This is a genomic window from Pseudomonas sp. QD4, assembly GCF_049199125.1.
Lineage (GTDB): Bacteria > Pseudomonadota > Gammaproteobacteria > Pseudomonadales > Pseudomonadaceae > Aquipseudomonas.
Genome location: NZ_JBLZOM010000002.1, coordinates 1 through 115343 on the forward strand (window position 1 = coordinate 1; position 115343 = coordinate 115343).

At 62.5% G+C, this 115343-nt stretch carries 97 protein-coding genes, 2 tRNA genes and 2 pseudogenes (1 of these 101 running past the window's edge); 46 read left to right on the top strand and 55 right to left on the bottom strand.

The features are described from left to right. Window positions 1–46: 46 nt before the first annotated feature. The 11 genes and pseudogenes from ACOZJV_RS10755 to hutC all read right to left on the bottom strand — a co-directional run. Window positions 47–233: pseudogene (locus ACOZJV_RS10755) on the bottom strand (imidazolonepropionase); the annotation flags it as partial. A gap of 12 nt (window positions 234–245) precedes the next feature. Next, window positions 246–1655 (bottom strand): amino acid permease, encoded by a 1410-nt coding sequence (locus tag ACOZJV_RS10760; protein WP_078469421.1) that lies wholly within the window; start codon window positions 1653–1655, stop codon window positions 246–248. A 224-nt stretch (window positions 1656–1879) separates the two neighbouring features. After that, window positions 1880–3418 (bottom strand): histidine ammonia-lyase, encoded by a 1539-nt coding sequence (gene hutH / locus ACOZJV_RS10765; RefSeq protein ID WP_102047881.1) that lies wholly within the window; start codon window positions 3416–3418, stop codon window positions 1880–1882. Window positions 3419–3529: 111 nt separating this feature from the next. Further along, window positions 3530–5053 (bottom strand): histidine ammonia-lyase, encoded by a 1524-nt coding sequence (gene hutH / locus ACOZJV_RS10770; protein WP_421547610.1) that lies wholly within the window; start codon window positions 5051–5053, stop codon window positions 3530–3532. A 48-nt stretch (window positions 5054–5101) separates the two neighbouring features. Beyond that, window positions 5102–5932, bottom strand: coding sequence for a quaternary amine ABC transporter ATP-binding protein (locus ACOZJV_RS10775; RefSeq protein WP_020299502.1), 831 nt, complete (start codon window positions 5930–5932; stop codon window positions 5102–5104). Continuing rightward, a complete protein-coding gene (locus ACOZJV_RS10780; RefSeq protein ID WP_078469419.1) occupies window positions 5929–6780 on the bottom strand; it encodes an ABC transporter permease in 852 nt (283 codons plus the stop codon). Before ACOZJV_RS10780 ends, ACOZJV_RS10775 begins: the two co-directional genes overlap by 4 nt. A gap of 72 nt (window positions 6781–6852) precedes the next feature. Then, window positions 6853–7821: an ABC transporter substrate-binding protein gene (locus ACOZJV_RS10785; RefSeq protein WP_421547611.1), complete on the bottom strand. Its 969-nt coding sequence runs from the start codon at window positions 7819–7821 to the stop codon at window positions 6853–6855. Between the two features lie 74 nt (window positions 7822–7895). Beyond that, complete coding sequence (locus tag ACOZJV_RS10790; RefSeq protein WP_078469417.1) at window positions 7896–9365, bottom strand: purine-cytosine permease family protein; 1470 nt, start codon at window positions 9363–9365, stop codon at window positions 7896–7898. Window positions 9366–9464: 99 nt separating this feature from the next. Continuing rightward, window positions 9465–11147 (bottom strand): urocanate hydratase, encoded by a 1683-nt coding sequence (gene hutU / locus ACOZJV_RS10795; protein ID WP_078469416.1) that lies wholly within the window; start codon window positions 11145–11147, stop codon window positions 9465–9467. Between the two features lie 388 nt (window positions 11148–11535). Beyond that, entirely contained in the window at window positions 11536–12108 is a 573-nt protein-coding gene (locus ACOZJV_RS10800; RefSeq protein ID WP_201129095.1) for a HutD family protein, read from the bottom strand. Then, the gene (gene hutC, locus ACOZJV_RS10805; protein ID WP_238596131.1) at window positions 12105–12773 is read right to left on the bottom strand and encodes a histidine utilization repressor; all 669 of its coding nucleotides are present in this window, start codon (window positions 12771–12773) and stop codon (window positions 12105–12107) included. Before hutC ends, ACOZJV_RS10800 begins: the two co-directional genes overlap by 4 nt. A gap of 187 nt (window positions 12774–12960) precedes the next feature. Between hutC and ACOZJV_RS10810 the strand changes: the two genes are divergently transcribed. Next, window positions 12961–14325 carry a formimidoylglutamate deiminase gene (locus ACOZJV_RS10810; RefSeq protein WP_421547612.1) on the top strand — a complete coding sequence of 455 codons (1365 nt, stop codon included), beginning with the start codon at window positions 12961–12963 and terminating at the stop codon, window positions 14323–14325. 132 nt (window positions 14326–14457) lie between these two features. Here ACOZJV_RS10810 and ACOZJV_RS10815 read toward each other — a convergent pair whose 3' ends face one another. After that, on the bottom strand, window positions 14458–15027 hold the full coding sequence (locus ACOZJV_RS10815) for a lipocalin family protein (RefSeq protein WP_078469413.1): 570 nt from the start codon (window positions 15025–15027) through the stop codon (window positions 14458–14460). Window positions 15028–15058: 31 nt separating this feature from the next. Continuing rightward, entirely contained in the window at window positions 15059–15313 is a 255-nt protein-coding gene (locus ACOZJV_RS10820) for a lipoprotein (protein WP_020299511.1), read from the bottom strand. A gap of 29 nt (window positions 15314–15342) precedes the next feature. Here ACOZJV_RS10820 and ACOZJV_RS10825 point away from each other — a divergent pair, with 29 nt between their 5' ends. The 3 genes and pseudogenes from ACOZJV_RS10825 to ACOZJV_RS10835 all read left to right on the top strand — a co-directional run bounded on the left by ACOZJV_RS10825 (window position 15343) and on the right by ACOZJV_RS10835 (window position 17488). Beyond that, on the top strand, window positions 15343–15570 hold the full coding sequence (locus ACOZJV_RS10825) for a hypothetical protein (protein WP_153050192.1): 228 nt from the start codon (window positions 15343–15345) through the stop codon (window positions 15568–15570). Window positions 15571–15607: 37 nt separating this feature from the next. After that, window positions 15608–16630, top strand: a pseudogene (locus ACOZJV_RS10830) (HAMP domain-containing protein); the annotation flags it as partial. A 93-nt stretch (window positions 16631–16723) separates the two neighbouring features. After that, window positions 16724–17488 carry a methyl-accepting chemotaxis protein gene (locus tag ACOZJV_RS10835; protein ID WP_421548313.1) on the top strand — a complete coding sequence of 255 codons (765 nt, stop codon included), beginning with the start codon at window positions 16724–16726 and terminating at the stop codon, window positions 17486–17488. Between the two features lie 158 nt (window positions 17489–17646). Here the strand turns inward: ACOZJV_RS10835 and ACOZJV_RS10840 are convergent, their stop codons facing one another. The 5 genes from ACOZJV_RS10840 to ACOZJV_RS10860 form a co-directional block, all read right to left on the bottom strand. Continuing rightward, on the bottom strand, window positions 17647–18249 hold the full coding sequence (locus tag ACOZJV_RS10840; RefSeq protein ID WP_201129090.1) for a DUF924 family protein: 603 nt from the start codon (window positions 18247–18249) through the stop codon (window positions 17647–17649). Window positions 18250–18253: 4 nt separating this feature from the next. Then, window positions 18254–19264 carry a class 1 fructose-bisphosphatase gene (locus ACOZJV_RS10845; RefSeq protein ID WP_020299514.1) on the bottom strand — a complete coding sequence of 337 codons (1011 nt, stop codon included), beginning with the start codon at window positions 19262–19264 and terminating at the stop codon, window positions 18254–18256. 218 nt (window positions 19265–19482) lie between these two features. Beyond that, the gene (locus ACOZJV_RS10850) at window positions 19483–20862 is read right to left on the bottom strand and encodes a DUF3999 domain-containing protein (protein WP_421547613.1); all 1380 of its coding nucleotides are present in this window, start codon (window positions 20860–20862) and stop codon (window positions 19483–19485) included. After that, window positions 20859–24503 carry a DUF2339 domain-containing protein gene (locus tag ACOZJV_RS10855; RefSeq protein WP_421547614.1) on the bottom strand — a complete coding sequence of 1215 codons (3645 nt, stop codon included), beginning with the start codon at window positions 24501–24503 and terminating at the stop codon, window positions 20859–20861. The genes ACOZJV_RS10850 and ACOZJV_RS10855 overlap by 4 nt, the downstream gene beginning before the upstream one ends. 129 nt (window positions 24504–24632) lie before the next feature. After that, a complete protein-coding gene (locus ACOZJV_RS10860) occupies window positions 24633–27083 on the bottom strand; it encodes a glycogen/starch/alpha-glucan phosphorylase (protein ID WP_078469408.1) in 2451 nt (816 codons plus the stop codon). Window positions 27084–27320: 237 nt separating this feature from the next. Here ACOZJV_RS10860 and ACOZJV_RS10865 point away from each other — a divergent pair, with 237 nt between their 5' ends. After that, on the top strand, window positions 27321–27755 hold the full coding sequence (locus tag ACOZJV_RS10865) for a YkgJ family cysteine cluster protein (protein ID WP_020299518.1): 435 nt from the start codon (window positions 27321–27323) through the stop codon (window positions 27753–27755). A gap of 230 nt (window positions 27756–27985) precedes the next feature. On the opposite strand, the gene typA is transcribed toward ACOZJV_RS10865, so the two are convergent. Next, on the bottom strand, window positions 27986–29806 hold the full coding sequence (gene typA / locus ACOZJV_RS10870) for a translational GTPase TypA (RefSeq protein ID WP_020299519.1): 1821 nt from the start codon (window positions 29804–29806) through the stop codon (window positions 27986–27988). 137 nt (window positions 29807–29943) lie between these two features. Then, on the bottom strand, window positions 29944–31398 hold the full coding sequence (thiI, locus tag ACOZJV_RS10875) for a tRNA uracil 4-sulfurtransferase ThiI (RefSeq protein WP_078469407.1): 1455 nt from the start codon (window positions 31396–31398) through the stop codon (window positions 29944–29946). Window positions 31399–31729: 331 nt separating this feature from the next. Between thiI and glnA the strand changes: the two genes are divergently transcribed. The 4 genes from glnA to ACOZJV_RS10895 all read left to right on the top strand — a co-directional run bounded on the left by glnA (window position 31730) and on the right by ACOZJV_RS10895 (window position 36609). Then, on the top strand, window positions 31730–33136 hold the full coding sequence (glnA, locus tag ACOZJV_RS10880; RefSeq protein ID WP_020299521.1) for a glutamate--ammonia ligase: 1407 nt from the start codon (window positions 31730–31732) through the stop codon (window positions 33134–33136). Between the two features lie 158 nt (window positions 33137–33294). Further along, window positions 33295–35337 (top strand): hypothetical protein, encoded by a 2043-nt coding sequence (locus tag ACOZJV_RS10885; protein ID WP_421547615.1) that lies wholly within the window; start codon window positions 33295–33297, stop codon window positions 35335–35337. A 128-nt stretch (window positions 35338–35465) separates the two neighbouring features. Then, complete coding sequence (locus ACOZJV_RS10890; protein WP_421547616.1) at window positions 35466–36020, top strand: chorismate mutase; 555 nt, start codon at window positions 35466–35468, stop codon at window positions 36018–36020. A 70-nt stretch (window positions 36021–36090) separates the two neighbouring features. Next, window positions 36091–36609, top strand: coding sequence for a DUF4124 domain-containing protein (locus tag ACOZJV_RS10895; protein WP_421547617.1), 519 nt, complete (start codon window positions 36091–36093; stop codon window positions 36607–36609). Between the two features lie 16 nt (window positions 36610–36625). Here the strand turns inward: ACOZJV_RS10895 and ACOZJV_RS10900 are convergent, their stop codons facing one another. From ACOZJV_RS10900 to ACOZJV_RS10915, 4 genes are read right to left on the bottom strand one after another with little or no spacing between them, the layout of a single operon-like run. Further along, complete coding sequence (locus ACOZJV_RS10900; RefSeq protein ID WP_078469402.1) at window positions 36626–37828, bottom strand: 3-oxoadipyl-CoA thiolase; 1203 nt, start codon at window positions 37826–37828, stop codon at window positions 36626–36628. Window positions 37829–37861: 33 nt separating this feature from the next. Then, window positions 37862–39409, bottom strand: a complete 1548-nt coding sequence (locus ACOZJV_RS10905; protein WP_421547618.1) for a 3-hydroxyacyl-CoA dehydrogenase — start codon at window positions 39407–39409, stop codon at window positions 37862–37864. Window positions 39410–39445: 36 nt separating this feature from the next. Then, window positions 39446–40633: a CaiB/BaiF CoA transferase family protein gene (locus ACOZJV_RS10910; protein ID WP_201129080.1), complete on the bottom strand. Its 1188-nt coding sequence runs from the start codon at window positions 40631–40633 to the stop codon at window positions 39446–39448. Window positions 40634–40665: 32 nt separating this feature from the next. Further along, the gene (locus ACOZJV_RS10915) at window positions 40666–42387 is read right to left on the bottom strand and encodes an acyl-CoA dehydrogenase family protein (RefSeq protein ID WP_421547619.1); all 1722 of its coding nucleotides are present in this window, start codon (window positions 42385–42387) and stop codon (window positions 40666–40668) included. A 111-nt stretch (window positions 42388–42498) separates the two neighbouring features. Here ACOZJV_RS10915 and ACOZJV_RS10920 point away from each other — a divergent pair, with 111 nt between their 5' ends. The 4 genes from ACOZJV_RS10920 to ntrC all read left to right on the top strand — a co-directional run bounded on the left by ACOZJV_RS10920 (window position 42499) and on the right by ntrC (window position 47954). After that, window positions 42499–43398: a LysR substrate-binding domain-containing protein gene (locus ACOZJV_RS10920; protein WP_421547620.1), complete on the top strand. Its 900-nt coding sequence runs from the start codon at window positions 42499–42501 to the stop codon at window positions 43396–43398. A gap of 198 nt (window positions 43399–43596) precedes the next feature. Further along, window positions 43597–45015: an MFS transporter gene (locus ACOZJV_RS10925; protein WP_421547621.1), complete on the top strand. Its 1419-nt coding sequence runs from the start codon at window positions 43597–43599 to the stop codon at window positions 45013–45015. A gap of 420 nt (window positions 45016–45435) precedes the next feature. Next, window positions 45436–46521 carry a nitrogen regulation protein NR(II) gene (gene glnL, locus ACOZJV_RS10930; protein ID WP_020299531.1) on the top strand — a complete coding sequence of 362 codons (1086 nt, stop codon included), beginning with the start codon at window positions 45436–45438 and terminating at the stop codon, window positions 46519–46521. Beyond that, a complete protein-coding gene (gene ntrC, locus ACOZJV_RS10935; protein WP_020299532.1) occupies window positions 46518–47954 on the top strand; it encodes a nitrogen regulation protein NR(I) in 1437 nt (478 codons plus the stop codon). The genes glnL and ntrC overlap by 4 nt, the downstream gene beginning before the upstream one ends. A 758-nt stretch (window positions 47955–48712) precedes the next feature. Here ntrC and ACOZJV_RS10940 read toward each other — a convergent pair. Next, window positions 48713–49153, bottom strand: a complete 441-nt coding sequence (locus tag ACOZJV_RS10940) for a hypothetical protein (protein ID WP_421547622.1) — start codon at window positions 49151–49153, stop codon at window positions 48713–48715. Here ACOZJV_RS10940 and ACOZJV_RS10945 point away from each other — a divergent pair. Next, on the top strand, window positions 49152–49607 hold the full coding sequence (locus ACOZJV_RS10945) for a tRNA (cytidine(34)-2'-O)-methyltransferase (RefSeq protein WP_078469395.1): 456 nt from the start codon (window positions 49152–49154) through the stop codon (window positions 49605–49607). The genes ACOZJV_RS10940 and ACOZJV_RS10945 overlap by 2 nt on opposite strands. Before the next feature lie 179 nt (window positions 49608–49786). Here the strand turns inward: ACOZJV_RS10945 and secB are convergent, their stop codons facing one another. From secB to ACOZJV_RS10960, 3 genes are read right to left on the bottom strand one after another with little or no spacing between them, the layout of a single operon-like run. Further along, window positions 49787–50269 carry a protein-export chaperone SecB gene (gene secB, locus ACOZJV_RS10950; protein ID WP_020299535.1) on the bottom strand — a complete coding sequence of 161 codons (483 nt, stop codon included), beginning with the start codon at window positions 50267–50269 and terminating at the stop codon, window positions 49787–49789. A 58-nt stretch (window positions 50270–50327) separates the two neighbouring features. Continuing rightward, complete coding sequence (grxC, locus tag ACOZJV_RS10955) at window positions 50328–50582, bottom strand: glutaredoxin 3 (RefSeq protein ID WP_020299536.1); 255 nt, start codon at window positions 50580–50582, stop codon at window positions 50328–50330. A gap of 1 nt (window position 50583) precedes the next feature. Then, window positions 50584–50997, bottom strand: a complete 414-nt coding sequence (locus tag ACOZJV_RS10960) for a rhodanese-like domain-containing protein (protein WP_078469394.1) — start codon at window positions 50995–50997, stop codon at window positions 50584–50586. Window positions 50998–51148: 151 nt separating this feature from the next. Here ACOZJV_RS10960 and gpmI point away from each other — a divergent pair, with 151 nt between their 5' ends. The 4 genes from gpmI to ACOZJV_RS10980 all read left to right on the top strand — a co-directional run bounded on the left by gpmI (window position 51149) and on the right by ACOZJV_RS10980 (window position 56381). After that, a complete protein-coding gene (gene gpmI, locus ACOZJV_RS10965; protein ID WP_078469393.1) occupies window positions 51149–52678 on the top strand; it encodes a 2,3-bisphosphoglycerate-independent phosphoglycerate mutase in 1530 nt (509 codons plus the stop codon). A 134-nt stretch (window positions 52679–52812) separates the two neighbouring features. Next, a complete protein-coding gene (locus ACOZJV_RS10970) occupies window positions 52813–54099 on the top strand; it encodes a murein hydrolase activator EnvC family protein (protein WP_020299539.1) in 1287 nt (428 codons plus the stop codon). A 32-nt stretch (window positions 54100–54131) separates the two neighbouring features. Further along, window positions 54132–55442: a S41 family peptidase gene (locus ACOZJV_RS10975; protein WP_020299540.1), complete on the top strand. Its 1311-nt coding sequence runs from the start codon at window positions 54132–54134 to the stop codon at window positions 55440–55442. 114 nt (window positions 55443–55556) lie between these two features. Beyond that, on the top strand, window positions 55557–56381 hold the full coding sequence (locus ACOZJV_RS10980) for a divergent polysaccharide deacetylase family protein (protein WP_421547623.1): 825 nt from the start codon (window positions 55557–55559) through the stop codon (window positions 56379–56381). Between the two features lie 10 nt (window positions 56382–56391). Here ACOZJV_RS10980 and ACOZJV_RS10985 read toward each other — a convergent pair whose 3' ends face one another. The 7 genes from ACOZJV_RS10985 to ACOZJV_RS11015 all read right to left on the bottom strand — a co-directional run bounded on the left by ACOZJV_RS10985 (window position 56392) and on the right by ACOZJV_RS11015 (window position 62199). Further along, window positions 56392–57147 (bottom strand): substrate-binding periplasmic protein, encoded by a 756-nt coding sequence (locus ACOZJV_RS10985; RefSeq protein WP_078469391.1) that lies wholly within the window; start codon window positions 57145–57147, stop codon window positions 56392–56394. 63 nt (window positions 57148–57210) lie between these two features. Further along, window positions 57211–57981, bottom strand: a complete 771-nt coding sequence (hisF, locus tag ACOZJV_RS10990) for an imidazole glycerol phosphate synthase subunit HisF (RefSeq protein ID WP_007921812.1) — start codon at window positions 57979–57981, stop codon at window positions 57211–57213. 9 nt (window positions 57982–57990) lie between these two features. Continuing rightward, entirely contained in the window at window positions 57991–58728 is a 738-nt protein-coding gene (gene hisA / locus ACOZJV_RS10995; protein WP_003187784.1) for a 1-(5-phosphoribosyl)-5-[(5-phosphoribosylamino)methylideneamino]imidazole-4-carboxamide isomerase, read from the bottom strand. 100 nt (window positions 58729–58828) lie between these two features. Next, a complete protein-coding gene (locus ACOZJV_RS11000; RefSeq protein ID WP_078469390.1) occupies window positions 58829–59086 on the bottom strand; it encodes a DUF2164 domain-containing protein in 258 nt (85 codons plus the stop codon). Then, the gene (gene hisH / locus ACOZJV_RS11005; RefSeq protein ID WP_020299546.1) at window positions 59086–59724 is read right to left on the bottom strand and encodes an imidazole glycerol phosphate synthase subunit HisH; all 639 of its coding nucleotides are present in this window, start codon (window positions 59722–59724) and stop codon (window positions 59086–59088) included. The genes ACOZJV_RS11000 and hisH overlap by 1 nt, the downstream gene beginning before the upstream one ends. Beyond that, window positions 59724–60317: an imidazoleglycerol-phosphate dehydratase HisB gene (gene hisB / locus ACOZJV_RS11010; protein WP_017849940.1), complete on the bottom strand. Its 594-nt coding sequence runs from the start codon at window positions 60315–60317 to the stop codon at window positions 59724–59726. The genes hisH and hisB overlap by 1 nt, the downstream gene beginning before the upstream one ends. Before the next feature lie 220 nt (window positions 60318–60537). Beyond that, window positions 60538–62199 carry an OFA family MFS transporter gene (locus tag ACOZJV_RS11015; protein WP_201129072.1) on the bottom strand — a complete coding sequence of 554 codons (1662 nt, stop codon included), beginning with the start codon at window positions 62197–62199 and terminating at the stop codon, window positions 60538–60540. 309 nt (window positions 62200–62508) lie between these two features. Here ACOZJV_RS11015 and ACOZJV_RS11020 point away from each other — a divergent pair, with 309 nt between their 5' ends. The 5 genes from ACOZJV_RS11020 (at window position 62509) to ACOZJV_RS11040 (ending at window position 66730) form a co-directional block, all read left to right on the top strand. After that, a complete protein-coding gene (locus ACOZJV_RS11020; RefSeq protein ID WP_421547624.1) occupies window positions 62509–62907 on the top strand; it encodes an acetyl-CoA sensor PanZ family protein in 399 nt (132 codons plus the stop codon). An 81-nt stretch (window positions 62908–62988) separates the two neighbouring features. Continuing rightward, window positions 62989–65217, top strand: a complete 2229-nt coding sequence (locus ACOZJV_RS11025) for an AsmA family protein (RefSeq protein ID WP_421547625.1) — start codon at window positions 62989–62991, stop codon at window positions 65215–65217. Then, a complete protein-coding gene (gene mutY, locus ACOZJV_RS11030; RefSeq protein ID WP_078469386.1) occupies window positions 65214–66281 on the top strand; it encodes an A/G-specific adenine glycosylase in 1068 nt (355 codons plus the stop codon). Before ACOZJV_RS11025 ends, mutY begins: the two co-directional genes overlap by 4 nt. Continuing rightward, the gene (locus ACOZJV_RS11035) at window positions 66278–66550 is read left to right on the top strand and encodes an oxidative damage protection protein (protein WP_078469385.1); all 273 of its coding nucleotides are present in this window, start codon (window positions 66278–66280) and stop codon (window positions 66548–66550) included. The genes mutY and ACOZJV_RS11035 overlap by 4 nt, the downstream gene beginning before the upstream one ends. 104 nt (window positions 66551–66654) lie before the next feature. After that, window positions 66655–66730, top strand: a tRNA-Phe gene (locus ACOZJV_RS11040). A gap of 81 nt (window positions 66731–66811) precedes the next feature. Here ACOZJV_RS11040 and ACOZJV_RS11045 read toward each other — a convergent pair. The 3 genes from ACOZJV_RS11045 to ACOZJV_RS11055 form a co-directional block, all read right to left on the bottom strand. Continuing rightward, window positions 66812–67024 carry a DNA-binding protein gene (locus tag ACOZJV_RS11045; protein ID WP_178102913.1) on the bottom strand — a complete coding sequence of 71 codons (213 nt, stop codon included), beginning with the start codon at window positions 67022–67024 and terminating at the stop codon, window positions 66812–66814. Window positions 67025–67031: 7 nt separating this feature from the next. Beyond that, window positions 67032–67607: a hypothetical protein gene (locus ACOZJV_RS11050; protein WP_078469384.1), complete on the bottom strand. Its 576-nt coding sequence runs from the start codon at window positions 67605–67607 to the stop codon at window positions 67032–67034. 108 nt (window positions 67608–67715) lie between these two features. Further along, a complete protein-coding gene (locus ACOZJV_RS11055; RefSeq protein ID WP_078469383.1) occupies window positions 67716–67994 on the bottom strand; it encodes a hypothetical protein in 279 nt (92 codons plus the stop codon). Window positions 67995–68460: 466 nt separating this feature from the next. On the opposite strand from ACOZJV_RS11055, the gene ACOZJV_RS11060 reads away from it, so the two are divergent. Continuing rightward, window positions 68461–69615 (top strand): Fic family protein, encoded by a 1155-nt coding sequence (locus tag ACOZJV_RS11060; RefSeq protein WP_421547626.1) that lies wholly within the window; start codon window positions 68461–68463, stop codon window positions 69613–69615. An 18-nt stretch (window positions 69616–69633) separates the two neighbouring features. Here ACOZJV_RS11060 and ACOZJV_RS11065 read toward each other — a convergent pair whose 3' ends face one another. Beyond that, window positions 69634–70623: a DMT family transporter gene (locus ACOZJV_RS11065; protein ID WP_421547627.1), complete on the bottom strand. Its 990-nt coding sequence runs from the start codon at window positions 70621–70623 to the stop codon at window positions 69634–69636. A gap of 92 nt (window positions 70624–70715) precedes the next feature. Between ACOZJV_RS11065 and ACOZJV_RS11070 the strand changes: the two genes are divergently transcribed. The 3 genes from ACOZJV_RS11070 to ACOZJV_RS11080 all read left to right on the top strand — a co-directional run bounded on the left by ACOZJV_RS11070 (window position 70716) and on the right by ACOZJV_RS11080 (window position 75668). Then, on the top strand, window positions 70716–71678 hold the full coding sequence (locus ACOZJV_RS11070) for a LysR substrate-binding domain-containing protein (protein ID WP_421547628.1): 963 nt from the start codon (window positions 70716–70718) through the stop codon (window positions 71676–71678). Window positions 71679–71820: 142 nt separating this feature from the next. Further along, complete coding sequence (locus ACOZJV_RS11075) at window positions 71821–73821, top strand: DUF4034 domain-containing protein (protein ID WP_201129056.1); 2001 nt, start codon at window positions 71821–71823, stop codon at window positions 73819–73821. 5 nt (window positions 73822–73826) lie between these two features. Further along, entirely contained in the window at window positions 73827–75668 is a 1842-nt protein-coding gene (locus tag ACOZJV_RS11080) for a M48 family metalloprotease (protein ID WP_421547629.1), read from the top strand. Window positions 75669–75686: 18 nt separating this feature from the next. On the opposite strand, the gene ACOZJV_RS11085 is transcribed toward ACOZJV_RS11080, so the two are convergent. Further along, entirely contained in the window at window positions 75687–76286 is a 600-nt protein-coding gene (locus ACOZJV_RS11085) for a hypothetical protein (protein ID WP_421547630.1), read from the bottom strand. Window positions 76287–76375: 89 nt separating this feature from the next. Between ACOZJV_RS11085 and ACOZJV_RS11090 the strand changes: the two genes are divergently transcribed. The 3 genes from ACOZJV_RS11090 (at window position 76376) to ACOZJV_RS11100 (ending at window position 77885) form a co-directional block, all read left to right on the top strand. Continuing rightward, on the top strand, window positions 76376–76930 hold the full coding sequence (locus ACOZJV_RS11090) for a hypothetical protein (RefSeq protein ID WP_421547631.1): 555 nt from the start codon (window positions 76376–76378) through the stop codon (window positions 76928–76930). Window positions 76931–77013: 83 nt separating this feature from the next. Beyond that, window positions 77014–77577 (top strand): DUF4272 domain-containing protein, encoded by a 564-nt coding sequence (locus ACOZJV_RS11095; protein WP_078469375.1) that lies wholly within the window; start codon window positions 77014–77016, stop codon window positions 77575–77577. 65 nt (window positions 77578–77642) lie between these two features. Next, window positions 77643–77885 carry a hypothetical protein gene (locus ACOZJV_RS11100; protein ID WP_421547632.1) on the top strand — a complete coding sequence of 81 codons (243 nt, stop codon included), beginning with the start codon at window positions 77643–77645 and terminating at the stop codon, window positions 77883–77885. Window positions 77886–78253: 368 nt separating this feature from the next. Here the strand turns inward: ACOZJV_RS11100 and ACOZJV_RS11105 are convergent, their stop codons facing one another. The 9 genes from ACOZJV_RS11105 to ACOZJV_RS11145 form a co-directional block, all read right to left on the bottom strand. Further along, window positions 78254–78571: a hypothetical protein gene (locus ACOZJV_RS11105; protein ID WP_421547633.1), complete on the bottom strand. Its 318-nt coding sequence runs from the start codon at window positions 78569–78571 to the stop codon at window positions 78254–78256. A gap of 375 nt (window positions 78572–78946) precedes the next feature. Continuing rightward, a complete protein-coding gene (locus ACOZJV_RS11110) occupies window positions 78947–79165 on the bottom strand; it encodes a hypothetical protein (protein WP_421547634.1) in 219 nt (72 codons plus the stop codon). 173 nt (window positions 79166–79338) lie between these two features. Further along, window positions 79339–79662: a hypothetical protein gene (locus tag ACOZJV_RS11115; protein WP_421547635.1), complete on the bottom strand. Its 324-nt coding sequence runs from the start codon at window positions 79660–79662 to the stop codon at window positions 79339–79341. 309 nt (window positions 79663–79971) lie between these two features. Beyond that, a complete protein-coding gene (locus tag ACOZJV_RS11120; protein WP_421547636.1) occupies window positions 79972–80337 on the bottom strand; it encodes a hypothetical protein in 366 nt (121 codons plus the stop codon). A gap of 355 nt (window positions 80338–80692) precedes the next feature. Continuing rightward, window positions 80693–81196, bottom strand: coding sequence for a pentapeptide repeat-containing protein (locus ACOZJV_RS11125; RefSeq protein ID WP_421547637.1), 504 nt, complete (start codon window positions 81194–81196; stop codon window positions 80693–80695). Then, the gene (locus ACOZJV_RS11130) at window positions 81193–88194 is read right to left on the bottom strand and encodes a DUF637 domain-containing protein (RefSeq protein WP_421547638.1); all 7002 of its coding nucleotides are present in this window, start codon (window positions 88192–88194) and stop codon (window positions 81193–81195) included. The genes ACOZJV_RS11125 and ACOZJV_RS11130 overlap by 4 nt, the downstream gene beginning before the upstream one ends. A gap of 24 nt (window positions 88195–88218) precedes the next feature. Further along, window positions 88219–89937, bottom strand: coding sequence for a ShlB/FhaC/HecB family hemolysin secretion/activation protein (locus ACOZJV_RS11135; RefSeq protein ID WP_421547639.1), 1719 nt, complete (start codon window positions 89935–89937; stop codon window positions 88219–88221). Between the two features lie 335 nt (window positions 89938–90272). Then, on the bottom strand, window positions 90273–90593 hold the full coding sequence (locus ACOZJV_RS11140) for an isochorismate lyase (protein WP_078469364.1): 321 nt from the start codon (window positions 90591–90593) through the stop codon (window positions 90273–90275). Between the two features lie 23 nt (window positions 90594–90616). After that, complete coding sequence (locus tag ACOZJV_RS11145) at window positions 90617–92641, bottom strand: DKNYY domain-containing protein (RefSeq protein ID WP_421547640.1); 2025 nt, start codon at window positions 92639–92641, stop codon at window positions 90617–90619. A gap of 174 nt (window positions 92642–92815) precedes the next feature. On the opposite strand from ACOZJV_RS11145, the gene ACOZJV_RS11150 reads away from it, so the two are divergent. Together ACOZJV_RS11150 and ACOZJV_RS11155 are read left to right on the top strand one after the other, a co-directional pair. Then, entirely contained in the window at window positions 92816–93772 is a 957-nt protein-coding gene (locus ACOZJV_RS11150) for an alpha/beta fold hydrolase (protein WP_421547641.1), read from the top strand. A 109-nt stretch (window positions 93773–93881) separates the two neighbouring features. After that, window positions 93882–94292, top strand: a complete 411-nt coding sequence (locus tag ACOZJV_RS11155) for a hypothetical protein (protein WP_078469361.1) — start codon at window positions 93882–93884, stop codon at window positions 94290–94292. Between the two features lie 79 nt (window positions 94293–94371). Here the strand turns inward: ACOZJV_RS11155 and ACOZJV_RS11160 are convergent, their stop codons facing one another. The 3 genes from ACOZJV_RS11160 to gabP form a co-directional block, all read right to left on the bottom strand. Next, window positions 94372–94692: a hypothetical protein gene (locus tag ACOZJV_RS11160; protein WP_020299573.1), complete on the bottom strand. Its 321-nt coding sequence runs from the start codon at window positions 94690–94692 to the stop codon at window positions 94372–94374. A gap of 368 nt (window positions 94693–95060) precedes the next feature. Beyond that, window positions 95061–97082, bottom strand: a complete 2022-nt coding sequence (locus ACOZJV_RS11165; protein WP_421547642.1) for a DKNYY domain-containing protein — start codon at window positions 97080–97082, stop codon at window positions 95061–95063. A gap of 168 nt (window positions 97083–97250) precedes the next feature. Next, window positions 97251–98642: a GABA permease gene (gene gabP, locus ACOZJV_RS11170; RefSeq protein ID WP_201129038.1), complete on the bottom strand. Its 1392-nt coding sequence runs from the start codon at window positions 98640–98642 to the stop codon at window positions 97251–97253. Window positions 98643–99197: 555 nt separating this feature from the next. Here gabP and ACOZJV_RS11175 point away from each other — a divergent pair. The 13 genes from ACOZJV_RS11175 (at window position 99198) to ACOZJV_RS11235 (ending at window position 113575) form a co-directional block, all read left to right on the top strand. Then, entirely contained in the window at window positions 99198–99971 is a 774-nt protein-coding gene (locus ACOZJV_RS11175) for an ABC transporter ATP-binding protein (protein WP_020299575.1), read from the top strand. Window positions 99972–99984: 13 nt separating this feature from the next. Next, window positions 99985–100737, top strand: a complete 753-nt coding sequence (locus ACOZJV_RS11180) for an ABC transporter substrate-binding protein (RefSeq protein ID WP_020299576.1) — start codon at window positions 99985–99987, stop codon at window positions 100735–100737. 65 nt (window positions 100738–100802) lie between these two features. Further along, window positions 100803–101495, top strand: coding sequence for an ABC transporter permease (locus ACOZJV_RS11185; protein WP_078469358.1), 693 nt, complete (start codon window positions 100803–100805; stop codon window positions 101493–101495). Continuing rightward, window positions 101495–102184 (top strand): ABC transporter permease, encoded by a 690-nt coding sequence (locus ACOZJV_RS11190; protein WP_421547643.1) that lies wholly within the window; start codon window positions 101495–101497, stop codon window positions 102182–102184. Before ACOZJV_RS11185 ends, ACOZJV_RS11190 begins: the two co-directional genes overlap by 1 nt. A 71-nt stretch (window positions 102185–102255) precedes the next feature. Beyond that, on the top strand, window positions 102256–103467 hold the full coding sequence (locus tag ACOZJV_RS11195; RefSeq protein WP_421547644.1) for a methyltransferase: 1212 nt from the start codon (window positions 102256–102258) through the stop codon (window positions 103465–103467). A 471-nt stretch (window positions 103468–103938) separates the two neighbouring features. Next, on the top strand, window positions 103939–105030 hold the full coding sequence (locus ACOZJV_RS11200) for an ABC transporter ATP-binding protein (RefSeq protein WP_421547645.1): 1092 nt from the start codon (window positions 103939–103941) through the stop codon (window positions 105028–105030). Between the two features lie 101 nt (window positions 105031–105131). Then, window positions 105132–106244, top strand: coding sequence for an ABC transporter substrate-binding protein (locus ACOZJV_RS11205; RefSeq protein ID WP_421547646.1), 1113 nt, complete (start codon window positions 105132–105134; stop codon window positions 106242–106244). 10 nt (window positions 106245–106254) lie between these two features. Then, complete coding sequence (locus ACOZJV_RS11210; protein WP_078469353.1) at window positions 106255–107091, top strand: ABC transporter permease; 837 nt, start codon at window positions 106255–106257, stop codon at window positions 107089–107091. Between the two features lie 7 nt (window positions 107092–107098). Continuing rightward, on the top strand, window positions 107099–107914 hold the full coding sequence (locus tag ACOZJV_RS11215) for an ABC transporter permease (protein WP_078469352.1): 816 nt from the start codon (window positions 107099–107101) through the stop codon (window positions 107912–107914). Between the two features lie 522 nt (window positions 107915–108436). Beyond that, on the top strand, window positions 108437–108916 hold the full coding sequence (locus ACOZJV_RS11220) for a formate dehydrogenase subunit gamma (RefSeq protein ID WP_421547647.1): 480 nt from the start codon (window positions 108437–108439) through the stop codon (window positions 108914–108916). Further along, a complete protein-coding gene (locus ACOZJV_RS11225) occupies window positions 108913–110472 on the top strand; it encodes a formate dehydrogenase beta subunit (RefSeq protein ID WP_421547648.1) in 1560 nt (519 codons plus the stop codon). The genes ACOZJV_RS11220 and ACOZJV_RS11225 overlap by 4 nt, the downstream gene beginning before the upstream one ends. Next, a complete protein-coding gene (gene fdhF, locus ACOZJV_RS11230; RefSeq protein WP_421547649.1) occupies window positions 110469–113357 on the top strand; it encodes a formate dehydrogenase subunit alpha in 2889 nt (962 codons plus the stop codon). Before ACOZJV_RS11225 ends, fdhF begins: the two co-directional genes overlap by 4 nt. Then, window positions 113354–113575, top strand: a complete 222-nt coding sequence (locus ACOZJV_RS11235) for a formate dehydrogenase subunit delta (RefSeq protein WP_421547650.1) — start codon at window positions 113354–113356, stop codon at window positions 113573–113575. Before fdhF ends, ACOZJV_RS11235 begins: the two co-directional genes overlap by 4 nt. Window positions 113576–113678: 103 nt before the next feature. Here the strand turns inward: ACOZJV_RS11235 and ACOZJV_RS11240 are convergent, their stop codons facing one another. Next, entirely contained in the window at window positions 113679–114266 is a 588-nt protein-coding gene (locus ACOZJV_RS11240) for an amidase (protein ID WP_238596126.1), read from the bottom strand. Between the two features lie 255 nt (window positions 114267–114521). On the opposite strand from ACOZJV_RS11240, the gene ACOZJV_RS11245 reads away from it, so the two are divergent. Continuing rightward, window positions 114522–114597, top strand: a tRNA-Thr gene (locus ACOZJV_RS11245). A gap of 107 nt (window positions 114598–114704) precedes the next feature. On the opposite strand, the gene ACOZJV_RS11250 is transcribed toward ACOZJV_RS11245, so the two are convergent. Both ACOZJV_RS11250 and ACOZJV_RS11255 read right to left on the bottom strand, forming a co-directional pair. Further along, complete coding sequence (locus ACOZJV_RS11250; RefSeq protein ID WP_421547651.1) at window positions 114705–115286, bottom strand: hypothetical protein; 582 nt, start codon at window positions 115284–115286, stop codon at window positions 114705–114707. Continuing rightward, a protein-coding gene (locus tag ACOZJV_RS11255) for a phage integrase (RefSeq protein ID WP_421547652.1) crosses the window boundary here: on the bottom strand, window positions 115280–115343 show its 3' portion. The gene runs 992 nt beyond the window's last position; only the last 64 of its 1056 coding nucleotides appear in the window; the start codon falls outside the window, past its right edge — the gene reads right to left on this strand; its stop codon occupies window positions 115280–115282. The genes ACOZJV_RS11250 and ACOZJV_RS11255 overlap by 7 nt, the downstream gene beginning before the upstream one ends.

Sequence of the window (115343 nt, forward strand, 5' to 3'; positions counted from 1 at the left end):
CCCCGCCGGGGTTGCCCCCTAAACCCTTTTGGGTTTGCCAATTCTAAACCCCCGGGGTTTCCCCTGCCCCCCGCCTGTCCTTTTCCTGGGGGTTTGCCGCGGCCGGGCCCCCCCGCGCCCCGGCCGATCCACTCGATGTGCGCCCCTGACGTCACCATGGCCGCGTCCTCGATGATCGAGTAAGTGCCCGAGGCCATGCTGGCGACGTTGCAGTGTTGCCAAAGAGTTTTCATCCAGGGTCTCCGTTAATGGTCAGTCGGTGAAAAAGTGCGATCAACCTCCAGCGCCTGAGCCGCCGCTGGCTTGACCCACAACATATAGGCAATCACCAGCAGCACGATCCACACCGCGCCCACCATCAGCGCCGCCTGAGTCTGCGGGAAATAGCCCAGCACGCCAAAGATGAACAGCATGAAGACGATGGCCGCCGCCGGTGCCCAAGGCCAGAACGGCACCTTGAACTGCAACTGGGCAACCTGCTCGGCGTTCATGGAGCGACGCATTGCCACCTGGGTCACGAGGATCATCAGCCAGACCCAGACCGTGGCGAAGGTCGCGATGGACGCGATCAGCAGGAACACGTTTTCCGGGATCAGGTAGTTCAGCAGCACGCCGCCCAACAGGGCCGCCGCCATCACCACCACGGTCATCCATGGCACGCCCTGCTTCGACAGTTGGGCAAAGCCCTTGGGCGCCTGACCTTGCTGGGCCAGGCCATACATCATGCGCCCGGCGCCGAAGATGTCGCTGTTGATCGCCGACACCGCCGCCGAGATCACCACGATGTTGAGGATGGTCGCCGCCGAGGCGATGCCCAGGTTATCGAAGATCTGCACGAACGGGCTGCCCTGGGTACCGATCTGCTGCCATGGGTAGATGGCCATCAGCACAAACAGGGTCAGCACGTAGAACAGCAGAATCCGCAGCGGTACGGCGTTGATCGCCTTGGGAATAACCCGACGCGGGTCCTTGGCTTCACCGGCGGTGATGCCGATGATTTCAATCCCGCCAAAGGCAAACATCACCACCGCGAACGAGGCGATCAGGCCACCGATGCCGTTAGGCATGAAACCGCCATGGGCCCACAGGTTGGAGACCCCCACTGCCTGATCGCTGCCGGCCGAACCGATGCCGAACAGCATGATGCCGAAGCCGCCGAGAATCATCGCGACAATGGCCCCGACCTTGAGCAGCGACAGCCAGAACTCCATCTCGCCGAAGACCTTGACGTTGCACAGGTTCAGGCCGCCGATCAGCAGCACAATGCCCAGCACCCAGATCCAGCGGGCCACCTCCGGGAACCAGAAGCCCATGTAGATACCGAACGCAGTGACGTCCGCGAGGCAGACGATGATCATTTCAAAGGCGTAGGTCCAGCCCAGGATGAAGCCCGACAACGGCCCCAGGTACTGGCTTGCGTAGTGCCCGAACGAACCGGACACCGGGTTATGCACGGCCATCTCGCCGAGGGCGCGCATCACCATGAAAACGGCTGCGCCACCAATCAGGTAGGCGAGCAAAACTGCAGGGCCGGCCATTTGAATGGCCGAGGCAGAACCGTAAAAAAGCCCGGTGCCGATGGCAGACCCCAAGGCCATGAACCGAATGTGGCGAGCCGATAGGCCGCGCTTCAATCCAGCTGTTTTCTGTTCCATTTCTTCGTCCCCTATTTATTCTTATCAGACGACCATTTCTTCCCGGGCACATGCCCGGGAAGAATCATCAACAGACGCTCCGCGTCCATTTTGTGACGCCAGGCGTCACAGGCCGCACTTCCATGCCAGGCATGGAGACAATCAGCAGCCTCCCCTACTCGAGGCTCGGCAGCAGCCTGCACAAGCCCGGCGTGAAGGCCGGGCCGCGCAAGGCTTTTTGGTGATTACAGGCTTGGCAGCAACTTGGCCGGCACCAGCTCGTTCAGGCAGCGCGAGGCCAGCAGTTCGCTTGCGGCATTGATGTCCGGCGCGAAGAAGCGGTCCTTCTCGTAGAACGGCACCTTGGCGCGCAGGGCGCTGCGGGCTTTTTCCAGCTTGACCGAGGTCTTCAGGCCATCGCGCAGGTCCAGGCCCTGGCAGGCCGCCAGCCATTCCACGGCGAGCACGCCACGGGTGTTTTCAGCCATTTCCCACAGGCGCTTGCCGGCGGCCGGAGCCATCGACACGTGGTCTTCCTGGTTGGCGGAGGTCGGGATGCTGTCCACCGAATGCGGGTGAGCCAGGGCCTTGTTTTCGCTGGCCAGGGCCGCCGCGGTGACCTGGGCGATCATGAAGCCGGAGTTGACGCCGCCATTGGCCACCAGGAACGGCGGCAGTTGCGACATGTGCTTGTCCATCATCAGCGAAATGCGACGCTCGCTCAGGGAGCCGATTTCGGCAATGGCCAGGGCCATGTTGTCGGCGGCCATGGCCACCGGCTCGGCGTGGAAGTTGCCACCGGAAATCACGTCGCCTTCGGCGGCGAATACCAGCGGGTTGTCGGAAACGGCGTTGGCTTCGACCACCAGCACTTCGGCCGCCTGGCGCAACTGAGTCAGGCAGGCGCCCATGACTTGCGGCTGGCAGCGCAGGGAGTACGGATCCTGGACCTTGTCGCAGTTCTCGTGGGAGGCCGACACTTCACTGCCCTCGCCCAGCAGGTCGCGGTAGGCCGCGGCGGCATCGATCTGGCCACGCTGGCCACGGGCCGCGTGAATCCGCGCGTCGAACGGCGAGCGCGAACCCAGTACTGCCTCGACCGTCAGGCCGCCACAGGCCAGGGCGCCGGCGAACAGGTCTTCACCTTCAAACAGGCCGCGCAAGGCATAGGCAGTGGACACCTGGGTGCCATTGAGCAGGGCCAGCCCTTCCTTGGCGGCCAGGGTCAGGGGCTTGAGACCGGCAACTTTCAAGGCTGCGGTCGCTTCCAGCCATTCACCCTTGTAGCGCGCCTTGCCCTCGCCCAGCAGCACCAGCGACATATGGGCCAACGGTGCCAGGTCGCCGGAGGCGCCTACCGAACCCTTGAGCGGGATGTGGGGATAAACCTCGGCGTTGATCAGCGCGATCAGGCCATCGATCACCTGGCGACGGATACCCGAGAAACCACGGCTCAGGCTGTTGACCTTGAGCACCATGATCAGGCGCACCAGGTCATCGCTGATCGGCTCGCCGACACCGGCGGCGTGGGACAGCACCAGCGAGCGCTGGAGGTTTTCCAGGTCGGCGCTGGCAATGCGGGTCGAGGCCAGCAGGCCGAAACCGGTGTTGATGCCATAGGCGGTGCGGTTTTCCGCGAGGATCTGCTCGACGCAGGCAACGCTGGCGTCGATCTGGGCCGAGGCACTGTCATCCAGGCTCAGGGTCACCGGTTGCTGATAGATGGCACGCAGTTGAGCCAGGCTCAGTTGGCCGGGGATAAGGTTAAGCGCAGTCACATTCATTCTCCTTTTGAGAGTTTTATTAACTTGCCAGTCGCTCCGGATAATTCCGTTGTCCGTCGCCACCCGCTGGTTGAGCGGAGTGGCGCCTTGGCACGCTGGCTTGTGTAGAAATCAGTACAGTTTCGGTAAAACGTCTTCGAGCAGTGTCGGGTCTTGCAAAATCGAGGCGGCGCTGGCGATGTCCGGCGCCAGCCAGCGGTCCTGGTCATAGGCCGGGACCCGTTGGCGCAGCAGCTTCCAGGCGCGGCCGGTGCCCTGGCCAAAGCCCTGGGGCTTGAGAAATTCGAAGGCCTGGGCCGCCAGCAGGTACTCGATGGCGAGGATCTGACGGCAGTTCTCCAGGGCCCGGTGCAGCTTCAGCGCGGCGTTGGTGCCCAGGCTCAGGTGATCCTCCTGCAGGCCCGAGGTCACGTAGTTGTCGAGCACCGCGGGTTGCGCCAATTGGCGGTTTTCCGCGCACAGCGACGCGGCCACGTATTGCACGATCATCATTCCGGAATTGACCCCCGGGTTGCTCACCAGGAAGGCCGGCAGGCCGCTGACATGAGGGTTGATCAGGCGGTCCAGGCGACGCTCGGCGATCGAGCCGATTTCCGCCATGGCGATCGCCAGCAGGTCCGCGGCCAGGGCCACCGATTGGCCGTGGGGATTGGCCTGGGACACCACCCGGTAGTTATCCGGCGTGCCCAGCAGCAGCGGGTTGTCGGTGGCGGCGTTGAGTTCGGTTTCGATCTGGCGCGTGGCGTGGGCCAACTGGTCGCGGGCGGCGCCGTGCACCTGGGGAATCGAACGAATGCTCAAGGCGTCCTGGGTGCGGACACCCAGGCTGTTGGCGATCACTTCGCTGCCTTCGAGCAGGCCCCGCAGGTTAGTGGCGACCTGTTGCATGCCCGGGTGCGGCTTGAGGGCGATGATCTCGGCGTCGAACGCAGCAATCTGTCCGCGCAAGGCTTCAAAACTCATGGCGCCGATCACATCGGCCCATTGCAGCAGGCGTGTGGCATCGGCCAATGCCAGGCAACTGAGGCCGGTCATGCACGGCGTGCCGTTGACCAGGCACAGGCCGTCCTTGGCCCCCAGTTGCACCGGCTGCAAACCTTCGGCTGCCAGGGCTTGCGCGGCCGCGACCACCTGGCCGCGATAACTGACCTGGCCCACCCCGAGCAGGGCGATGCTGATATGCGCCATGTGGGTCAGGTAACCCACCGAACCCTGGGACGGCACCTGCGGCGTAATCCCGCGATTGAGCACGTTCAGCAGTGCCTCGACCACCGGCCGCTGCACCCCGGATTTGCCCTGGCTGAAGTTGATGATGGCGGCGCAGAGAATGGCCCGGGTCTGCTCGTCACTCAGCACCGGACCGACGCCGCAGGCGTGGCTGAGCAAGGTATTGCGCGACAACTGGCTGAGTTGCTCGCCCTCGAGCGAAACGTTGCACAGCGCCCCCAGGCCGGTGCTGACGCCGTAGGCGCGCTCGCCGCTGGCGACGATGCGCTGGACGATGGCCTGGGCATTCTCGACCCGCGCCCAGGCCTGCTCCGACAGCACCAGTTGCGCGCCCTGGCGGGCGACGGCGACGACATCCTGCCAACGCAGCGGGGCGTCGGCGATAACGATTGTTTCAGCCTGGGACATGTCCGGCCTCATACCGAGTGAATGACGGTGCAGCAGCCACGGTGCTCATCAGACCACCGCCGCGCGGCGCTGGACGAAACGGTCGACGTACTCGTCGGCCGGCGAATGCAGGATCTCTTTCGGCGTGCCGACCTGGATCAGGCGGCCGTCCTTGAGGATCGCGATGCGATTGCCGATGCGTACCGCCTCATCCAGATCGTGAGTGATAAAAACGATGGTCTTGTGCAGGGTCTTCTGCAGCTCGAGCAACTGGTCCTGCATTTCGGCGCGGATCAGTGGGTCGAGGGCGCTGAAGGCTTCGTCCATCAGGATAATGTCGGTGTCCGCTGCCAACGCCCGGGCCAGGCCGACCCGTTGGCGCATGCCGCCGGAGAGCTGGTGCGGGTATTTGTTTTCATAGCCCTTGAGGCCCACGGTATTGATCCAGTGCAGCGCACGTTCGGCGCAGACCTGCTTGCTCTCGCCGCGCACTTTCAGGCCATAGGCGACGTTGTCCAGCACGCTCTTGTGGGGCAACAGGCCGAAGCTCTGGAACACCATGCTGATCTTGTGCCGGCGAAACTGGCGCAGGGCGTCCATGTCGTATTGCAGGATGTCCTCGCCGTCCACCAGGATCGCGCCGCTGGTGGGGTCGATCAGGCGATTGAAGTGGCGCACCAGGGTCGACTTGCCGGAGCCGGAGAGGCCCATGATCACGAAGATTTCGCCGGTGCCGATGCTCAGCGACAGGTCGTTGACCCCGACCACGCAACCGGTCTCGGCCAGCACCTGGTCCTTGCTCTTGTTCTGGCGAATCATGTTCAAGGCATCGGCGGAACGATTGCCGAAGATCTTGAACACGTTCTTGACTTCGATTTTGCTGATGGCTGTGTTGCTCATGGGTTCACCTCATGGCGTGGACGACCATAGGCCTGGGTAATCCGATCGATCACCACCGCCAGAATCACGATGGCCAGCCCCGCTTCCAGGCCGCGCCCGACGTTGAGGGTCTGGATGCCCACCAGCACGTCTTCGCCCAGGCCACGGGCACCGATCATCGAGGCGATCACCACCATCGACAGGGCCATCATGGTGGTCTGGTTGATCCCGGCCATGATGCTCGGCAGCGCCAGCGGCAATTGCACGCCGAACAGCTGCTGCCAGCGATTGGCACCAAAGGCGTTGATCGCTTCCATGACCTCGCGGTCGACCTGGCGAATACCCAGGTCGGTGAGGCGGATCAGCGGCGGCGCGGCGTAGATGACGGTGGCGAAGATCGCCGGCACCTTGCCCAGGCCGAACAGCATCAGCACCGGGATCAGGTACACGAAGCTGGGCATGGTCTGCATGATGTCGAGCAGCGGCATCAGCACCGAACGCAGGCGATTGCTGCGCGCCGAAAGGATGCCCAGGGGAATGCCGATCAGCACCGAAATCACGGTCGCCACCAGCATCAGTGCCAGGGTCTGCATCAGCTTGTCCCACAGCCCGACGGCGCCCACCAGAAACAGCAGGCCGACAATCACCGCAGTGGTCACCACCTTGCGTGTCGCATGCCAGGCAATGCCGCCGACAATGGCCAGCATCAGCCACCAGGGCGCCATGCGCAGCAGGCCTTCGAGGTTGACGATGGCCCACAGCAGGGTGTCGGAGATGTGGCGGAAGACATCGCCGTAATTGGTCACCAACGAGTCAACCCAACCGTTGACCCAGTCGGCGATAGAAAATGTGAAACGCTCAGGAAACATAAGCAACTCTCGATCAAGGGGGGATGTGGCGTCGCTTGCGGCAGCCAGTGCTGACGGCCGCAAAGGCTCTACCTACAAGGCCGCGTCGATTTTCCTGGCCGCATCGTCGCTTACCCATGCATGCCAGACTTCAGGATGTTCCTTGAGAAAAATTTTCGCCAGTTTCGGCGATTCGATGCGTTCCTTGGTCATCCGCGCCAGGTTCTGGTTCAGCAGATCGATCGGCAGGTTGACCTTCTCCAGCACCGCGACCAGCTCCGGCGCCTGCTCGTGGAACACCTTGGACAGGCCGACCTTGATGGTCACGCTTTTATCCACGCCGGGTTTCTCCTCGAGCTTCACCAGGTCGACCTGGCCCATCAGCGGCGTCGGCGACCAGTAGTAAAACAGGATCGGCTCGCCACGCTTGTAGCTCGACAGCACAGCGGCATCCAGGGCCGGGCCGGTGCCCGGGCGGAAGTTGGTGTAGCTGTTTTCCAGGCCGTAGCTCTTGAGCATTTCGCTGTTGTCCAGCTCACAGGTCCAGCCGGCCGGGCAGTTGTAGAAACGGCCTTTGGCAGGCTCTTCCTGGTCCTTGAACACTGCTGAATACTTGGCCAGGTCGGCGATGTTCTTCAGGTCCGGCGCCTTGGCTTCCAGCTTGCGCTTGGCATCGCCCTCGATCACGTAGCGCGGCACGTACCAGCCTTCGACGGCACCCACCACCGGGGCGCCGACACCCACCACCTTGCCGGCCTTCTCGGCCTTGTTCCAGACTTCGCTGCGGCCTACCCACTCCTCGGCGAACACTTGAATGTCGTTGCTGCCCAGGGCGTTCTCCATGGTGATGGAGTTGCCGGGCAAGGTATCGGTCTTGCAGTCGTAGCCTTTTTCCAGCACCAGTTGCAGCACGTCGGTCAGCAACATGCCGCTTTCCCAGTTCAGCCCGGCGAACTTCACCGGTTTGCCGGATTCGCACCAGCCGGCGGCCTGGGCAGCACCGGCACTGGCCAGCAGGCCCATGGAAAGCAGAGTGGTCAGCAGGGTCTTATTGACGCTCATTGTGTGACGCTCCTAATCATGAATTGGCATACGGCAGTCAAGAGGCATCCAGCCCTATCCACGTCCAATCAGGCTCACACCGCGCTTGCGCGGGCCGCCCCACTCAGCTTTTGTTCGGTGACCGCGTCCTGCTCTACCGGCAGGATCAGACGATCGGGTACCGCGCCATGCCATTTCCTGGCGGCGAAGTAATACAGCGCTGCCGGCACCACCAGGCCGATGATCCAGGAGATATCGGTGTCCCCCAGGCTCGCCACCAGCGGACCGGTGTAGAAATGGGTGGAGATGAACGGCATTTGAATCAACACACCAAACACGTAAATGCTGATGCCCATGAGGTTCCAGCGCCCGTACCGGGCATTGGGGTCCGAGAGCGCGGGAATGTCATAGCGCTCTTTGGTGATGCAGTAGAAGTCCACCAGGTTGATCGCGCTCCAGGGCGTGAAGAACGCCAGCAGGAACAGGATGAACGCGGAGAAATCCTTGAGGAACGAGTCCTTGCCCAGCAGTGCCAGGGACGCCGCGATCGAGACCATGATGAAGATGTACAGCAGGCGCACGCCGCTGCCGATGTGCCGGCTGCCGCGAAAGCCGCTGATGATGGTGGCGATCGACATGAAGCTGCCGTAGGCGTTGAGGGTGGTCACTGTCACCTTGCCGAAGGCCACGGCGAAATACAGCAGGCCGGCAACGATCCCGGTGCCACCCAGGCCGACGATAAACGACACCTCGTGGTGGGCGAACTGCGAACCGGCCAGGGCCGCCGCGAACACCCCGAACACCATCGCCGCCTGCGCGCCGATCACCGAACCCAGGCCCACGGCCCAGAAGGTCTTGACCGCCGAAGTGCTGCGCGGCAGATAACGCGAGTAGTCGGCCACATAAGGGCCAAACGCGATCTGCCAGGATGCCGACAACGACACCGCCAACAGAAAGCTCGAAAGAGAAAAATGCTTGTTCCCCAGCAACGCGCCAATGTCGTTGCCGGACAGCAGTTTGTAGAACAGGTAGATGAAGGCCACGACCCCCAGCACGCTGGCGACCCGGCCAATGCCGTGAATCACCCGGTAGCCGAAGATGGTGAAGACCATGATCGAGCCGGCAAACAGCACGATGCCGACCCAGTCCTGGACCTGCAGCAGTTGCGCCACCGCCTGCCCCGCCAGCAACGAACCGCTGGCCGAGAAACCGATGTACATCAGGCACACCAGCACCAGGGGAATCACCGCACCGTAGACACCGAACTGCACACGGCTGGAGATCATCTGCGGCAGGCCCAGTTGCGGCCCTTGCGCCGCGTGCAGCGCCATAACCCCGCCGCCGATCAATTGCCCAAGCAACAGGCCGATCAGCGACCAGAACACATCACCGCCCAGCACCACGGCCAGGGCCCCGGTGACAATTGCAGTGATTTGCAGGTTGGCACCCAGCCATAGGGTGAACTGACTCAATAGACGACCGTGTCTTTCCGCTTCCGGGATGTAGTCGATCGAACGCCTTTCGATCAACGGTTTACTGCTTGCACGATCATTCGATAAAGCCATTTACGTCGAACCTCTATGGGCACTGCAGACGATTTGCTGCTCCGACAAGAGCGTTTTTTGTAGCGGCGGGAGCCGGTGGGCCGGCCCCCGCGATACGGCTTACTGGCCGGTGATCATCGGCAGATTCAGGCCTTGCTCCTTGGCGCAGTCGATGGCGATCTGATAGCCGGCGTCGGCGTGACGCATGACACCGGTGGCTGGGTCGTTGTGCAGCACGCGTGCGATACGCTCGGCAGCTTCATCGGTACCGTCGCAGACGATGACCATCCCCGAGTGCTGGGAGAAGCCCATGCCGACGCCGCCACCGTGGTGCAGCGAGACCCAGGTCGCGCCACTGGCGGTGTTGAGCAGGGCGTTGAGCAGTGGCCAGTCGGACACGGCGTCGGAACCATCCTGCATCGACTCGGTTTCGCGGTTCGGGCTGGCGACCGAACCGGAGTCCAGGTGGTCGCGACCGATCACGATCGGCGCCGACAGCTCACCGCGGCGCACCATTTCGTTGAATGCCAGGCCGAGCTTGGCGCGCTGGCCCAGGCCAACCCAGCAGATACGCGCCGGCAGGCCCTGGAAGCTGATGCGCTCGCGGGCCATGTCCAGCCAGTTGTGCAGGTGGGCGTCGTCGGGGATCAGTTCCTTGACCTTGGCGTCGGTCTTGTAGATGTCCTGCGGGTCGCCGGACAGCGCGGCCCAACGGAACGGACCGATGCCACGGCAGAACAGCGGACGGATATAGGCCGGTACGAAACCCGGGAAGTCGAAGGCGTTTTCCACGCCCTCTTCCTGAGCCATCTGCCGGATGTTGTTGCCGTAGTCGAAGGTCGGAATGCCCTGCTTCTGGAAGTCGAGCATGGCCTTGACGTGCACCGCCATGGATTGCTTGGCAGCCTTGACCACGGCGGCCGGCTCGGTCTTGGCGCGAGCACGGTACTCGTCCCAGGTCCAGCCGGCTGGCAGGTAACCGTTGAGCGGATCGTGAGCGCTGGTCTGGTCGGTGACCATGTCCGGGCGCACACCACGCTTGACCAGTTCCGGGAGGATTTCCGCGGCGTTACCCAGCAGGGCAATGGAGATGGCCTTGCCTTCCTTGGTGTATTTCTCGATGCGGGCCAGGGCGTCGTCGAGGTCGCGGGCTTGTTCATCGACGTAGCGGCTGTTGAGGCGGAAATCGATGCTGACCTGCTGGCATTCGATGTTCAGCGAGCAGGCACCGGCCAGGGTCGCGGCCAGCGGCTGGGCGCCACCCATGCCGCCGAGGCCGGCGGTGAGGACCCAGCGGCCTTTCAGATTGCTGTTGTAGTGCTGGCGACCGGCTTCGACGAAGGTTTCGTAGGTGCCCTGGACGATGCCCTGGCTGCCGATGTAGATCCAGCTGCCGGCGGTCATCTGGCCGTACATGGCCAGGCCCTTGGCATCCAGTTCGTTGAAATGTTCCCAACTGGCCCAGTGCGGCACCAGGTTGGAGTTGGCGATCAGTACGCGCGGTGCGTTGCTGTGGGTCTTGAACACGCCGACCGGCTTGCCCGATTGCACCAGCAGGGTTTCATCGTCATTGAGGTTGGTCAGGCTCTCGACGATCTTGTCGTAGCACTCCCAGTTGCGCGCGGCGCGACCAATGCCGCCGTAGACCACCAGCTCTTTAGGGTTCTCGGCGACTTCCGGATCGAGGTTGTTCATCAGCATCCGCAGCGGCGCTTCCGTCAGCCAGCTCTTGGCGGTCAGCTTGTTGCCGCGGGCAGCGCGAATTTCGACGTTCCGGTATTTCGTAGGTTTGTTGTCAGTCACGGAAAAAATCCTCAGCAATCAATCCAAACCAACCCAGGCAGTGGGCCAGCGAGCCTGCGCGCAGGGGTTGCGCTACAAGCGAATCAGCAATGGCGCGAAGAGGAAATCACCTCACTCTTACGCACACATCTTTACTTGTACATACAAGCATATGCAATCAAGCGGCCAACTCGGGAAACGACTACCGAAGAAAATTCGATGCAGGCGTGCACGCCTTGAAAATAAAGGCTTTGCGCAGAGGTGATTTTTTTCGCGGGATTTTTCGAGGGTGGTAACGGCTGTTACCAAAGCGTGGTTTTGCGCCACGCTGGGGCGTTCGGTAACAAACTGGTGCGCGATTGGGAAACGCCAACCCCACAAAATCTGTAGCGCTGCAGGGCTACGGTTTTTAGAGGTGGGTGAGTTCGATTACGCAGCAGCGGCCGCCGATGGCGACCTCCAGCAATGAGGCATTGCCGTCCAGTTGCAGGCAATCGTGGCAACCCAGCTCCTGCAACGCGCCGTCATTGATCGTGACCTGCAACTGCTCAGCCACGCTGAACACCAGCAGGGTGCTGGCCTGGCTGAAGAAACGCTGCTCGCCTTCGAGCCATTGCAGGCGCGCTTTATAGCGGTCGGCGGCGTAGATCAGGTTGAAGTCGCGGATCGGACCGTCCAGCAGGTTGCAGGTCACCTGGCTCGCGCCACTGAAAGCGAAGGGGTCGAGGGGCAGCAGCGGACGCGTCTCGTGGCCATCCACCGTCAGCGCCATGCCGCTGCCTTGCAGCACGGTGATGATCCGCTGGTAGCCGGCAAAGCTGGAAAAACCACCGGACTCACCGATATCGGCAATCGACAGGCGCCAGCCAAACCCTTCCAGGCCAACGCCGGCATCACGGGTGATTTCTTCGGTGCTGCCACCGCCGTTCTTCCACGGCATGCGCGGGTAGTCGGTCGCGCGCAAAAGTTTCAACTGGGTCATTTATGAAAGCGTCCTTCCAGACGATGACGGGAACCGGGGTGGATCAACCGCGCCGCGGTCACTGGCTGGCGACCGGACCAGGTGCGGCGCCGGATCAGCAGGCACGGCTCGCCGCGCTCGATCTGCAACAGCCTGCACTCCTCGGCCTCGGCCAGAATCGCCTCGACCACATGCTCGCCCTCGGTCAGCGGGGCCACCTGGTTCAGGTAGGCGTAGGGGGTTTGCAGGGTGAAGTCTTGCTTGAGGTACTCCGGCGCCACCAGGGCGTTGACGAAGCGGTCTTCGATTTGTACCGGAATATCGTTTTCGAAATGCACGATCAGCGAGTGGAACACCTTCTGCCCTTCGCGCATGTCCAGGGCCACGGCGCGTTCGGAGCCGGCGGCCTCTTCACCCAAGGTGATGACCTTGCACGTGTGGCGATGGCCACGGGAGGCAATCTCGTCGGCAATGTTATGCACTTCGAACAGCGCCGACTGGCTCTTGGGTTCAGCGACGAAGGTGCCGACGCCCTGCATCCGCACCAGCATGCCCTCGGCAGTCATTTCGCGCAGGGCACGGTTGATGGTCATGCGGCTGAAACCCAGCTGATTGACCAGTTCACTTTCCGACGGAACGCGGTAGTGCGGCGGCCAGTTTCCGCTCTCGATCTGCTGGGTGATCATCTGTTTGACGCGGGCGTACAAGGGCGCCGGACTATCGCCCAAGTGGGCGGCCAGCGGGGAGTTGGCAGTCGGAATCGGCACAGGGAATCCTTGTTCGTGAATAAAGGGGGCTAGCTTGCCGGAGTTTACCGAGCAGGCAAACGTCTGTATATGTATATACAAATAACACACGATGGGGTGCTGAACCATGTCCGCCTTCTTTGCCGAACGCGCGCTGCTGCCTAATGGATGGGCCAACAATGTACGTCTTGAGGTCAGCGCCGACGGCCTGCTGACCCACATCCAGGCCAACGCCGATGCGCAAGGAGCTGAACGGGTCCAGGGCCCGCTGCTGCCAGGCATGCCCAACCTGCACTCCCACGCCTTCCAGCGGGCGATGGCCGGCCTGGCGGAAGTCGCCGGCAACCCCAATGACAGCTTCTGGACCTGGCGCGACCTGATGTATCGCCTGGTCGGCAAGATCAGCCCCGAGCAACTGCACGTCATCGCGCGCCAGCTGTACATCGAAATGCTCAAGGCCGGCTACACCTCGGTCGCCGAATTCCATTACGTGCACCACGACACCACCGGCCAGCCCTATGCAGACCCGGCCGAACTGGCGCTGCGTATCAGCCAGGCGGCCAGCTCTGCCGGCATCGGCCTGACTCTGCTACCCGTGCTGTACAGCCACTCGGGCTTCGGCGGCCAGGCACCCAATGAAGGCCAGCGACGCTTTATCAACAGCACCGAGAACTACCTCAAACTGCAATCGCGTCTGCAACCGCTGCTGGCCGCACAGCCGGCGCAACGACTGGGATTGTGCTTTCACTCATTGCGCGCGGTCACGCCGCAGCAGATCAGCGAGGTCCTGGCTGCCAGCGACCGACAGTGCCCGGTGCATATCCACATCGCCGAACAGCAGAAGGAAGTCGACGACTGCCTGGCCTGGAGCGGGCGCCGGCCGTTGCAATGGCTGTATGAAAACACCGAGGTCGATCAGCGCTGGTGCCTGGTCCACGCCACCCATGCCAACCCGGAAGAAGTCACGCTGATGGCCAGGAGCCGGGCAATTGCCGGGCTGTGCCTGACCACCGAAGCCAACCTCGGGGACGGGATCTTCCCCGCCGTGGACTTCCTGGCCCAGGGCGGGCGCATGGGCATCGGTTCCGACAGCCATGTGTCACTGAGCGTGGTCGAGGAATTGCGCTGGCTGGAATACGGCCAGCGTCTGCGCGACCAGCGGCGCAACCGCTTGTATGGCGCCGATCAGCCGATGGTCGGGCGCACCCTGTATGACGCCGCGCTGGATGGCGGCGCCGAGGCGCTAGGGCAAGCCATCGGGGCATTGGAAGTGGGCAAGCGTGCCGACTGGCTGGTGCTGGACGGCAACGACCCGTACCTGGCCACTGCCGACGGCGACGCCATTCTCAATCGTTGGCTGTTCGCCGGCGGCGATCGTCAGGTACGCGATGTGCTGGTCAACGGCCAGTGGGTGGTGCGCAACGGACGCCATGCTGGGGAAGAAGAAAGCAACCGCGCCTTCACCCAGGTCCTGCGCGAACTGCTCAACTGAGGTCGGCCCCGCGCTCTTGCGGCGCGGGGGATCATTGTGGCGCGGGAGCTTGCTCGCGCCTGGCCGCACAGCGGCCACTCAGGCCAAACGGGCAATTCAACAGTCACCTGCCAATCGCCCTCGCCCCCAGCGTTACTTGGAATTCTTCGCCATCACCGAATCCGACACCCGCCAGATCAGTCGTGTGGTGTCGTAGCCCTGCTGGCGTGCCCGGCTCAGCAAGTCCTCACGAACCGTCTCGCTGACCTCCGGCTTGCGCGACAGCAGCCACAGGTAACGCCGGCTCGGGTCGCCGACAATGGCTGTCTTGTAGTCGTCGCTGACGTAAAGCACCCAGTAATCGCCCTTCGCGACCCCGGGCAGCAACCGGGAAAACCAGTTGTCGAACTCGACCCACAGCTTGTCGGTTTTACCCGGTACCTGCGGCGTCGCCGTGCCCCGCGCTTCTTCCCACTTCCACTCGGGCGTCAGGCAGCGGTTGAGCACCGCCACATTGCCTTCGGGCAACAGGGTGTAACGGGCTTCGGATTGCGCACAATTGCGCTGGAAGTACATCGGCAGTCGCGCCAGCTCGTACCAGGTCCCTTGGTAACGCTTGAGGTCGACGTGACTAACGGTCTTGGGCGCCAGCGAATCGTCCCGGGACGTGGCGCAGCCGGCCAAGAGCAGGCCGGCCAGAAGAGTGAATACCAAACGCATCATTATTTTTCTCCCGCGGGCACGTGGCCCCGGTTTACTTCAGGCCTTGCCCGGAAAACATCAGCACTTTGTCACCGGCGTACTGCACGCTGATAAAGCTGTTCTTGTCACCCCAGGTGCAACTGGACATGCCCAGGGCGCCGGAGCAATCGGTCGGTTTGCCGAGCAGGTTTTCAACCTCGGCCTTGGGCATGCCCGCCGACAGCTTGGAATAGTTTTCCTGATTGACCTTGCTGCAGGCTGCCAGCAGCACGCAGAACGACAACAGAGCGAGGGAACGCAGCGACATGGTGAACTCCTGGACGGAAGGGGGAAGGCATGGCTGCCAACCAGAAGCTTAGAAGAGAAAACCCCGATCTGGTTCCCCATGACGGCGGGTATTTATTACCGGCAAAAAACACGATTTGCGTCACAAATCAGGCACTTTCCCAAAGCCGAAAGCATTTCGTCGGCTTTGCCGAAACTCGCTTCAGTTTTGACGCTGGCAAGTCGACATATAGGCAGCGAAAAGCCCTCCACTGTGGCAAATTAGCGCACCCTCGTTGACCAGCCTCTCGCGGTAGTTCATTTAATGACCAGAAACATGAAGTTCAGCCACAAGATCCTGCTCGCCGCCGCCCTTGTGGTCGCCGTGGCGTTCGCCTGTTTCATCCTGTTCAACGACTACCGTCAGCGCGCAGCCCTGCGCAGCAGCACCGAATCTTCCATGCAGGAACTCGGCAGCCTGACCACCAGCAACATTCAGACCTGGCTCGAAAGCCGCATCCAGCTCCTGCAATCCCTGGCCCAGCAGATCGCCGTGGATGGCAACGGTGGCGACAGCCTGCAACGCAGCGTCGGCCTGCCGGCTTACGCCAGCAACTTCCAGCTCAGCTATTTTGGCGGCCAGGACGGGGTGATGTTCTCGGTGCCAGCCGGCAACCGGGCCGCCGACTACGATCCACGTGCCCGGGGCTGGTTCAAGGCGGCCAACAGCGCCGGCCGGACCATCGTCACCGAGCCGTACATCGCCGCGTCCTCCGGCAAGCTGGTGATCACCGTCGCCACGCCGGTGCAGCACCAGAACCAGTTTATCGGCGTGGCCGGCGCCGACATCGACCTCTCCAGTGTCAGCGCCATCATCAACTCGCTGAACTTCGGCGGCCATGGCCACGCGTTTATCGTCAGTGCCGACGGCAAGATCCTGATCCACCCGGACAGCAAGCTGGTGCTCAAAAGCCTGGGCGAGGCCTACCCCAACGGCGCACCCAGCATCAGCCCAGGCCTGAAAGAAGTGGACGTGAACGGCAAACGCCAATTCATCTCCTTCACCCACGTCAACGGCGTGCCCTCGGCCGACTGGTACGTGGCGCTGGTGCTGGATCAGGACACCGCGTTCGCCATGCTCAGCGAGTTCCGCACCTCGGCGATCATTGCCATGTTTATCGCGGTGGTGATCATCATCGCCCTGCTCGGCATGCTGATCCGGGTACTGATGCAACCGCTGCACCTGATGGGCCGCGCCATGCATGACATCGCCGAAGGCGAAGGCGACCTGACCAAGCGCCTGAGCATCCACGGCCACGATGAGTTCGGCACCCTGGGCCTGTCGTTCAACCGGTTTGTCGAGCGCATCCACACCTCGATCACCGAGGTGTCCTCGGCCACCGGCCAGGTCAATGAGGTGGCGCTGCGGGTGGTCGCGGCCTCCAACTCGTCGATGTTCAACTCCGACCAGCAGGCCTCGCGCACCAGCAGCGTGGCCGCAGCGATCAACGAACTGGGGGCCGCGGCCCAGGAAATCGCCCAGAACGCCGCCCTCGCCTCGCAGCATTCCAGCGACGCGCGCAACCTGGCCGCCGAAGGCCAACAGGTGGTGGATCAGACCATCGCCGCGATGCACCAGCTGTCAGCCAAGATCAGCGACTCCTGCGGCAATATCGAAACCCTGAACAGCAACACGGTGAACATCGGGCAGATCCTCGAAGTGATCACCAGCATCTCCCAGCAAACCAACCTGCTGGCCCTGAACGCGGCCATTGAAGCGGCCCGCGCCGGTGAAGCCGGGCGTGGGTTTGCGGTGGTGGCCGATGAGGTGCGCAACCTGGCCCACCGGACCCAGGATTCGGCGCAGCAAGTGCAGAAGATGATCGAGGAGCTGCAAGTGGGCGCGCGCCAGGCGGTGAGCACCATGACCGAAAGCCAGCGCGAGAGCGAAAGCAGCGTGGGCATCGCCAACCAGGCCGGCGAGCGCCTGGGCAGCGTGACCCAGCGCATCGGCGAGATCGACGGCATGAACCAGTCGGTGGCCACCGCCACCGAGGAGCAGACCGCGGTGGTCGAGTCGATCAATGTCGATATCACCGAGATCAACACCCTGAACCAGGAAGGCGTGGAAAACCTGCAATCCACCCTGCGCGCCTGCGCCGACCTGGAACAGCAGGCGGCACGCCTGAAGCAGCTGGTGGGTAGTTTCCGGATCTGAGTGTTTAGCCGCTGGGGGCATCCGGGAAGACGTCAGCGGCCGTGAGGGCCAGCGCAACCTTCGGCAGCGGCTACAAAGCCTGTAGCCGCCGTTCGGACGCTGGGTCTATACCCACGCAACTCACACGGGTGTACCTCGACGACAGGGTCGAACGCAGCTTAAAAACGCGAGCCAGGCTGGCTCAGGAAGGTAAGTTCTTCAGCGGTGGATTCACGGCCGAGGATGGCATTGCGGTGAGGGAAGCGGCCAAAGCGGGCGATGACCTTCTGGTGCCGTTCGGCGTAATCCAGATGGTCGGCAAATACCGGACGATCCTCCGCAGACTGTTGGTCATGCAACGCAGCAAAGCGCGATACGCCTTCGTTCTGCACCGCCAGGTTTTCGCAATGCTCGAACACCAGGTAGATGAACGCGCGCTGCATGGGCGGCAGTTGCCGGTCAAAATCCGCGGCGATGCCCTGGGCCACCAGTGCTTGCGCACGCAGGTCACCGCTGAAGGCCTTGGGGGTTTCGCGAAAGATCATCCGTGGCAGTTGATCAAGCAACAACACCAGGGCCAGCCAACCGTGTGGGCCTTGCGCCCATTCGGTCAATCCGCCGGCCAGTGCCTGTTCGACCTGGGCCCCGAAGCGCTCGCGCGCTTCAAGGTCCTGGCTGTCACGCTTGCCGAACCACAGCCCGCCCTTGTCCGCCACAATCTCGGCCGGCTTTTCGGCTGAGCCGAACCACCAATCGAGCAGGGGCTGCCAGGGCTGGGCCATGGGGTTATTCCTTGTGGTACGCGGTCACGCGGTCAACTTCTTCCTTCGAACCCAGGAACACCGCCACACGCTGGTGCAGGCCTTCAGGCTGGATGTCGAGGATACGCTGGTGACCGTCAGTAGAAACGCCGCCCGCCTGTTCCACCAGGAACGACATCGGGTTGGCTTCGTACATCAGGCGCAATTTGCCTGGCTTGGACGGGTCGCGAGCATCACGCGGGTACATGAACAGACCGCCACGGGTCAGGATGCGGTGCACGTCGGCCACCATCGCGGCGATCCAGCGCATGTTGAAGTCTTTCTTCAGCGGGCCGGTCTCGCCTTCCAGCAACTCGCTCACGTAGCGCTGTACCGGGGCTTCCCAGTGACGCTGGTTGGACATGTTGATGGCAAATTCCTGGGTCGATGCCGGGATGGTCATGTTTTCGTGGGTCAGGACGAAGCTGCCCATTTCACGGTCCAGGGTGAAGCCTTTGACGCCGTCGCCCAGGGTCAGCACCAGCATGGTCTGCGGGCCGTAGATCGCGTAACCGGCAGCCACTTGTTGGGTGCCCGGTTGCAGGAAGGCTTTTTCGCTCAGGGCTTCGTTCTGGCTCAGGTGCTCGTTAGGGCAACGCAGTACCGAGAAGATGGTGCCGACCGAGACGTTGATGTCGATGTTCGACGAACCGTCCAATGGGTCGAATACCAGCAGGTAGGCACCTTTCGGGTATTTGCCGGGAATCTGGTAGGCATTGTCCATTTCCTCGGACGCCATGCCGGCCAGGTGACCGCCCCATTCGTTGGCTTCGAGCAGGATCTCGTTGGAGATCACGTCGAGCTTCTTCTGCACTTCGCCCTGTACGTTTTCGGTGCCCATGCTGCCCAGAACACCGCCCAGGGCGCCTTTGGAGACAGCGTGGCTGATTTCCTTGCAAGCACGCGCCACCACTTCGATCAGGAAGCGCAGATCGGCAGGAGTGTTGTTGCTGCGGGTCTGCTCAATCAAATAGCGACTCAGGGTAACGCGGGACATGGAAGGCTCCGGAGGATGGGGGACTAAAAACCCGCGCAGTTTAACGCGAGTCGAGGCGCATTTCCTCCTGTCAGACAGGGAACTGCCCAATAGAGTTCATGGACCGCTTTCAGCGTAGCTACAAAACAGCCTTTATGACTGACATCCCCAACGGCCCCGCCAATCGGCGGTGGCGCAAGAGCAGGCGCCCTGGCCACCGCCGGTGATGTCAACGGCGATCAGGTTTTCGTCGCGGGTTTGCGCAACAGGCTGAAGGCCATGGCGCCCAGGGCCAGTACCCCGAGCAGCAAGACTGCCCACAGGGCGATTTTCTTCCAGTCCGGCCCGCTCGCTTGCGGGGCGACCGAGGGGGTGGCGGTGGACGCAGCCAGCTGCAGCGCGCCATCGACCCGGGCCTGGCCCAGGGCCTTGAGGCGTTGCGGGCTGTAGTCAGGGATCAGGGTGGCCAATGGCAGGTTCGCCGCTGCGACCGTTGGGTTGCCCAGCGCCAGGGTGTAGGGGCCGGCGCCACGGGCCAGGAACACCAGTTGCGTGGCACGCACGGCAACCTTCAAGGCCGGGGCCTCGGCACCCAGGCCACCGCCGCGCTCGTCCACCGTCAACCTGAGTTGCTGCACGTTGCGCCCGGTCAGTTGCAGATCGTTCTGCACCACGTCCTGGCCATTCTGGGTCAGGCGATAGAGCAAGCCACTGGTCAGCGGCTGCCAGGGTTGGTTGTTGTCGCGGCGGCCGTACAGGGTCACCGGTGCCAGGCTGTTGGGCTGGCTCAGCTCGACCTGCAGGCGCTCTACATTCAACCCCGTCGGCAACTGCCAGATGTATTCCCCGGCCTTGGGGCTGCTACCGGCCAGCGGCTGCGACCACAGCAGGGGCAACGGCAGGCTGCTGGTGCTGGTGCTTTGCAGTTGCGCCGAGGTCAGGATCGGCGCCGATTGCGGGGCGCTCCACAGCAGGCGCAGGTAACGCGCCGACTGCCCGGGCAAGCCGACTTCATGCTGCTCGATGCGCTCATCGGCAAACGACAGCCGCGCCACCTGCCCCTCTCCCCAGGCCTGCCAATGTTGTAGGTCGTCGCTGGCCTCGATGCTGAAACGCTGGAAACCATCGCGCTCGCTGGTCCAGTCGAGCACCAGTTGCTGCAAGGGTGCCTTGATCGCACTGGCGTCCAGCAACCACCCCCGCAGCACCTCTTCACCGGCCTCGAGCTGGCTGGACGGCTGCACCTCGACCAGGGTCCCGCTGGCACTCGACTGCACGCGCACGCTCGGCGCCGCTTCGCTGGCATCCGCCGAGCTGTACAGCGGGAACCACTTGACCTCGGTCAGGCTGCGCTGTTCGCGGGTTTCGGCCTGTTCGCGGGCCAGGGCATAGGCCTGGGGTTCGCCGGCAGCGTTGAACACGCGGATATCACCCAGATCGCTCTGGCTGGCATTGAGCTGCGCCGCCAGCGGCAGTTCCAGGCGGTACCAGGGGCCCTCGCCACTCAGGCTCAGCGGCAGCTGGGACTTGAAGTCCGCAGGTTTTTCCTGGGCCGTGGCCGACAGCGCCACACATAGGCCCAGTGCCCCCAGCCACCCCAGGTTCAGGTTCTGCTTCAAGACGACACTCCTTCGGTTTCAGGCTCTGGCCGGGGTTGATCCGGCTCTGCCTCGACGCGCTTGGGCGGCAGCGGGGCGAAATAGCCGACCACCAGCAGCAACACCCCAACGCCGATAAACGACACGATCCGCGCCAGCCCGCCACGGTTGCTCAATTCGACAAAGAACAGCTTGGCGACCACCAGGGCGATCAACCCCGCCCCCACCAGCCAGACCTCGCGGCGATGGCGCAGGTGGCCGCCGATCATCAGCCCCAGGGCAATCAGGGTCCAGACGATGGACAACCCGGCCTGCACCCGCATCGAGCCGAGCAACGCATCGAGCTCGTACGGCACCCCGCTCCAATGGTGCGCGGTACGCATCACCAGTGCGGTGAAGAACGCGAACAGCGAAATCCCCGCCACGGCCTGGGTGCCGCGCTCGGCGTAGTCGACACGGATCGCCCATTGCTCCACCGCGCTGCGCGACCACATATAAACCCCGAACAAGGCAAACAGCAGCCCCAGTTCCAGCGGGTTGAGCAATGGCAGGTACGGCAGAGGCTCGGCGCTGCCGTCGCTGGCGATGTTCGCCAGCCAGAACCAGCCCAGCATCAACACCGCCAGGGGCAATGCCGCGTACAGCCGATACTCGCGGGCATGGGCCGACACCGGCCATGGCCAGGCCCGTGGCGCGGCCATCAGCACCAGGTACAGGCTCGGCAGAATCGCCCAGCCCAACCAGCGCCAGGCGTTGTACTGCTCGGACAACAGCAGCAGGCCGTAGCGCAGCTCCAGGGCCAGCACGCCGATCAGCAACCAGCAGCCGAGCACATGGGCAGCGCTTTGCAGCCGCGCCGGCAGCATCGACGCCAGGCGCCGCAGGCTGAAGAAATGCACCGCGAACACCAGCGTCCAGGCCAGCCAGCCAACACTCGCGGCCGGGTGGTAACGCGAATGCCAGGAGGCGATCAGCACCAGCGCAGCCACCGGCATCAACAGGCTGCACAGCAGGCCCAGCGAGGCCCACTTCAGGCGCAGTGCCAGCCAGGCCCAGAGCAGCACACTGAGTGCGGCAATCGCCAGCAACAGGCTGCCTTGCAGGTGCATAGGGGCAAAGCGCAGCACTTCCCGGACCAGGGCAAAACTCCACCAGCAGGCGCCCCACGCCAGCAACAGATTCGACAGGTGTCCCAGCTTCAAGGCGTCAAACACCGGACCATGACTGCCGCGTTGCAGGCGCCAGGCGCCGACCAGCGCGGCCAGGGCCAGCACCATCGGCGTGCAGAAGTCAGCGTTGGCCAACGGCCGCAGGCCTTCGCTGAGCAGCGGGCCGAACCAGTCGGCACCGGCCAGCAGGAAGGCGCTGCCGCCGATCACCTGCAACAGCAAACCGAAAACGAAACTGGCGCGCTGCTGCAAATACAGGCTCAGCCAGATGATCAACAGGCCACTGACCGCCCACACCCCGCTGGCGATGGACCACGGCAGGACAAACAGCACCGCCAGGTTGATCATCATCAAGCCGGCCAGCAACACCACCGACAACCCGCGCAGCAAGCGCACATCGTTGCGCACCATGTCGTCCCGGGCAGCCAGCAACATGCCGCCGATCAGCGCCAGGCCAATCAGCGAGGCGCTGAGCAGGCCATTCCAGCCGGCGCTGAACACTGCCGTGGAATCGCCTTCGGCGCCTTGCAGGCGCAACAGAAACAACGCACCGCCCAACAGCTGCACGGCAAAGGCCGTGAACAGGAAGGTCCGCGATTGCAGGCGCAGGCCGACAAACAGCGTCGCCAAACCGGCCAGGGCCCAACCGATGGCGGTGCCGTGGGTGAAGAAGAACAACGGCGCCAACAGGTACAGGAAACTCAAGCCCAGGCAGGCCAGAATCGGCAACAACCCTTGCTCCCAACTCGACACCTGCTGCGGTTGGGCCTTGCGCAGTTGATAAAAGCTGAACAGCAGCGCAGCACCCAACAACAGCGCTCCCAGGGGCGCGCCATCCAGCAGGCTGTTGCTGCCAGGGTGCAATTCGCCGAGGAAGGCCACCGCCGCGCCCAGTTGCAGCAACAAGGCAAATGCCCGGGCCAATGGCCGTTGCTGGCGCAAGCCGAGCCAGAAGATCCCCGCGCCTTCGACCGCCCAGGCGGCGCTGGTCCAGCGTGCGTCCAGGCCCAGGGGAATCGCCAGGCTGGCGAAAATCACACCCAGGGCCAGGCAGGTCTCGCCCAGCAGCAAGGCGCGGCCGCCGCTCAGCACTCGCGCCAGGCCCATGTAGAGGATGCCCAGCGCCAGGGCACTGAACGCCGCGCCGAACTCCAGGTGCTGCACCAGCGCGAACTGCAGGCCGAAGCCTACCAGCGGCGGGCCGAACAGCATGCTGCCGTCGACGTAGTCGCCCTTGCGCGCCGACCAGCGCAGCAGTGCCTCGCGGCTGGCGTCTTGCGGCGCATCGGGCAAGTCCATGAGTGTGCGCCGGGCGAACAGCAGGCCGATCGCCAGGTACATCAGGAAGAACACCACCAGGAACGGCTCGGTGCTCCACAACAGCTGCGGCTCGTAGGAGCGCAGGCCCCAGGCGAAACCGATGCCGAAGGTGCCGACAAAACCGATCAGGTTCAGCAGGCGCCAGGCCTTGAACCAGGCGATGGCGAGAATCCCGGCATTGAGCAGGGCGAAGTAGCTGAATAAAGCGACGTGGCTGCCGGCTCCGGTGGAGGTCAGGATCGGCGCGGCAAAGCCGCCCAGGGCAGCGGCGGCGGCCAGGCCCAGGGCATCCTGGGTCACAGCCAGGATCGCCGAGAACAGTGTGACCGCCACCAACAGTCCCAGGGCTGCCGATGGGTCGAGCAGCGGGTGCAGGCGCATGGCCGCAAAGACCGTCAGGTACAGCACGCCGATCCCCGTGCCTTGCAGCATCAGCCCGTAGTTGCTGTTGCGCAGCCGCAGCCACCAGCCCAGGCCCAGCAACCCCAGGGCGCTGGCGGCAACCCCGGCGTAACGCAATTCAATCGGCACCACCATGCCTTCGGTGGCATAGCGCAACAGGAAGGCCAGGCCGAGGAACAACAGCAGCACACCCACCCGCAGCACGGTGTTGCCGCCAAACAGCCAAGTGCGCGCGCCGCTGATGGCGCGCTCGATCAGGTTGGGTTCCAAGGGTTCGGCGGGGGCCGCTGGCGCTATCGGCTGGCGCGTAGGCTGCGCCTGGCGCAGGACGTCGGCCGGCGGGGCCTGGCTGAATTCGCGAGTGGTTGCCGGGCTCGGTTGCAGTGTGGGTGGCAGTTCCCAGACCAATTCCCCGGGCGCAGGCTCGACAACCGGTGGCGGCTGAGGTTTTGCAGACTGGGCCAGCAGAATCGGCAGCGCAGGTTCCGGCGTGGGCGCCAGGTTGACGCTGGGCGCTTCGCTGGCCGGGGCCGGCTCAGGCGTGCTGGCGCCACTGCGCTCAAGGGAGGACAGACGCTGGCCGAGGGCTGCCAGCGCGGTTTTGGCCTGCTGCAGCTCGCGGTGCAGCTCGCGGGCCTGGGCACTCAGGCCATCCACCCGGACCGCCAGGCCAATGCCCAGGCCCAGCAGCGCGCCGATCAGTGCGTCGCTGAAGGACTCATCGAGCACCCAGCCCAGCACCAGCCCTATCAGCATGAAAATCCATTGCATGGTCGATATCCCTAAGCACCGAATCAGATCCTGCCGCCAGCAGCCGCAGAAAAAACTGGCGCCCAGTATATCGACAAGGCCCAACAAACGTTGGGCCTTGTGCGCATTTCTAGAATTCTCTGAAAGCGGTTACTCCAGAGCCTTCCAGATCTCCGTGGCGTACTCGCGAATGGTTCGGTCCGAAGAGAACCAGCCCATCCGCGCACTGTTGAGCACTGCCGAACGCCACCATTCCTTGGAATCGTGCCAGCGCTCTTCGACCCGGGCCTGAGCGGCCCAGTAGGAATCGAAGTCGGCACAGACCAGGAAGCGGTCGTAGTCAATCAGTGAATCGATAAGCCCGGTGTAGCGCGACGGATCGTCCGGCGAAAACACCCCGCCACGGATGGCCTGCAACACATCGTTGAGCCGGTGGGAGGCGGCGATATCCGGCGCCGCGCTGAACTCGCCGTTACGCTTGCGGGCTTCCACCTGCTGAGCAGTGAGGCCGAAGATAAACATGTGATCGGCGCCCACGCGCTCGCACATCTCGACGTTGGCGCCGTCCAGGGTGCCGATGGTCAGCGCGCCGTTCAGGCCGAACTTCATGTTGCTGGTGCCCGAAGCTTCGAAGCCCGCGGTGGAGATCTGCTCCGACAGGTCGGCCGCCGGGATGATGCTTTCCGCCAGGCTGACGTTGTAGTTGGGCAGGAACACCACCTTGAGCAGGCCGCGCACGGTGGGGTCGTTGTTGACCGTGCGCGCGATGTCGTTGGTCAGCTTGATGATCAGCTTGGCCTGGTGATAACTGGCGGCGGCCTTGCCGGCGAAGATCTTCACCCGCGGCACCCAGTCGGTTTCCGGCTCGGCGCGGATCGCCTGGTACAGCGCCACGGTGTGCAGCAGGTTGAGCAACTGGCGCTTGTACTCGTGAATGCGCTTGACCTGCACATCGAACATGGCCGCCGGGTTGACCGAAATCCCCAGGCGCTCATGAATGATCGCCGCCAGGGCGCGCTTGCTGTGCAGGCGCTGCTCGGCGAACTGTTTGCGGAACCCGGGTTTTTCGGCAAAGGGCTCCAGCTTCAGCAGCAGCTCTTCAGGGTTGTCCAGCAACTCGGGGCCGACCGCCTCGACCATCATCGCCGTCAATTGGGCATTGGCCTGGTACAGCCAGCGGCGGAAGGTGATGCCGTTGGTCTTGTTGTTGATGCGTTCCGGATACAGCTTGTGCAGCTCCGAAAACACCGTGCTGCGCATCAGTTGGGTGTGCAGCCCGGACACGCCGTTGACGCTGTGGGAGCCGAGAAACGCCAGGTTGCCCATGCGCACCCGACGGCCATTGTCTTCCTCGATCAGCGACACCGCGCGCAGCACGTCGAAGTCATGGATGCCCTTGGCCCGCAGCGAATCGATGTGCTGGGCGTTGATCAGGTAAATGATCTGCATATGCCGCGGCAGCATGCGTTCCATCAGGCCGACCGGCCAGGTTTCCAGGGCTTCGGGGAGCAAGGTGTGGTTGGTGTAGGCCAGGGTTTCCACGGTGACTTGCCAGGCCGCATCCCAAGCGATGTCGTGCAGGTCGACCAGTTGGCGCATCAGTTCGGCCACGGCGATCGAGGGGTGGGTGTCGTTGAGCTGGATCGCCGCATGCTCGCCCAGGCTGAGCACCGAGCCGTGCATGTTTTTGTGGCGACGCAGCAGGTCTTGCAGCGAGGCCGAGACAAAGAAATATTCCTGGCGCAGACGCAGTTCCTGCCCCGCTTCGGTGCTGTCGGCCGGGTACAGCACACGGGAGATGCTTTCTGCCCGGGCGACCTCCGCCACCGCGCCCAAGTGGTCGCCGGCGTTGAAGCGTTCCAGGTGCAAGTCTTCCACCGCCCGCGCGCGCCACAGGCGCAGGGTATTCACGCTGGCACCGCGCCAGCCCACTACCGGCGTGTCATAGGCCACCGCGCGCACGGTTTCACTGGGGGTCCAGACCTGGATCGATTTGCCGCTGGCATCGAGCAGGGTTTCGACTCCGCCGCCAAAGCCGATCGGGTAGATCACCTCGGCACGCTCGAACTCCCAGGGGTTGCCGAAATCCAGCCAGTGCTCGGTCTGCTCCTGCTGCCAGCCATCGACGATGGCCTGGCGGAACAGCCCGTGCTCATAACGAATGCCGTAGCCATGGCCGGCGATGCCCAGGGTCGACATGCTTTCCATGAAGCACGCCGCCAGGCGCCCCAGGCCACCGTTGCCCAGGGCCGCATCCGGCTCCAGCAGGCGAATGCGTTCCAGGTCGACGCCCAGTTCGGTGAGGGCATCGCGCGCCACGTCGAGCAGCCCCAGGTTGCTCAGGCTGTCATACAGCAGGCGGCCGATAAGGAATTCCAGGGACAGGTAGTACACCCGCTTCTGACCCTTGCGGTAGATCTGCCGGGTGTGGTCCATCCAGTGTTCGACCATATGATCACGCGCCGCCAGGGCAATGGCTTCGAACCAGTCATGGTCAAAGGCGTGATCCGGGTCCTTGCCCACCGCGTAGGTGAGTTTGGTCAAGACGGCATCGCGGAATGCGGCTACCTCTGCTTCTCGTACAAGCGGTTCCTGAGACATCGATGCGACCTCGGGCGAGATAGAAGGAGTTGCTAGAGCCTAGACGGTCTGACAGACGGTAGACGCTCTGGTTCGGCAGTTTTTAAACTCATTCACCTTTGCGCTAATTAGATGCAGGGGCCGTGCCCGTTTATTCGCCAAAGCAGCCTTCGAGCTGAAAGCTGCAAAATATTGTTCAAAAAACCACCAATCCCGGTATGATCGCGCGCCCGGATAAAGCCCCCTCTTGGAAACCTGATGAAGCCTCAACTGATCGCCGCCGCGGAACTCGACCGTCTCGAGACCTGGCAGAAATACTCGAGCCATATGTGCGGCGGCTGTGTGTCGAGCTGCTGCACCCTGCCGGTCGAGGTGAAGATCAAGGACCTGATCCGCATCGGCATCGTCGATGAGTTCGAGCGTGGCGATCCGCCGAAGAACATCGCCAAGCGTTTGCAGAAAGAAGGCATCGTCGAGCGCTTCAACGCCAAGTCCGAGATCTTCACCCTGCAGCGCATGAGCAACGACGACTGCCTGTACCTGGATCGTAAAAGCCGCTTCTGCACTATTTATGACAAGCGCCCCGACACCTGCCGCAACCACCCGAAAATCGGGCCGCGCCCAGGCTACTGCGCCTACAAGCCCAAGGAAGTGGTGCGCGAAACCAAGCTGCGCACCCTCGAGAAGTTTTAAATAGCCTACCTGTGGCGAGGGAGCTTGCTCCCGCTGGGTTGCGAAGCGACCCCAATAAGGCTGGCGCGGTCTTTCAGGTAGATCGGGTCGATCTGCTTTAGGGCTGCTGCGCAGCCCAACGGGAGCAAGCTCCCTCGCCACAAGGTCGTTGCCAGGCCATAAAGCCCAGACAAACAAAAACGCCCCCGACCTTGCGGTCGGGGGCGTTTTTTTGCAGCTAACTAAATGACTTAGTTACTGCTTTTCTTGGCAGCGCGGGTACGCTCGCTTTCGCCCAGGATCTTCTTGCGAAGACGGATGGACTTAGGAGTGACTTCACACAGCTCGTCTTCTTGTACGAATTCCAGAGCTTGCTCCAGAGTGAAACGTACAGGCGGAACCAGAGCGATGGTTTCGTCTTTACCCGAAGCACGCATGTTGTCGAGCTTCTTGCCTTTGGTTGGGTTCACACCCAGGTCGTTGTCGCGGCTGTTCAGACCAACGATTTGACCTTCATAGATGTCCTGGCCGTGTTCGATGAACAGCTTGCCACGGGACTGCAGGGTTTCCAGCGAGTAGGTCAGCGCCTTACCGGTAGCAACCGATACCAGCACGCCGTTCTGACGGCCGGACATGTCGCCGGACTTCATCACGTCGTAACGGTCGAAGATCGAGGTCAGGATGCCTGCACCGGAGGTCAGGGTCAGGAACTCGTTACGGAAACCGATCAGGCCACGAGCCGGGATGTTGTACTCAAGGCGCACACGGCCCTTGCCATCCGGAACCATGTTGGTCAGGTCGCCTTTACGGATACCGATCTGCTCCATGATCGAACCTTGCGATTCTTCCGGCAGGTCGATGGTCACGTTTTCGTACGGTTCGTGCTTCACGCCGTCAACCATGCGGATGATCACTTCCGGACGACCAACACCCATTTCGAAGCCTTCGCGACGCATGGTTTCGATCAGTACCGAGAGGTGCAGCTCACCACGGCCGGAGACCTTGAACTTGTCAGCCGAGTCGCCTTCTTCAACGCGCAGAGCAACGTTGTAGAGCAGCTCTTTGTCCAGACGTTCCTTGATGTTACGGCTGGTCACGAACTTGCCTTCTTTACCGCAGAATGGCGAGTCGTTTACCTGGAAGGTCATGGAAACGGTTGGCTCGTCAACGGTCAGCGGCTTCATCGCTTCAACAGCGGTTGGGTCGCACAGGGTGTCGGAGATGAACAGCTGGTCGAAGCCGCTGATGCAGACGATGTCGCCGGCAGCTGCTTCTTCAACGTCGATGCGGTGCAGGCCGTGGTGACCCATCAGCTTGAGGATACGACCGTTGCGCTTCTTGCCGTCGGCGTCGATAGCCACGACCGGAGTGTTCGGCTTGACGCGACCACGAGCGATACGGCCAACGCCGATAACACCCAGGAAGCTGTTGTAGTCCAGAGCCGAGATTTGCATCTGGAACGGACCGTCACGGTCAACGGCTGGTGCTGGTACGTTGTCGACAATCGACTGGTACAGCGGGGTCATGTCTTCAGCCATGTCGGTGTGGTCAAGACCAGCAATACCGTTCAGGGCGGAGGCGTAAACCACTTTGAAGTCCAGCTGTTCTTCGGTAGCACCCAGGTTGTCGAACAGGTCGAAGATCTGGTCCAGAACCCAGTCCGGACGCGCGCCTGGACGGTCAACCTTGTTGATTACCACGATTGGACGCAGGCCGGCTTCGAAAGCCTTCTTGGTCACAAAACGGGTTTGCGGCATAGGGCCGTCCTGGGCATCAACCAGCAGCAGAACGGAGTCAACCATCGACATTACACGTTCAACTTCGCCGCCGAAGTCGGCGTGGCCCGGGGTGTCCACGATGTTGATGTGGTAGCCGTTCCAGTTGATGGCGGTGTTTTTCGCCAGAATGGTAATACCGCGCTCTTTCTCCTGGTCGTTGGAGTCCATCACGCGCTCGTCGTTGAGCTCGTTGCGCTCCAGAGTGCCGGATTGACGCAAGAGTTTGTCTACCAGGGTGGTTTTACCGTGGTCAACGTGAGCAATGATGGCGATGTTGCGTAGATTTTCGATCACTTGTGTATCTCGATCAGAGGATTCGGTGTGCTGACAGGTCGTGGCAGCGATTAACGTTGCGTCCGTAAAGCCGTTACAGCTCGACGGCGGCGTCGGGGGGCCGGTGACGCAGGCCACAGGCAAACATCCCCGGGCACTTAGCTCGGTCGATAAACGCGCACATTGGCATGTCCCTCACTGAGCAAATGGTGGGCATGCAGGCGACTCATCACGCCTTTGTCGCAATAGAGCAGGTACTGGCGAGTAGGGTCCAGTTCCTTGAAACGAGCGTTCAGTGCATAAAACGGCATCGCTTGTACCTCAATGCCAGCAAGCTCCAGCGGCTGATCTTCCTGAGCATCCGGGTGACGGATGTCGATCACGATCTGACCGGCCAGCGCTTCGCTGACTTCTTCGATCTGCAAATCCTGGCCCAACTCGTCGATCACTCGATCGATCGGCACCAGCTTGGCGTTCTCGAGCGCACGCTCCAGAACCGCCATATCGAATTCTTTCTCTTCATGCTCCACGCGCGGGCGCTTGGCGTGGGTCTTGGGGTTCACCGAGATGACCCCGCAATATTCCGGCATGTGCTTGGCGAAGTCGGCGGTGCCGATTTCATTCGCCAGGTCGATGATGTCCTGCTTGTGGCTGGCGATCAGCGGGCGCAGCACCAGCTTGTCGGTCACGCAGTCGATCACGGACAGGTTCGGCAGCGTCTGGCTCGACACCTGGGAAATCGCTTCACCGGTGACCAGGGCATCGATCTCCAGGCGGTCGGCGATTCTCGACGCAGCGCGCAACATCATACGCTTCAATACTACGCCCATATGACTGTTATCGACTTTGCCGAGAATTTCTCCCAGCACTTCCTCGAACGGCACGCTGACGAACAGCACGCGCTGAGAGCTGCCGTACTTCTTCCAGATAAAGTGCGCGACTTCCATCACGCCCAATTCGTGGGCACGCCCGCCCAGGTTGAAGAAGCAGAAATGACTCATCAGCCCGCGGCGCATGATCTGGTACGCCGCCACCGTGGAATCGAAACCGCCGGACATCAGGACCAGGGTCTGTTCCAGGGCGCCCAGGGGGTAGCCGCCGATGCTGTTGTGCTGGTTGTGGATCACAAACAACCGTTGGTCGCGAATTTCGATGCGAACTTCGATTTCCGGCTCTTTCAGGGAGATTCCGGCGGCGCCGCACTGACGACGCAGCTGGCTGCCGACGTATTTTTCGACCTCCATGGAGGTGAATTCATGCTTGCCGGCACGCTTGCAGCGCACGGAAAAAATCTTCCCCGCCAGGGCTTCGCCGAAGTGCTGCTTGCACTTGGCGACGATGTCGTCGAAGTCACCCAGCGGGTACTCGTCGACCTGCAGGAAATGCGCGATGCCCGGCATGCAACTCAGGCGCTCGGTCATGTCCTTCAAGGATTTGGGGTCAGTGAGCGCGGTTTCAAGCTCGAGGTTGTCCCAGACACCATTGACCACCACAGCCGGGTCCAGATCGCGGAGCACGGCACGGATGTTTTTCGCCAACTGACGGATGAAACGCATCCGTACCGGGCGGCTCTTGATGGTGATTTCCGGGAAAACTTTAACGATTAGTTTCATGAAAACAGCGCGCGCAGGGCCAGCCGAAAAAGGGGGGCGCGGATTATAGCGGAAATTGCTCAAGGTTTAACCAGTTTATGTACAGATGGTTTTCGATGCACCAAAACAGGTCATTTTGATTTATCGGCGCCACATTGCGGTGCGCGATTTTCCCGAAAACGGCGGATTGCACCTTTATATGCGTGAGTTTGGGGCAGAAAACCCAAGTCGGGGCACTGGCATGCAATTTGCTCCCTTGTGAGGCAGGTTGCCTTGGTCGAGTATTCGCGCCGGCATCACCCACATTCTAAGGGCACTCCACTACTTAGCCCGAAGCCACCCGGAGGACACTATGTCGAAGTCGGTTCAACTCATCAAAGATCATGACGTCAAGTGGATTGATCTGCGCTTCACTGATACCAAAGGCACTCAGCACCACGTGACCATGCCGGCCCGTGACGCGCTGGATGACGCCTTCTTCGAAGAAGGCAAAATGTTCGACGGCTCCTCCATCGCTGGCTGGAAAGGCATCGAAGCCTCCGACATGATCCTGATGCCGGACGACACCACTGCCGTACTCGACCCGTTCACCGAAGAGCCGACCCTGATCCTGGTCTGCGACGTGATCGAGCCTTCGACCATGCAAGGCTACGACCGTGACCCACGGGCCATCGCCAAGCGTGCCGAGGAATACCTGAAGTCGACCGGTATCGGCGACACCGTATTCGTAGGCCCGGAGCCTGAGTTCTTCATCTTCGACGAAGTGAAGTTCAAGTCCGACATCTCCGGTTCCATGTTCAAAATCTTCTCCGAACAAGGTTCGTGGATGTCCGACCAGGACGTGGAAGGCGGCAACCGTGGCCACCGTCCAGGTATCAAGGGCGGCTACTTCCCGGTTCCTCCGTTCGACCACGACCACGAAATCCGTACCTCCATGTGCAACGCCATGGAAGAAATGGGCCTGGTCATCGAAGTTCACCACCACGAAGTGGCGACTGCCGGCCAGAACGAAATCGGCGTCAAGTTCAACACCCTGGTAGCCAAGGCTGACGAAGTTCAGACCCTGAAGTACTGCGTACACAACGTGGCTGATGCCTACGGCCGTACCGCTACCTTCATGCCTAAGCCTCTGTACGGCGACAACGGCTCGGGTATGCACGTTCACCTGTCCATCGCCAAAGATGGCAAGAACACCTTCGCTGGCGAAGGTTATGCCGGCCTGTCCGACACCGCCCTGTACTTCATCGGCGGCATCATCAAGCACGGTAAGGCCCTGAACGGCTTCACCAACCCGTCGACCAACTCCTACAAGCGTCTGGTCCCAGGTTTCGAAGCACCCGTGATGCTGGCCTACTCGGCTCGCAACCGTTCCGCTTCGATCCGTATTCCTTACGTGTCCAGCCCTCGCGCTCGCCGTATCGAAGCCCGCTTCCCGGATCCAGCAGCCAACCCGTACCTGGGCTTCGCTGCACTGCTGATGGCTGGCCTGGACGGCATCCAGAACAAGATCCACCCTGGCGACGCTGCTGACAAAAACCTGTATGACCTGCCGCCTGAAGAGGCCAAAGAGATCCCACAAGTTTGCGGCAGCCTGAAAGAAGCCCTGGAAGAGCTGGACAAAGGTCGTGCGTTCCTGACCAAAGGCGGCGTTTTCAGCGACGACTTCATCGACGCTTACATCGCCCTGAAAAGCGAAGAAGAAATCAAGGTTCGTACCTTCGTGCACCCACTGGAATACGAGCTGTACTACAGCTGCTGATCCCGTGACGCCCGCGCAAGCGGCGTAACCAAGAGGCCTCCTTCGGGAGGCCTTTTTTATTGCCCGGCCATTGGCCGCGATTGTTCCTTCGCTCGCCCCTTCGGTGGATAATCCGCGCCTCGCGCACCCTCGGTGCGGCGCATTGACGAAGGAATGGTATGCAATGGACACGCGCGCTCGGCCTGATCGCTTGCCTGGCTTTGAGCCAGGCCCAGGCTGCGCCCTTCTACGAAGGCAAGACCCTGGCCCATCCACTGATCACCGGCCTGGCGGAAAGCTCGGCGACCCTGGCCTTTATCAAGACGCCTGCCGGAGTGCAGGGCTATTACGCGGTCGATGAGGCGCAAAGCCAGGCGCAATTGCTGGACGATTTCGGCAAGGCCTCGATCGAGTCGGTGTTCAACATCGCCCTGGATAACCAGCACCTGACACGCCTGGTGCTGTTCAAGCTGCAGGGCAACTATCACCTGCGCGCCTACCGTTATGACGACAACGACCACCTCTACAGCCGCCTGGGCAATCTGCAAAAAGCCCTGGACCGCATTACCCAGGGCCAGCGCAAACTCGACGCACGCACGGTGAACCAGGCCCTGAGCCAGCTCACGCCGCTCAATTACCGGGTTTCCTACGAAGATTCGGGCATTACCGAGTTCGACCAGCTCGACCACAGCGCCGGGACCCTGGTGGGTTACTTCGGCCAGGACGGCCAGCCCCTGGGCAATACCTCGCCAGGTGCCGAGGCCTACAGCTACAAAAAGACCTTTGGCGAAAAACAGGGGCGCTTTCTCAGCGTCACCTATCAGCGCGACCAGAGCCCGGCCCTGGTCGACGGCCCGCGCCAGCTCTACAACTACCAGGCCAGCCGCGTGACCTGGGACACCGAACCCGCGCGCCTGACCGGCAGCGAAGACGGGCCCTCCGTGGCCTACAGCGAAAACGGGGCCATCGCCTCTCGCGGGCCTTACACCCATGGCCAACGCAACGGCGAGTGGGGCTTTGCCGGACCGTCCAACAGTTGGTCCCACGGGCCCTATGTCGACGGCAAGCGCCAGGGCCAATGGAGCCTGTCCAATGAAAGCGAAGGCTACGGCATGACCGGTCTGTATCGCGACGACCTGCGGGAAGGACGCTGGGACATCAAGCTGAGCGACTCCGAAGCCCTGGAAGACGGCGGCTTCGTCACCTACCTCCATGACCTGCGCAACGGCCCCAGTGAAAGCCGCGAAGGTGGCGCGGTGCTGGAGCGGGGCGACTACCGCGATGACCTGCGCCAGGGGCCCTGGCTGACCACCGCCGGCAGCGGCAGCTACGACCGGGGCCTGAAGAGCGGGCCCTGGCAACTCAAGGCCGCCGATGGTCACACCCACAGCGTCAGCTTTGTTGCGGACAAGATGCAGGGCGAACTGCGCGACACCGACGCCCAGGGCGTGCTGCGGGTCATCGAGCACTATCGCGACGGCCTGCTCTGGGGCACTCAGGAGGGTTACAACGACAGCGGCCAGTTGATGTATTCCTATGCCTACGAAAACGGCCAGCGCGAAGGTCGCTCGCTGATCTACAGCGCCGACGGCAAGGTGCTGCTGTCGGACATGAGCTACAAGAACGGCAACAAGCAGGGCCCGTACCTGACTTTCCTCGCGGACGGTTCGCCGGCCACGGTCGGGCGCGTCGAGGGCAGCGAATTCATTGGCCTGATGACCCAGCTCGATGAGCATGGCCAGATCTTTTCCGCCGCAACCCGCTGCCGCTTCCAAAGCTACCAGTCGACCGTCGGCCTCTGCGGCATGTCCCGCGAGTTCCGCCAGGGCCGGGTCACCAGCGAACGCGACTACCTGTACGGCGAGCTGCAGGAGTACCGCGAATACAACGCGCAAACCGGACTCAAGACCCGAGAGCGCGTCATCGGCAAGGGTGACCAGGTCAGCGAAATCACCTACTACGACAACGGCCAGGTCGAGTGCCGGGTCAACAAGGTCGGGTTCGAGTGGATGACCATCAACCAGCAGAAGCTCAAGAACTACAACCAGGCGGTCCTGAGCGGCGAGCAGCTGTGTTACTACCCCAATGGCGTGATCAAGAGTCGCGACTTTTTCGACAAGGGCCCTACCGGTTGCAAGACCCTGTATGACGAGACCGGCAAGCAAACCTTCCCCGGCCCCAGCGGTTGCCGCAGACCGACCAGTGCCGAGGCCGTGCACTGACCGGCGCGCCTGGTACAGGTCACAACCGGCGCTCGCCAAATCCTCGCGCCCAGGGCGAGCGCTTGCCAGACCGGGCGCCTTTGCGTGCATCATGGCCGCCGACTTGCCCACAACAGCCGAGATCGCCCATGCCCCTGCACGCCACACTCTGCCTCGCCCTGACGACCCTGCTGCTGGCCGGCAACGCCTGCGCAGCCAACGCCCCGACCACTCTCGCCCCGTTGTTGAGCAGTATCGAGGCGCGCCTGGCAATAGCCGACCAGGTGGCCCTGAGCAAATGGGACAGCCATAAAGCCGTGGAAGACCGCCCCCGGGAGCGTGAAGTGATTGCCGGCGCGGTGGCCCAGGCCGCGCAATACTCACTGGCCGCCGCCGATGTTGAGCAGTTTTTTGCAGCGCAGATCGAAGCCAACAAGCTGGTGCAATACGCCCACCTGTCTGCCTGGCACCTGCAAGGCCACGCGCCGGACAGCGCCCGCCCCGATCTGCTGGGGCAGATCCGCCCGCAACTCGATCAGTTACAAAAACGCCTGCTGCAGCAACTGGCCGACTTCAGCCCGGCGCGCACCGATGCGCAATGCCCGCAGTGGCTGGCCCAGGCCACCCAGGCCGCAAGCCAGGACCCACTGCGCAGGCTGGCCCTGACCCGGGCCACGGCCGAGCTTTGTGTGTTCAAAGGTTAAGCCCGCGCCCCGCGAACGGCCCCTTGCTCTAGGCTGGGGCCCTCACCTCGCCGCCCAGGAACCCTCAGCCATGCGCGCTGCCGTTTGCTACCTGCTGCTGATCATCTGTCTGCCGGCGACGGCGCAGATCTATCAATACACCGATGCCCAGGGCAACCCGGCCTACAGTGATCAGCCGCCAAGCGACACCCGCAGCCAGGCCATTGCGCCAACGCCCACCCATGCCATTTCCGGCCCAACCCGCTTGCCGTTACCGACGCCGCCACCTGCCGCCAGGCCGCGCACCGTTGTGGCGCAGCCCTATGAGGTGCTGCAAGTCAGTGGCTTGCCGCGCGACGGCGCATTGCGGGCCAACAACGGCAGCTTCAGCGTGCAGGTGCTGCTGCGACCGAACCTGCAAGGGCCCCATCGCCTGCGCCTGCTGTTGGACGACCAGCCCTACGGCCAACCCGGCACGGCACTGGAACTGCATCTGGAAAATATCGACCGCGGCGAACATCGCCTGGCGGTCCAGGTACTCGATGGCGAACACGTGGTGCAACAAAGCCCGAGCACCACGTTTCACCTGCTGCGGGTGCACCGGCCTTGAGGTTGAGCCCTGGGCCTCAGGCGCGCTCAATGACCATGGCCACACCCTGGCCCAACCCGACGCAGAGGCTGACCACCGCATAGCGCAGCTTGTAGCGTTGCAAGGTGCGGCAGGCACTCAGTACCAGGCGAGCGCCGGATGCGCCCAGCGGATGACCGATGGCAATGGCCCCGCCGCCCGGGTTGACCCGAGGGTCGTCATGGCGCAGGCCCAGGACTTTGAGACAGGCCAGCACCTGCACCGCGAATGCCTCGTTGATTTCAATCAGGTCGACCTGCTCCAGGGTCAGGCCGGCACGGTGCAACGCCAGCTCGATGGCCTGATGCGGGCCGATCCCCATGATTCGCGGCTCCACGCCGACGGCGGCCGACGAAAGAATCCGCGCCATCGGGGCCACCCCATGCGCCTCGCCAATGGCGCGATTGCCGAGCAACAGCACCGCCGCACCGTCGTTGATCCCCGAGGCATTACCCGCAGTGATCACCGAGCCCGGAGCCAGGGGCGACATTTTCGACAGCCGTTCGAAATCGGATTGCGGCCGTGGATGTTCGTCGTGGCTGACCTGCAGCACCTCGCCCTTGCGCCCCGCCGGCACCTCGACCGGCAGGATCTCGTCGTCCAGGTGCCCGGCCTGCAGGGCCGACTGGTAACGCGATTGGGACAGCGCGGCAAAGATATCGGCCTGCTCGCGACTGATGGAAAACAGCCGCGCCAGGTTGTCAGCGGTCTGCGGCATGCTGTCGTTGCCGTAGAGCCGGACCAGACGCGGGTTGCTGAAACGCGCGCCGAGGGTGCTGTCCGCCACCTCCGCCGAGCGGCTGAACGCGCTCTCGGCCTTGGCCATGACAAAGGGCGCACGGGACATGCTTTCGACGCCGCCAGCCAGGTACAACTGGCCCTCGCCACAGGTGATGGCACGCGCCGCATCGACCACCGCCGACAGGCCGCTGGCGCACAGGCGGTTGATCGTCTGCCCGGGCACGCACCAAGGCAGGCCGGCGCTGAGCAAGGCATTGCGCGCCAGGTTGCGGCTGTCTTCGCCCGCCTGGTTGGTGCAGCCCAGAATCACCTCCTCCAGCTCATCCATCGGCAAGCCCGAGGTTTCCATCAACCGGGCCAGCAACGGCCCGACCAGATCATCCGGGCGCACCCGCGACAGGCAACCGGCATAGCGGCCGAACGGGGTACGCAAACCGCTGTAAATGTAGGCATCAAGCATGGCGCAACTCTCATGGCAGGTGGACGACAGCACTCAAGCCAGCAGCGGCTCGGGCGCCTGACACAACGACAGGCCCAGGCGCACCCGGCGCCGCAGCCAGCCACTCGGGCGATAGCGCGGCTCGCCGGTCAGGGCGTGCATGCGCAGCAGAATCTGTAACAGCCGCTCGGCACCCAATTGATCGCCCCAGGCCAGCGGTCCCTGGGGGTAACCGAGCCCCAGGCGCACCGCGGTATCGATATCGGCAACCGAGGCAATGCCTTGCTGGGCGATGTCGCAAGCCAGGTTGACGATCGACGCCAGGGTTCGTTGCAGGACAAAACCGCAGCTGTCGTGGATCAGCGTCACCCGGCCACCGTCAGCACTGAACAAGTCGTGGGCAGCCTGCTGCATGTCCGGCCGGGTGCTGGGAGTGAGCATCAGGCAGCGCTGGTGATCGAGCCCGAACAAGGTATCGATCGCCACCGTGCGCGCCGGGTCGACCCCATGACGCAAGGCGGCCTCAGTGGCGTCATCGCCCAGGGGCGCCAGCAGGCACAACGCATCGCCGGATGGCCTAGGGCCGGTTTGCAGCTCCACCCCCAGGCGCTGGAGCAGGGCCAACAGACGCGCATGCCCCAGCTCGTCATCAGCGGCCATCCACACCGCCGGCGGCATACCACGTGGCGCCGATACAGAGGATGGCTGCGGAGTGTCGTGCACGCCGTCATAGCGGTAGAAACCCTGGCCACTCTTGCGCCCCAGATGGCCAGCAGCCTGCATCTGGCGCAGCAGCGGATGGGGGCGGTAGCGCGGCTCCTGGTAGAACTGCCGGTAGACCGATTCCATCACCGGCAGGCTGACATCCAGGCCCACCAGGTCCATCAGTTCGAAGGGCCCCATGGCGAATCCGGCACCGTCACGCAGCAGTGCATCGATCTGCGCCACCGACGCCACGCCCTCGCTCAAGATACGCAGGGCCTCGGTGCCAAACGCACGGCCGGCATGGTTGACGATAAAACCGGGGGAATCCTTGGCCAGCACCGGCTGGTGCCCGATGTGCCGCACCAGGGCCTGCAATTGCCCGGCGATCTCGGGCGCGGTTTCCAGGCCGGCGATCACTTCCACCAGGCGCATACGCGGCACCGGGTTGAAGAAGTGCAGCCCCGCGACCCGCTGCGGGTTACGACAGGCCGCCGCGATGGCCGTGATCGACAGCGACGAGGTGTTGCTCGCCAGCAGCGCGCTGCTGTCCAGCACCTGCTCCAGTTCCCGGAACAGCTGCTGCTTGGCCTCCAGGTTTTCGACGATCGCCTCGATCACCAACTGGCAGTCGCCCAGCGCTTGCAGGCTGTCCATGACCTGTAGCTTGCCCAGCGCCTGCACCACTGCCTCCGGGCTCATGCGTGCCTTGTCCTGCAACCGGGCGAAGCGCACGTGCAGTTGCTCGCGAGCACTATCGGCGGCACCGGAACGGGCGTCGAACAGTTGCACCGTCAGCCCGGCCTGGAGCAGCACCTGGGTGATGCCCTGGCCCATGGCGCCGGCACCGACCACGCCGATGCATTGCAAGGTGTTCAGGCAGACCGACTCGCCATTCATAAAGCGCTCCCGAAAAATGAAACAGCCATGACGTGCTCAGCCGCGCACGATGCCGCTGGCGTACAGGCCGGCGATCATCTGCGCATCCAGGCCCAGGCCTTCGAGAACCTGGCGCGTGTCCTGGCCCAGGGCCGGCGGTGCACTGCGGTAGCTGGCGGGGGTGCGCGACAGCTTCACCGGCGAGCCGACCCCGCGGTAATCGTCGATCTGCACCAGCAAGCCCCGGTGCCGGGTGTGGGGGTGGGCCACCACCTGGTCGATGGTGGCAATCGAACCGCAGGGCACCCCCAGGCCAATCAGCTGCTGGGCCAAGGCCGCGCCGTCATGGGTTTGCAGGTGGTGCTCCAGCGCCTGCTTCAGTGCCTCACGGTTGACCGAGCGGCTGCCGTTGCTGGCAAAACGCGGGTCATCGAGCAAGGCACCCGCCCCCAGTTGCTCGCACAATCGGGCGAACTGGCGGTCGTTGCCCACAGCCAGGAAGATCGGCACGCTGCCGGTGCGATAGCTGTCGTAGGGCGCGATATTGGGGTGGGCATTGCCGGTGCGCTGCGGGGTCTTGCCGGCGGCGAAGAAGTTCGCCAGGTGCGGGTGCAGCAGCGACACGCCGCAATCGTAAAGGCTGATGTCCAGGGACTGCCCAAGGCCGCTGCGGTGACGTTCATTGAGCGCCAGCAGAATCCCGGCCAGGGCGTTCAGGCCGGTGACCATGTCCACAATCGGCAGCCCGATGCGCAACGGCCCGCCATCGCCTTCGCCGTTGACGCTCATCAAGCCCGCCATCGCCTGGATCACCGCGTCGTAGCCGGGCAAGCCGCCCAGGGGCCCATCGCCGCCAAACCCGGAAATCGCGCAATGGATCAGCCCCGGGAAGCGCTGGCTCAGCACCTCGGCATAACCGATCCCCCAGCGCTGCAGGGTGCCTGGCTTGAAGTTCTCCACCAGCACGTCGGCACCTTCCAGCAGTTGCATCAACAGATCCAGGCCCTCGGGCCGCGACAGGTCAACGGCGATCCCTTGCTTGTTGCGGTTCACACCCTTGAAGTACGAGGCATCGTCACCCTCGAAGGGCGGCCCCCAGCCACGGGTTTCGTCGCCGCCCAATGGTTCGAGCTTGATCACTTCGGCGCCATGGTCAGCCAGTGCCTGGGAGCAGTAAGGGCCGCCCAGCACGCGGCTGAGGTCAATGACTTTCAGGCCCGCCAGGGCACCTTGGGTTGGGTTCATCAGTGTTCTCCAGCAAAGAGGGGAAGTGCCGTTCAGGCAGGCAGCAACTGCATGGCTTCAGCCAGCGACAGCGGACGCTCATTGGCCAGGTTCGCCAGCAGCGCGGCGTCGATCACCGGCGCCGAACGCAGCGGGTCGCGGGGCAGCAACTTGTGCTGCAGCACCAGATGGGCCAAGGCCAGGCGGCGATAGTCAGGTGCCTGGCGACAGGCTTCCCAGGCCATGAAAATCGCGCTGGCGAGGTGATACAGGGCGCTGCCGGCCTGGCGCACCTGTTCGTCCTGACGCTGCCGGGCCACCTCGTCGAAGTGGCTGACCGTACGCTGCAGGGTCACCTCGAACAGGCGCCGGCTGGGCTCCGGCAAGTCGGCTTCGGCCAGCAATTGCGCAAGCATTTTCTGCAAGGGTTCCAGGGCTTGCTCGCGGGTCACGGCGCGGGCGATATCCAACGCAACAATGTTGCTGGTGCCTTCCCAGATCGAACCCAGGTGGGCATCGCGCACCAGCCGCCCGTCGCTCCACTCTTCGATGTAACCGACCCCGCCGCGTACCTCCATGGCATCGCCGGTCACCCGCCGCGCATCGCGACAGGCGCGGAACTTGATCATCGGGGTGAGGATGCGCACACACTTGCGCGCCGCTTCATCGCCGCCATCGGCCCGAGGCAGCAACGTGGCGATCTGCATGAACATCGAGCGGGCCTGCTCGGTGGGCAGCATCATCTTCAGCAACTGGCGCTGCATCAGCGGCATTTCGATCAGGTGTTTGCCGAAGGCTCGGCGCTGGCGCGCGATAAACAGCGCCTCGTTGAGGCCACGGCGCATCAACCCCGCCGCACGCACCCCGTTGGACAGGCGCGACATGTTGACCATGTCGGCCATCTGCTGAAAACCGCGGCCGACTTCGCCGATCAGGTACGCGGTGGCACCTTCCAGGGTGATCTCGCCACTGGCCATCGAGCGGCTGCCCAACTTGTCCTTCAGACGCTGGATCCGGTAGGCGTTGCGCGAACCATCGGGGCGCAGCCTGGGCAGCAGGAACAGGGTGACCCCGGCCATGCCCGTCGGGGCATCGTCAGGCCGGGCCAGAACCATGGCCAGGTCGGCATCCGGGTTGGAACAGAACCACTTTTCGCCAAACAGCTGCCATTCGCCATTCTCAAGCCGCGCCCGGGTTTCGGTGCGCGACACATCGGAGCCGGCCGCCTGCTCGGTCATGAACATGGCGCCCTGGAACAGTTGGTCAAAATCCTGTGACGCCAGCTGCGGCAGGTAGCGTTCCACCAATTCCGGGGCACCGAACTTGCGCAATGTGCGGGTCAGGGAGTCGGTCATGCTCACCGGGCAGCACAGGCCGAACTCCGCCTGCACGAACAGGTAGGTCAGCGCGTACTTCACCAGCGGCAGCGCCGGCTCGGGGCGATGGCTCATGGCGGCCAGGCCCAGTTCGGCATAGGCGACACGCTCCAGCTCAACGAAGTCGGGATGCTTGGCGATGCTTTGCAGGTTTTCCCCTCGTCGGGTGCGGGGCCGCAGTACCGGGGGATTCTTGTCGGCCGACAGGGCCAGCACGTCCAGTTCGCCACCCGCCCTGGCCCCCAGGCGCTGCCAGGTCGGTAGCCACTGCCCATAGACCTGCGCCGGCAGGTAAACCTTGAGCAGCGCGGCCAGCCCGGCATCGCATTCGAATAGATTCAGGCCCCGGCTATCGGGGATGTTCAGGCTGTCTTCGGTGGCGTGTGGCTCGACGTTCATGGGGCGTCTCCTGGTTCTTGTACGCCGAGACTAGAACCGCCATCGATAAGTATCTAATACAAAATCATTCCACTACGATAAGAAAACCAAATCGTAGAGCAGGGGATCAGCATGGACCTCAAACAGTTGCGCTACTTCGTCGCCGTGGCCGAAGAACTGCATTTCGGGCGCGCCGCGACTCGCCTGTTCATCTCGCAACCGGCGCTGAGTTTCGACATCAAAAAGCTCGAGAGCCAGCTGGATATCCAGCTGCTGATCCGCAACAACAAGTCGGTGAGTTTGACCAATGCCGGCCAGGTGCTGCTCGACGAGGCGCGTTACCTGCTACTGCGCGCCGAGCAGGCGCGGCGCCTGACCCAGCGTTCGGCCCAGGGTTTTGTCGGGCGCCTGAGTGTCGGTTTCGTCAACTCGATCCTGCACCGCGGCCTGCCCCAGGCGGTGAAGAGCTTCGAGCAGCAACACCCGGACACCGAAGTGGTGATGATGGAAATGAACAGCGCCGAACAGGTCCAGGCCCTGCAACGCGGCCAGATCGATATCGGCTTCGTGCATGGCAACACCTTCGCCGCGAGCATCCACTGCGAGCCGGTGCTGGCCGAACCCTTTCTCTGCTGCCTGCCCGAGGGACACCCCCTGGCGCAGCAACAGCGGATCGACCTGGCACAACTGGCCGGCGATGATTTCATTCTGTTTCCGCGCAACGTCTCGCCGCACTACCACGACCTGATCATCGCCCGCTGCGTGGCCGCCGGGTTCAGCCCGCGCATCCGCCATGAGACCCGGCTCTGGCAAACCGTGGTGGCGATGGTGGCTTACGAAATGGGCGTGGCGCTGGTCCCGCAAACCCTGGCCATGACTCGGCAACAAGGGGTGCATTACTGCGAGATCGAGGGCGAGGGCGCGCTTTCAGAGATCCATGCGATTCGTCATGCCGACAAACCGGCGGCCGCCGCCGAGAGTTTCCTGACGCTGCTCAAGGCCCTGCAACAACCCGCAACAGCGGAGCCCTGAGCCCGGGCGACCATACGAAATCACGTATCAAACAATAAGTTTTAATCATTATTTTTTTCATACCTGCCTGTATAGGCTCCGAGCAGTCGGACCTTGCAAGAACCTCATGCGCCGATTCGCCCAGCGAAATGTCCGCGACATTTTCGGCAGAAAATGGCGCGGGGCGCACATAACAATAACAACAAGCAGGAAGTGAACATGAATCCCGCCCTGGAAGCTGCTGCCCACAAAAAAGCCCGCAAAGCGGGCGTTGCCTCATTCATCGGCACCACCATCGAATGGTATGACTTCTATGCCTACGGGATCGCGGCCGCCCTGGTCTTCGGCAAAGTGTTCTTCCCCGCCGACCTGCCACCGGGCACCGCTACCCTGCTGTCGTTCCTGACCCTGTGGGCCGGTTTTGTCGCACGCCCCGTCGGCGGCATCATCTTCGGCCACCTGGGCGACAAGATCGGGCGCAAGACCACCCTGGTCATCACCCTGATCATGATGGGCATCGCCACCACTTGCATCGGCCTGCTGCCCACTTACTTGCAGATCGGCATCTGGGCGCCAATCGCCCTGGTGGTGCTGCGCATCATCCAGGGCATCGCGGTAGGCGGTGAATGGGGCGGCGCGGTGCTGATCGCCAGTGAAAGCGCGCCCAAGGGCAAGGGCATTCTCTACGCCGCCTTCGCTCAGCAAGGCTCACCGGCCGGCAACCTGCTGGCGACCCTGGTGTTCTTTGCCCTCAGTGCGCTGCCGGCGCCGGACTTCCTGCTCTGGGGCTGGCGCATTCCGTTCCTGCTCTCGGCGGCGCTGGTCATCGTCGGCATGGTGATCCGCCTCAAGCTCGAAGAGTCGGACGACATGAAGCGCCTGATCCAGCAGAAAAAGACCGTCAAGCTGCCGATCCTCGAGGTACTGCGCAGCCACTGGAAAATCGTGCTGCTGGGGGCCGGGGTGTTGCCGATCATCCACGTCACCTACTTCAAAAGCACCTTTGCCCTGTCCTGGGCAACCAAGGAACTGGGCTACACCCAAAGCACGTTTCTCAGCGTGATCATCATTGCCCTGGTGGTGCAGTTCATCACCCAGCCCCTGGGCGCGGTGCTGGTGTCACGCATGGACATGCGCAAGGCCGTGGTGCTGATGGTGGTGCCGGAATTTTTCCTGATGCCCGCTATGTTCTTCGCGGTGGAAACCGGCAATTACTGGATCGCCGTGCTCGGCATGTGCCTGGCCACCGTGCCGCACTCGATGTTCTACGGTGCCGTCGGCGGTATCCTCGCCCGTGCCTTCCCGACCCGGGTGCGCTACAGCGGGCTGTCGATTTCCTATCAGCTGTGCTCGTTGCTGGTGGGCGGCGCCACGCCGGTACTGGCGCAAAGCATCCTCAACGGCACCGGGAGCATCGTCGGCGTGGCCATCGCGTCGGCCTGCTATGCCGTGGTGTCGCTGGTGTGCATGCTGCTGTTGCTCAAACGCATCGGCCATAACGCCGCCGAGCTGTCGACCGCCGAGCAGGAGGATGCCGATGAACTGGCGCGCGAAGCCGGCACTTCGACCATCACCCCGGCAGACAGTCCTCGCCCGGCACATCAGGACGTGGGCGGATTGCCCCAGCCCGCCCGCTGACCGAGCGACCAGCCTCCGGTGGCGCGGGAGTTTGCTCCCACACCCCCATAGGAAGTGTTCGCTTTTGACTGAATAACAAGGCCCGCCCCGAGCGGGCCTTGTGCGTGGTGCGCCGCACAAAAACGCAGCGCCGATCGCGTCGCCACGGGCAGCGGCTATTCTTTAGAGCACTCGTTCAGGAAGCGCACTATATTGGTGCGCACGCACGCCCCGATACCCATTACCCGGCCCATTTTGGTTCGAAAATACCCGCCAAAGCTGGCCAAGCGCCACGCAATCGAGCTTCAAACAGCTGTTTCAGGGCTTTGACGCTTCTTTTCGGAGCCTTGGTTTGGTTTTTGCATTTTCCTCACTCAGCGCTTTACCCGCGCGCGTACTCCGGGATCGGCCCCGAAGTGTTTTGCTCCAAAAGAGGTCCTAATGACCATCAGCGACCAATTGCACCGCTTGCTACTCGACAACCTGACCACCGCGACCATTCTGCTCAATGCCGACCTGCGCCTTGAGTACATGAACCCGGCCGCGGAAATGCTCCTGGCCATCAGCGGACAACGCAGCCACGGGCAATTTATCAGTGAGTTGTTCACCGAGTCGGCCGAAGCACTGAGCTCCTTGCGCCAGGCCGTGGAGCAGGCTCATCCCTTCACCAAGCGTGAAGCCATGCTCACCGCGCTGACCGGCCAGACCCTGACCGTGGATTACGCGGTGACGCCGATTCTGAGTAACGGCGACACCTTGCTGCTGCTGGAGGTCCACCCTCGGGACCGGCTGCTGCGCATCACCAAGGAAGAGGCCCAGTTGTCCAAGCAGGAAACCAGCAAGATGCTGGTGCGCGGCCTGGCCCATGAAATCAAGAACCCCCTCGGCGGGATTCGCGGCGCCGCCCAGTTGCTGGCCCGGGAGCTGCCGGAAGAAAGCCTCAAGGACTACACCAACGTCATCATTGAAGAAGCCGACCGCCTGCGAAACCTGGTGGACCGCATGCTCGGCTCGAACAAGCTGCCGTCCCTGGCCATGTGCAATGTGCATGAAGTGCTGGAGCGGGTCAGCAGCCTGGTGGAAGCCGAGAGCCAGGGCTGCATCACCTTGGTGCGCGACTACGACCCAAGCATTCCCGATGTGTTGATCGACCGCGAGCAGATGATCCAGGCGGTGCTCAACATCGTGCGCAACGCGATGCAGGCTATCAGCAGCCAGAATGAACTGCGCCTGGGGCGCATCAGCCTGCGCACCCGGGCCATGCGCCAGTTCACCATCGGCCACGTGCGCCATCGCCTGGTGACCAAGATCGAGATCATCGACAACGGCCCCGGGATCCCTGCCGACCTGCAGGAAACCATCTTCTTCCCCATGGTCAGTGGCCGCCCGGACGGTACCGGGCTGGGCCTGGCCATTACCCAGAACATCATCAGCCAGCACCAGGGCCTGATCGAATGTGACAGCCATCCTGGCCACACCACGTTCTCGATCTTTCTGCCACTGGAACAAGGAGCCCCATCGACATGAGCCGTAGTGAAACCGTGTGGATCGTCGATGACGACCGTTCTATCCGTTGGGTCCTGGAAAAAGCCTTGCAGCAGGAAGGCATGACCACCCAAAGCTTCGACAGTGCCGATGGCGTGATGAGTCGCCTGGCGCGCCAGCAACCGGACGTGATCATTTCCGATATCCGGATGCCCGGTGCCAGCGGCCTCGACCTGTTGGCGCGGATCCGCGAGCAGCACCCGCGTTTGCCGGTGATTATCATGACCGCCCATTCGGACCTGGACAGCGCTGTCGCGTCCTATCAGGGAGGCGCCTTCGAGTACCTGCCCAAGCCGTTCGATGTGGATGAGGCGGTGTCCCTGGTCAAACGCGCCAACCAGCACGCCCAGGAGCAGCAAGGCCTGGAAGTGGTGCCCGCCCTGGCCCGGACCCCGGAAATCATCGGCGAAGCGCCGGCAATGCAGGAAGTGTTTCGCGCCATTGGCCGCCTGAGTCACTCCAACATCACGGTGTTGATCAATGGCGAATCCGGCACCGGCAAAGAGCTGGTGGCCCACGCCCTGCATCGCCACAGCCCGCGTGCGGCGTCGCCGTTCATTGCGCTGAACATGGCGGCGATTCCCAAGGACTTGATGGAATCCGAGCTGTTCGGCCATGAAAAAGGTGCCTTCACCGGCGCGGCCAACCTGCGCCGCGGACGCTTTGAACAGGCCGATGGCGGCACGCTGTTTCTCGATGAGATCGGCGACATGCCGGCCGAGACCCAGACCCGTCTGTTGCGGGTGCTGGCCGATGGCGAGTTCTATCGGGTCGGCGGGCACACGCCGGTCAAGGTCGATGTGCGGATCATCGCCGCGACCCACCAGAACCTGGAAACCCTGGTCCACGCCGGCAAATTCCGTGAGGATCTGTTTCACCGCCTGAACGTGATCCGCATCCATATTCCACGGATGTCCGATCGCCGCGAAGACATCCCGACCCTCGCCCGCCACTTCCTCAGCCGTGCCGCCCAGGAGCTCGCGGTCGAGCCGAAGCTGCTGAAAAGCGAGACAGAGGAATACCTGAAAAATCTGCCGTGGCCGGGCAACGTGCGCCAGTTGGAGAATACCTGCCGCTGGATCACGGTCATGGCTTCGGGGCGTGAAGTGCACATCAGCGACCTGCCGCCAGAGCTGCTGAGCCTGCCGCAGGACTCGGCGCCAGTGACCAACTGGGAACAGGCGCTGCGCCAATGGGCCGACCAGGCCTTGGCCCGTGGTCAGTCGAGCCTGCTGGACAGCGCCGTGCCGAGCTTCGAGCGGATCATGATCGAGACGGCCCTCAAGCACACCGCAGGCCGCCGGCGCGATGCCGCCGTGCTCTTGGGCTGGGGCCGCAACACCTTGACCCGCAAGATCAAGGAGTTGGGGATGAAGGTCGACGGCGGTGACGATGACGAAGGCGAGGAAGGCTGAACTGGCCCGCGCATACACCGCAAAACCACCTGACACCCTTCGGCGACCTTCCCAGCCATCGCTGCCTCGCCAGCGCGGCAGCGGCTACAGACTCGTGTAGCCGCTGCCGCAGGCTCGGGCCGCGTTCGACCGCTGGCCCTTCCAAACACTTCTGAACCACTCTGACATCCATCGGCGATCTCCCCGGCCAGCGCAGCCTCGCGGGCTTGGCAGCGGCTACAGGCATGGGAGTTCTGCTTGGCATTTATGTTGGCGGCCAGGGAAGGCGACTTTTGCACTGCCTGAATGCGCGGTGCCCCGTGATCGGGCACGGAGCGGGCCTTGAGTCTCGCGGAGTTCGGATTCGAACAGTGGCCTTTCGAAAAGGTAAAAGCCCCGTATTACGGGGCTTTCAACCATGGATGCCGGCAACAACCACATTCTTTTCGAACATTGGCACGCCCCCTGCAATACCCCAAGCACGACCCAGTTTTGGGAACCTTGGTACAGGCAGGCCGGGGATTCCTTCTTTTACACCGGGCTCATCACGCTCACAGCGACGAGCCCACCCGTTTTGGGAACCTTGGTACAGGCAGGCCGGGGATTCCCTCTTTTACACCGGGCTCATCACGCTCACAGCGACGAGCCCAACCCGTTTTGGGGACCTTGGTACAGGCAGGCCGGGGATTCCCTCTTTTACACCGGGCTCATCACGCTCACAGCGACGAGCCCAACCCGTTTTGGGGACCTTGGTACAGGCAGGCCGGGGATTCCCTCTTTTATTCCTCCCGCAGATGGATCTGCAGCTTCCAGCGCCCGTCGACCTTGGTCCCGGCCCACTCGCCGTGCAGCGGTCGCGCCGCCACCAGGTTCAGCAGCAACCCCGCATCCGCCGCCCTGACCCGCCAATTCACATCCTTGTCATTGACCTTCAGCCGACCGTTCTGCGCCGACCCCTGGGCATCGAACAGCAGCGCCACGGTGCCGTCGATATGTTCGCCATGCACCTTGGGTTCCTGGCTGAACCACACCACCAGGCCATCGGGCTGCACTTCCACCTGCTGCAGCAGCGTGGGCTCGGGGGTCGTCAGCCGGCCGATCATCAGCCCCACCATCAAACCGACAATCGCCAACGAGCCGAACACCCGCAGCATTAGCTTCGGCCTGGGGTCTTCTTCAGGCGTAGAATGCAGCCTGTCTTTCTCTTCGGAGCCGTGCATGTTTCACGTCATCCTCTTTCAACCAGAAATTCCGCCGAATACCGGCAACGTTATCAGGCTGTGCGCCAACAGTGGCTGCCACCTGCATTTGATCGAACCGCTGGGTTTCGACATGGACGACAAGCGCCTGCGCCGTGCCGGCCTCGACTATCACGAATACGCCACCCTGCAACGCCATGCCGACCTCGCCAGTTGCCTGGAAAGCCTCGGCCAGCCGCGCTTGTTCGCCTTCACCACCAAGGGCTCGCGGCCGTTCCACGATGCCAGCTTTGCCGAGGGCGATGCCTTTTTGTTCGGCCCGGAAAGCCGCGGCCTGCCCGCCGAAGTGCTGGACGCCCTGCCCGGCGAGCAGCGCCTGCGCCTGCCGATGCGCGAAGGGTGCCGCAGCCTGAACCTGTCCAACACCGTAGCCGTCGCCGTCTATGAAGGCTGGCGGCAGTTGGGTTTCAAGTAAGTTTCAGCCGCTGGCGCAAGCCTGCCGAACACTCCAGCCGCAGATGCCCTCCACGGCGACCTGACCGGCCAGCGCAGCCTCGCGGGCTCGGCAGCGGCTACAGGTGATCGCTGGAAATGGCTGGGCCGAACATGAAAAAAGCGCCTTGAACGGCGCTTTTTTCGTACTGCACGTGCGGTTTACTGGACGGTGTTTTCGCCAGCCGACTGCATGCGCTGCAGCTCCTGGGCGTACAGCGCGTCGAAGTTCACCGGCGCCAGCATCAGTGCCGGGAACGAACCACGGGTCACCAGGCTGTCCAGCGCTTCACGAGCGTACGGGAACAGGATGTTCGGGCAGAAGGCACCCAGGGTGTGGCTCATGGAAGCCTCGTCCAGGTTCTTGATCAGGAAGATCCCGGCCTGTTGCACTTCAGCGATGAATGCCACTTCTTCACCGTTTTTCACGGTCACCGACAGGGTCAGGACCACTTCGTGGAAGTCGCCTTCCAGTGGTTTTTGGCGGGTGTTCAGGTCCAGGCCGACGCTTGGCTCCCACTGCTGGCGGAAGATTGCCGGGCTTTTCGGAGCTTCAAAGGACAGGTCACGCACGTAAATGCGTTGCAGGGAAAATTGTGGAGCGCTTTCGTCTTCGGTAGCGGCGGTGTTCTGTTGGTCAGTCATCTCGGATCCTTCTTGATCTCGGGGCTACTAGAGGGTTCGACTATTTTGGGGGGTTCGGTCAAGCCTTGAGCAGCGCGTCGAGCTTGCCGGCGCGCTCCAGGGCGAACAAATCATCACAACCGCCCACATGGGTGCTGCCGATCCAGATCTGTGGCACGGACGTGCGTCCGGCCTTCTGGGCCATTTCGGCGCGCACCTGGGGCTTGCCATCGACCTTGATCTCTTCGAAGGCTACGCCTTTGTTCTCGAGCAGGTGCTTGGCCCGCGAGCAGTAAGGGCAGTAATCACTTGAGTAGACGACGACAGCGGCCATATCACTTCACCAACGGCAGATTGTCGGCTTTCCAGCTGCCGATGCCACCGGACAGCTTGGCGGCGGTAAAGCCGGCCTTCAGCAGTTCGCGAGCGTGAATGCCTGAATGCTGGCCTTGAGCGTCGACCAGGATGAGGGTCTTGGCCTTGTGTTTTTCCAGCTCGCCGATGCGAGCCATCAGTTTGTCCTGGGGAATGTTCAGCGCGCCCACGATGTGGCCTGCGGCGAAGTCCTTGGATGGACGGATATCGATCACTACGCCCTGCTCGCTGTTGACCAGTGCGGTCAGCTCGCGGGTGCTGAGGCTGCGGCCGCCGCGGCTCAACTCATGGGCGATCAACAGAGCCAACAAGATGACGAAGGCGCCGACGAGCAAGTAGTGATCAGTGGCGAATTGAATCAGGTGAGCAACCATCAAGGAGGTTCCAGGGCGTTAAAATGTCGGCCAGTATACACAGCCGTCAAGGTCGGCCAAACCCCGCCCGGCGGTGACGACACCGGAACTTAGCTTTAAACTGCCACTCCCTTTTTAAACACCTCCCCCAATCCAGCCACGAGTGGAATCTATGACTACCACGCCTAAACCTTTGGTCCTGATGATTCTGGATGGCTTCGGTCACAGCGAGAGCCACGAATCCAACGCCGTCTATTCGGCCAAGAAGCCGGTCCTGGACCGCTTGTGCGCCAGCATGCCGAACGGCCTGATCTCGGGTTCGGGCATGGATGTCGGCCTGCCGGACGGGCAAATGGGCAACTCCGAAGTCGGCCACATGAACCTCGGCGCCGGGCGCGTGGTGTACCAGGACTTCACCCGGGTGACCAAATCGATCCGCGACGGCGACTTTTTCGAAAACCCGACCCTCTGCGCCACCGTGGATAAAGCCGTGGCGGCGGGCAAGGCCGTGCACATCCTCGGCCTGCTGTCCGACGGCGGCGTGCACAGCCACCAGGACCACCTGGTGGCCATGGCCGAGCTGGCGTTCAAGCGTGGCGCCGAAAAAATCTACCTGCACGCCTTCCTCGATGGCCGCGACACCCCGCCTAAAAGCGCCCAGTCGTCCATCGAACTGCTGGATGAATCCTTCAAGACCCTGGGCAAGGGCCGTATCGCCAGCCTGATCGGGCGCTACTTCGCCATGGACCGCGACAATCGCTGGGACCGCGTGGCCCAGGCCTACAACCTGATCGTCGACGGTCAGGCTGAATTCAACGCCGCCGATGCCCAGGCAGGCCTGCAGGCCGCTTACGAGCGTGGCGAAAGCGACGAATTCGTCAAGGCCACCACCCTGGGCGAGCCGGTGAAGGTCGAAGACGGCGACGCCGTGGTGTTCATGAACTTCCGCGCCGACCGCGCCCGTGAGTTGACCCGGGTCTTCGTCGAGGACGGTTTCAAGGACTTCGAGCGCGCCCGCCAGCCGAAACTGGCCGGCTTCGTCATGCTCACCCAATACGCCGCCAGCATCCCCGCGCCATCGGCCTTTGCTCCCGGCAGCCTGGAAAACGTCCTCGGCGACTACCTGGCGAAAAACGGCAAGACCCAGCTGCGCATCGCCGAAACCGAAAAATACGCCCACGTGACCTTCTTCTTCTCCGGCGGCCGTGAAGAGCCCTTCCCCGGCGAAGAACGCATCCTGATCCCGTCGCCCAAGGTCGCCACCTATGACCTGCAGCCGGAAATGAGCGCACCGGAAGTCACCGACAAGATCGTCGACGCCATCGAACACCAGCGCTATGACGTGATCATCGTCAACTACGCCAACGGCGACATGGTCGGCCACAGCGGCGTGTTCGACGCGGCGGTCAAGGCCGTGGAATGCCTGGACCTGTGTGTGGGGCGGATTGTCGACGCCCTGGAGAAGGTCGGCGGCGAAGCCCTGATCACCGCCGATCATGGCAACGTCGAGCAAATGTCCGACGAATCCACCGGCCAGGCGCACACGGCCCACACCACTGAGCCGGTGCCGTTCATTTATGTCGGCAAACGTGCACTGAAAGTGCGCGAAGGCGGGGTCCTGGCCGACGTCGCGCCGACCATGCTCAAGCTGCTGGGCCTCAAGCAGCCTGAAGAGATGACCGGCAAATCGATCCTGGTTTGATAGCAAAAGGCCCAAAACCGGCCGGAAACGGCTTTTTATGACGAACGCCTCAAAGCAGTTGGCTTTGAGGCGTTTTTTTTGCTGCGATGGGCGGGCATACTAGGCCGTCCCTTTCCCTGGTGTCGCCCGCCTCTATGCTTCGCTCGCTGATTGCCCTTGCTCTGATCTGCCTGCTCCAACCGGCGTTTGCCGATGAGCGCGCGCAAACCCAACAACAGTTGGACGCCACGCGTCAGGACATTACCGAGCTGAAAAAGCTGCTGGGCAAGCTGCAGGAAGAAAAATCCGGCGTGCAAAAAGACCTGCGCGGCACTGAAACCGAGATGGGCAAGCTGGAAAAGCAGGTCGAAACCCTGCAAAAAGAGCTGAAGAAAAGCGAGACCGAGCTGCAGCGACTCGATGAGGAGAAAAAAAAACTCCAGAGCGCGCGCACTGAACAGCAACGACTGATCGCGATCCAGGCCCGTGCGGCCTACCAGAACGGTCGCCAGGAATACCTCAAGCTGTTGCTCAACCAGCAGAATCCGGAAAAATTCGCCCGCACCCTGACCTATTACGACTACCTGAGCCAGGCACGCCTGGAGCAGTTGAAGAACTTCAACGAAACCCTGCGCCAACTGGCCAATGTCGAAAAAGACATCTCCCTGCAACAGGCCCAATTGCTGGTGCAGAAAAGCAGCCTCGACAGCCAGCGCGAAGAACTCGACAAAGTCCGCAAGGAACGCCAGCAGGTCCTGGCCAAGCTCAACGACGATGTGAAGGCCCGCGACCAGAAGCTGCAAGCCCGCGAGCAAGACCAGGCCGACCTGTCGAAAGTCCTGAAAACCATCGAGGAAACCCTGGCCCGCCAGGCTCGAGAGGCAGAAGAAGCGCGACAGAAAGCGCTGATCGCCCAGCAGGAAGCCGAAAAAAAGCGTTTACGTGAGGCCCAGGCAGACGCCAGCGATGCCCCACGCAAACCAACCAGATCAGCGCCTGGCCCCCTGGTTTCAAGTTCAGGCGCATCCTTCGGCGGACCTTTTGCTTCAGCCCGGGGAAAACTTCCATGGCCTGTTGATGGTCGACTGCTTGCACGCTTTGGTGAATCCCGTGGCGACGACGCCCGTACCAAGTGGGACGGGGTGATGATCAGCGCCAGCGCCGGCAGCCAGGTACACGCCGTACATGGTGGTCGCGTGGTGTTTGCCGACTGGTTGCGCGGCGCCGGCTTGCTGGTGATCCTCGACCACGGCAACGGTTACCTCAGCCTCTACGGACACAACCAGACATTGCTTAAAGAAGCTGGCGACATTGTCAAAGCCGGTGAGTCCATTTCCACGGTCGGTAATAGTGGCGGACAAGACACACCTGCGCTGTACTTCGCTATTCGTCAGCAGGGCCGCCCCAGCGACCCGGCACAATGGTGCCGCGCGCAAGGATAAGCGCCGTTACCTAATTTAGGAGTTCGTTCGACATGCTGCATTTGTCCCGCCTCACCTCGCTGGCCCTGACGATCGCTTTGGTGATCGGCGCGCCGCTGGCGTTCGCCGCCGAAACTGCTCAATCGGCAGCCGCCGCGACCACCAAGGCGCCATTGCCGCTCGAAGAGCTGCGCACCTTTGCCGAGGTCATGGACCGGATCAAGGCCGCGTATGTCGAACCTGTCGACGACAAGACCCTGCTGGAAAACGCCATCAAAGGCATGCTCAGCAACCTCGACCCGCACTCCGCCTATCTGGGCCCGGAAGATTTTGCCGAGCTGCAGGAAAGCACCAGCGGTGAATTCGGTGGCCTGGGCATCGAAGTCGGCGCCGAAGACGGCTTTATCAAAGTGGTATCGCCGATCGACGACACCCCGGCGTCCAAGGCCGGGATCCAGGCCGGCGACCTGATCGTCAAGATCAACGGCCAGCCGACCCGTGGCCAGACCATGACCGAAGCCGTGGACAAGATGCGCGGCAAACTCGGGCAGAAGATCACCCTGACCCTGGTCCGCGACGGCGGTACACCTTTCGACGTGACCCTGGCGCGCGCCACGATCCAGGTCAAAAGCGTGAAGAGCCAGTTGCTGGAGTCGGGCTACGGCTACATCCGCATCACCCAGTTCCAGGTCAAGACCGGCGAAGAAGTCTCCAAGGCCCTGGCCAAGCTGCGCAAGGACAACGGCAAGAAACTCAGCGGGATCATTCTCGACCTGCGTAACAACCCGGGTGGCGTGCTGCAATCGGCGGTGGAAGTGGTCGACCACTTCATCACCAAGGGCCTGATCGTCTACACCAAGGGCCGTATCGCCAACTCCGAGCTGCGCTTCTCGGCCACCGGCAAGGACGAAAGCGAAGCCGTGCCGATGGTGGTGCTGATCAACGGCGGCAGCGCCTCGGCCTCGGAAATCGTCGCCGGTGCCTTGCAAGACCAGAAACGCGCGGTGCTGATGGGCACCACCAGCTTCGGCAAAGGTTCGGTGCAAACCGTGCTGCCCCTGAACAACGACCGCGCGCTGAAGATCACCACCGCGCTGTACTTCACCCCCAATGGGCGCTCGATCCAGGCCCAGGGCATCGTGCCGGACATCGAGGTGCGTCGCGCCAAGATCACCAGCGAGTCCCAGGACGGCGAATACTTCAAGGAAGCCGATCTCCAGGGCCACCTGGGCAATGGCAACGGCGGCGCCGACAAGCCGAGCGGTTCGGCGAGCAAGGCCAAGCCGATGCCGCAGGACGACGATTACCAGCTGGCCCAGGCGTTGAGCCTGCTCAAGGGCTTGAGCATCACCCGCGGTCGCTGACCGTCAAACCCATCGCCGGTAAAGCGGCTCCCGCGCATTCTGCGGGAGCCCGAGGGGCACGCCCCTCGCCGGCATGGCGCCTCACCACCCGTGCAAAGGCCGCAGCCCAATCCCATGTTACGCATCCCCCTGACCCGCCAGCGCCAACCCGTTTCAAGGTTGTCGTGGGGGCTTCTGGTCGCCCTGTTGTGTCTTCTGAATGTGATCCCGGCCCAGGCGGCTGAAACCTCCCAGGTGCCGCGCAAGGCCTACCTGACCCTGATCATCGATGACCTTGGGCAAAACCTGCCCCGGGATCGCCGCGTGCTGGCCCTGCCAGGGCCGGTGACCACCGCGATCATGCCCGACACTCCCCACGCCGCCGAATTCGCCCGCGAAGCCCATCGCGCCGGCAAGATCGTCATCCTGCACATGCCCATGGACCCGGCCACCGGGCCTTTTGCCTGGCACCCCGAGCTGCCCATCGAAGAACTGCAAAAGCGTCTCGATGCGGCATTCAAGGCCGTGCCCTACACCAGCGGCATCAACAACCATATGGGCAGCCGCATGACCGCCCAGCCGCAGGCCATGGCCTGGTTGATGGCTGAATTGCAGCGCCGTCACAAGTTCTTCGTCGACAGCCGCACCAGCGCGCAGACCGTCGCCGCCGCCGAGGCCCAGAAAATCGGCCTGGCCAGTGTTTCACGGGATGTATTCCTCGACGACGAGCGCACCGAAACCGCCATTGCCGGGCAACTGCAAACCGCCATCAACCTGGCGCACAAGCAGGGCTCGGCGGTGATGATCGGCCACCCTTATCCACAGACCCTGGCCGTACTCGAACGCGAGCTGCCCAAGCTCAAGGCCCAGGGCATCGAGTGGATCGATATCAAATTGATGATCAGCGTGCGCAGCAACCAGGCCACAGCAGCTCACGGCAAGAACGGCAAATACAGGTAGGGCTGCTGCTCTAGAGATAACGCCCCATGATTTCGTCGACCACGCCTTCTTTGCGCAGCTGATCCAGGGCGGCTTGGAGTCTGGTGACGATTTCGTCGGGGACGTCTTTGTTCAGGGCCATGTACAACTGAGCGCTGTTGAAACGCAGCACGGTCTTGAGACCGGTGATGCCTTCCTGCCTGGCCAGGTAGCGCCCGGCCGGGTCGCCGGTGGCCCAGAGGTCGATCTGGCCGTTAAGCAGCTTCTTCGCGTTGTCCTGGTCACGCAGCACCACCAGAGGTGCCAGGCCCTGCTTGGCCAGGGTCTCGGCGATGGCGTCGCCCTTGTAGGCGCCGATCTTGTACTGACGCGCCTGCTCCAGATTCTCCAGGGCGATTTTGCTGTCGGCCTTGGCCAGCATGATCCAGTCATCCGGGCCGATCGGGCCGACCCATTTGAACAACTGCTCGCGGTCCGGCAGGCGCGCCATGACAAACACGCCGTAACCCGGCTGCTCCAGGGCCAGCTTGTAGATCCGCTCCCAGGGGAAACGCAGGGTGAGGCTGTAATTGATCCCGGCGCGCTTGAACATTTCCCGCACGATATCCACGGCGATGCCGTTGATGTTATCGCCTTGGGCGAAGTTCTTGCCGTTCTTGGCCATGTTGTAAGGGGGGAAGTTTTCCGTCAGCAACACCAGGGAGGTATCGGACGTGTCGGCGGCACGAGAGGCCGCTGAAAGCAGGAGCGTAGCGCTGGCAAGAACAAGGAGCAGACGTTTGAACATGACGGGCTACCGGAATCCATGGCGTGCTCAAGAGTGCCGTGAGCCCGCCATGCTGTCCAGTGGCTATCGCACAACTATTCCGCGGTGGGCCATGTACGCCTTGGCCTCGGGAACCGTGTACTCGCCGAAGTGGAAAATACTCGCCGCCAGCACCGCACTGGCGTGGCCTTCGAGGATGCCATCGGCCAGATGCTGCAGGTTGCCGACGCCACCAGAGGCGATCACCGGAATCCCCAGGGCATCGCTGATGGCGCGGGTCACGCCCAGGTCGAAGCCGTTTTTCATGCCGTCCTGGTCCATGCTGGTCAGGAGGATTTCACCGGCGCCCAGGCCTTCCATCTTCTTCGCCCACTCCACCGCGTCCAGCCCGGTAGGCTTGCGCCCACCGTGGGTGAAGATCTCCCAGCGCGGGGTTTCGCCCGGGCCGGATACCTTCTTCGCGTCGATGGCGACGACGATGCACTGCGAGCCGAAATGCTGCGCCGCTTCGCCCACGAACTCGGGGTTGAACACGGCTGCGGTGTTGATCGAAACCTTGTCCGCACCGGCATTCAACAAGTTGCGGATGTCCTGCACGGTACGCACACCACCGCCCACGGTCAGCGGAATGAACACCTGGCTGGCCATGCGCTCGACGGTATGCAGCGTGGTGTCACGACCGTCGACGCTGGCGGTGATGTCGAGAAAGGTAATCTCGTCGGCACCTTGCTCATCGTAGCGACGGGCGATTTCCACCGGGTCGCCGGCGTCACGGATGTTCTCGAACTTGACGCCCTTGACCACGCGACCGTTGTCGACGTCCAGGCAAGGGATGATGCGTTTGGCCAGCGCCATGGTCAGTCCTCAGCCGTTGTAGGCGTCGCAGTAAGCCTGAGCTTCGGCGACGTCCAGGGTGCCTTCGTAGATCGCACGGCCGGTGATGGCGCCGATAATGCCAGGCGCCTTGGCGTCCAGCAGCGATTTGATGTCACCCAGGTTGTGAATGCCACCGGAGGCGATCACCGGAATCTTCGTGGCCGCCGCCAGCGCAGCGGTGAAAGGCACGTTGCAGCCCTGCATCATGCCGTCTTTGGCGATGTCGGTATAAACGATGGCAGACACGCCATCAGCCTCGAACTGCTTGGCCAGGTCGATCACCTGCACGGTGCTGATTTCAGCCCAGCCGTCAGTGGCGACGAAGCCGTCCTTGGCGTCCAGGCCAACGATGACTTTGCCCGGGAACGCACGGCAGGCTTCGGCGACGAAGGCCGGGTCTTTCACGGCCTTGGTGCCGATGATCACGTAGCTGACGCCAGCCTTGACGTAGTGCTCGATGGTTTCCAGGGAGCGGATGCCGCCGCCGATCTGGATCGGCAGGTTCGGGTAGCGCTTGGCGATCGCGGTCACCACTTCACCATTGACCGGCTGACCTTCGAAGGCACCGTTCAGGTCCACCAGGTGCAGGCGACGGCAACCGCCCTCCACCCACTTGGCAGCCATGCTCACCGGGTCATCGGAGAACACTGTGGAGTCTTCCATGCGGCCCTGGCGCAGACGTACGCAGGCGCCGTCCTTGAGATCGATAGCGGGAATAATTAGCATGCTTTTCCTTCGTCAAAGAGCTGCAAGCTGCAAGCCATAAGCTGCAAGCGCGCACGCGTGTCTACTTCTTGCAGCTTGCAGCCTGAAGCTTGCCGCTGCCCTAGTTCTTCTCGAGCGCCCACAAGTCGCTTTCGATGCTTTCGAACCTTTCTTTAAGGTGCGTCTGCACATCGAAAATCGCCCTGTTGTAATAGTGCGGCGCAATTTCGCGGGTAAACAGATCGAGGATTTCAGCCGCTTCGAACGAACCCAGGTCCAGTTCGAAGCGATCCTCCATAAAGCGCTTGATCTTGTGATTGGCCTCGCTCTCCTGCTCGGGAGTGAGGGTCAGGATCGGCGGCTTTTTCTTGATGGCCATTACCAGCGCCCGTCCCAGGCGGCGAAGTTCTGCAGCAATTGCAGGCCATGGGTATGGCTCTTCTCCGGGTGGAACTGCACGGCGAAACGCGAGCCATCGGCCAGCGCCGCGGCGAAGTCGACGCCGTAATGACCGCCACCCACCACCTGCCGCGCATTGCCGGCGGCAATGTAGTAGCTGTGCACGAAGTAGAAGCGCGCACGGTCGGCGATGTTGTGCCACAGCGGGTGATCCACCGTCTGCTGCACTTCATTCCAACCCATGTGCGGGACTTTGAGGTGCTCGCCGTCTTCTACCAGGCCCTTGCCGAAGAACTTCACCTGGCCCGGGAACAGGCCGATGCAATCAACGCCGTCGTTCTCTTCGCTGCGATCGAGCAGGGCTTGCATGCCCACGCAAATGCCGAGGAACGGACGGTCCTGGCTGACTTCCCGCACCAGCGAGTCGAAACCCAGGCGCCGGATCTCCGCCATGCAATCGCGAATCGCACCCACCCCGGGGAACACCACCCGGTCGGCTTCGCGAATCACATCGGCATCGCTGGTGATCAGCACCTTGCCGGCCCCTACGTGCTCGAGGGCCTTGGCCACCGAGTGCAGGTTGCCCATGCCGTAATCGATAACCGCGACCGTCTGCATTACAGGACGCCCTTGGTCGAGGGCATTTGCCCGGCCATGCGCTCATCCAGCTCCACCGCCATGCGCAGGGCACGGCCGAAGGCCTTGAACACAGTCTCGATCTGGTGGTGGGTATTGGTGCCACGCAGGTTGTCGATGTGCAGGCTGACCAGGGCGTGGTTGACGAAGCCCTGGAAGAATTCCTGGAACAGGTCGACGTCGAAGCCGCCAACGGTGGCGCGGGTGTAGGGCACGTGCATCTGCAGGCCCGGGCGGCCGGAGAAGTCGATCACCACACGCGACAGGGCTTCATCCAACGGCACATAGGCATGGCCATAGCGGCGGATGCCTTTCTTGTCACCGATGGCTTTGGCAAACGCCTGGCCCAGGGTGATACCGACGTCTTCCACGGTGTGGTGGTCATCGATATGCAGGTCGCCTTTGCTGACGATATCCAGGTCGATCAGCCCGTGACGGGCGATCTGGTCCAGCATGTGCTCAAGGAACGGAACACCGATATCAAATCGGGCCTTTCCGGTGCCATCCAGGTTGATCGAGGCTTTGATCTGGGTTTCCAGAGTGTCGCGCTCGACAGACGCCTTACGTTCGGCCATCACCAGCTCCGCAAAATCATTGGGCGAAAAAGGCGACCATTATAGGCCCGACGGCCGCCAAACAGAAACATGCCGGACAATATCCTGACGGGCGCGAGCCAATGGCTGCGGGGCTATACCTGTCATGACAAGCCAGCCGAACGGACATTGGCCCGGCCCACACGGCAAAAAGCCGGCGCGTGAAGATCACGCACCGGCTTTTTGTGCCTCAGGCCGAGGCCTAGCGGAACAGCACCGCCGTTTTTTGCAGGGTAACCCATACGCCCCACGCCAGCGGAATACCCACCACCAGCCAGGCCACGATCACCAGCGGCAGGCTCGACGCCGACGCCTTCCACTCCAGCATGGTGCTGCTGTCGGCGCCCTTGTCATGCCCCAGTGCCTGCTCGGCCGCCAGTTGCGCGTCGGTCATGAAGTACTTGTCCGCCACCGGGCGTACCAGCAGGTTGCACAGGAAACCCAGCACCAGCAGGCCGGCGAGGATGTACAGGGTGATGTCATAGGCGGCGGCGCGCTCGACGCCGATGCTCAACTGGTACTCACGCAGGTAGTTCACCAGCACCGGGCCCAGCACGCCGGCAGCAGCCCAGGCCGTCAGCAGCCGACCATGGATCGCGCCGACCATCTGCGTGCCGAACAGGTCCGCCAGGTAGGCCGGCACCGTGGCAAAACCGCCGCCGTACATCGACAGGATGATGCAGAACGCCGCCACGAACAGCGCGATATTGCCCAGGTGGCCCAGGTTCGGAATCAGCGCGTACAGGGCAAAGCCCAGGGCGAAGAACACGAAATAGGTATTTTTACGCCCCAGGTAGTCGGAGAACGAGGCCCAGAAGAAGCGGCCGCCGATGTTGAACAGGCTCAACAAACCGGTGAAGCCCGCAGCGATTGCCGCAATCGACGCCTTTTGCGCGGTATCCAGTTGGCCGAACGACAAGCCATTGCCCAGCAACTTGCCGCCGAACACTTCCTGCAACAGCGGCGAAGCCATGCCGAGGATGCCGATACCGGCCGAGACGTTCAGGCACAGCACCAGCCATACCAGGCGGAACTGCGGGGTTTTCCAGGCCACGCTCACGTGCACATGGCGATGGGTAATCATCGCGTTGGCGGCTCGCTTCGCCGGCGGGGTCCAGCCCTCAGGCTTCCAGCCGGTCGGCGGAACGCGGTACGACAGGGCGCCGGCCAGCATGAACACGAAGTAGATCGCCGCCATTACCAGAAAGCTCTGCCATACGCCGACGCCGGTCGGCGAGGCAAAGTGCCCCATCAACGCCGCGGCCAGCGGAGCACCGACCATGGCACCGCCGCCAAAGCCCATGATCGCCATGCCGGTGGCCATGCCGCGCTTGTCCGGGAACCACTTGATCAGGGTCGACACCGGCGAGATGTAGCCCAGGCCCAGGCCGATGCCGCCAATCACTCCGGAACCGAGCCACATCAGCCAGATCTGGTGGGTATAGATGCCCAACGCCGAAATCAGCAGGCCGCCGCACCAGCACAGTGCCGAGACCACCCCAGCCTTGCGCGGGCCGGCGCGTTCCAGCCAGCCACCCCAGATCGCTGCCGAGCAGCCGAGGAAGATGAAGAACAGGGTGTAGATCCAGCCGAGCATGGAGATCGGCCAGTCACACTGGGACGAGAAGATCTGCGCGATATAGCTCATGTCCGGCGCACAGGCCACCGGGGCGGTTACCCCCAGGGCCTGGGACAACGGCAGCCAGAACACGGAAAAGCCATAGGCCATGCCGATGCACAGGTGGATGGCCAGGGCGGCCGGTGGAACCAGCCAGCGATTGAAACCGGGCTTGGCGATGATACGTTCTTTGGACAAGAACGCTGGCTGGACGGCGGAACTGCCCGCCGAAGTGCTAGTGCTCATGGATATTCCCCCAATTGTTAGAATTATTCGTCGGCCGCTCTTCACCCACGGCCTTTGCACGCAGGCATGGCCGTTTTATTGAGTAAAGCTCCATTTGAGCGCGACGTTAAGTCGCAGAGGGACGGACGAACGGCGAGAGGTTACCATTTGCCCGCCACAGAAAACGCAAACAGATAGCGGCGCAGTGCTCATCTGCTTCGAACCCCTGCAAACCTGCAGGCACACCCGGCAAAAGCCCGAGCCATGCGCAGCAGCCGGCCCGTCTGCAACCGTGTTTGCCGACGCCGCACTGCCTGCCCAGGAGAATCCATGCCCATCGTTGTCGAGTCGCTGCACCACGTGAGCTATCAGGATCAGCAGGACCTGCAGAAAATCTACCAGGACGCCCCCCACTGGCTTTTCGCACCGCTGAGCGACGCCGGGGAGCTGATTGAAACCGGCCTGGGCGACGGCTCGCTGATCGCCGGACGCTTCAACGACCGCCTGCTGGGAGCCGCGCGCCTGCAACGGCACCAAGCGGTCTGGCACCTGTCCCAGTTGTGCGTGCGCAGCATCACCCGCCGCCGCGGCGTGGCCGAGCGACTGGTGAGCGAGGCCCAAAGAATGGCCCGACAACAGGGCGCAATCTTGCGCCTGCTCGCGCCAGCCGGGCATCTGCCGGCCCAGGCACTGGCCGCCAAACTGCATCTGGAGCTGGATGAGCTCTAGGCGCGATCGGTGACCAGTCGTCGGTTCCGGGGCGCTATACTCCCCGGCTAAATTTGAATTCGACACTACAAGGACTCGCCCATGAAAGCGTTCGGCAAAATCCTGGGTCTGGTACTTCTCGGGCTGTTGCTGATCATCGTGGCTCTGGGCTTTGCCCTGACCCACCTGTTTGATCCCAACGACTACAAAGACGAGATTCGCCAGATTGCCCGCGACAAGGCCCACATCGAGCTGACGCTCAATGGCGACATCGGCTGGAGCCTGTTCCCCTGGCTCGGCCTCGAACTGCACGAAGCCAGCGTCGCAACCCTGGCCAACCCGACCCACCCCTTCGCCGACCTGCAGATGCTGGGCCTGTCGGTACGCGTGCTGCCCCTGCTGCGCCGCGAAGTGCAGATGAGCGATGTAAGGGTCGAAGGCCTGAACCTGCGCCTGAACCGCGACAAGGACGGCCACGGCAACTGGGAAGACATCGGCCGTGCCGCGCCCCTGGCGAAACAGGCCGAGACCCCGGCCACCAGCACCGGCGAGCCGAGCGTCGAAATCCCGGCCACGGCCGACAAGGCCGCGCAGCCGATCCGCCTCGACATCGACAGCCTGACCGTGAACAACGCCCGGGTTGAATACAACGACGAACAGAGTGGCAAGCAGTTCACCGCCGAGAGCATCCAGCTCAGTACCGGGCCGATCCACGAGGCCACCGCCACCCCGGTCAAACTCACCGCATTCCTGGCCAGCAACCAGCCAGTGGTGCGGGTGCGCACCGAACTCAACGGCGAGCTGCGCTTTGACCGCGCCCTGCAGCGCTACCAGTTCGAAGACATGCGCCTGTCGGGCGAAGTCACCGGCGACCCGCTGCAAGGCAAGACCGTGACCTTCGCCGCCCAAGGCCAGTTGCTGCTGGACAAGGCCGCCAACGTCGGTGAATGGACCGGCCTGAAAATCTCCGCCAACCAGCTGCGCGCCTTGGGTGAACTCAAGGTCAATGACCTGGATAAAACCCCGCAGATCAGTGGCGGCATCTCGATTGCCCAGTTCGACCTGGCCAAATTCGTCGACAGCATCGGCCAGACCCTGCCGGCCATGGCCGAGGGCAGCCTGACCAAGGTCGAACTGGTCAGCCGCCTGCAAGGCACGCCCACCAGCATGGCCCTGGAAGACCTGAACCTGAAGCTCGACGACAGCACCTTCAGCGGCCGCCTGGCCATCGAAGACTTTGCCAAGCAGTCGCTGCGCGCCCAGCTCAAGGCCGATACCTTCAACGTCGACCGCTACCTGCCGCCCAAGTCCGCCGCCGCCAACAGCGCGGCGGTGGCGCGCAAGGCCGAAGTGCAGAGCAGCGAGGCCGATGCCATGGCCGGTGCCGGCACCACCCCGCTGCCGGACGCACCGACCAAGGGCGCCTGGAGCACCGAACGCCTGCTGCCGGTGGAGCGTCTGAGCAAGCTGGACGTCGACGCCGACCTGAGCTTTGGCCAACTGACCCTGGACAAACTGCCGATCCAGAATGCCGCACTCAAGGCCAACGGCCAGGGCGGCCTGCTGAAACTGCAAAGCCTGCGCGGCGAGCTGTACAACGGCAGTTTCGATGCCAGCGGCAACCTCGACGTGCGCCAGGCCACCCCGCTGCTGAGCCTGCAGACCAAGATCAACCGGGTGCCGGTGGAGCGCATCCTCGAAAGCCAGGGGCAGACGCCTCCGGTCAAGGGTCTGGTGACGCTCAACAGCAACCTCAGCGGTAGCGGCAACAGCCAGAAAGCCCTGATCGACAGCCTCAACGGCACCACCAGCTTTGTGATCAACAACGGTGTGCTGCTCAACGCTAACCTGGAACAGCAGCTGTGCCAGGGCATCGCCTTCCTCAACCGCAAGACCCTCAGCAGCACCCCGCGCGGCAAGGACACGCCGTTCCAGGAACTCAAGGGCAACCTGACCTTGCGCAACGGCGTGGCCAGCAACCCGGACCTGAAGGTGCGCATCCCGGGCATGACCGTCAACGGCAACGGCGACATCGACCTGCGGGTGCTGGGCATGGACTACCGCGTCGGCATCGTGGTCGAAGGCGACAAGAGCGACATGCCCGACCCGGCCTGCCAGGTCGGCGAGCGCTTTGTCGGCCTCGAACTGCCCTTGCGCTGCCGTGGCCCGCTGGAACTGGGGGCCAAGGCCTGCCGCCTGGACAAGGATGGCCTGGGTCAGGTCGCGACGCGGATGGCCGGCGATCGCCTCAGCGAAAAACTTGAAGAGAAACTCGGCGACAAGGTCAGCCCGGAACTGAAAAACGCGCTCAAAGGGCTGTTCAAACGATGAGAGCGGAACAGTTTGCACCGGCGGTACTGGATTGGTACGACCACCACGGCCGCCACGACCTGCCCTGGCAACAGGGCATCACCCCGTACCGGGTGTGGGTCTCGGAGATCATGCTGCAACAGACCCAGGTCAGCACCGTGCTCAACTACTTCGACCGTTTCATGGCCTCGCTGCCGACGGTCGAAGCCCTGGCCGCCGCGCCGGAAGACGAAGTGCTGCACCTGTGGACCGGCCTGGGCTACTACACCCGGGCGCGCAACCTGCAAAAGACCGCGAAAATCATCGTTGCCGACTACGGCGGCGAGTTTCCCCGCGACGTCGAGAAACTCACCGAACTGCCGGGCATCGGCCTGTCCACCGCCGGCGCCATCGCCAGCCTGAGCATGGGTATCCGCGCCTCGATCCTCGACGGCAACGTCAAGCGCGTGCTGGCACGGTTTACGGCGCAGGAGGGCTACCCGGGCGAGCCCAAGGTGGCCAAGCAACTGTGGGCCACCGCCGAGCGCTTCACGCCGCACACCCGGGTCAACCATTACACCCAGGCGATGATGGACCTGGGTGCCACGCTCTGCACCCGCAGCAAGCCCAGTTGCCTGCTGTGCCCCCTGGAGCGCGGCTGCGAGGCTCACATGCTGGGGCTCGAAACCCGCTACCCGATCCCCAAGCCGCGCAAGAGCGTGCCGCAAAAGCGCACCCTGATGCCGATGCTGGCCAATCGCGACGGCGCGATCCTGCTTTATCGCCGCCCTTCCAGCGGCCTCTGGGGCGGCTTGTGGAGTCTGCCGGAGCTCGATGACCTGGCCGACCTCGAACACCTGGCGCTGCAACACTCGCTGGCCCTGGGCGAGCAACACGAACTGCCGAGCCTGGTGCACACCTTCAGCCACTTCCAGCTGGCCATCGAACCCTGGCTGGTCCAGGTCGAGGAGTCGGCCCATCACGTGGCCGAGGCCGACTGGCTCTGGTATAACCTCGCCACCCCGCCGCGCCTGGGCCTTGCCGCCCCGGTGAAAAAGCTGCTTAAACGCGCGGCCGACGTCTTGAACGCAGGAGAGTTGTCATGACCCGCACCATCATGTGCCGCAAGTACCAAGAAGAATTGCCCGCCCTGGAGCGTGCGCCGTTTCCCGGCGCCAAGGGCCAGGACATCTTCGACCACGTCTCGGCCAAGGCCTGGGCCGATTGGCAAAAACACCAGACCCTGCTGATCAACGAAAAACGCCTGAACATGATGAACGCCGAAGACCGCAAATACTTGCAGGGCGAGATGGACAAGTTCTTCTCCGGCGAGGAATACGCCAAGGCCGACGGCTACGTGCCGCCAGCTGAGTAAACCCGTATAAATCGGGGGTGGAACGTAAGCGACGGTAATAATTAAACATTTTTTTCAAAACTCGCTTGACGCCCCCCCGAAAAACCCGTTTAATGCGCCCCGTTGCCCAGATAGCTCAGTCGGTAGAGCAGGGGATTGAAAATCCCCGTGTCGGCGGTTCGATTCCGTCTCTGGGCACCACCTTCAGCTTTCAGGTGGTGTTTACATCACGTGAGAGCAACCAGAAAACCCGCCTAGTGCGGGTTTTTTGTTGTCTGGGGTTTAGCCCTGCATCGGTTTTTTCCGTGCCCCTGGGCGCCGATGCATTTCCCGCGCCCGGGCGATATCACCCAGGGCGACAGCCAGCAGTTGCGGATCGTTTTCCTGCTGACAGGCCTCAAGATAGAGCGACCTGTCGTGCTCGGTCCGTAGATGATCGACAACATCCCACCTGCTCAATCTGCTCTTCGCCATCTCACCCTCCAAATAACTCATGTCAATTTCAGTCGGCACTCGACTCCATCAGCGCCTTGAGCGCCGCATTCGCCTCGGTGCGCTGGGCCGGTGTCGGGCCGGGGGCGAACTGGCTGCGTTGTGTATCCAGGGTCAGGTAGGCGTTGTCGCCGTTGCCCCAGAAGTAGGAGTAGATAAACAGGAAGCTGCCGGACTGCGGCTGGCAGTAAGAGGCGACGCCGCGCAGGGGCGCCAGCAGCTGGATCATTTCGCCGTAGTTGTCGGTGAATTCCAGCAGCGCAAACTGCCAACTCCCGGTCTGCGGGTCATAGCGTGAGGTCCCGCCTGCGCCCAGCCACCACTGCACCAGGGTTTGCAGGCTGGGGACAGCGGAATAGTCACGCAGCCATTCCACCTCGACCAGCCCCGGGCCGAATGGGCCCTGGCTGTCGAACCACGCCTGCCAATCGCTATAGGCCAGCGCCGAGCTTGGAGGCGCCGCCATGGCCTTGGCGTACTGCTCGGCTGTCATCGTGCAGCGCAGGTACACCGAGGCCGGCTCGCTGGCCCATAGCGGCCCGCTGACAGCCAGCAGCGCCAGCCCAATCCATGTGCGTAATGTCATCGTTGTCGTTCCTGGTCCATCAGCAAAAGCCGCCAGCATACCTGCGCCGGCGTGTTCAGAGGCGAGGCGGCCAGGCTTAGACCGGCCTGGCCGCTTAACCGAAGGCCCTCAGGCCGCCTTATCCACCAACGTCATTGCTCTGCCCTGCGCCACGTCCAGCAAGGCCACGCCGTCACTGAGCAGCAGCGCGGCAATGTCGGCGATCTGGAACAGGTCGGTCTCGTCCGCGCTGTGGGCGGTCATGCATGAGAGGCGGGTCATCAGCTTGTGAATGGCGCGTACGCGCTGATCGGCGCAGGCCAAGAGGTCCACCAACGGGGCGTTGGGGTTGATCAGCAGAACAGGGTGTTCGCTGGGGGTGTTGGGTAGCGGGATATATCCGTTCATTGGCGTAGCTCCTTGTGTGAGAAGAACTACCACGCAACGTCCTACACGCCAGGTGGCAGCTATACGCGGGGTAGGAACCGGCACACACAAGACCCGGTCACGCCGAGGCGTGCCCGCGTATAGCCGCCATAACACATAGGCAGCAAAAAACACCCGAAGATTTCGGGTGCTTATACGCATCTTGTGAACGGGTTCCTACACCCGGCCGCTGATTTTGCAGCGACCGGCGCAGAGTAAAGAGCCCCTCCCCACAGAGCAAGCCTTGCTCGATAACCAGAAGTAACAAGGCGCACGAAACCCTGATGCCCAGGCAAAAGCACGCCACGGGCAACACATACACTTTGACTTAGTAAAAACCTGGATTTGAGATAATGTTAAGCGCTTACTAGCCATCAGCCCTTTAAATACTGGACTTAGCCAGCGACCTTTAAAGATATCCCCAAGACAGACTTGAGATAACTGCACCATGGCAACCTTCACTCACCACGATCTGGAGCTGTTGAATCCTTCTTTCGACTCAGGCCTGGTCGACGTCCTGAGCGAGCTGGAGCACCTTCGCCGGCTCCGGCTGGAAGGTGATACGCCACCAGGTGTTTTCCATCAACTCAAATCCATTTTCCATGCACTTGAAAGCCTGGGCTCCGCACGGATCGAGGGCAACCACACGACCTTGGCCGATTACATCGAGAGCAAAGTCGAGGGCACCGCCGAACAGACTGATCAACTGCGCGAAATCGCCAATATCGAAAAAGCCATGGACTACGTCGAGCAGATCATGGCCCCCGGCACCGAACTGACAGAGCTGGCCATCAGAGAACTGCACGCCATCGCCGTACAAACGCTGGAACGAGAAGGAGACCCGACCCCAGGAGCCTATCGCCTGGGCGGCGTGCAGATTGCGCAATCCGATCATTTACCCCCGGATGCGGTACTGGTCCCCGGTTACATGCAAGAGCTGGTGGCCTTCGTGAATCGCGAAGACCCTCCCAAATACGACCTGATGAAAGTCGCGCTGGCCCATCATCGGTTTGGCTGGATTCACCCATTCAGCAATGGCAACGGACGTGTGGTGCGGCTCCTGACCTATGCCCTGCTCCTGAAATATGGCTTTGATGTGAGCGCCGTCGGACGAGTACTCAACCCCACGGCAGTGTTTTGCAATGATCGGGAACGCTACTACGCCATGCTCGCCACGGCGGATGCCGGCACCAAGGAGGGACGGGAGCTGTGGTGCACCTATGTACTGGAGGGGGTCCGGGACGAGCTGGAGAAGGTCGATCGGCTGACTGACTACCGCTACCTGAAGACGCACATTCTGGACCCCGCGGTGACCTTCGCCCATGAGCGCGGCTGGATCACCCAGGCGGAGGAACGGGTGCTGGCGGCCGCGATTAAAATCAAAGTGGTCAAGTCAGCGGACATTGGCAACGCACTGCCAAAACTGTCTGGCGGGCAGCGCACCTACCAGATCAGAAAATTGGTCGACCAAGGCATGTTGCTGCCCATCAGTCCGGGAGCACGGCAATACACCATCGGTTTCTCGAACAACTACCTGATCAGAGGCGTTATCAAATCGCTTCGGGAGCAGGGTTTCATCCCTGAGCCCCTCGACAAGCCCTGAAGAACCTCATACACGCGGCTAATCCAAACGCCCACTCACGCACGCCTTGCCCTCACCCACCTCCTGCCCCCGCCCCGGCAAAATCACCCGCACCGCCAGCATCGCCCCCAGCAGCACGGCCCCCAGGCCCAAGGCTTCAAACGGGGTCGGCCAGCGCCCATGGAACAGCAGGCCAAGCACGCTGGCGAACAGGGACTCGAGGGAGATCAATTGGGCCGAGAGCACCATCGGCAGGTAGCGAGTGGCGAGGTTCCAGGCCCAGCCGCCGGCCACCGATGACAGCAGGGCCAGCGCCAGGGCCCAAGCGTAGAGCGAGGCGGCCTGGTCGAAGCCGAACCCCAGGTGCGGCAGGCGCAACAGGTCGAGGTGCAGGCCGATCGGCAGCAAGCACAGGGTGCCCAGGGCGCCACCGGCCATCATCAGCCCGGTCCACGCACCGTTGGCGGTGGTCGGTAACTGGTCCATGGCGTGCTGGTTGAGCAGGCTGAACACCAGCCAGATCACCACCGCCAGCACCGAGAACAGCAGGCCGATGCCCAGCGATGGACCGGCGATAAGGGGTTGATCGAGGCTACCGAGGTGGATCAACAGCAAGCCGCACAGCAGAAAGCCCAGGGGCAACACCAGCCGGCTCCACGTCAATGTGGGGCAGCGGACATTGCCCAGCAGCGCCAGCAGCACCGGCACCAGGCCAATCAGGGCCGGAGTCAGTACAGGGCCGGCGAAGAGGATGCCGCCGGCGATGCAGGCGCTGTAGCCCAGGTAACCCATAACCCCCAGGCTCAGCCCGAGCCCGCGCTGCCACGGGCGGATAAAGGTCAGTTGGCGGTGGTGCACCAGCAGCAATACGCCGCCGATCAACCCCGCCAGCAGAAACCGCAGCGCCAGCAGATCAAACAGGCTGTAAGCCCCGCTGACGTAGGGCGCAATGAAGTTCAGCGCCCAGCTCAGGGTGGCGAACACGGCGCAGGCGATGCCAGCGGCCAGATGCGGGACAGGTTGGGACATGACAGCCTCCATCGATAACGTGGGGCCATACTGCGCAACGCCGGTTCTGTGCTACAAACGAGTTCTCAGCCGCCTATGCATAACCACAGATTATGAATGCTCTCGGCAAGTCCCTTCCCCCACTCGCCAGCTTGCTGCCGTTCGAGGCCGCCGCGCGGCTCGGCAGTTTTTCCCTGGCGGCGCAGGAGCTGCACATCACCCAGGCCGCCATCAGCCGGCAGATTCGCGGGCTGGAGGAGAACCTCGGTGTGCAGTTGTTCAGCCGGCGCAATCGCGCGGTGTTTCTCACGGCCCAGGGCATCGAGTTGTCGCGGGTGGTCGGCAGTGCCTTGCGCAGCATCGGCACCAGCGCCGACGAACTGCGTGGCGCGCCGCGCAAGAACCAGCTGGTGCTGCTGTGCCAGCTGTGCGAGGCCTTCTACTGGCTGATGCCGCGCCTGTCCGGGTTTCATCAGCGGCATGCGCAGATCGAGATCCAGGTGGTCACCACCACCCGCCCGCTGACCGAATTCAACGGCCATTTCGACGTCGCTCTGCAAAGCACCGGGCGCGCCAGCGGCTCCCAGGCCCTGGCGTTCACGGCGTCCGACGAGGTATTCCCGGTGTGCAGCCCGAGCTATCTGGCAGGTACCGCACTGCCGCTGGCCCTCACTGACTTGCCGCAGCACACCCTGCTGCACCACCGCTCCAGCCCGCCGCACTTGATGGAATGGGACAGTTGGCTGGGCAAGTTCGGCCTGACCCTGGCCCAGCACAGTGCCAGTCAGGTGTTCGATAACTACCCGATGATGCTGCAAGCCGCTGTCGAGGGGCATGGCGTCGCCATGGGCTGGCAGCGCACGGCCAACCGCTTGATCGAGAGCGGCGCGCTGATCCGCCCTTGCGTGCAGAGCGTGCCGCTGCCGGAGGCGATCTCGGTGTTCAGCCGCTATCAGGACCGCGATCGTCACGAAACCCGGGCCCTGGTGCAATGGCTGGAGGATGAATTGCGCGCTGACGATGAGGCCCAGGCCGCCAAAAAGCTCGACGCCGACACCCCACCGCTGCCAGCCTGAACATCCGGCTGCGCCACGCCTGCCATTGTATTAATATCACGCGGATTTTTTACCGCAGCCCGGGCGCGATGCCCCATGCGATACGCCCCACGCGCAAACCCCGGACTGCGCCGCCCCCTTACCCGATCAAGGATGATGCCCCTTGCATACCCTCTCTACCCTGCGCCTGCACGTTCGTGATCTGGTACGCACTGCCGCCTATGCCGAGCTGGATCACTACTACAACGAGCTCGAGGCGCAATGGCTCGAGGCGCCCACTGGCAGCCATCCCTACATCGATGCAACCCAGGCCGGGACGCTGTTCGACTACAGCACCCAGTCCTATGCGTCCGTGGCGCAGTTTCTCCAGGCCTGGATCGCGGCCTGCCCCGAGGCGTATCACCCACAACTGATCTGGGGCAAATTCTGCTTTGGCCGCGCCACCGACATCCGCGGCTACGGCTGGGCCCAGGGCGTGTCCCAGGACTGCTGGCTGGGCGCAGCCATGGCCTGCGAGAACGCCACCGCAGCACTGCTGACCGCCATGCAGCGCTCGTCGCGCCCGGTGGCAGCCGGCATGGCCATGCTGCAATTGTCGTCACACTTCCAGGAGCCGGCCTGGCTGCTGGAACTGTTCCGCCAACAGCCCGCCGTCACCTGCGCCGCCAACGACCAGGAGCCGGAACTGCTGGCCCAGGCCCTGGCACACCTGGCCGACTATGGCCTGACCCCGCTGGCCCAAGCGACTCAGGCGCTGCCGGAGTTGCTGCCGACCCGGGAGGCCCACGAGATGGACCAGGGCCAGGACTACTGGCTGCATCAGATCCTGCAATGGCGCCCCGCCTGCCTCGAAGCCTTGCTGGCCTACACCAATTACCTGCGGCCGCGCTGGGGCGGCAGTTACGAAGACATCGAAGGCCTGGCCAGCGGCCCGCTCGCCACCGGGCTGGACGAAGCGCAACGCAACGCGATCCGCTGGATTGGCGCCTACGACGCCATCAGCGACTACCCGGCCGCCGATGAAGTCAGCACCGCGCAAGCCTTCCAGACGCGCTTCGAAGCCTGGCTGCAACGCGACCTGCGGCCCGAAGAGCGCGGCGATGCCCTGGGCCGCTTCGCCAACTTCTGCAGCTACTCGCTGAACGACGAAGCGCGCGCCTACTCGCTGCATGTGGCCAGCGTCGCGGCCTTTGCGCCCGGGGTGTATTTCCGTGAGGTCGACGGCCCGTTCCACAGCTTCGCCTACCTGACCCTGATCCATCAGATGACGGACCACATCGACGTCTTCAGAGACGCGATCGAACGCATGTGCCGCATGGATGAATTGGCCACCCCGCTGGCCCTGGCCGCCGTGGGTCACGAGTTCGGGCTCTGGGGCTTTGCTCATGATGCGGAGCGCGCGCGCACCCTGCTCAACCGCGCCGCGGTGCTGAGCAAAAACCAGATGGACGACAACTTCAATATCCTCAATGCCGGCTACCTGCTGTGGGACAGCGGCGCCCATGAGGCGGGCTACTACTTGATCCGACAATGCGCCGAACGCCGGGTACACGACGCCTCCAGTGCCATGTACGACATTCACCGGGGCAGCCGCAGCAACACCCCGGAGAGCTATATCAATGACGCCGCCCGCGAGTTCTGGCTGGAGCGCGCAGTGGCCGACGGTTCGGCCCTGGCCAAGTACAACATGGCCTGGGACCGGCTGTTCAGCCAGGGCCTGGACTTCAACGAGCGCAAGCACTTCAACGCCGTGCGCCAACTGCTGCAGGAGTCCCGCGAGGACCCGCGCTGCGAAGCATTCGCCCGGCTGCGGATCGGCGTGCTGCAACGCGACTTCGGCACCCTCGACGAGCAGGAAGAAGGCGTGCAGGGCTACCTGCGCTCGCTGATCGACGACCAGGACGACTGGGCCGCCGCCCGCGCCTGTGCGGAAATCGCCCTGGCCTACATGAACGGACGCGGCGCCAAGCGCAGCCGTTTTGCCGCCATCGAATGGGCCCAGCACGCCACCCGCCTGTTGCCGGACAACGAGGGCATCGAGGAAATCGAACGCGAGGTGCTCAACTCCCACAGCCTGGTGAAGACCATGGGCACGGTGGTCGGGGCCTTTTTCAAGCGCGGCAACATCAGCCCCGACGACCTGCCACCCAAACCTGCGTCATGAGTGAAATGCCGAACCTGCGTCGACACCGGCTGCGGATCAGCGCCTGGCTGTTGTTGGGGGACGTGGCGCTGCTGACCCTGGGCCTGCTGCTCTGCCTGCTGCCGGCGCTGTTGCTGGTGGCCTTGCCGGGGCTGTTTGGAGTGCTGGCGGCGGTGGCGACCTTCCCCGCCGCGCCGTTCGGCCTGGTGATGCTCAAGGTTCCGTTCAGCAGCCGGGTCCAGGGGGATGAAGACGGCATCGCCCTGCTACCCGAGGAGGTGCCGCAGCTGTTCACCGAACTGGAGCGGATCCGCAGCGAGCTGGGCGCGCCCAGGCTGGATGCGGTGTACCTCAACAGCCAGTTCAACGCCAGCATTCGCCAGCACCGGGTGCTCGCCGGCCGCACCCGCAATGTGCTGTGGCTGGGGCTGCCGCTGCTCGACACCTTGTCGCCCGCAGCCTGCGCGGCCATCCTCGCCCACGAGTGCGCGCACATTGCCCATCGCCACGGGCGCTACGCCAGCCGGGTGTATTTCGCCCGCCTGCAATGGCAGGCCGTCAGCGACCGACTGGAGCGCAATCGCACCCTGAGCGGCGCCCCGCTGCGGTTGTTCGTGGAGTGGTACGTGCCGAGGTTTCTCGATATCAGCCTGGATTTCGCCCGCCACTGTGAATACCAGGCCGATGCCGAGGCGGCGCGAGTCTGCGGCGCCGACACCTTCGCCCAGGCCCTGATCGGCACCGCCCTGCAACGCCGCGCCTTGGCCGAGGACTACTGGCCCAGGCTCTACACCCAAGCGGTGAACCAGCCCCGGGACGACCTGCAACCCCTGCTCGAACTGGCGCGCCACGGCCTGCTGGCGACCCCGGTGGACGCCGCCCAGGCCGGCACCTGGTTGCACGCCGAACTGTGCAACAGCACAGAACGCAGCGACACCCACCCGGCACTGGCCGAGCGCCTGGCCGCGCTGGGCATCGACACCGCACGCACCGACCTGCCCCTGCACTGGCAACGCGCCCAACCCAGCGCCGCTCAGGCGTGGCTGGGAGAACAGCACCAGGCGCTGGCGCAACGTCTGGACCAAGAATTTGCCGAGTTCATCCGCGAGCGCTGCAACGACGCCCGCGACGACTATCAGGCCCTGGTCGGCGAACACCACGAGCTGTTGCGCAAGCAACGGATCCGCAGCCTCAACAGTGATGAGATCGCCCGCCTGGCCTGGCTGTATCGCACCCACCTGGACGACAACCCCCGGGCCGCCTCATTGCTGGAAGAGGCCCTGGGCCAGGACCCGGAACACCGCGCCCTGCGCCAGCAACAAGCCTTCAGCCTGTATCAGGCCGGGGAGCATCAAGCCGCCGCGCAACGCTGGCAACAACTGGCCGCCGAGCCCGGGCCCTACCAGTTGGGCAGCTTGCGCCAATTGAGCATGCTGGCCATGACCACGCAGGACTGGGAGCAGGCCAGCCACTATCGGCAACAGGCCGACCGCCTGCAAAAACAGACCAACGCCGAGCAGGGCCCGCCGCAGTATCACGCCCATGAACTGGCCGCCGTGGAAGTCAACAAACTGGCTCAGACCCTGGCCCCGCTGCTGCGCATCGCCAGCGGTGTCTGGCTGCTGCGCCAGCCCGATAGTCGGGACTATGTGCTGCTGGTCCAGGCCCGGGAGAACCTTCTGCTGCGCCTCGTCAGCCGTCTGACCGGCGAGCAGAACTACAGCCAGCGCAACTGCGAGCAACTGCTGGATCGGCTAATGCCCCGCCTGCACCTGCGGGTCGAGGCCTACCTCCTCGAAGACAACGACCCACGGCTTGCGCAGTGCACAGAGACGGCGCGGATGCGTCTGGATGCGTCACCCGGCTGAGGCACGCTGAACAGCGGTTCAGGCGCCGTACGGGTGCGTCGGCGGCAGGCTGATATGGGCCGCCGCGGGCAGTTTCCTCAGGCGCTCCAGTACGCTGTGCAGCGCTTCCAGGCTCTGCTGGGTGCTGATGTGGATACAGGTGTCGTCGCCCAGAAACTGCCGAGTTTCGACGAGGTAGGTGCGGTACTGGGCATGACCGCGCCGCGGCAGATCGATCGACTGATCCAGGCTCGCGATGCGGGTGATATCACCGAAGGCAATGAAGTGCCGGTAAACGCCACCGGGGGCTGTTTCAGTGCCGCAGGCCAGGTGCAGGCCCTGGGCGTCGAACCAGGCGTTGGGGCGAGCAGGCGGAAACAGCCGCCTGCGCACGCCCAGGACCAGCAATGGAATCATCACAGTCGACACCCCAAGGATCAGCGCCAGCCCCTGCTGCCCCAACGCCACCGCCCCCAGCAATCCGAGAGCCAGCGCCAGCCAGCCATAACGCAACACCCGGAAGGGGCCCGGCACCGGCATGGCCAGCGCCGGCAGTTCCCCTCCATCGGCCCACAGGCTGATGTGCTTGGGAAACAACAGGATGGGCGCATCGCTGGCAGACGGGCTGTACTCAGGCATTAACAAATCAGCTGGTAAAAAATGTGCCGCCATATTACTAGGTACGACCCGCACTGCCTCAATATCTCGCCATGGAAGCCGTCCCCCTTATGCCCACCCTGCCACTGCCCCTGCGCCGCCTTTTACTCGGCCTGCTGCCCCTGCTGTGCACCGCCCACGCCTGGGCAGCGGCGCCGGCCAGGACCGTGATCGATTGCGAGCTGGCGGGCCCTTCCCAGCGGCTGGCCTTGCTGCGCAGCGCCGCCTTTGTCGATTCATTTATCTATCGCCTGCGCCATGGGACGCAGATCTGGTTGCTCTACAACAGCGAGGACGATTCACTGGGCATGAATGTGCAATGGCAATGCCTGGCCACCGGTGCCAACAGCCACCTGCTGCTACTGTCCGGCGAGTTCACCGCCAATTACCTGCAAGGCGCGGCGCTCTACTGGGACCCTCAGGGCAGTCAGGTGCAGCGCATCGATTTTGCCGAAAGAAACCGCCCCGGCTGGGTGCAGGTGACCGCCCAGGGGCCACGGGTGATCTTCAACAATGTCGGCCATGAGAGCAGCCACCGCTACCTGGTGTACGGTCCGCGCGATGCCTACGAAGAGCTCGACCAATTGCCCGCCGGGCTGATCAAACTGCACGCAAAAACCGACTGACGCCACACGTTGAACACCGCCGAGGGCTGTGCCAGGATCGCCCTCCCGGCCCGTTCGGCCAGAGAAATGGAGCTTCGCAGCAGATGACCGACCACGACGATGACGCCATGAGCCCACGCACCCCGGAACAGGTCGCGCAGCGCCTGCTGGCCCTGACGGCCACCGTGTCGCGCACCTACTCGGCAGCCGACTCGCCGGAACTGGCCTGGGTCAAGCAGCACGGCGTCGAGGCGTTTTTCTCGGATGAGGAACGGGCGTTTTACCAGCAACCGGAGCCCACCGAGCAGCAGTTGGTCAACTTTAGCTGGCGCGCCGAAGGCCTGGTCGCAGTGGCCTGGGCCCTGGGCGGGCTCGACCAGCTACCGGCGCTGAACCTGACGGCAGACCTGAAGAGCATCCGCCTGCTGGCCCAGGCCATGAACGACCCTAAAGCCTTTATCGCCCAGGCCCAACTGCGCCCGGCAGCCGATATCGAAGCCGCCGAAGGCGAGCTCTATCAACAGCACTGGCGGGTGCGCGACGCCCAGTTGTTCAACAAACCGATGCCCGAGGAACTCCACCCCGGGGTGGTGTACGAACGGCGCTATGCCTTGAGCTGGCTGGTGGGCTATGGCGACGACTGGGATGAGGTGCCGACTGATACTTGAGGGCTAGCCGGGGACAGCGCTGGCCGCGGGATGACTGTGATTTGATAAAGGTGACAACACGGCGGATGGAGGAACACGTATTCCTACAAGCAAAAAAGGGTGACTGGAAAGTCGCCCTTTTTTGCTCGAAATTGATTCCCTATCGCATTCGTGCGGTTGCTCAATTGCTGGAAAACTTCGTCACTTCTGATGAGGGTCGTCACAACGCTATAGCCCTTCAAGAAATGACACTTGCTTGCACCATTCTGTTGCGTGATGGTTGCGACTTGTTGGATGTAGTCGGGCGACAGTTACAAAAACAGCTTTGAGGTGAGCAAAAACGGGCGGCGTTAGCCGCCCGCTTTATTGCCTATATAAAATTAAATTATTAAAGAGCGAAAGACTCACAACAAATTATAAAATAATTACACCTCTCATACGCTAAAAGTTGCTTGGTAGTGATGCGATAACTTCAATAAAATCGCCTCCTCTCATCACTGCTCACCGGTTGAAAATCGCCGCTGACTTCTACCCGGCCAACGACAAGGACACTAACCACCGCCCGGTACGCGTCCTGGATCAGACTCCGAGGACTGTGGTTATGGCAGGCGGGGTTTGAGGTGAACGAGAACGTTAAAGGGATGTTTGGTGATTATCACGGAGTAAGAAAACACCCCTGGCTTGGCCAGGGATATTTCTAGTCAAACAGTTCATGTCTGAGCAAACAAAATTCTGTGCTTAACAACGATTTAATCTCCTCAGAACGCAGAGTCATGTCTACATAAAGTAAAACCGGATAGTCAGAGAACATTTGCTCAACAGCCTCTCCATCAAAAGGGTCAATATTTCCTTTCAAAACAAAGCTTTCTGACTCCTCGTCACCAAACTTATAATAGATCCCTCCTTGATATGAACTCTCTCTCTCCTCAAGAGAGAAGTTTAACTTTTCCTCGATTTTTGATTTAGCCTCCAAAATAGCCATACCCTTGAAACCATATAAATCATAAGCAGCCATTTTAATCACTTAGGAAAAATAAAACTTGGGGCTCGACTTGTTGCTGAGGGTGTCGAACCATAAATCATAAAGTTAACATCTCGACCGGCTTGCTTACTCAGCTGACTAGCCAGATCATTTAAACCTAACACTTTTAGGCCTCTAGTGCTTAGTGGGCCAGTTCGCGCTCCGCCACTTCTTAGCCCTACCCCCAAAGACTCTGCTTCTCGCAAAAGCTCCGGACTTGCCAGTGCAATATCAAAGTCACTAGTCCTTCCAACATCAAACGCCTGTCCAGCTCGGTAACTTTTACCTGTTACCGCGCGCCCCAGAAGAGTGGGCTCAACATTTCCGCAACCAGCTTTCGACAGACCATCTCTAACACTACCGCCGAAACTAGAAAACTCCTTTGCATTCGTAAACCACAGCACTACCGTCAGAATAAGTTATTTTGTAATACTCACCTTGATGAGTGGATGGGGACACATCTTTACCTATAGTTGATGGACTGTATTGAATTTCCTTAACCCCAGTAGTACCGCCTTCAATTTTATATACTTGAGCATTACCGGAGGTCTTAGACTTTATTGAAACAGTTGCAGTTGCGCCATCCATAGTTAGTGACTGCTTAATATCATCAATCGATTTACCCCAAACACTAGAAGGCTTACCAACAATATCGCGGGGTATATCAGACTGAGCAGCAAGGTTGTTTTTCAGCCCTTCTTTGGCTATCGAGGAAGTAGCTGGAATCTCTTTCCCTACCGCACCAGTTCCTTTTGCAGCATCTAATCAACCGAAACTGACGAGAAGTAAAATGACAACTTATTATCTTCGAGATCGATCAATTGATAACGCATCCTGTCAAAACCCGAATCTAGCTTACTCACGCTCATATGCATCAGCTGAGTCAACCCGCCGCCAATATCACGGGACGTAAAATGACTGATATCAATAAATCTGATACGCACAACATCAGTCCCTGCCTTTTCAGAAACCGAGATCGATAGAGATAAATCATAGCCCCCCCCTTCTTCATTCAACTGAATACTAATGGCGCACAAGCAATTGTGAGCAACAAGTAACTCATTCAATTGCAGAACTTTAATCATGATTTACCCTCGTCTCTTTACCATTGGCCCCATAGCCAGGACCATATTCGTAGGTATGCGTGTGCGGATCGGAATGATATTCCGCAGGCTTTCCTTTGTCTCCATATCCATGATTCGTGTAATCCGTTCTCTTAACCTGTCGACCATACTGATCGTACTCGATCACAGATTTTTCAAGCTTCCCAGTCGCTGGGTTATACCTCTCTTGTGTCGTACTCTTTGTGCCAGGCGTCGTCTGATGTGGCTTCTTCCCAGTAAACACCTCGTCTGGAAACTTTCCTTCCTTTGCCGCAGTTCCTTTTGCAGCAATTACCCAAAGCGTTTAATAAAATATTTCCTATATCTTTCGGGTGAAACATCAATCAGCTTCGCAACATCAAGCCCGCCGGCAGAGTACACATCAACTATAGCCTCAACAAAGTAATACTGCTCACCTGGCAACTCACTCAACATTTCACTATTCAACTCGACAAACAAAATCATCTCTTCAATTGACCGAGCATGAGCAAGGTAGCGAGCAATTTCTTCGTATGCCGATATATACAAATTGCTTTTTACAACACCCTGAACCCCATCAAACTCTTCAAGTATTTCACACAGTTGCGCCTCAGAAAAAAGCCGCAGAGAGAGTAGCCAGCTAACAAAAACAGCAAACACCTTAGGGCTTGATCGCATTATTCAAGTCTCTCAATAGTTCGCGAGCATACTCAACATCTCTCTGGCTGTTTGGATATGACCCCGGAGGTTGATTATCTGCTTTTCTAATAAAATTGCTAAGTCGAGTTTGCATTTCAACTGCCTTTTGGGCATGTCCTGAATCGGATAGCAGTACTCCGGTCTGATTTTCGTATCTCAATGCATCAGCTAAGCCACCATTACCTACACAGGCACCGGTCTTATCTGCTCCGTAATACGATGTTAGAATTTTTTCTAGTTGTGGGCTATCCGCTTGCCTATACATCGGGCCGAGGCCGCCGCTAATGCCTTTTGCCGCATTTCTCTATGCCTGACCGCACCTACAGTCAGAAAACTACAACCGGGGACCAATGATACTTTTTTTCTTTAACAAACCATACTCATCGGGTTTGAAATTTCTTGGCCAGATAGTTGCACCATCATATAAAGCCCCCTGAAGCTTACACTTATCCAAACCGATGACACTGAAGTCCGCCCCAAACAACTCAGCGCCTCGAAAGTCCCCCCCCGTCACATTGGCATCTTTTAGATTAGCTAAGCTTAAGTCTACTTTAGCGAAGTCAGAATACATGAGTAACGATTCAGAAAGATCGCTCCCCCTCATTCTAGACCCCGTTAGTATCGCATTAACCAATGAAACATCTTTCATTTTTGCATTATTCAATACAGAAAAATAAAAAACAGAATTCCTTAAATCACAACCTGTAAAGTCGGCTTTACTGAAATCCAAATACTCAAATATCGCACGATGAAAATTAACACCTTTAAGATCCGCACCAACAAAACTTTCAATAGGAAGCTCTAGGCAGTCGCCCGTCTCAAACTTTATCGTAATCATCTTTTATCCCAGTCCAAAGGTGAAACTTCAAGACTTACGATTGGTCTTTTCTTAGTCGCTTTGTAGCCACTCAATACGCCAGGATCTACTGTAGGTTCTCTACCGAGGATTCTAGCAGCGATATATCGATGATTACCTTCCACAATCACATTGCCATCCATCTTAATTGCTGGAGCAACATCTCCCTTAAGGAGCCTGTCAACGTACCGTTGAATCATTGGTAGGGAAACGCCATCTTGCGCAATAATAGTTTTATCACCTCTCAATGCTTTCTGGATAATTTCTGGAGTGACCTCACTTCCTTTAGTTACAAGAGCGTCTCCTTTCGCAGCAGAACCAGTAACATCCGCGCCTTTTGCAAACCACCCCATCCTTCCTAATGCAGCCGCTACCCCTACACCCGTAAGCTCTCCGGCCATGAACATGGCCCACGCCTTAGTGAACTCAGTAGCCGGTTGAACCCCATCAAAACCCTGCCCTCTGGCGAGCTCCTGCTGTGCTTGGGCTGCAGCCTCCGCAGAGTATCCCTCTTTTTGCATGAACTCAGAGAGGGTGGTGGAGGCTTGTGCATACTCAGCCAGACCTGCTGGCACGTGCTCGCCGAAGTTGTATTGCGTGGCGTTCTGCGCCACCCAACCACCCTTCTCCATCGACTGCGCATCTGCATCCTTCTGCGAGGCCGCAGACAGCACACCGACGATCTGCGAGTTCATGGACAATAGCGTCTTATTGCCATTGACCAAATCGTTCAGGTAGCTGACCACCGCCTCGTTGATCCCTGCCGCCAACGCGCCAGTCCTGAAGTCCCCCCCGGTAGCCTTAGAAAGCAGGCCACCCACCATGGCATGGACAATGATTTTGGGCGGGTAACCTTCCGTTAGTTTGCCCTGGGTGAAATCCCCAACAGCATTGAAACTTGCTGCCGCCAGCGTGTTGAACAACGCCCCCTTCAGCGCATCACCAACGTCTCCGCCCTGCCCTAGCGCCTTGCTCAGCAGCGCGGAAGTTCCGCTCTGTAACGCTTGGTTGGCGGCAAACTGGCCCACTCCGCTCCAAGTGCTGAGCGCGCCAGGTGAGGTCACAATGGTGCCTGTCCCGGTGCCTGCCCCAACGGTGGTCTGGGTTGAGGTCCAACCATCAAACACGCCAGCGGTAAGCCCCGCCGTCACACCAGAAATCACGTAGCCTTTCAGCGCATTCGAAGAGGTAACGTCCTTAAAGACCGCCCCAAGGTTGCCGCCGTTATTGATAAAGCTGACAGTCGCATTGGTTGCCGCTCCCGAAGCCACCGCGCTGACTCCAGCACCAAAGGCCCCTGCTGCACCTGAACTGATTGTTCCAGCAGAAACCGCTGCACCGGTCGCGGTGCCCATGGCCCCCAGTACCGCCGGCCCGACTACCGCCGCCATCACAATCGCAATAATGATCTGCGACGCCGGCCCAAGCCCCGCGTTGCTGTACTTGAAGGAGTCGTGGATTTCCTTCACTTGGCGCCAGTCGACATCACCGCGTCGCTCGGCGTCCTTGAGCCACGCCAACTGTGGATCGGCGGCGACCATGGCGTCGATGGTCTGGCTGACGCTTTGCCGGTTGACCTGCCGCACATCAATCTGCAGGCCATCGACGGCCTTGATCACGATGTTGCCGGCCGCCACCATCTGGCTCTGGCGCAGGGTTTCGTCGGTATTGCCCTTGCCTTTGGAGGAGACCCAGAACGCGTTGTTGTTGGTCTTCTCGTGGCTCTCCTGATGCAGGTCCTTCACCCCTTCAAAGGCGATGGCTCCGCCGCTGTCGAGGAGGATGTCGCGGCCGCTGTCGAGCTTGGCCACTTGATAGGTTTGGTCGCCACCGCTCTTGAGGGTCAGGTCGCCGCCGGCCTTGATGGTGCTGCCCACCTTGGTGATGTCGGTGACTTCGTCGCGCTGGGTTTTCTTGCTGCCCCAACTGCCCTTTTTCTTCATGTCGTACAGCGAGTAATCGCTGTTTTCAGCGGCCAGCAGGTTGAGTTGCTGGCCGGCATGGACATAAGCCTCTTCACCCGCCTCGAGCGTGCTGGCCACCAGGGTGGCGTCGCGCCCGGCCAGCAGGTCGAGGTTGCCACCCGCGCTGAATTCGCTCGCGACTTGGCGAGTCTGGCTGTCGATGCTGTGGACTTTTTTCTGGCCCTTTTTGTAGCGGCTTTCTAGGGTGTGTTCGTCGGCGGCGGAGGCCAGGTTGATGTCCCGCGCAGCCTCGACACTCAGGTCCTGCCTGGCGCTGGCGCTGCTGGCCAGGGCGTTGATGTCGTTACCGGCCTTCAGCGTGAGGTTGCCCTCGGCACTGACGCTGGAGCCCAGCTGGGTCATGTGCTCTTCGCGGCGTATGCCGCGCCCCAACGCTTCGACGCTGAGGGTGCGGTCTTCGACGGCAAGCAGGTTGATGTCGTTGCCCGCGCTCAGGGTGGCGTCACCGCCACTGCTGATCCGCCCTGCGTTCACCAGATCCTGCGCTGCGTTCAGGGTCAGTTGCGAGCCGGCGCTGATCAGGCTGCCAGCGTCCACATGGGTCACGCTGCCGGCACCGACAGTCAGGGCGGTGGCTGTGCGATCGTTGACGATATGGCCGCTCAGGCTGGTGAGGTCGACCTTATCGGCACGAATCTCCCCGGCCAGGGCATTGCGGATGCTGCCCTGCGCCAGCAGGCTCAAGCGGTCGTTGGCTTGGACCAGCCCTCCCTGAAGGACGCTGCCACCGCTGATCAAGGTGAGGTCTTTGCTGGCGCGCAAGGTCCCCACGTTCTTCAGGTCAGCCCCGCTGATCAGGTTGACGTCACGCCCTTGAATCAGGCTGGCGCCGCGCAGGTTTCGAGAATCGACCTTGGCCAAGTACAGCACCGGGGCGAGTACCGATTCGCCGTCGACCAGCCGCTCTTCCATCCAGACGATGTCATGGGTCAGGGCCGCCACCTGCTCAGCCGTCAGGCCCACGCCGACACTCAAGCCCAGGGCGCTCTTGCTGCCGATGGCGTTATCCATCAGGTACTGGAACTGCTCGTAGTCGCTGCTCAGGCCATTGGCAAGGAAGCGCTGGCCGGTCTGGGCCCGCACGGCATCGGCGATCAGGCGGGTTTCATATTGCCCATCGCCCAGGCGCCGAGACGCTTCGCGAAAATCGTAATTGAGTTGGCCCAGCAGGTAGTCCGAACTCATGAACCGCTTGAGGTCGGTCAGTGCCGGATTGGTTTCGATCAGGTACTGACTCGCCGGGTTGCGGCTCTGGGTGAACAGGCCATATTCACCCTGGGGCAAACGGAAGGTCGGCAGCGAAGTCGGGTCGACGCTGACGAACGGCGCGTCGCTGAAGTCCTGTGGCACGAAGCTGACGTGGACGCTGCCATCGGCATTGACGACTTCAACCCGCTTCACGTCTTTCAACGGCCCCGGCGCGCCGGCCTGGGTGCCGAGAATCACCTCCTGGCCACCAGCGCCATAGGCCTGGCTGTCCAGGGTGGTTCCACGGAGTTGAGCGTCGCCCTGGGGGCTGAGGGTTCCGTTGACCAGTTCACCGCTGATGTTCAGGCTCAGCGTCGCGCCGGCTTGTACGGTGCCACTTTCAAGGGTGTTGGTGCCGGGGGTGAGGGTGCTGTTGCTGCTGTGAACCCCATATTGGGTGATCGAGACGGGGATCGGCGCCTGGTCTCCGGGAGCCAGACCGGCGTTCCAGGCGTTCCAGGCATTGGTCGCCGCTTCGGTCACGCGGTAGGCGCTTTGGCTCACGTCGCTGAGGAAGTAATTGACAGTCTCGACGCGGTTGTCGAGGGTCAGCCCCCGGTTGTAGAAGTTGGCCGCCGTGACGCTGAGGTTACGGTTGGCCGCCAGCAGGCTCTGGCCATTGGTGACGGTCACGGCCTCCAGCAACAGGTCGCGATTGGCCAGCAGGCGCGCAGCCGGCGAGTCCTTGAGAACGGAGCCCTCGTAGGTGGTGCGCACGATGTAGTAGCCGGAGTGGCGATCGCCCCGGCAGTCGATGCAGTTGATCAGAATGTTGCGGTTGGCCACGCTTTCGCCGGCTTCGAAGTCGGCCTTGGCGTTCTCCAGTTCACCGACCTTGAGTTGCAGGTCGCCTTCGCTTTCGATGCTGCCGGACAGGTTGCGCATTTCACGGGCACGGCCGCCGTCGACCGCAGCGAAGCTCAGGTTGCCTTTGCTGTAGAGATCGGCGTAGCGATTGAGCAGGCTGTTGGCGCGCAATTGCATATCGGCGCCGCTGAAGATCAAGCCGCCGGACTGGTTGCTGATGCCCTGGATGGCGGTAAGGCCAAGGAACTGTTGCGCGCCCAAGGTGCCGCGGTTGTCGATGCCCTGGGCGCGCACATTGAGTTGAGTGCCAGCGGTCAGGCGCCCCAGGTTGTCGAGCAGCCCGGTCAGGTTGACTTCGGCCTCGGCGGCACTGGCGATGCGCCCGCCCTCCTGGGTCAGGTTGGCGGCGTCGATACGCAGCGCTTTCTGGGTCGAGATCAAGCCCTGGTTGTTAAGGTCACCGGACAACGTCAGGACCAGGTCGCCATCGCTCAGCAGCTCGCCGGCGTTATTCAGGCTGACGGCTGCCAGGCTGAGGTTGCCGGCACTGGCGATACGGTCGCCGGCCATCAGGGAGATGCTGTTCAGGCCACTGACATCCAGTGCGCCGTTGAGGTGCCAGACACCGGCGCCATCGACCTGGGCGATATTCCAGGCGCCACTGCCCTGGCCGATCACCCGGCCCTGGGCACCGAACAGGCTGGCCGAACGCAGGCCGAACGAGCCGCTGCCCGCGTGTTCGATCTGCCCGCCAACGTTGTGCAGGGTCCCGGCTTGCAGGCCAAAGTCGCGGCTGCCAATAGCGATGCGTCCGCTGCGGTTGTCCAGTTCGCCGCCGAGCTGGATACGACTCAGCTCACCCAGGTAGGCAATCAGCCGGCCGCCGGCACTGTTGTCCAGACGCTGCCCCTCGATCAGCAGGTGCTGGCTGGCCTCGATCAATCCGCCCTGGTTGTTCAGTCGCGCCACGCTCAGTTGCAAATGGCCGTCCAGGCTGGCGAGGTGGCCTGCGCGATTGTCGGCTTCGTCGGCGGTCAGGCTCAGGCTGCTGGCGCTGATACTGCCCTGCCGATTGTCCAGGTGCTCCAGCTCGAGCTGCGCATGACTGCCCCCGGCAATGACCTGGCCCTGCTGGTTGTGCAAGTACGCACTGCCCAGTTTCAAGCCGTTGCTGCCCGCCAGCAGTTGGCCGCCGTCGCGGTTATCAATCGCGGTCTTGGCCTGGACCTGCAGGCCGCTGCCGAGCACTTGGCCGCCCTGGTTGTCCAGGCCTCCCTGGGTGGCGGTGACCTGGACGTGCTCGCCAACCATCACGCCACCACGGTTGTCGAGGCTGGCCGCCGAGAGCTCCATGTCCCCGGCCGAGGCTTGCAGGCGCCCCTGTTGATTGTCGAGCGCCTGCTCCACCGTCGCACTCAGGCGACCGGCCTCGGCCACGATGTGGCCCTGCTCACTGTTGTCCAGACTCTTGGCGTCCAGGGTGACCTGCTTGCCGAGCATCACGCCGTTGCGGTTGAGCATGGCCCCACCGTCCAGGCGCAGCTTGCTTTCGGCTTGCAGCGTGCCGCCACGGTTGTCCAGTTGCTCGCGGGCGCTCACCTTGGTCTCGCCGGTACTGGCGCCGATCAGGCCATTGCGGTTGTCGAGGCGGGTGGCACTGAGCTGGACCTGGGCACCGATCAGCTTGCCGTCGCGGTTGTCCAGCGTCTGCTCGGTGCCGATATCGAGCTGGCGCGTGGCGATGACCTGCCCGGCGTTGCGCAGGTGCTGCGCGGTGATCTGCACATCGCCGCGCGAATTGCGGCTGTTGTCGGTATTGACCCCGGCCTCGATGGCGCCGAGGTTGGTCAGTTGCCCGTTACTGGCCAGCATTACCTTGCCGCCAGCGGCGATGCTCTTGTGGCTGAACAGTTCGTCGCGGGTGTTGATGTCCAGGTCGCCGCCGGCATACAACGCCTCGTCGGCCCGCAGGCTCTGGGCCTTGACGCTCAGCGCCGCCGTGGCGGCGGTGGTGGCCATTGTCAGGTTACCGTCAACATCAATCTGGATATCGCCGGCGCTGGCGGCCATTTCCCCCGAGAGTTTGACGCCAACTCCTTGCTCGGTGCCCACCAGCTTGATCGCCCCGGCGTACATGCCGCCCAAGGCACTGCTGTCGATGGCCAACTGCGGCGCCGGGGAGCCGCCTGGCGCCAGGGCCGTGACGGCCAGGCTGCTGGCGTCCACCTCGTTGCGCCCGGCGATGACGTTGAGTTTTTTTGCATGGAGCTTGGCGTTGATCTTGGCCGAACGCGTGATCAGGTCGAACTGGTTGAGGTTGCTGGCTTTGGCGCCGGCACCCTCGATGGCGATATCCCCGCCATCGACCGTGAAACGGTCCAGGCGGCCCTGGTCGACGACCGGCTTGCCCGTGGTCAGTGTGGCCTGGGGGGTGTTGATGAAGCCGCAACCGTCGCACGTAATGCCGTAAGGGTTGGCGATGATCACCCGTGCGGCCTGCCCGGCCACTTCGGTGTAGCCCTTGAGCTGCGTGCAGTTGTTGCTGGTGACCTCGTTGAGGATGGTGGTCGCGGATTGACCTTGAAGGTGGCTGTTGCCGAGGATGATTCCGCCCAACTGGGTGCTCTGGGTCCGGTCGATCGCGTTGTTGAGGATCAGGCCCTGGCTACCGACGTTGTAGTGCTCGAACGTGTTATGCGACAGGCCATTGCTATTGGGCTTGGCAATGTTGATGACCGGGACGCCGTTGGCCGCCGCACCGAGGCTGCCACCGCCGCCATTGATGGCAATGCCCTCGGCCTGGACCAGCAAGGGTTGCCAGACCATCGCGTTGGCCAGAATCAGCGCCAGGCCGCGCCTGGCCAAGCCTCGAAAACCCTCGAGAGTGTGCAGTCGGGTCGCAGGTCTGCAGGTCGCGGTGGCCTGTTGCGTAACGTCCATATCACGTAATCCTTGGCACATCATTCAAAGAAAAAATTCAAGGCGAAAGTAGATCGGCGCCTCGCTTTCGCTGAGCGCCGTGGGGCGCTTGAGCGAGTGGGCAAACGTCAGGCTGGCGCCCATGTGCTGACCCCGGCCAAAGAGCTCAAGGGCATTGCTCGACACCTGGCCGTTTTGCCCGGCACTGTGGGCGTCGTGGCGAACAACGCCCTGGTCGTAGGCCACACCGAGCCCGTATTGCTGAACCCACGGTCGCAGCCAGGTGCTATCGACCTGGCGGGTCCAGCGCAGGTCGTTGCGCCAGTAGCCACCACTGTCGCCCGAGAGAAATTGCTCTTTGTAGCCACGCACCGCCGACTGCCCGGTGAGGCTGATGCGCTGGCTGTTGTAGAGCAGGTCTTCACTGCGCTGACCGGTGGCCAGGCTGCTGAACGCCCAGTCCTCACCCCACAACTTGAACGGTTGCAGGTAACTCAAGGTCGCCGTGTATTTGCGGTAGCGGGCGGTTGGCGTGGTGCTTGCGGCGTGCTTGTCGGACATCGCATCCAGGGCGCCGAAGCCTTGCTGCATGCCCAATTCCAGGTTGCCGAAGGCGCTGCCCAACACCCGACCATGGCTAAAGCCGAACTGGGCTTCGGTGATGCGCTGAGTGCCGTTGCGCAGCGGGCTGTCTTCGATATAGCTGACCGTTCGCAGATGACTGAGGCCGGCGCTCAAAGCCGTCTTGCCTTGGGCGTCACGGTGAATCACGCGCTCGACGAGTCCTTGATGGGTCTGGCTTTCACCGCTGTACTTGAAATCGAAACCGGCACCTTGTCCACGGGTACGGTATTCACTGTCGCTGTAGCTGTAGCTGAAGTTCCACCAGCCCCAGGGCAGGTTGTAATTGAGAGAGTTGCTGGCGGAACGGCGCTGGTGATCGCTGACGGCATCCTCGCTGCGTCGCAGGTTCAACTGGTCCGCGAGCCCGAGCGGGCTGTCCCAGCCCAACCCAAGGTTCCACTGTTGTTCACCGGTGCTTTTCTGGCCGTTGTTATGCCGGGCCAACGCGGCACGCCAAGGCTGTTGCGGCTGGTTGCTCAGCAGCACCTGGCTGCCACCCACCGCCTCGCCAGGCATCAGCTCCATGGTGGCGCGGTTGGAAGGCAGCCGGTTGAGTTGGTCGAGCAATTGTTCGACCTGCCGCAGATTCAGGAGCTGGCCTTCGTGCCCGGGAAAGGCCATGGCTATTTCCCGTTGGGACAGCTGGCTGCCCGGGGCCAGGTTCACCTGTTCCAGGCGGCCTTCCACCACCTGCACCCGCAAAATGCCGCTGCCCAGATGCTGCGGCGGCAGGTAGGCACGACTGGTCACAAAGCCCTGTTGGAGGTAGTGATCGGTGATGACCTGAAGCAACTGGTTGAGCTGCGCCATGCCCAGGCACTGGCCGTTATAGGGCGCCAGCAAGCGCGCCTGCTGGGCGGCGGACAACTGCTCGGCGCCCTGCAAATCGACCTGGCGAATGGCAAAACAACGAGGGTCGCCAACGACTTCGGGCGCATCGGGTGTTGGCGTTTTACCCGGCAGCTCCCTGAGTTCTTCAAGGCGCCGTTGCTGCTCTTCCAGCAAGCGGTTCTGGCGGTCGCGGATCAGCTCCTGATCGCCCGGATTGGTCGCGGCCAAGGCCGCATCCGGTACAGCAGAAAACCAGAGCAGGCACACAAACGCGACGCGCAAGCGGTTCGCGAGGGAGGGTCCGTACATGTTCAATCCTTTGATAAGGCACTGCAGTCCATGCAGAAAGCACGATGATGCTAAATGGCCATCATTCTGGCGTCAATTAACCGTTGCATGGCTCCCGACCGGCGGCGCATGCACGCGTTCTTTGAGGCGTGAGGATGCTAGGCCCATGCTCCGCACGTGCACATAAGACCATTCTTAATTTATTGCAGACTTCTGAAAGCCTGCTTAGGGAACGCAAAAGCCCACCGCTCCACCCCCTATTGCGTGCTCTGTCGAGCCCCTGAAGGGCTCGCAGACAACTACCGGGGAGCGGAGCGGTGGGCTTCTAGCCTCAGCGTGCGCCTAAGCTGATCGACTCAAACCGCAGGCTGCGCCGCCTGCCAATGCTGCAGCTCTTGCTCGATAAAATGTGTGACCAGGTCGCTGTACATTTTCTCGATGGCGTCCGGGCTCAGGCCCTCGGCCTGGGCCCATTCGCGGCGGGTGGCAAGCATCGCCTTGAAGCGTTCCGGAGCGCGCACCGAGGTGGCCGAAGTCTTGAACTTCGAGGCCGCCAGCACGTACTGGAAACGTTGGCCCAGCAGCTGGATGACGCTCTGATCCAGGCGGTCGATTTCCCGGCGGATATCGTCCATGCCCTGGCATTCCTGGGGTTGCAGCGTGTTTGTCGCGTCCATGTGTGCAGTCCTTTGGTGAGTGATTATTTCGACGTTTCGCCGGCCTTGGCCAAGGCTTGCCGGTACTCGTCTTCGCTGGTTTCAGTCAGGCCCAGGTCGCGCTCGTAGCGATAGAACGTTCGTTTGTCCCGGGCAAATTTGCCGTCGAGAAACTCCAGGGTCGGTAGGTCGATACGCTTGGCGCTCTGCGGGCGGCGGCCGCAGAACAGTTTGCGGGTCCCCAGTTGCAGAAACTCCGGGTGCGGCACCGACACTTCGTCCATGGTGAATTCCACATCCAGCGGTTTGCCGGCCCACGACATCAGTTCGGGGCTGAAGGCATAGCTGCCCAAAAAGCGCGTGGTCGCCGGGTTGAGGTGCTTTTTTATTTCGCCGTAGCAGTACACCGCCGACGCGTCCCTGGCCCAGCCGTGGCTGAAGGTTTCGAAGGTGGCGAGATCGGCTTTGCGCAGCAGTTCCGGCAGGTGGTAGTGATTCCAGTACTTGAACACAGCCTTGCCATCGGTGATGTACGCCTCATCCAGGAACCGGAAACACTCTACAGGCTGGGCCGAAAAACGCTCGGCGGTCATGTTGGCCTTCGAATAGAAGTCAACGCGGTACAGGCCATTGACATCGCCGCACAGGATTTCGTTGAACAATCTGAAGCTGGCCGCGTCCAGGCCTTCGATCTTATTCCCCTGGAAGTAGACACTGCGCCCCAGGCTGAAGCCCTGGCCGATATCCCGCAGGTTGGCGGGGTCCTCCTCTGCTTCAGGCTGTTCACGTTGCGCCTGCATGCGGTGCCACCAGTAATCCTGTCGCTCGGGGTGCGCGGCAAAGTACGGCGCCCACTGTTCGAACATCGCGTTATTAAGCACTCCGCCAGAGTTCAGCGGGCCATGCCGGTCGCCCACCAGCACCGGTGCGTATTCGTCCTCGCCGCGGTACAGCTTGGCCACCACCAGGCTATCCACCTCCAGCTCCAGCGGCTGCTTGCCCAGATAGGCGCGCTGCTGATCGCAGTAATGGTTGAAGCCCAGGGAGCGAAAACTCGGGCCGTGAGCGCCGCGCAATCGGGTGCCGGCAGCGTAGACATGTTGCTCGTCCACGGCAAAATAGCGGTCGTCGCTTTCCGTGCTCGCCACCAGTCGCCCGCTGGCGTCGAACTGCGGGTACTGCTCCTTCACCAGGCGGAACTCGCCGACGTTGCGGATGGTTCTGCCGGTGATGTAATAGGCGCGCCGGGCGTCCTTGGCGTAGCGCTCGTTGAGCACGGTGAAGCTTTCGAGGTCGACGTCATCGATGCTGTAGAAGTATTCGTAGCTCGCACTCGAACCCTGCTGCGCCTGGACGATGATCGACTGGCCATCGCTGAACCAGCGGCCATTGACCCGATGGAAACCCTCCGGATTGGCAATCGGCAGCAGGCTGCCGTCCTTCCGGTGCAAGGGCTTGAAACCACAGCAGACCTGGCCATTGACCAACCGATAGCCCGCGCTGTTGGTCGCTCGTACCTGATCGCCAGCACTGGCTACACGACTGCCACTGAGGAAGAGGTTGACCCCATCGCTGTACAGCGGCGACGCCACGGCGCCTTCAGGCAGGTCCTGCTCCAGCAGGGCAAACTCGGCATGCCGCACGCCCTGCACCGCATGCACGGTGTAGTCGTGAAAGTAGTAGAGGGTCAGACGGTCGCGCCAATAGCGATTACCCAGGCTGTGCAGCGGCTCGCGGAACTGGAACGGCAAGGCCTGCAACACCTGAAAGCCGCGGCGTCCGTCGTATGCCGGCAACCGGTAGAAAACCCAGCGGGCATCGGCCAGCAGATGGGGCTGGCGGCGATGGCGCCAAACCGGCTGCCCGGGGATCAGCGGCGTCGGCCAACACTGTTGGGCGATGGCTTCTTCGACCACCGTTTTGGGCGCCTTGCCCTGGGGGCTGATCAGGGTGTAGGTGTCACGAACCTGGGCATCACCCAGCAGCTCACCCTCCAGAAATGCAAAGCCCTGATGCCACTCAAGCTCCAGTGGTTCCCAATCGGCAAGATCCCTTTCCAGCAATTCCATGTGCGGCGTTCCGAGGTGATAGAGGCGCCGATTATCGTGATCGGCCGGGGGCGAGTAAAGTTGCCCGAGGCAGGGCGGCCCGGTTATTAATGGGCGCACTAAAAAGAGCCGAACGCTGCCACTCGCCCTTTCGACGGCCCGCAGCGGACCCAGCCCCAACCAGGAACACCTGCCATGACCGTGCAGTCCCCCTTGCCCGAGCCCATCGCCCGGCAGACCGCCAGCCCCGGTGGCGAAGCCTTCCATGAACGGGCCGCAGACGGCGTGCGCCTCGGTGGCTTTACCTGGCGCCATGCGCGCCACGAGCCGCAGCGCCCGGTGGTGATCATCAACGCCGCGACCTCGGTGCGTTGCCGACATTACTTTCGCTTCGCCGATTACCTGTTCGCCCACGGCCTGGATGTGATCGTCTATGACTACCGGGGCATCGGCGAGTCGCGCCCGGCCTCGTTGCGCGGGTTCAAGGCGTCGTGGTCGGATTGGGGCGCGCTGGATTTCGAGGCCATGCTGCAACGTGCACAGCGCGAGTTCCCCGGGCAGCCGATCGATGTGGTCGGCCACAGCTTCGGCGGCTGCGCGGTGGGGCTGGCGGCGTCGAGCGCGCTGATCCGGCGCGTGGTGACGGTTGGCGCGCAGTTCGCCTACTGGCGCGACTACGCCGCCGCAACCCGCTGGCGCATGCTGCTCAAATGGCACCTGGCGATGCCGCTGCTCACCGCCGTCTGCGGTTACTTCCCCGGCAAGCGCCTGGGTTGGCTGGAAGACACCCCCTCCGGCGTGGTGCGCGACTGGGCCACCCCCAGCGCTCGCTACCAGGGTCGGCCCAGCGGGCGGGCGCTGCTGGAGACGACGGGAGGGCTGCCCTTTGCGCGGGTCACGGCGCAGATCCTGGCCATCAGCATCAGCGATGACCCCTACGGCACGGTGCCGGCCATCGAGCGCCTGCTGGCGTATTTCGAGGCCGGCGATTGTCACCATCGGCGTCTCACACCCGAAGACATCGGCGAACAGCAGGTCGGGCATTTCGCGTTTTTTCGCAGCCACTACCAGGCCCGGTTGTGGCCGCTGGCCCTGGCCTGGTTGCAGCACGCCGAGCTGCCGGCCGACGCGCCGGGACGCTGGCTCGATTGACCCGGGCCCGGGGACAAGGGTGCCGGCCCGCTCATTTACTGGCATCCTGTGTCGCCTGATTGTCGGCTCCAACCGCCGCTCCCCCCTTTTGTCACCAGGTAAGAAGCCCATGGCATCTGCAAACAAACAACACAAACGTGCCACCCGGGCCAAAGCCAAGGCCAAGCAGAACCGCAGCCAGCGCGCCGGCGCCAGCAGCGCGGTGGAACTGGACCCCAACGATGACCGCCTGGACTTCGAGTCGGTGGACCTGACCGAACTGTTCAAGAAAATGCGCGACGCCGAGCAGACCAGCCAACTGGCCCTGTGCAGCGCCTTTTTGCAGGACCCGCTGCTGGAACTGGTGTTCGAGCAGGAAGGCGAAGACGGCGCCACCGATTTCATCCTCGCGGCGCTGATCGAGTACCGCCAGTGGTCCACTGAAGCCGATGAGGCCGCCGCCCTGGCCTGGATCGAGTCACCGGCCTTCCAGGCCGACTACGTAGCCGCCTCCCAGGCCCTGCTGGACGCCGCCCAGTAGCCTGTCTGAGGCCTAAAAAAAACGGGCGCTTCCATGACTGGAGGCGCCCGTTTTTTTGGTCTGGCTAAAAGCCCGTGGCTTATGCCGCTTCCAGCTTCGGGATTTCCATACCGATGTTGGCGCTGGCGTAGCTCAGGTCGCCGCTGGCGATGGACTGGGCCTTGAAGCCGGAGCCGATCAGGTCTTTGAGGTACAGCTTGTTGTAGATGAACATGAACACCAGGTTGCTCAGGCCGAACGTGAACATGGCCAGCAGGAACATGATGGCTGCCCATTTCCAGTCGGCGCGGAACAGTGCCGGGATGAAGCCGAAGAAGAACACGGTCCAGGAGAAACCAACTGGCGCTTCCTTGATGGCTCCGGTGTTCGGGTTTTTGAAGATGATTTTAGTGAACGCCATGCGCGTCTCCTTGCCGCCCTTTTTTAGGGGACCAATGGCCGGGCGATCACCATTGAACCCTGAATGCTCATTCTTCGAGCCGGGACTGCCGGGCATGCCGAAGGCAGGCGCTGACACTCAGGAACCATGGCAAGTACGCAGGGATCAAGGGAGAGAGGCAGAAGACGGATTCAGGTCCCCGACAAGCATTCAATCCCTTGCTATACCGCGCTATTCCATAGCTCCTCTCACGCTGGCACGCAAGAGCTCTTATCGAAGAGCGCGCAGGCTACTATTTCGCCAGCGAGCTGTCCATGAAACACCATGCAACAAGTCACCTATCCGATAAAAAAGACCACCATCAATGCTGACAGCAGCCCTTTTGCCGCTCAAACAGCCAGATTTTCAGCGTCTCCGGCCGAGGCCTTCATCGTTGCCTGGCGATACTGCTCGGCACTGATTTCACTGAGCGCCGCGTAGCCGTCGTACTCGAAAAAACGCTGCTTGTCCCGGGCATAGCGGTCCGCGAGAAACTCCAGACTGGCCAGGTCGATGCGTTTGGCACTCACCGGGCGCCGGCCACAAAACAGCTTGCGCGTGCCCAACTGCAAGAAATCCGGATGGGGAACCTTCACTTCTTCCGGGCTGAATTCCACCTCCAGCGCCTTGCCTGCGGAAAACATCTGCGTCGAGGTGAAGGCGTAACTGCCCATGAAGCGCGTGTGGGCCGGGTCGAGGTTCCTTTTTCTTTCGCTGTAGTAGTACACCGCGCCCTTATCCCTGGCCCAGCCATGCCCGCAGGACTCGAAGCTGGCCTGATCCGCTTTAGCCAGCGGCTCAGGCGCCTGATAAAAGATCCGGTGGCAAAAAATCCTCTGCCCATCTGTCAGATAGGGCCCACCCAGGTCACGGTAATGATCGGCGGAGGCTGAAGAAAATCGCTCCGGCACCTTGGTTTCGGCACGATGAAAGGGGATCAGGTACAAGCCGTTGGCGTCACCGCACAGGTGTGTGCCCAGCAATTTGAAACTGGCGGCATCCAGACCATTGATGGCGCGACCCTGAAAGTGCACCTGGTGCCCCAGCTCAAACCCCAAGCCGATGGAACGCAGGGCTTGGGTGGTTGACGCGGATGGCGCCTGCAGGCGGTGCCACCAGTAGCCCTGCAACTGCGGATGAGCCTCGAAGAACGCGGACCACGCTTGCAGCATGGCGTCATCGATCAGCCCATCCGAACCGAGCGGGCCGTGCTTGTCCCCCACCAGCACGGGCGAATAGTTGCATTCGCCGCGATCCGGCTGGGTCACCACAAAGCTATCTACATCCACATCCAGCGGTTTGCTGCGCCTGTAGGCACGATGCCGGTCAGCGTAGTAGTCGAATCCCAGGTGGCGAAAGCTCGGACCATCGGCACCCCGCAGACGGGTGCCATTGCGGTAGACGAACTGGTCATCCACGGCAATGTACGGGTCCGCCTTTTCACTCTGGCTCAAGACTCGACCACCGGCATCGAACACCGACTCAACGCGGTTCAGCAGGCGAAAGTCGCCGACATAACGCAGGGTTTTTCCGGTCAGGTAGTAGGCCCGCCGTGCGTCCTTGGCATAGCGCTCGTTGAGCACGCTGAACGTCGCCAGGTCGACATTATCGATGCGGTAGAAATACTCGTAGGCAACGCTAGAGCCCTGCTGCGCCTGGACGATCACCGAGTGCCCGTCCGTGCCCCAGCGCCAGGCCAGCATCTGAAAGCCGTGCGGATTGGCAATCGGCAACGGCGAACCGTCCTTCTGGTGCAGCACAGCGCCGCCCCGGCAGACCTGGCCGCCGATCACTTGATAAGCCGGATGGTTGGTGCCGCGGACCTGCTGCTCAGCGCTGGCGATCGCCCGGGCGCCGAGGAAGACCTTGAGCCCGTCACTGAACAGCACCGCGCCCGAAGGCCAGTTCTCTGGCACCGGGTGCAGAAGCGTCAGGCGCTCATGCTGCGCGCCTTCGATCACCGCGAGCCCGTAGTCGTGACAGAAGTAGGCGCGGTCGTGATCGCGCCAATGGTCATGGCCCAGGCTCTGCAAGCCACGGCCCACCCGCACCGGCAAGACTTGCAAAGGGTGATAGCCGTAACGCTCGACGTAGCGGGGCAAGGCATAGTAGTCCGCCCGGGCATCACGTAGCAGATGCCGGTGGATACGGTGCCGCCAGAGGGGTTCATCCGCCACCAGGGGTGAAACCGGGAATTGCTCGGCCGCCGCCTGACGCGCCTGCTCAGCCGCTGTCTGCCCCTCATGGAGCATGAGGTAGACATCCCGGGCCCTCTCCTCCACCAGCAGCGCGCCCTCCACGAAGGCAAACCCTTGATGCCATTCAAGGTCGAGCATTTCCCATTCGGCAGAATCCATATCCAGTTGCTTCATCGCCCTATCCCAAGCTGACCGAGCGAGGGATTATCAACAGGCCTCCTGCGTGGGTAAAGCGACTGTCTGCCAAACCACCGGCAAGAACGCGCAACGCTGCGCTCGGAGATGAAAAAGGCCGCGGTCATTTCTGAGCGCGGCCTTTTCAGCGGGTAGTGGGCTCAGCCGTCAGCTCAGCACCGGCGGACCAGCGCGCTCGATCCGACGGCGCCGCGCTACCAGCAGGCCCGCGGCAATCACCAGCAGGCTCAGCAAACCGGTGGCGAGAATCTCCACGCGGTGCTCTTCCTGGAACAGCATGATCGCCAGGACGCCGATGATGAACACGATCACCGCGTAGGTCAGGCCCGGGAACAGCCACATGCGGAAGGCGATTTTCTCGCCCGCAGCCATGCGTTTCTGGCGCATGCGCAGTTGCGACACGGCAATCACCAGGTACACCAGCAGGGCGATGGCGCCGGAGCTGGCCAGCAGGAAATCGAACACCGCCGCCGGCGCCACGTAGTTGGCAAATACCGCGAGGAACGCTGCTGCCGTCGACAGCAATACGGCCCAGTACGGGGTGCCGCTTTTATTGGTGCGCTTGGCCACGGCCGGTGCATCGCCACGCTTGCCCAGGGAGAAGAGCATGCGCGAAGCGGTGTAGAGCGCCGAGTTCAGGCAGCTGGTCACGGCGACCAGGACCACCAGGTCGACGATCAGCTTGGCGTTGGGGATGCCCATGCGGTCGAGCACGGTCTGGTAGGAACCCACCTTGGCCAGGGCCGGATCGTTCCACGGCACCAGGGCCACGACGATAAAGATCGACACCAGGTAGAACAGGCCGATCCGCCAGATCACCGAGTTGGTGGCCTTGGAGATCTGCTGCCCCGGGTTCTTCGACTCGGCGGCCGCGATGGTGACGATCTCGGTGCCCATGAAGGAGAACATGGTGGTCAGCATCGCCGCCAACACCGCGCCCATGCCGTTGGGCAGGAAGCCCTGAGTGTCAAACAGGTGGGACACGCCACTGACTTGGCTGCCCGGCAACCAGCCGAAGATCGCCAGCAGGCCCAGGATCACGAAGCCGATGATGGCCACGACCTTGATCAGGGCGAACCAGAACTCGAACTCGCCGTAGTTCTTCACGCTGAACAGGTTGGTCGCGGTCAGCAACAGGGTGATGACCAGGGTAAAGACCCAGATCGCGATGCCGGGGAACCAGGCATGGAGGATGGTCGCGGCGGCGTTGGCTTCCAGCGGAATCACCAATACCCAGAACCACCAGTACAACCAGCCGATGGTGAAACCGGCCCAGTGCCCGATGGCGCGGTCGGCGTAGGTCGAAAAGGAACCGGTATCCGGTGAGGCCACGGCCATCTCGGCCAGCATGCGCATGACCAGCACCACCAGGGTACCGGCGGCGGCATAGGCCAGGAGCACGGCGGGGCCGGCTTCGGCGATGGCATGGCCGGAGCCGACAAACAGCCCGGCGCCGATGACGCCGGCAATCGACAGCATGGTGACATGCCGCGGTTTGAGCCCCTGTTCGAGGTCATTGGAGAGTTGCGTACCGCTCATTTAAAGCACCTTTGCAACGAAAATAGATTCACTGCGCCCGGTCTGCATTCCTTCTCGTAAAAAGAATCCAACAGGGCGTTGTTTATTTATTACGCAAGAATTGCGCCAAAATGTTACAGGATCCCCAACGGCGCGGGCTGCAAGCCCGACCGGCGGATCATCGCAAGTCATTGAGTTTGATAGCAATTAGCCACAGCGTTACCGAGAGACCCACTTTGTAGGACGAAACGGCGCACCAGAAACACACCCCAAAACGGCGTTGCGCCCAATTAAGGTGCGGATCCATGACCTTTGGCCCCTTGACGCTTCCAACACCCGGCCAAAGCTGGCACCATCGCGCCTTTTTTTACGCGACGCCCACCACGAACCGGGTTCAAACAGGCGTTCGGTTGTTGATGGCGCGACAGTCTGCTGTGCTGATGCGACAACCTGCCGCACACCTTCTGTTTACCCCCCGTGGCGCTGTTGGCTGTGATTGAAACCCTATGCTAGCTTGGCGCCTCGCCAGGAAGGCGGCCAACAGCAGGAGCGCAATGAACCCAATGAGGACCGCACATGGCTGAGGCCACGCCCGCGCTTGAAATCCGCAACTTGCATAAACGCTACGGCTCGCTGGAGGTGCTCAAGGGCGTCTCGCTGACCGCACGCGACGGCGACGTGATCTCGATCCTGGGCTCCTCCGGTTCTGGCAAGTCCACCTTCCTGCGCTGCATCAACCTGCTGGAAAACCCGCACCAGGGCCAGATCCTGGTCGCCGGTGAAGAACTCAAGCTCAAGCCCGCCAAAAATGGCGAACTGGTTGCCGCCGACGGCAAGCAGATCAACCGCCTGCGCAGCGAAATCGGTTTCGTGTTCCAGAACTTCAACCTCTGGCCGCACATGAGCGTGCTCGACAACATTATCGAGGCTCCGCGCCGGGTCCTCGGCCAGAGCAAGGCCGAAGCCATCGAAGTGGCCGAGGCGCTGCTGGCCAAGGTCGGCATCGGCGACAAGCGCCACGCCTACCCGTCCCAGCTCTCCGGTGGCCAGCAGCAACGCGCGGCCATTGCCCGCACCCTGGCCATGGCGCCCAAGGTCATTCTGTTCGATGAACCGACCTCGGCCCTGGACCCGGAAATGGTCCAGGAAGTGCTGGCCGTGATCCGCGCCCTGGCCGAAGAAGGCCGTACCATGCTGCTGGTGACCCATGAGATGGGCTTTGCCCGCCAGGTTTCCAGTGAAGTGGTATTCCTGCACCAGGGTCTGGTAGAAGAGCAAGGATCGCCACAGCAGGTCTTCGATAACCCGCTTTCGGCGCGCTGCAAACAATTCATGTCCAGCAACCGCTAACGGAGCTACACGCATGCAGAGCTATAAAAAAATCCTCCTGGCCGCTGCCGTCACCCTGGCCTTCAGCGCCACGGCTGCCGCCGAGACCCTGAAAATGGGGATCGAAGCCGCCTACCCGCCGTTCAACAATAAAGATGCGAGCGGCCAGGTCGTCGGCTTCGACAAAGACATCGGCGACGCCCTGTGCGCCAAGATGAAAGTCGAATGCACCGTGGTCACCTCCGACTGGGACGGCATCATTCCGGCCCTGAACGCCAAGAAGTTCGACTTCCTGATCTCCTCGCTGTCGATCACCGACGAGCGCAAGCAGGCGGTGGATTTCACCGACCCGTACTACTCGAACAAACTGCAGTTCATTGCCCCTAAAGCCAAAACCGAGTTCAAGACCGACAAGGCCTCGCTCAAGGGCAAGATCATCGGCGCACAACGGGCGACCCTGGCCGGCACCTGGCTGGAAGACAACCTGGGCGACGACATCACCATCAAGCTCTATGACACCCAGGAAAACGCCTACCTGGACCTGACCTCCGGCCGCCTGGACGCGATCCTGGCCGACAAGTACGTCAACTACGAGTGGCTCAAGAGCGATGCCGGCAAGCCTTACGAGTTCAAGGGCGACCCGGTTGAAGAAAGCGACAAGATCGGGATTGCCGTGCGCAAGAAAGATCCACTGCGCGAGAAGCTGAACGCCGCCCTGAAGGAAATCGTGGCCGACGGCACGTACAAGAAGATCAACGACAAGTACTTCCCGTTCAGCATCTATTGATACTGACTTGCCTGACCGGCGCTCGCCCCCTGGGCGCCGGTCCTTAGCAAAGCCATCCAGAACCCATGAATATCGATCTCTACGGATTCGGCCCGGCGCTCGCCGCCGGCGCGCTGATGACCGTCAAGCTGGCCCTCTCGGCGTTGTGCCTGGGGCTGGTACTCGGTCTGCTCGGCGCCTTGGCCAAGACTTCCCCGTACAAGCCGCTGCGCTGGCTTGGCGAAACCTATTCGACCATCGTGCGCGGCGTCCCGGAACTGCTGTGGGTGCTGCTGATGTACTACGGCACGGTGAATATGATGAGCGCGCTGGGTGAGTATTTCGGCAACCCCGATCTGGCCCTCAGCCCGTTTCTCGCCGGGGTCATCGCCCTCGGTCTGTGCTTTGGTGCCTATGCCACGGAAGTGTTCCGCGGCGCGATCCTGGCCATCCCCAAGGGTCACCGCGAGGCGGGCACCGCCCTGGGCCTTTCAAAGTTTCGGATTTTCACCCGGCTGATCCTGCCGCAGATGTGGCGCATCGCCCTGCCGGGCCTGGGCAACCTGTTCATGATCCTGATGAAGGACACCGCGCTGGTGTCGGTGATCGGCCTTGAAGAAATCATGCGCCACGCGCAGAACGCCGTGACCTTCGCCAAGCACCCGTTCACCTTCTTCATGGTCGCGGCCTTCATGTATCTGGGCCTGACCGTGCTGGCCATGACCGGCATGCACTTCCTGGAAAAACGCGCCGCCCGCGGCTTTGTGAGGACGACGTAATGGAATGGGAAGTCATCTACAAATGGCTGCCGAAGTTCATCCAGGGCGCGACGCTGACCCTGGAGCTGGTGGGCATCGCCGTGATTCTCGGCCTGCTGCTGGCCATCCCCCTGGGCATCACCCGCTCGTCCAAGCTGTGGTACGTGCGCGCCCTGCCTTATGCCTACATCTTTTTCTTTCGCGGCACGCCGCTGCTGGTGCAGCTATTTCTGGTGTATTACGGCCTGGCGCAGTTCGATGCGGTGCGCGAGAGCTTCATGTGGCCGTACCTGCGTGACCCGTTCTGGTGTGCCACCGCCACCATGACCCTGCACACCGCGGCCTATATTGCCGAGATCCTGCGCGGCGCGATCCAGGCCATTCCGCCCGGCGAGATCGAAGCCGCGCGGGCCCTGGGCATGTCCAAGCCCAAGGCGCTGTTCTATATCATCCTGCCCCGTGCCGCACGCATCGGCCTGCCGGCCTACAGCAACGAAGTGATCCTGATGCTCAAGGCCAGTTCCCTGGCCAGTACCGTGACCCTGTTGGAACTGACCGGTATGGCGCGCACCATCATTGCCCGCAACTACCTGACGGTGGATATGTTCTTCACCGCCGGGGTGTTCTACCTGTTGATGTCGTTCATGCTGGTCCAGGCATTCCGCCAACTGGAACGCTGGCTGCGGGTCGACGCCTGCCAGGGTCGCTGAAGCGCCACCCGCTCTGCTGATCGCTATCGGCAGAGCGGGCGCATACCCCGCCCCACTTCGCCGAGCCGCCCATGCCCACCGCCCTCCACGGCCCCGAACTGCAGCCCCGCTTCCAGGCCCTGGAGCGTTTTCTGCTGGCGCACCAGGCGCTGTGGCGTCCCCGCCCGTTCACGCACCTGCACCTGCCTTGGGAAGCCCAGTATCCCGAGCTGGCGCACTGGCTGCGCGGGCGCTCCCTGGACGACGCCGAGGCCAGCCATACCCACCTGCAGACCCTGGATGCGCCGGCACCCTTCCCGGCTCTGGCCGACGAGGCCCTGGCCCTGAGTGACCTGGGCGAGCTGCCCGAACACCCGGTGCCGCCGGCCCGGCAACGCCTGAACGTGGACGTGCCCGGGCGCAAATGGCAGCAACTGGAAGCCTTTGCCAGCCGCCTGCAATTTTCTGCAACGCCCAGCCACTGGCTGGACTGGTGCGCGGGCAAGGGCCACCTGGGCCGGCGCCTGCTGCAACCGGGGCAACAGCTGACCTGCCTGGAGTACGACCCGGCGCTGATCGCCAGCGGCCAGCAACTGAGCCAGCACCATCAGCTGAGCGCCACCCATGTGCAGCAGGATGTATTGGCCGCCGACGCGACCTCGCGCCTCAAACCCGAACACACCCCGGTGGCGCTGCATGCCTGCGGCGATCTGCATGTACGCCTGATGCAACTGGCTAGCAGCGCCGGTTGCCGGCAACTGGCGATTGCCCCGTGCTGCTACAACCGTATCCAGACCCCACACTACGTGCCGCTGTCGACCAGCGCCCAGGGGTCGGCATTGCGCCTGTCCCTCGACGACCTGGCACTGCCCATGAGTGAAACCGTGACCGCCGGCGCCCGGGTCCGGCGCCAGCGTGATACCTCCATGGCCCGGCGCCTGGGGTTCGACCTGCTGCAACGCCGCCTGCGCGCCAGCGACCAGTACCTGCCCACTCCGTCGCTGCCCAGCAGTTGGCTGGACAAACCCTTCGCCGAGTATTGCCGCGACCTGGCGGCGCTCAAGGGTTTGGCCATCACCGGCAACCCGGACTGGCCGGCCCTGGAAGCCGCCGGCTGGCAGCGCCTGGCCCAGGTGCGCAACCTGGAATTGCTCCGCGGTTTGTTTCGGCGGCCACTGGAACTGTGGCTGGTGCTGGATCGCGGACTGTTTCTGCAAGAACAGGGCTACCAGGTACGCCTGGGCCTGTTCTGCCAGGCGCCGCTGACGCCCCGCAATCTGATGTTGCTTGCCGAGCGCGCCTGAACCGCCCCAGCCTGTGGATAACTCTGTTGATGGAATATCCACGACACCTGTAAAACCATGGCCCAGGGGCCATCCTCAGCGCTGGTCATTTTTTGTTCACACAATAAAATATCGGAAAAACAGCCAGTTGCGAGCTAATGAGAACAGCTTCACAAAATTCCGCAGACGGGGCTCGCGGCAGTCGTCGATTGTGCATAAGCCCAGCGGCCCAAGGGCATAAGGCCAGCCATTCAAGGTCCCCGCAGCAGCTTTGAGCCAGGGCCTTCGACCGGCTTTTAGCGGCTTTGAACAGCGGCGGCGAGGCACCGGGGCAAGCGCCCTCGCGCCTGCTTTTTTGTTCGATATTCCTCACCAATGCGGCGAAAAATATTCCATTGATGTAGCAATCCTTTTGACAATAATGGGCCTACGCCTGCCTGAGCCCACAACAAAAACCTCAGATGCCAGACAGGCCAAAGGGAGAACTTCGTCGTGTCCAGCAATCCCTCTATTCAGCTCAGCGCCCAAGGCATCAGCCAGTACTACGGCAAATTCACCGCCCTTGATGCGATCAACCTGGATGTTCGCCAAGGCGAATTCCTGACCCTGCTCGGACCTTCCGGCTCGGGCAAAACCACCCTGCTGATGATCCTCGCCGGCTTTCTCAGCCCCAGCGCCGGCAAGCTGCTGGAGCATGGCGTGGACATCAGCCAGCGGCCGGCCGAGAAGCGCAACTACGGCATGGTGTTCCAAGGTTATGCACTGTTCCCGCACATGAGCGTGGCCGACAACGTCGCCTATCCGCTGCGCATTCGCGGGGTCAAGGCCGAGGAGCGCCAGCGCCGGGTCAAGCACATCATTGAAGTGGTCGGCCTCGGCGCCCACCTCGACAAGAAACCCTCGGAGCTTTCCGGCGGCCAGCAGCAGCGCGTCGCCATCGCCCGCGCCCTGGTGTTCGAACCGGACATGCTGCTGCTCGACGAACCCCTGTCGGCCCTCGATAAAAACCTGCGCGAACAGCTGCAAACCGAATTGCAGCGCATCCACCGCCAGGTCGGCACCAGCTTCGTATTCGTCACCCACGACCAGGGCGAAGCCCTGGCACTGTCGACGCGGATCGCCATTTTCAACCAGGGCCGCCTGGCCCAGGTCGATACCCCGCAAGTCATCTATGACCGGCCCAACAGCCGCTTCGTCGCCGAGTTCCTGGGCAAGATGAACCTCTTCCCGCTGCAGGACGTGGCACGCCATGGCAGCCAGGCCAGTGGTCGCTGCGGCGACAGCCAACTGCACGCCGCCGCGCCCCAGACCCTGGGCAGTCAGGCGCAGTTGCTGGCCGTGCGCCCCGAGCACATGACCCTGCACACCCAGCGCCCGGAAGCCGGCAGCGGCAACGTGCTGCCGGCCTATCTGGGCGACCGGGTGTACCAGGGCGCCAGCACCCACCTGGCGCTCAACGTCAGCGCGGACCAGGCACCGATCAACCTGTCGGTGCCGGGCGACCACCCGGGCGCGCGACTGCCCAGCGGCACCCCGGTGTGGCTCAGTTGGCCGGTGCAGCACGGGTTCCTGCTGGACGCCTGAACCAGGGCGGGTTTCGCCCAGCGCCGCACCATCACAGCTCTCCCCAAAACAACAATCGGCCGCACCCGCTGAAGGGTGCCGGCCCAGCGAGGACTTGCCCCATGAGCCAGGACCATCAGCGCGACAGCATTCAGATCCTGATCGACAAAGCCCGCACCGGGCAGATCGACCGCCGCAGTTTCATCCAGGCCATGGGGTTGCTCGCGGCCCTGCCGCTGGCCATGCGCAGCGGCATCAGCTGGGCAGCGGACAAGCCGCTGGTGGTGGTCAACTGGGGCGGCGATGCGCTGGATGCGTTTCGCAAGGCCTGGACCGACAGCTTCACCCGCAACACCGGGATCGCGGTGCGCATCGACGGCGCCGGGCCGACCGAGGGCGCCATCCGCTCGCAACTGGCCAGCGGCCGCCCCAGCTGGGACGTGGTCGATGTCGACAGTTACAGCGCCATGACCCTGGGCCGTGACCAGGTCCTGCAACCCCTGGACTACAGCGTGGTGCAGCGCGACCTGGTGGCGCCGGAGCTGTCCCACGAACACGGGATCGCCGGTTATCTGTTCAGCTACGTGATTGCCTGGGACAGCCAGAAATTCGGCGATAACGGACCGAAGAACTGGGCCGATTTCTGGAACGTGGAAAAATTTCCCGGCAAGCGCACCCTCTACAAATGGATGAACGGCATGCTCGAAGCGGCGCTGCTGGCCGACGGCGTAGCGGCGCATCAGCTGTACCCGCTGGACGTGCCCCGGGCGTTGCGCAAAATCGACGAACTCAAGCCCCACGTCCTGTCGTTCTGGGGGTCGGGCGCGGAAAGCCAGCAGTTGATGATCGAGGGCGAAGCCTCGGTCGGCGCCATCTGGCACACCCGCGCCACCCTGCTCGCCGAAGACAGCGAAAACCGCATCAAGTGGAGCTTCGACAACGCCTTTATCAGCGCCAGCAGTTGGGGCGTGCTCAAGGACAACCCAGCCGGGCGGCCGGCGGCCATGCAGTTCATCCAGCACGCGTTGCAGCCGGCAGGCCAGCTCACACTGTTCGAAAGCCTGGGCAACGGCCCGTCCAACCCGGCCACCCAGCAGTTGATGAGCGCCGAGCAGCGCGAGCGCAACTGCGCCTCCGAGGAGAACCTGAAGAAGCAGATCTTCCTCGACACCCAGTGGTACGCCGACCACTACGCCAGCACCCTGGAACAGTACCTGACCCACCTGTCCAAGTGAGCCGTCGACCATGAGTGCAACCCGAACCGCTCGCCTGGAACGCAACCTGCTGCTGTTCCCCCTGCCGCTGCTGCTGGTGGTGTTTTACCTGCTGCCGTTTTTCGGCGTGGTCGGCTGGAGCTTCACCCTGCCCGAACCCGGCCTCGACCAGTACCAACGCATCGCCACCGACCCGGCGATCCACGACATGCTCTGGCGCACCTTGCGCCTGTGCCTGACGGTCAGCGTGCTGGCGCTGCTGATCGGCTACCTGCTGGCCTATTGCTGGGTGTTCAGCCCGCCGTTCTGGCAGCGGGTGGTGGAAATCTGCGTGTTTATCCCGTTCTGGATCTCGGTGCTGGTGCGGGCCTTTGGCTGGCTGATCGCCCTGCGCAGCAACGGTGTGGTCAACGACAGCCTGATGGCCCTGGGGCTGGTGGATCACCCGCTGCAACTGACCCGCAACGAACTGGGGGTGGTGATCGGCATGCTCCACTTCATGATTCCCTATGCCTTGTTTCCACTGCTGTCGAGCATGCGCCAGCTCGACCAGCGCGTGCTCCTGGCTTCGCGCGGGCTCGGCGCCAGCGCCTTGCGCACCTTCTGGCAGGTGCTGTTGCCGCAGACCCTGCCCGGGCTGCTGGGGGCCTTCATCATGGTCTTTGTGTTCTGCCTGGGCTTTTTCATCACCCCGGTGCTGCTCGGTGGCGGGCAGACCGTGATGATTGCCGAATACGTGTTCCTGCAAATGTTCCAGACCAGCAACTGGGGCCTGGGCGCGGCGCTCAGCCTGGTGCTGCTGGCCCTGGTCAGCGCGCTGATCTGGCTGCTGCTGCGCATCACCCGCGTCAACCGACTGGTGAGCTGAGGACTTTATGAATACACATCGCACTGCCCCGAGTACCCGGCTGCTGGCCGTGGTCGCCATGGCCTTCATGCTGTTTCCGTTGCTGACGGTGATCCCCGTGTCCTTCACCGCCAAGCGCTACCTGTCGATGCCCGACGGCAACTGGTCGCTGCGTCACTACGAAGCGCTGCTGAGCAACCCCGACTGGCTGTCGAGCATCGGCCAGAGCCTGGCCATCGCCACCGCCACCAGCCTGATCGCGACCCTGCTGGCGGTGAGTTTCAGCCTCGGCATCTGGTACCTGCGCTCACGCCTGGCGACCTTGCTGATCGGCCTGGTGCTGCTGCCCATGGCCATCCCGCCGGTGATCTCGGCGCTGGTCCTGTACTTCATGGAAACCAACCTCAGCCGCATCGCCCCAGGCCTGGGCTACGACACCCTGCCCGGGGTGGTGATCGCCCATGTGGTGATGGTGGTGCCCTATGGCGTGGTGACCATGCTGGTGGCCCTGAGCCAGATTGACCGGCGCATCGAACTGGCCTCGCGCAACCTCGGGGCCAGCCTGATGCAGACCACCTTCCTGGTGATGCTGCCGAACCTCAAACTGGGGATTTTTTCCACCGCGCTGCTGAGCTTTGCCCTGTCCTGGGAAGAAGTGGCGGTGACCCTGTTTATCACCAGCGTCGACGTCAACACCCTGCCGCGACGGATCTGGGGCGGCCTGCGCGATAACGTCGACCCCAGCGTGGCGGCGATTTCGGTGCTGCTGATCGGCGTCACCCTGCTGGTGCTGCTGGCCCGCCTGGCCTTGCAGTACGCCGCCCAGCGCCGCGCCCGTTCCTAACCCTCCTTTTTTGTGGCGAGGGCGCTTGCTCCCGCTGGCTGGCAACGCCAGCCCCAATGGCTGAGTCCCGGTTCCAACCAACGAACCGCGGGCTCTACCGCCGCTGGGCGCCCGAGCGGGAGCAAGCTCCCTCGCCACAGTGCCCACCCTCCTCTTTGGGCGGCGCCACTGACTATTACGCCTACAACTGATCGGGGTCATACCTGGACACGTATCTTTTGTCCGATATTCAGCCCGCGGCCCGTCAGGTTGCATCGACTCTTCTAGACTCAAAAGGCAGTCGTGCATGGAACTGAACATGTCGCTTCCGAGCCATTGAATCGGAGGCGGCGTGGCAAGCTGCCCTTTATGCCCTGAACAGGTGCGGCAAAGACCGCGCCGGGTACAACAAGATGCCCGCTCAGGGTGCCTGGCCAACGGCCTGAACATGCCGCGATACCGTGACGTGGCGTGACTGCCGCAGCCGACACTTTCGGACAGCCGACAGCCTTTGGGCGTGTCCGTGACCGTGAGGAATGCTGTATGCCTGATGAGATGTTGCACCTGCCTATGGTCAACAGCCTGCTGGAGCGCCACCAGGGCTCCCCCGGCGCACTGTTGCCGATCCTTCATGAAATTCAGGAGGGCATCGGCTACATCCCCGATGCCGCCATCCCCGAAATTGCCCACGCCCTGAACCAGAGTCAGGCCGAGATTTGCGGGGTAATCAGTTTCTACCATGACTTTCGCACCGCACCGCCGGCGCGCCATATCCTGCGCCTGTGCCGGGCCGAGTCATGCCAGAGCCGCGGCGCCGAGCAACTGGCGGCGCACCTGCGCGAGCGCCTGCAACTGGACGACCACGGCAGCAGCGCCGATGGCAGCATCAGCCTGCGCCCGGTGTATTGCCTGGGCGCCTGTGCCTGCTCGCCCGCCCTGGAACTGGATGGCCAGGTTCACGCGCGCCTGAACGCCGAGCGCCTCGATGCGCTGCTCGACGGCTGTCGGGAGGATGCGCCATGAACCGCCTGTACCTGCCCTGTGACTCCCTGGCCCGCGCGGTCGGCGCCGATGCCGTGGCCAGCACCCTGGAGACCCAGGCCGAGCAACGCCACTGGCCGCTGGACCTGCATCGCACCAGCTCGCGCGGGCTGTACTGGCTTGAGCCCATGCTGGAAGTCGACACCCCCGAGGGGCGCATCGGCTTCGGCCCGCTGACCGCCGCCGATGTCCCCTCCCTGCTTGACGCCCTGCAAGGCGACGCCAGCGCTCATCCACTGGCCCTGGGTCTGGTGGAACAACTGCCGTATCTGCACAGCCAGCAACGCCTGCTGTTTGCCCGTGCCGGCATCACCCGCCCGCTGTCCCTGGATGACTACCGAGCCCACGGCGGCTTTGAGGGTCTGGCCCGGGCCGTGACCCTGGGCGGCGAACAGACCGCCACCGCGGTGTTCGATTCCGGCCTGCGTGGCCGGGGCGGCGCGGCGTTTCCGGCGGGGATCAAATGGCGCACCGTGCGCGGCACCCAGGCGGCGCAAAAGTACATCGTGTGCAACGCCGACGAAGGCGACTCCGGCACCTTCGCCGACCGCATGCTGATGGAAGGCGACCCGTTTCTGCTGATCGAAGGCATGGCCATCGCCGGCATCAGCGTCGGCGCCAGCTACGGCTATATCTACGTGCGCTCGGAGTACCCGCAGGCCGTGGCCACCCTGCGCGAAGCGCTGGAGATCGCGCGCCGCAACGGTTACCTCGGGGCCAATGTCGGCGGCAGCGGCCAGGCGTTCGATATGGAAGTGCGGGTCGGCGCCGGGGCCTATATCTGCGGCGAAGAAACCGCGCTGCTGGACTCCCTGGAAGGCAAGCGCGGGATCGTCCGCGCCAAGCCGCCGATCCCGGCCCTGCAAGGGCTGTTCGGCCTGCCGACCCTGGTGCATAACGTGCTGACCCTGGCCTCGGTGCCGCTGATCCTGGCCAAGGGTGCACAGTTCTATCGCGACTACGGCATGGGGCGCTCCCTGGGCACCATGCCCTTCCAGCTGGCGGGCAATGTGCGCCACGGCGGCCTGGTGGAACGCGCCTTCGGCCTGACCCTGCGCGAGCTGGTGGAAGACTACGGCGGCGGCACCGCCAGCGGCCGCCCGTTGAAAGCGGCCCAGGTCGGCGGCCCGCTTGGCGCCTGGGTACCACCGTCGCAATTCGACACGCCACTGGATTACGAAGCCTTCGCCGCCATGGGCGCGATGCTTGGCCACGGCGGCGTGGTGGTCGCCGATGACAGCCTGGACATGGCGCACATGGCGCGCTTCGCCCTGCAATTCTGCGCCGAGGAATCCTGCGGCAAATGCACCCCATGCCGGATCGGTTCTACCCGCGGCATGGAGGTCATCGACCGCCTGCTGGCGGCGCCCGACCAGGACCATCGCGAACAGCAGGCCATCATCCTCAAAGACCTGTGCGACACCCTGCAATATGGCTCGCTGTGCGCCCTCGGGGGCATGACCTCCTACCCGGTCGCCAGCGCCCTCAAGCACTTCCCCGCCGACTTCGGTCTGCATGCCGCGGAGGCTGAGCAATGATCATCCAATTCGACCCCGCCAAAGACATGGATCTTGGCACCCCTGCCCGCGAGAGCCAGGTGCAGGTCACCCTGAACATCGACGGGCGCAGCATCAGCGTGCCCCAAGGCACCTCGGTGATGCGCGCCGCCGCGCTGCTGGGCACCAGCATCCCCAAACTGTGCGCCACCGACAGCCTGGAAGCCTTCGGCTCGTGCCGCATGTGCCTGGTGGAAATAGACGGCATGCGCGGCTACCCGGCCTCCTGCACCACCCCGGTCAGCGAAGGCATGAGCGTGCACACGCAAACACCGAAGCTCGCCACCCTGCGCCGCAACGTGATGGAGTTGTACATCTCCGACCACCCACTGGACTGCCTGACCTGCTCGGCCAACGGCAACTGCGAACTGCAAACCGTGGCCGGCCAGGTCGGCCTGCGCGAGGTGCGTTACGGCTATGAAGGCGAGAACCACCTGAGTGATAAAAAGGACACCTCCAACCCCTACTTCGACTACGACCCCAGCAAGTGCATCGTCTGCAACCGTTGCGTGCGCGCCTGCGAGGAAACCCAGGGCACCTTCGCCCTGACCATCACCGGGCGCGGCTTCGAGTCGCGGGTGGCCGCCGCCGGTGGCGACAACTTCCTGGAGTCCGAATGCGTGTCCTGCGGCGCCTGCGTACAGGCGTGCCCGACCGCGACCCTGATGGAAAAAAGCGTGGTCGAACTGGGCCAGCCCGAGCGCAGCGTCATCACCACCTGCGCCTATTGCGGGGTCGGCTGCTCATTCCGCGCCGAGATGAAGGGCGACCAACTGGTGCGCATGGTCCCGGACAAAAACGGCCACGCCAACCACGGCCACTCCTGCGTCAAAGGGCGCTTCGCCTGGGGCTATGCGACCCACCCGGATCGCATCACCAAGCCGATGATCCGCAAGCACATCAGCGACCCGTGGCAGGAAGTCAGCTGGGATGAAGCCGTGACCTACGCCGCCAGCGAATTCCGCCGGCTGCAACAGACCTACGGCCGCGACTCGATCGGCGGCATCACTTCCAGCCGCTGCACCAACGAAGAAACCTACCTGGTACAGAAACTGGTACGCGCCGCCTTCGGCAACAACAACGTCGACACCTGCGCCCGGGTCTGCCACTCGCCCACCGGCTACGGCCTCAAGCAAACCCTGGGTGAATCCGCCGGGACCCAGAGCTTCGACTCGGTGATGCAGGCCGATGTGATCCTGGTGATGGGCGCCAACCCCAGCGATGCGCACCCGGTATTCGCCTCCCAGCTCAAGCGGCGCCTGCGCGAAGGCGCCAGGTTGATCGTGATCGACCCGCGGCGCATTGACCTGGTGGACTCGGTGCACGCCCGCGCCGAGCTGCACCTAGCCCTGCGCCCCGGCACCAACGTCGCCATGCTCAATGCCCTGGCCCACGTGATCGTCACCGAGGGCCTGCTCCAGCAGGACTTTATCGATGCCCGCTGCGAGGCTGCGGATTTCGTGCGCTGGAGCGAGTTTGTCAGCCGCCCCGAGAACTCGCCGGAGGTCCTGGGCCTGATCTGCGGCGTACCCGCCGCCGACATCCGCGCCGCCGCGCGGCTTTACGCCACCGGTGGCAACGCGGCGATCTACTACGGCCTGGGCATCACCGAGCACAGCCAGGGCAGCACCGCGGTAATGGGCATCGCCAACCTGGCCATGGCCACCGGCAACATCGGCCGCGAAGGCGTGGGGGTCAACCCGCTGCGTGGGCAGAACAACGTCCAGGGCTCGTGCGACATGGGCTCGTTCCCCCACGAGCTGCCAGGCTACCGGCATATTTCCAACGACCTGGTGCGGGCGCAGTTCGAGCAGGCGTGGAACGTCAGCTTGCAACCGGACCCGGGCCTGCGCATCCCCAACATGTTCGAAGCAGCCCTGGGCGGCAGCTTCAAGGGCCTGTACTGCCAGGGCGAAGACATCGCTCAGAGCGACCCCAACACCCAACACGTGACCGCCGCGCTGTCGGCCATGGAATGCGTGGTGGTGCAGGACATCTTCCTCAACGAAACCGCCAAGTTCGCCCACGTGTTCCTGCCGGGCAGCTCGTTCCTGGAAAAAGACGGCACCTTCACCAATGCCGAACGACGCATCTCGCGGGTGCGCAAAGTCATGGAGCCCCTGGGCGGCAAGGCCGACTGGGAAGGCACCGTGGCCCTGGCCAACGCTCTGGGCTACCCCATGCACTATCAGCACCCGTCAGAAATCATGGATGAAATCGCCAGCCTGACCCCAACCTTCACCAACGTCAGCTATGCCGAACTGGACCGCCACGGCAGCCTGCAATGGCCATGCAACCAGGACGCGCCGGACGGCACCCCGACCATGCACATCGACCAGTTCGTGCGCGGCAAGGGGCGCTTCATGCTGACCGGCTACGTGCCCACTGAAGAGAAAGTCAACGGCCGCTACCCACTGCTGCTGACCACCGGACGCATCCTCAGCCAGTACAACGTCGGCGCCCAGACTCGCCGCACCGACAACGTCGCCTGGCACGATGAAGACCGCCTGGAAATCCACCCCACCGACGCCGAAAGCCGGGGCATCAACGAAGGCGACTGGGTCGGCATCGGCAGCCGCGCCGGGCAGACCGTACTTCGGGCCCGGGTCACCGAACGGGTGGCGGCGGGCGTGGTGTACACCACCTTCCACTTCCCCGAATCCGGGGCCAACGTGATCACCACCGACAACTCCGACTGGGCCACCAACTGCCCGGAGTACAAGGTCACGGCGGTGGAAGTCAGTCGCGTCTACCACCCTTCCGAATGGCAGAAACGCTACCAGGCGTTCAGTGACGAACAGCAGCGCCTGCTCAGCGAACGTCGCCAGGCACGCAAAGGCGGCGCTGCCGCGGAGGTCCGCCGATGAGCACCGCCAACCTGATCAAAATGGCCAACCAGATCGCCCAGTACTTCGCCAACGATCCGGACCAGCAGCAAGCCATGCTCAGCGTGCGCAACCACCTGAAAATGTTCTGGACCCCCGGCATGCGCAAAGACCTGCTGGCCTGGCAAACCGAACACCAGGGGGCGCAACTGCATCCCCTGGTGCAAACCGCCGTCAGCGGCGCAGGGTGGGAGGCCTGAAAGTGACGAGATGAAAGGACAGAGCCCGTCGCTGGACGGGCTCTGGGGTGGCTTGGTGGCCAGTGCCGCCGTACCACCGACAGAGCATCAGTGGTGCGGCGTCTCAACGGCTCGGGCAGCGCGTCTCGACCGCCGGAGTGGCCACAATCGGCAGCGGCAGCGACTTCTGCGACTGACCAAGAGGCAGCAGTTCGTAAACCCCAAACACACAGATCGCCGCCAGCTTGCCGTCGGCACCCGGGGCGTTGTTCAAGCCCACATAAACCTCATAACTGCGACCCGGCTCAAACTGCACCACCTTCTTCGCCGCCGGGCACGTCAGGTAAGTACTGCCATAGCTGCCCGCCGCCAGCCCCATGCTTTCCAGCAGGAAAGGCGTGCCAGCCGGCACCCGGTACTCGGCAACGATCTCGGTATACAAACCCTCGGCCATGCGACTCGCCCCCAGGTACTGCTGCATCTTCGGCGCATAACGCGGCGCCATGTCCTGCTTGCCCGGTACCAGCGGCGCCTGTGGATAATTGATGCTCGGCTGCAAATCCTCGCCAAAGCGCCCGGCCTTGGCCAAGCCCCGGGTTTCGCCGACACACCCGGCGTAATCGGCGCCACGCACCTCGCCATTGGTGATCACCCGCAACTGCGCCGTCTGAGCACCCTGGGGGGGCTCGGCATAAGGCTGCACTGGTTTCACACTGCACCCACCGAGCAAAGCCAACGCGACGAAAACGAGGTTTTTCCTGAGATCCATGACCATTGGGGCTATTCCTGATAAACGGGGACAAAACGCAAACACGCCACCTTGGACACACCCTCAGCCATACCGGACACACTCGCGCCCACGGCTTCCCAACCAAGCGCCAACCGCGCACCAGACGCCTGCGCAAAAATAGTCAGTTTTCAGGGGTTTACAGACGCCCGCCAATCGCTATAATCGTCGCCCTAACACGCCGGTATAGCTCAGTTGGTAGAGCAACTGACTTGTAATCAGTAGGTCCCGGGTTCGACTCCTGGTGCCGGCACCATATTCAAAGCCCCGCAATGCGGGGCTTTGTTGTTTCCGGGCTTCGGAAAAGCCTCACGTCATTTCGTGAAAGCGTCCACAAATTGTCCACTTTTCACATTTCGCTCCCTAGAAGCTCCACCACTTTCTCGAAGGCTTCGGCACAGGCGCAGTCAACGTGCGACCTATCCCTAATGCCATTTCGAGTAAATCTGCCGTTTGTTTGAAGTTATCAGGATTCTTGGTTCCCTTGGCAAGAAAGCCTCCGGGCACCACATCAAGCCTGGCACTGTCGACAAGTTGATAGAATCGAACGATTTCTTTTGCGTCTTCCGCAGTCAGCACACCAAGTTTTGAAACGTTTCCCTGGTAGACCCTGTTGTACTGATTATCAATGTGAACTTCGAAACTCTTACTGCCTTTCTCTCTTTCTGAGAGTTCAGTAAGACACGACAAATGTAGGCGAAGCAGCTTCTCATTTGCTCGCAAGCCCTCAAGGATTAGACGACGCTCCACAATTTCTACAATCGCTGACACCTCAGCAAATAAAGATGCCTTTACGCTTTCACTCTCCCTTTCCATTTGCTTTTTCCATAGACGAACTGGACCAATCAGCGCCGTAGCCGCCGCTACAACAGCAATCAATATCGCCGTCCAGTTTGTCGCAGCAAGGGACTGCACCACCGGTGTCCAATCAATACTCCCTAGCATTCACTTGCTCCCAACGATGTTTGTTCAAAGGAAAGAGGGTTGAGCTTCACGACATCA

Coding starts and splice junctions, on each gene's coding strand:
- ACOZJV_RS11015 (WP_201129072.1), bottom strand. CDS start 62,199: ATGAGCACTAGCACTTCGGCGGGCAGTTCCGCCGTCCAGCCAGCGTTC.
- ACOZJV_RS11085 (WP_421547630.1), bottom strand. CDS start 76,286: ATGCCTGAGTACAGCCCGTCTGCCAGCGATGCGCCCATCCTGTTGTTT.
- ACOZJV_RS11055 (WP_078469383.1), bottom strand. CDS start 67,994: ATGAACGGATATATCCCGCTACCCAACACCCCCAGCGAACACCCTGTT.
- glnL (WP_020299531.1), top strand. CDS start 45,436: ATGACCATCAGCGACCAATTGCACCGCTTGCTACTCGACAACCTGACC.
- ACOZJV_RS11220 (WP_421547647.1), top strand. CDS start 108,437: ATGCCTGATGAGATGTTGCACCTGCCTATGGTCAACAGCCTGCTGGAG.
- ACOZJV_RS11100 (WP_421547632.1), top strand. CDS start 77,643: ATGGAGGAACACGTATTCCTACAAGCAAAAAAGGGTGACTGGAAAGTC.
- ACOZJV_RS10895 (WP_421547617.1), top strand. CDS start 36,091: ATGCGCGCTGCCGTTTGCTACCTGCTGCTGATCATCTGTCTGCCGGCG.
- gabP (WP_201129038.1), bottom strand. CDS start 98,642: ATGAGCGGTACGCAACTCTCCAATGACCTCGAACAGGGGCTCAAACCG.
- ACOZJV_RS10905 (WP_421547618.1), bottom strand. CDS start 39,409: ATGAATGGCGAGTCGGTCTGCCTGAACACCTTGCAATGCATCGGCGTG.
- ACOZJV_RS10775 (WP_020299502.1), bottom strand. CDS start 5,932: ATGAGCAACACAGCCATCAGCAAAATCGAAGTCAAGAACGTGTTCAAG.
- ACOZJV_RS11035 (WP_078469385.1), top strand. CDS start 66,278: ATGACCCGCACCATCATGTGCCGCAAGTACCAAGAAGAATTGCCCGCC.
- ACOZJV_RS10820 (WP_020299511.1), bottom strand. CDS start 15,313: ATGTCGCTGCGTTCCCTCGCTCTGTTGTCGTTCTGCGTGCTGCTGGCA.
- ACOZJV_RS11135 (WP_421547639.1), bottom strand. CDS start 89,937: ATGTACGGACCCTCCCTCGCGAACCGCTTGCGCGTCGCGTTTGTGTGC.
- ACOZJV_RS11065 (WP_421547627.1), bottom strand. CDS start 70,623: ATGTCCCAACCTGTCCCGCATCTGGCCGCTGGCATCGCCTGCGCCGTG.
- gpmI (WP_078469393.1), top strand. CDS start 51,149: ATGACTACCACGCCTAAACCTTTGGTCCTGATGATTCTGGATGGCTTC.
- ACOZJV_RS10780 (WP_078469419.1), bottom strand. CDS start 6,780: ATGTTTCCTGAGCGTTTCACATTTTCTATCGCCGACTGGGTCAACGGT.
- ACOZJV_RS11115 (WP_421547635.1), bottom strand. CDS start 79,662: ATGATTAAAGTTCTGCAATTGAATGAGTTACTTGTTGCTCACAATTGC.
- ACOZJV_RS11205 (WP_421547646.1), top strand. CDS start 105,132: ATGAGCCAGGACCATCAGCGCGACAGCATTCAGATCCTGATCGACAAA.
- ACOZJV_RS11050 (WP_078469384.1), bottom strand. CDS start 67,607: ATGACATTACGCACATGGATTGGGCTGGCGCTGCTGGCTGTCAGCGGG.
- secB (WP_020299535.1), bottom strand. CDS start 50,269: ATGACTGACCAACAGAACACCGCCGCTACCGAAGACGAAAGCGCTCCA.
- ntrC (WP_020299532.1), top strand. CDS start 46,518: ATGAGCCGTAGTGAAACCGTGTGGATCGTCGATGACGACCGTTCTATC.
- ACOZJV_RS10760 (WP_078469421.1), bottom strand. CDS start 1,655: ATGGAACAGAAAACAGCTGGATTGAAGCGCGGCCTATCGGCTCGCCAC.
- ACOZJV_RS10925 (WP_421547621.1), top strand. CDS start 43,597: ATGAATCCCGCCCTGGAAGCTGCTGCCCACAAAAAAGCCCGCAAAGCG.
- ACOZJV_RS10970 (WP_020299539.1), top strand. CDS start 52,813: ATGCTTCGCTCGCTGATTGCCCTTGCTCTGATCTGCCTGCTCCAACCG.
- ACOZJV_RS11000 (WP_078469390.1), bottom strand. CDS start 59,086: ATGGCCATCAAGAAAAAGCCGCCGATCCTGACCCTCACTCCCGAGCAG.
- ACOZJV_RS11095 (WP_078469375.1), top strand. CDS start 77,014: ATGACCGACCACGACGATGACGCCATGAGCCCACGCACCCCGGAACAG.
- ACOZJV_RS10985 (WP_078469391.1), bottom strand. CDS start 57,147: ATGTTCAAACGTCTGCTCCTTGTTCTTGCCAGCGCTACGCTCCTGCTT.
- ACOZJV_RS10915 (WP_421547619.1), bottom strand. CDS start 42,387: ATGAACGTCGAGCCACACGCCACCGAAGACAGCCTGAACATCCCCGAT.
- fdhF (WP_421547649.1), top strand. CDS start 110,469: ATGATCATCCAATTCGACCCCGCCAAAGACATGGATCTTGGCACCCCT.
- ACOZJV_RS11155 (WP_078469361.1), top strand. CDS start 93,882: ATGGCATCTGCAAACAAACAACACAAACGTGCCACCCGGGCCAAAGCC.
- hutH (WP_421547610.1), bottom strand. CDS start 5,053: ATGTCCCAGGCTGAAACAATCGTTATCGCCGACGCCCCGCTGCGTTGG.
- ACOZJV_RS10885 (WP_421547615.1), top strand. CDS start 33,295: ATGCAATGGACACGCGCGCTCGGCCTGATCGCTTGCCTGGCTTTGAGC.
- ACOZJV_RS11195 (WP_421547644.1), top strand. CDS start 102,256: ATGCCCACCGCCCTCCACGGCCCCGAACTGCAGCCCCGCTTCCAGGCC.
- ACOZJV_RS11235 (WP_421547650.1), top strand. CDS start 113,354: ATGAGCACCGCCAACCTGATCAAAATGGCCAACCAGATCGCCCAGTAC.
- ACOZJV_RS10900 (WP_078469402.1), bottom strand. CDS start 37,828: ATGCTTGATGCCTACATTTACAGCGGTTTGCGTACCCCGTTCGGCCGC.
- ACOZJV_RS11165 (WP_421547642.1), bottom strand. CDS start 97,082: ATGAAGCAACTGGATATGGATTCTGCCGAATGGGAAATGCTCGACCTT.
- ACOZJV_RS11145 (WP_421547640.1), bottom strand. CDS start 92,641: ATGGAATTGCTGGAAAGGGATCTTGCCGATTGGGAACCACTGGAGCTT.
- ACOZJV_RS11025 (WP_421547625.1), top strand. CDS start 62,989: ATGAAAGCGTTCGGCAAAATCCTGGGTCTGGTACTTCTCGGGCTGTTG.
- ACOZJV_RS10975 (WP_020299540.1), top strand. CDS start 54,132: ATGCTGCATTTGTCCCGCCTCACCTCGCTGGCCCTGACGATCGCTTTG.
- ACOZJV_RS11045 (WP_178102913.1), bottom strand. CDS start 67,024: ATGAGTTATTTGGAGGGTGAGATGGCGAAGAGCAGATTGAGCAGGTGG.
- ACOZJV_RS11250 (WP_421547651.1), bottom strand. CDS start 115,286: ATGCTAGGGAGTATTGATTGGACACCGGTGGTGCAGTCCCTTGCTGCG.
- glnA (WP_020299521.1), top strand. CDS start 31,730: ATGTCGAAGTCGGTTCAACTCATCAAAGATCATGACGTCAAGTGGATT.
- ACOZJV_RS11130 (WP_421547638.1), bottom strand. CDS start 88,194: ATGGACGTTACGCAACAGGCCACCGCGACCTGCAGACCTGCGACCCGA.
- ACOZJV_RS11150 (WP_421547641.1), top strand. CDS start 92,816: ATGACCGTGCAGTCCCCCTTGCCCGAGCCCATCGCCCGGCAGACCGCC.
- ACOZJV_RS10980 (WP_421547623.1), top strand. CDS start 55,557: ATGTTACGCATCCCCCTGACCCGCCAGCGCCAACCCGTTTCAAGGTTG.
- hisH (WP_020299546.1), bottom strand. CDS start 59,724: ATGCAGACGGTCGCGGTTATCGATTACGGCATGGGCAACCTGCACTCG.
- ACOZJV_RS11210 (WP_078469353.1), top strand. CDS start 106,255: ATGAGTGCAACCCGAACCGCTCGCCTGGAACGCAACCTGCTGCTGTTC.
- ACOZJV_RS10815 (WP_078469413.1), bottom strand. CDS start 15,027: ATGATGCGTTTGGTATTCACTCTTCTGGCCGGCCTGCTCTTGGCCGGC.
- ACOZJV_RS10890 (WP_421547616.1), top strand. CDS start 35,466: ATGCCCCTGCACGCCACACTCTGCCTCGCCCTGACGACCCTGCTGCTG.
- ACOZJV_RS10865 (WP_020299518.1), top strand. CDS start 27,321: ATGAAGCCTCAACTGATCGCCGCCGCGGAACTCGACCGTCTCGAGACC.
- ACOZJV_RS11215 (WP_078469352.1), top strand. CDS start 107,099: ATGAATACACATCGCACTGCCCCGAGTACCCGGCTGCTGGCCGTGGTC.
- ACOZJV_RS10920 (WP_421547620.1), top strand. CDS start 42,499: ATGGACCTCAAACAGTTGCGCTACTTCGTCGCCGTGGCCGAAGAACTG.
- hutH (WP_102047881.1), bottom strand. CDS start 3,418: ATGAATGTGACTGCGCTTAACCTTATCCCCGGCCAACTGAGCCTGGCT.
- ACOZJV_RS11140 (WP_078469364.1), bottom strand. CDS start 90,593: ATGGACGCGACAAACACGCTGCAACCCCAGGAATGCCAGGGCATGGAC.
- ACOZJV_RS11225 (WP_421547648.1), top strand. CDS start 108,913: ATGAACCGCCTGTACCTGCCCTGTGACTCCCTGGCCCGCGCGGTCGGC.
- ACOZJV_RS11120 (WP_421547636.1), bottom strand. CDS start 80,337: ATGCGATCAAGCCCTAAGGTGTTTGCTGTTTTTGTTAGCTGGCTACTC.
- hisB (WP_017849940.1), bottom strand. CDS start 60,317: ATGGCCGAACGTAAGGCGTCTGTCGAGCGCGACACTCTGGAAACCCAG.
- ACOZJV_RS11110 (WP_421547634.1), bottom strand. CDS start 79,165: ATGGATGGCGCAACTGCAACTGTTTCAATAAAGTCTAAGACCTCCGGT.
- ACOZJV_RS10800 (WP_201129095.1), bottom strand. CDS start 12,108: ATGACCCAGTTGAAACTTTTGCGCGCGACCGACTACCCGCGCATGCCG.
- ACOZJV_RS10790 (WP_078469417.1), bottom strand. CDS start 9,365: ATGGCTTTATCGAATGATCGTGCAAGCAGTAAACCGTTGATCGAAAGG.
- ACOZJV_RS10825 (WP_153050192.1), top strand. CDS start 15,343: ATGGCTGCCAACCAGAAGCTTAGAAGAGAAAACCCCGATCTGGTTCCC.
- ACOZJV_RS11020 (WP_421547624.1), top strand. CDS start 62,509: ATGCCCATCGTTGTCGAGTCGCTGCACCACGTGAGCTATCAGGATCAG.
- hutC (WP_238596131.1), bottom strand. CDS start 12,773: ATGATCACCCAGCAGATCGAGAGCGGAAACTGGCCGCCGCACTACCGC.
- ACOZJV_RS10860 (WP_078469408.1), bottom strand. CDS start 27,083: ATGTCTCAGGAACCGCTTGTACGAGAAGCAGAGGTAGCCGCATTCCGC.
- ACOZJV_RS10945 (WP_078469395.1), top strand. CDS start 49,152: ATGTTTCACGTCATCCTCTTTCAACCAGAAATTCCGCCGAATACCGGC.
- grxC (WP_020299536.1), bottom strand. CDS start 50,582: ATGGCCGCTGTCGTCGTCTACTCAAGTGATTACTGCCCTTACTGCTCG.
- ACOZJV_RS10960 (WP_078469394.1), bottom strand. CDS start 50,997: ATGGTTGCTCACCTGATTCAATTCGCCACTGATCACTACTTGCTCGTC.
- ACOZJV_RS11080 (WP_421547629.1), top strand. CDS start 73,827: ATGCCGAACCTGCGTCGACACCGGCTGCGGATCAGCGCCTGGCTGTTG.
- ACOZJV_RS10855 (WP_421547614.1), bottom strand. CDS start 24,503: ATGCAATGGATTTTCATGCTGATAGGGCTGGTGCTGGGCTGGGTGCTC.
- ACOZJV_RS11060 (WP_421547626.1), top strand. CDS start 68,461: ATGGCAACCTTCACTCACCACGATCTGGAGCTGTTGAATCCTTCTTTC.
- ACOZJV_RS11105 (WP_421547633.1), bottom strand. CDS start 78,571: ATGGCTGCTTATGATTTATATGGTTTCAAGGGTATGGCTATTTTGGAG.
- ACOZJV_RS10845 (WP_020299514.1), bottom strand. CDS start 19,264: ATGTCCCGCGTTACCCTGAGTCGCTATTTGATTGAGCAGACCCGCAGC.
- mutY (WP_078469386.1), top strand. CDS start 65,214: ATGAGAGCGGAACAGTTTGCACCGGCGGTACTGGATTGGTACGACCAC.
- ACOZJV_RS10810 (WP_421547612.1), top strand. CDS start 12,961: ATGTCCGCCTTCTTTGCCGAACGCGCGCTGCTGCCTAATGGATGGGCC.
- ACOZJV_RS10840 (WP_201129090.1), bottom strand. CDS start 18,249: ATGGCCCAGCCCTGGCAGCCCCTGCTCGATTGGTGGTTCGGCTCAGCC.
- ACOZJV_RS10940 (WP_421547622.1), bottom strand. CDS start 49,153: ATGCACGGCTCCGAAGAGAAAGACAGGCTGCATTCTACGCCTGAAGAA.
- hisF (WP_007921812.1), bottom strand. CDS start 57,981: ATGGCGCTGGCCAAACGCATCATCCCTTGCCTGGACGTCGACAACGGT.
- ACOZJV_RS10910 (WP_201129080.1), bottom strand. CDS start 40,633: ATGAACCCAACCCAAGGTGCCCTGGCGGGCCTGAAAGTCATTGACCTC.
- hisA (WP_003187784.1), bottom strand. CDS start 58,728: ATGCTAATTATTCCCGCTATCGATCTCAAGGACGGCGCCTGCGTACGT.
- ACOZJV_RS11160 (WP_020299573.1), bottom strand. CDS start 94,692: ATGGCGTTCACTAAAATCATCTTCAAAAACCCGAACACCGGAGCCATC.
- ACOZJV_RS11185 (WP_078469358.1), top strand. CDS start 100,803: ATGAATATCGATCTCTACGGATTCGGCCCGGCGCTCGCCGCCGGCGCG.
- ACOZJV_RS11125 (WP_421547637.1), bottom strand. CDS start 81,196: ATGATTACGATAAAGTTTGAGACGGGCGACTGCCTAGAGCTTCCTATT.
- ACOZJV_RS11190 (WP_421547643.1), top strand. CDS start 101,495: ATGGAATGGGAAGTCATCTACAAATGGCTGCCGAAGTTCATCCAGGGC.
- ACOZJV_RS11090 (WP_421547631.1), top strand. CDS start 76,376: ATGCCCACCCTGCCACTGCCCCTGCGCCGCCTTTTACTCGGCCTGCTG.
- ACOZJV_RS11070 (WP_421547628.1), top strand. CDS start 70,716: ATGAATGCTCTCGGCAAGTCCCTTCCCCCACTCGCCAGCTTGCTGCCG.
- ACOZJV_RS10785 (WP_421547611.1), bottom strand. CDS start 7,821: ATGAGCGTCAATAAGACCCTGCTGACCACTCTGCTTTCCATGGGCCTG.
- ACOZJV_RS10835 (WP_421548313.1), top strand. CDS start 16,724: ATGTTCAACTCCGACCAGCAGGCCTCGCGCACCAGCAGCGTGGCCGCA.
- ACOZJV_RS11180 (WP_020299576.1), top strand. CDS start 99,985: ATGCAGAGCTATAAAAAAATCCTCCTGGCCGCTGCCGTCACCCTGGCC.
- thiI (WP_078469407.1), bottom strand. CDS start 31,398: ATGAAACTAATCGTTAAAGTTTTCCCGGAAATCACCATCAAGAGCCGC.
- ACOZJV_RS11175 (WP_020299575.1), top strand. CDS start 99,198: ATGGCTGAGGCCACGCCCGCGCTTGAAATCCGCAACTTGCATAAACGC.